General features: G+C 64.7%; 101 protein-coding genes, 6 tRNA genes and 1 pseudogene (1 of these 108 running past the window's edge). 61 read left to right on the plus strand and 47 right to left on the minus strand.

Going from position 1 to position 114,101, the window contains the following annotated elements:
• From C487_RS01710 to C487_RS01720, 3 genes and pseudogenes are all read left to right on the plus strand, one after another.
• Positions 1–463: pseudogene (locus tag C487_RS01710) on the plus strand (hypothetical protein); the annotation flags it as partial.
• A gap of 105 nt (positions 464–568) precedes the next feature.
• Complete coding sequence (locus C487_RS01715; RefSeq protein ID WP_006183942.1) at positions 569–2,122, plus strand: long-chain-fatty-acid--CoA ligase; 1,554 nt, start codon at positions 569–571, stop codon at positions 2,120–2,122.
• Positions 2,123–2,255: 133 nt separating this feature from the next.
• Positions 2,256–3,395 (plus strand): acyl-CoA dehydrogenase family protein, encoded by a 1,140-nt coding sequence (locus tag C487_RS01720; RefSeq protein ID WP_006183943.1) that lies wholly within the window; start codon positions 2,256–2,258, stop codon positions 3,393–3,395.
• Positions 3,396–3,600: 205 nt separating this feature from the next.
• Here C487_RS01720 and C487_RS01725 read toward each other — a convergent pair whose 3' ends face one another.
• Together C487_RS01725 and C487_RS01730 are read right to left on the minus strand one after the other, a co-directional pair.
• Positions 3,601–4,743: a thiolase family protein gene (locus C487_RS01725; RefSeq protein ID WP_006183944.1), complete on the minus strand. Its 1,143-nt coding sequence runs from the start codon at positions 4,741–4,743 to the stop codon at positions 3,601–3,603.
• Positions 4,744–4,914: 171 nt separating this feature from the next.
• Positions 4,915–5,265, minus strand: a complete 351-nt coding sequence (locus C487_RS01730) for a hypothetical protein (RefSeq protein ID WP_006183945.1) — start codon at positions 5,263–5,265, stop codon at positions 4,915–4,917.
• A 256-nt stretch (positions 5,266–5,521) separates the two neighbouring features.
• On the opposite strand from C487_RS01730, the gene C487_RS01735 reads away from it, so the two are divergent.
• The 3 genes from C487_RS01735 to C487_RS01745 all read left to right on the plus strand — a co-directional run bounded on the left by C487_RS01735 (position 5,522) and on the right by C487_RS01745 (position 11,760).
• Entirely contained in the window at positions 5,522–6,409 is an 888-nt protein-coding gene (locus C487_RS01735) for a 3-hydroxyacyl-CoA dehydrogenase family protein (RefSeq protein WP_006183946.1), read from the plus strand.
• A 354-nt stretch (positions 6,410–6,763) separates the two neighbouring features.
• Positions 6,764–9,838: an FAD-binding and (Fe-S)-binding domain-containing protein gene (locus C487_RS01740; RefSeq protein WP_006183947.1), complete on the plus strand. Its 3,075-nt coding sequence runs from the start codon at positions 6,764–6,766 to the stop codon at positions 9,836–9,838.
• 668 nt (positions 9,839–10,506) lie between these two features.
• Positions 10,507–11,760 (plus strand): Cdc6/Cdc18 family protein, encoded by a 1,254-nt coding sequence (locus tag C487_RS01745; RefSeq protein WP_006183948.1) that lies wholly within the window; start codon positions 10,507–10,509, stop codon positions 11,758–11,760.
• A gap of 456 nt (positions 11,761–12,216) precedes the next feature.
• Here the strand turns inward: C487_RS01745 and ahbB are convergent, their stop codons facing one another.
• Positions 12,217–13,257, minus strand: a complete 1,041-nt coding sequence (gene ahbB, locus C487_RS01750) for a siroheme decarboxylase subunit beta (RefSeq protein ID WP_006183949.1) — start codon at positions 13,255–13,257, stop codon at positions 12,217–12,219.
• A 129-nt stretch (positions 13,258–13,386) separates the two neighbouring features.
• On the minus strand, positions 13,387–13,713 hold the full coding sequence (locus C487_RS01755; RefSeq protein ID WP_238705307.1) for a hypothetical protein: 327 nt from the start codon (positions 13,711–13,713) through the stop codon (positions 13,387–13,389).
• 403 nt (positions 13,714–14,116) lie between these two features.
• Here C487_RS01755 and C487_RS01760 point away from each other — a divergent pair, with 403 nt between their 5' ends.
• The 6 genes from C487_RS01760 (at position 14,117) to C487_RS01790 (ending at position 20,632) form a co-directional block, all read left to right on the plus strand.
• The gene (locus tag C487_RS01760; RefSeq protein ID WP_006183951.1) at positions 14,117–15,199 is read left to right on the plus strand and encodes an anthranilate phosphoribosyltransferase; all 1,083 of its coding nucleotides are present in this window, start codon (positions 14,117–14,119) and stop codon (positions 15,197–15,199) included.
• Between the two features lie 204 nt (positions 15,200–15,403).
• Positions 15,404–16,201 (plus strand): enoyl-CoA hydratase/isomerase family protein, encoded by a 798-nt coding sequence (locus tag C487_RS01765; protein WP_006183952.1) that lies wholly within the window; start codon positions 15,404–15,406, stop codon positions 16,199–16,201.
• 710 nt (positions 16,202–16,911) lie between these two features.
• The gene (locus C487_RS01775; protein ID WP_006183954.1) at positions 16,912–17,844 is read left to right on the plus strand and encodes a ferritin family protein; all 933 of its coding nucleotides are present in this window, start codon (positions 16,912–16,914) and stop codon (positions 17,842–17,844) included.
• Between the two features lie 82 nt (positions 17,845–17,926).
• Positions 17,927–19,090 (plus strand): CaiB/BaiF CoA transferase family protein, encoded by a 1,164-nt coding sequence (locus C487_RS01780; protein ID WP_006183955.1) that lies wholly within the window; start codon positions 17,927–17,929, stop codon positions 19,088–19,090.
• Positions 19,091–19,163: 73 nt separating this feature from the next.
• Positions 19,164–19,370: an AMP-binding protein gene (locus tag C487_RS01785; protein ID WP_083864468.1), complete on the plus strand. Its 207-nt coding sequence runs from the start codon at positions 19,164–19,166 to the stop codon at positions 19,368–19,370.
• Complete coding sequence (locus tag C487_RS01790; RefSeq protein ID WP_006183957.1) at positions 19,364–20,632, plus strand: acyl-CoA dehydrogenase family protein; 1,269 nt, start codon at positions 19,364–19,366, stop codon at positions 20,630–20,632. Before C487_RS01785 ends, C487_RS01790 begins: the two co-directional genes overlap by 7 nt.
• Positions 20,633–20,845: 213 nt before the next feature.
• On the opposite strand, the gene C487_RS01795 is transcribed toward C487_RS01790, so the two are convergent.
• Entirely contained in the window at positions 20,846–21,631 is a 786-nt protein-coding gene (locus C487_RS01795; RefSeq protein WP_006183958.1) for an SDR family NAD(P)-dependent oxidoreductase, read from the minus strand.
• A gap of 161 nt (positions 21,632–21,792) precedes the next feature.
• Here C487_RS01795 and C487_RS01800 point away from each other — a divergent pair, with 161 nt between their 5' ends.
• From C487_RS01800 to C487_RS01820, 5 genes are all read left to right on the plus strand, one after another.
• On the plus strand, positions 21,793–22,941 hold the full coding sequence (locus C487_RS01800; protein WP_006183959.1) for a thiolase family protein: 1,149 nt from the start codon (positions 21,793–21,795) through the stop codon (positions 22,939–22,941).
• 159 nt (positions 22,942–23,100) lie between these two features.
• Positions 23,101–24,351: an acyl-CoA dehydrogenase family protein gene (locus tag C487_RS01805; protein WP_049907785.1), complete on the plus strand. Its 1,251-nt coding sequence runs from the start codon at positions 23,101–23,103 to the stop codon at positions 24,349–24,351.
• Positions 24,352–24,564: 213 nt separating this feature from the next.
• Positions 24,565–25,575, plus strand: a complete 1,011-nt coding sequence (locus C487_RS01810; RefSeq protein WP_049907787.1) for an FAS1-like dehydratase domain-containing protein — start codon at positions 24,565–24,567, stop codon at positions 25,573–25,575.
• 130 nt (positions 25,576–25,705) lie between these two features.
• Positions 25,706–26,452, plus strand: coding sequence for an IclR family transcriptional regulator (locus C487_RS01815; protein ID WP_006183962.1), 747 nt, complete (start codon positions 25,706–25,708; stop codon positions 26,450–26,452).
• A 655-nt stretch (positions 26,453–27,107) separates the two neighbouring features.
• On the plus strand, positions 27,108–27,866 hold the full coding sequence (locus tag C487_RS01820) for an SDR family NAD(P)-dependent oxidoreductase (RefSeq protein WP_006183963.1): 759 nt from the start codon (positions 27,108–27,110) through the stop codon (positions 27,864–27,866).
• 25 nt (positions 27,867–27,891) lie between these two features.
• Here the strand turns inward: C487_RS01820 and C487_RS01825 are convergent, their stop codons facing one another.
• On the minus strand, positions 27,892–28,863 hold the full coding sequence (locus tag C487_RS01825) for a succinylglutamate desuccinylase/aspartoacylase family protein (RefSeq protein WP_006183964.1): 972 nt from the start codon (positions 28,861–28,863) through the stop codon (positions 27,892–27,894).
• A gap of 221 nt (positions 28,864–29,084) precedes the next feature.
• On the opposite strand from C487_RS01825, the gene C487_RS01830 reads away from it, so the two are divergent.
• On the plus strand, positions 29,085–29,603 hold the full coding sequence (locus C487_RS01830; protein ID WP_006183965.1) for a peptidylprolyl isomerase: 519 nt from the start codon (positions 29,085–29,087) through the stop codon (positions 29,601–29,603).
• Between the two features lie 124 nt (positions 29,604–29,727).
• Here the strand turns inward: C487_RS01830 and C487_RS01835 are convergent, their stop codons facing one another.
• The gene (locus C487_RS01835; protein WP_241431050.1) at positions 29,728–30,549 is read right to left on the minus strand and encodes a DUF6498-containing protein; all 822 of its coding nucleotides are present in this window, start codon (positions 30,547–30,549) and stop codon (positions 29,728–29,730) included.
• 120 nt (positions 30,550–30,669) lie between these two features.
• On the opposite strand from C487_RS01835, the gene C487_RS20030 reads away from it, so the two are divergent.
• The 5 genes from C487_RS20030 to C487_RS01860 all read left to right on the plus strand — a co-directional run bounded on the left by C487_RS20030 (position 30,670) and on the right by C487_RS01860 (position 33,895).
• Complete coding sequence (locus C487_RS20030; RefSeq protein ID WP_152422454.1) at positions 30,670–31,488, plus strand: hypothetical protein; 819 nt, start codon at positions 30,670–30,672, stop codon at positions 31,486–31,488.
• A gap of 247 nt (positions 31,489–31,735) precedes the next feature.
• Positions 31,736–32,332: a peptidylprolyl isomerase gene (locus tag C487_RS01845; RefSeq protein ID WP_006183968.1), complete on the plus strand. Its 597-nt coding sequence runs from the start codon at positions 31,736–31,738 to the stop codon at positions 32,330–32,332.
• A gap of 42 nt (positions 32,333–32,374) precedes the next feature.
• The gene (locus C487_RS01850) at positions 32,375–33,325 is read left to right on the plus strand and encodes an oxidoreductase (protein ID WP_006183969.1); all 951 of its coding nucleotides are present in this window, start codon (positions 32,375–32,377) and stop codon (positions 33,323–33,325) included.
• Positions 33,326–33,394: 69 nt separating this feature from the next.
• A complete protein-coding gene (locus C487_RS01855) occupies positions 33,395–33,733 on the plus strand; it encodes a hypothetical protein (RefSeq protein ID WP_006183970.1) in 339 nt (112 codons plus the stop codon).
• A 78-nt stretch (positions 33,734–33,811) separates the two neighbouring features.
• A tRNA-Leu gene (locus tag C487_RS01860) sits at positions 33,812–33,895 on the plus strand.
• A 205-nt stretch (positions 33,896–34,100) separates the two neighbouring features.
• Here the strand turns inward: C487_RS01860 and C487_RS01865 are convergent.
• The 3 genes from C487_RS01865 to C487_RS01875 form a co-directional block, all read right to left on the minus strand.
• The gene (locus C487_RS01865) at positions 34,101–34,529 is read right to left on the minus strand and encodes a hypothetical protein (protein ID WP_006183971.1); all 429 of its coding nucleotides are present in this window, start codon (positions 34,527–34,529) and stop codon (positions 34,101–34,103) included.
• Positions 34,530–34,712: 183 nt separating this feature from the next.
• A complete protein-coding gene (locus C487_RS01870) occupies positions 34,713–35,369 on the minus strand; it encodes a DUF5806 family protein (RefSeq protein WP_006183972.1) in 657 nt (218 codons plus the stop codon).
• Positions 35,370–35,469: 100 nt separating this feature from the next.
• Entirely contained in the window at positions 35,470–37,461 is a 1,992-nt protein-coding gene (locus C487_RS01875) for a beta-propeller domain-containing protein (protein ID WP_006183973.1), read from the minus strand.
• 191 nt (positions 37,462–37,652) lie between these two features.
• Between C487_RS01875 and C487_RS01880 the strand changes: the two genes are divergently transcribed.
• The 4 genes from C487_RS01880 (at position 37,653) to C487_RS01895 (ending at position 40,411) form a co-directional block, all read left to right on the plus strand.
• Complete coding sequence (locus C487_RS01880; protein ID WP_006183974.1) at positions 37,653–38,789, plus strand: thiolase family protein; 1,137 nt, start codon at positions 37,653–37,655, stop codon at positions 38,787–38,789.
• A 189-nt stretch (positions 38,790–38,978) separates the two neighbouring features.
• Positions 38,979–39,200, plus strand: a complete 222-nt coding sequence (locus C487_RS01885; protein ID WP_006183975.1) for a hypothetical protein — start codon at positions 38,979–38,981, stop codon at positions 39,198–39,200.
• A gap of 87 nt (positions 39,201–39,287) precedes the next feature.
• A complete protein-coding gene (locus C487_RS01890) occupies positions 39,288–39,605 on the plus strand; it encodes a hypothetical protein (RefSeq protein ID WP_006183976.1) in 318 nt (105 codons plus the stop codon).
• 47 nt (positions 39,606–39,652) lie between these two features.
• Positions 39,653–40,411, plus strand: a complete 759-nt coding sequence (locus C487_RS01895; protein WP_006183977.1) for a TraB domain-containing protein — start codon at positions 39,653–39,655, stop codon at positions 40,409–40,411.
• Between the two features lie 44 nt (positions 40,412–40,455).
• Here C487_RS01895 and C487_RS01900 read toward each other — a convergent pair whose 3' ends face one another.
• Positions 40,456–42,141 carry an aldehyde ferredoxin oxidoreductase C-terminal domain-containing protein gene (locus C487_RS01900; protein ID WP_006183978.1) on the minus strand — a complete coding sequence of 562 codons (1,686 nt, stop codon included), beginning with the start codon at positions 42,139–42,141 and terminating at the stop codon, positions 40,456–40,458.
• A 154-nt stretch (positions 42,142–42,295) separates the two neighbouring features.
• Here C487_RS01900 and C487_RS01905 point away from each other — a divergent pair, with 154 nt between their 5' ends.
• Positions 42,296–42,961: a DUF2391 family protein gene (locus C487_RS01905; protein ID WP_006183979.1), complete on the plus strand. Its 666-nt coding sequence runs from the start codon at positions 42,296–42,298 to the stop codon at positions 42,959–42,961.
• A gap of 16 nt (positions 42,962–42,977) precedes the next feature.
• Complete coding sequence (locus C487_RS01910) at positions 42,978–43,391, plus strand: EamA family transporter (RefSeq protein ID WP_006183980.1); 414 nt, start codon at positions 42,978–42,980, stop codon at positions 43,389–43,391.
• 159 nt (positions 43,392–43,550) lie between these two features.
• Here C487_RS01910 and C487_RS20605 read toward each other — a convergent pair whose 3' ends face one another.
• Positions 43,551–43,745: a hypothetical protein gene (locus tag C487_RS20605; RefSeq protein ID WP_161605704.1), complete on the minus strand. Its 195-nt coding sequence runs from the start codon at positions 43,743–43,745 to the stop codon at positions 43,551–43,553.
• Positions 43,746–43,830: 85 nt separating this feature from the next.
• Between C487_RS20605 and C487_RS21280 the strand changes: the two genes are divergently transcribed.
• Positions 43,831–43,989, plus strand: coding sequence for an SHOCT domain-containing protein (locus C487_RS21280; RefSeq protein ID WP_206538377.1), 159 nt, complete (start codon positions 43,831–43,833; stop codon positions 43,987–43,989).
• A gap of 24 nt (positions 43,990–44,013) precedes the next feature.
• Here the strand turns inward: C487_RS21280 and C487_RS01920 are convergent, their stop codons facing one another.
• The 3 genes from C487_RS01920 to C487_RS01930 form a co-directional block, all read right to left on the minus strand.
• Entirely contained in the window at positions 44,014–45,918 is a 1,905-nt protein-coding gene (locus tag C487_RS01920; RefSeq protein ID WP_049907803.1) for a cation:proton antiporter domain-containing protein, read from the minus strand.
• Between the two features lie 188 nt (positions 45,919–46,106).
• Positions 46,107–48,131 (minus strand): AMP-dependent synthetase/ligase, encoded by a 2,025-nt coding sequence (locus tag C487_RS01925; protein ID WP_006183983.1) that lies wholly within the window; start codon positions 48,129–48,131, stop codon positions 46,107–46,109.
• 197 nt (positions 48,132–48,328) lie between these two features.
• Positions 48,329–49,252, minus strand: coding sequence for an MBL fold metallo-hydrolase (locus C487_RS01930; protein WP_006183984.1), 924 nt, complete (start codon positions 49,250–49,252; stop codon positions 48,329–48,331).
• Positions 49,253–49,399: 147 nt separating this feature from the next.
• On the opposite strand from C487_RS01930, the gene C487_RS01935 reads away from it, so the two are divergent.
• On the plus strand, positions 49,400–50,563 hold the full coding sequence (locus tag C487_RS01935; protein ID WP_006183985.1) for an ATP-binding protein: 1,164 nt from the start codon (positions 49,400–49,402) through the stop codon (positions 50,561–50,563).
• A 51-nt stretch (positions 50,564–50,614) separates the two neighbouring features.
• Here C487_RS01935 and C487_RS01940 read toward each other — a convergent pair whose 3' ends face one another.
• Positions 50,615–51,550: a cation diffusion facilitator family transporter gene (locus tag C487_RS01940; RefSeq protein ID WP_006183986.1), complete on the minus strand. Its 936-nt coding sequence runs from the start codon at positions 51,548–51,550 to the stop codon at positions 50,615–50,617.
• 229 nt (positions 51,551–51,779) lie between these two features.
• On the opposite strand from C487_RS01940, the gene C487_RS01945 reads away from it, so the two are divergent.
• The 4 genes from C487_RS01945 (at position 51,780) to C487_RS01960 (ending at position 53,906) form a co-directional block, all read left to right on the plus strand.
• On the plus strand, positions 51,780–52,187 hold the full coding sequence (locus tag C487_RS01945; RefSeq protein WP_006183987.1) for a fluoride efflux transporter FluC: 408 nt from the start codon (positions 51,780–51,782) through the stop codon (positions 52,185–52,187).
• Positions 52,184–52,612: a fluoride efflux transporter CrcB gene (gene crcB / locus C487_RS01950; protein WP_006183988.1), complete on the plus strand. Its 429-nt coding sequence runs from the start codon at positions 52,184–52,186 to the stop codon at positions 52,610–52,612. The genes C487_RS01945 and crcB overlap by 4 nt, the downstream gene beginning before the upstream one ends.
• A gap of 137 nt (positions 52,613–52,749) precedes the next feature.
• The gene (locus C487_RS01955) at positions 52,750–53,325 is read left to right on the plus strand and encodes a magnesium transporter (protein ID WP_006183989.1); all 576 of its coding nucleotides are present in this window, start codon (positions 52,750–52,752) and stop codon (positions 53,323–53,325) included.
• A complete protein-coding gene (locus C487_RS01960; protein ID WP_006183990.1) occupies positions 53,325–53,906 on the plus strand; it encodes a magnesium transporter in 582 nt (193 codons plus the stop codon). Before C487_RS01955 ends, C487_RS01960 begins: the two co-directional genes overlap by 1 nt.
• 115 nt (positions 53,907–54,021) lie before the next feature.
• On the opposite strand, the gene C487_RS01965 is transcribed toward C487_RS01960, so the two are convergent.
• A complete protein-coding gene (locus C487_RS01965) occupies positions 54,022–55,230 on the minus strand; it encodes a potassium channel family protein (protein ID WP_006183991.1) in 1,209 nt (402 codons plus the stop codon).
• Positions 55,231–55,353: 123 nt separating this feature from the next.
• Between C487_RS01965 and serS the strand changes: the two genes are divergently transcribed.
• Complete coding sequence (gene serS, locus C487_RS01970; RefSeq protein ID WP_006183992.1) at positions 55,354–56,733, plus strand: serine--tRNA ligase; 1,380 nt, start codon at positions 55,354–55,356, stop codon at positions 56,731–56,733.
• Positions 56,734–56,851: 118 nt separating this feature from the next.
• The gene (locus C487_RS20900) at positions 56,852–56,998 is read left to right on the plus strand and encodes a hypothetical protein (RefSeq protein WP_006183993.1); all 147 of its coding nucleotides are present in this window, start codon (positions 56,852–56,854) and stop codon (positions 56,996–56,998) included.
• A 253-nt stretch (positions 56,999–57,251) separates the two neighbouring features.
• On the opposite strand, the gene C487_RS01975 is transcribed toward C487_RS20900, so the two are convergent.
• Both C487_RS01975 and C487_RS01980 read right to left on the minus strand, forming a co-directional pair.
• Positions 57,252–58,787, minus strand: a complete 1,536-nt coding sequence (locus C487_RS01975) for a hypothetical protein (RefSeq protein WP_006183994.1) — start codon at positions 58,785–58,787, stop codon at positions 57,252–57,254.
• Positions 58,788–59,371: 584 nt separating this feature from the next.
• Positions 59,372–61,558 (minus strand): elongation factor EF-2, encoded by a 2,187-nt coding sequence (locus C487_RS01980; RefSeq protein WP_006183995.1) that lies wholly within the window; start codon positions 61,556–61,558, stop codon positions 59,372–59,374.
• Positions 61,559–61,819: 261 nt separating this feature from the next.
• On the opposite strand from C487_RS01980, the gene C487_RS01985 reads away from it, so the two are divergent.
• Complete coding sequence (locus C487_RS01985; RefSeq protein WP_006183996.1) at positions 61,820–62,575, plus strand: DUF5781 family protein; 756 nt, start codon at positions 61,820–61,822, stop codon at positions 62,573–62,575.
• A gap of 159 nt (positions 62,576–62,734) precedes the next feature.
• Here the strand turns inward: C487_RS01985 and C487_RS01990 are convergent, their stop codons facing one another.
• Both C487_RS01990 and C487_RS01995 read right to left on the minus strand, forming a co-directional pair.
• Positions 62,735–63,343, minus strand: coding sequence for a 30S ribosomal protein S7 (locus tag C487_RS01990; protein ID WP_006183997.1), 609 nt, complete (start codon positions 63,341–63,343; stop codon positions 62,735–62,737).
• Between the two features lie 2 nt (positions 63,344–63,345).
• The gene (locus C487_RS01995; RefSeq protein WP_004267302.1) at positions 63,346–63,774 is read right to left on the minus strand and encodes a 30S ribosomal protein S12; all 429 of its coding nucleotides are present in this window, start codon (positions 63,772–63,774) and stop codon (positions 63,346–63,348) included.
• A 394-nt stretch (positions 63,775–64,168) separates the two neighbouring features.
• Between C487_RS01995 and C487_RS02000 the strand changes: the two genes are divergently transcribed.
• The gene (locus C487_RS02000) at positions 64,169–64,822 is read left to right on the plus strand and encodes a 4-vinyl reductase (RefSeq protein WP_006183998.1); all 654 of its coding nucleotides are present in this window, start codon (positions 64,169–64,171) and stop codon (positions 64,820–64,822) included.
• A 54-nt stretch (positions 64,823–64,876) separates the two neighbouring features.
• Here C487_RS02000 and C487_RS02005 read toward each other — a convergent pair whose 3' ends face one another.
• Positions 64,877–66,388: an aldehyde dehydrogenase family protein gene (locus C487_RS02005; RefSeq protein ID WP_006183999.1), complete on the minus strand. Its 1,512-nt coding sequence runs from the start codon at positions 66,386–66,388 to the stop codon at positions 64,877–64,879.
• A 148-nt stretch (positions 66,389–66,536) separates the two neighbouring features.
• Between C487_RS02005 and C487_RS02010 the strand changes: the two genes are divergently transcribed.
• Positions 66,537–66,731 (plus strand): hypothetical protein, encoded by a 195-nt coding sequence (locus C487_RS02010; protein WP_006184000.1) that lies wholly within the window; start codon positions 66,537–66,539, stop codon positions 66,729–66,731.
• On the opposite strand, the gene C487_RS02015 is transcribed toward C487_RS02010, so the two are convergent.
• The 6 genes from C487_RS02015 to C487_RS02040 are packed head-to-tail and all read right to left on the minus strand — an operon-like array spanning position 66,724 to position 74,914.
• Complete coding sequence (locus C487_RS02015; protein WP_006184001.1) at positions 66,724–67,149, minus strand: NusA-like transcription termination signal-binding factor; 426 nt, start codon at positions 67,147–67,149, stop codon at positions 66,724–66,726. The two genes, C487_RS02010 and C487_RS02015, sit on opposite strands and share 8 nt — an antisense overlap.
• Before the next feature lie 3 nt (positions 67,150–67,152).
• Positions 67,153–68,349, minus strand: coding sequence for a DNA-directed RNA polymerase subunit A'' (gene rpoA2, locus C487_RS02020; protein ID WP_006184002.1), 1,197 nt, complete (start codon positions 68,347–68,349; stop codon positions 67,153–67,155).
• Positions 68,342–71,269 carry a DNA-directed RNA polymerase subunit A' gene (locus C487_RS02025; RefSeq protein ID WP_006184003.1) on the minus strand — a complete coding sequence of 976 codons (2,928 nt, stop codon included), beginning with the start codon at positions 71,267–71,269 and terminating at the stop codon, positions 68,342–68,344. Before C487_RS02025 ends, rpoA2 begins: the two co-directional genes overlap by 8 nt.
• 3 nt (positions 71,270–71,272) lie before the next feature.
• Positions 71,273–73,102 (minus strand): DNA-directed RNA polymerase subunit B, encoded by a 1,830-nt coding sequence (gene rpoB / locus C487_RS02030; protein ID WP_006184004.1) that lies wholly within the window; start codon positions 73,100–73,102, stop codon positions 71,273–71,275.
• Positions 73,103–73,105: 3 nt separating this feature from the next.
• Positions 73,106–74,686, minus strand: a complete 1,581-nt coding sequence (locus C487_RS02035) for a DNA-directed RNA polymerase subunit B'' (protein WP_006184005.1) — start codon at positions 74,684–74,686, stop codon at positions 73,106–73,108.
• Positions 74,687–74,914: a DNA-directed RNA polymerase subunit H gene (locus tag C487_RS02040; RefSeq protein WP_006184006.1), complete on the minus strand. Its 228-nt coding sequence runs from the start codon at positions 74,912–74,914 to the stop codon at positions 74,687–74,689.
• Positions 74,915–75,239: 325 nt separating this feature from the next.
• Here C487_RS02040 and C487_RS02045 point away from each other — a divergent pair.
• The 5 genes from C487_RS02045 (at position 75,240) to C487_RS02065 (ending at position 78,441) form a co-directional block, all read left to right on the plus strand.
• Positions 75,240–75,312, plus strand: a tRNA-Asp gene (locus C487_RS02045).
• A gap of 17 nt (positions 75,313–75,329) precedes the next feature.
• Positions 75,330–75,402: transfer RNA gene (locus C487_RS02050), tRNA-Asp, on the plus strand.
• A 366-nt stretch (positions 75,403–75,768) separates the two neighbouring features.
• A tRNA-Asp gene (locus tag C487_RS02055) sits at positions 75,769–75,841 on the plus strand.
• Between the two features lie 15 nt (positions 75,842–75,856).
• A tRNA-Asp gene (locus C487_RS02060) sits at positions 75,857–75,929 on the plus strand.
• A 385-nt stretch (positions 75,930–76,314) separates the two neighbouring features.
• On the plus strand, positions 76,315–78,441 hold the full coding sequence (locus tag C487_RS02065; RefSeq protein ID WP_006184007.1) for a bacterio-opsin activator domain-containing protein: 2,127 nt from the start codon (positions 76,315–76,317) through the stop codon (positions 78,439–78,441).
• Positions 78,442–78,810: 369 nt separating this feature from the next.
• On the opposite strand, the gene C487_RS02070 is transcribed toward C487_RS02065, so the two are convergent.
• From C487_RS02070 to C487_RS02090, 5 genes are all read right to left on the minus strand, one after another.
• Positions 78,811–79,581 carry a protein-L-isoaspartate O-methyltransferase family protein gene (locus C487_RS02070; RefSeq protein ID WP_006184008.1) on the minus strand — a complete coding sequence of 257 codons (771 nt, stop codon included), beginning with the start codon at positions 79,579–79,581 and terminating at the stop codon, positions 78,811–78,813.
• Positions 79,582–79,635: 54 nt separating this feature from the next.
• Positions 79,636–80,265, minus strand: a complete 630-nt coding sequence (locus C487_RS02075) for a protein-L-isoaspartate(D-aspartate) O-methyltransferase (RefSeq protein ID WP_006184009.1) — start codon at positions 80,263–80,265, stop codon at positions 79,636–79,638.
• Positions 80,266–80,357: 92 nt separating this feature from the next.
• Positions 80,358–81,011: an HVO_0476 family zinc finger protein gene (locus tag C487_RS02080; protein WP_006184010.1), complete on the minus strand. Its 654-nt coding sequence runs from the start codon at positions 81,009–81,011 to the stop codon at positions 80,358–80,360.
• A 60-nt stretch (positions 81,012–81,071) separates the two neighbouring features.
• Positions 81,072–81,653: an LURP-one-related/scramblase family protein gene (locus C487_RS02085; RefSeq protein ID WP_006184011.1), complete on the minus strand. Its 582-nt coding sequence runs from the start codon at positions 81,651–81,653 to the stop codon at positions 81,072–81,074.
• Positions 81,654–81,772: 119 nt separating this feature from the next.
• Complete coding sequence (locus C487_RS02090; protein WP_006184012.1) at positions 81,773–82,729, minus strand: aminopeptidase; 957 nt, start codon at positions 82,727–82,729, stop codon at positions 81,773–81,775.
• 235 nt (positions 82,730–82,964) lie between these two features.
• Here C487_RS02090 and C487_RS02095 point away from each other — a divergent pair, with 235 nt between their 5' ends.
• Together C487_RS02095 and C487_RS02100 are read left to right on the plus strand one after the other, a co-directional pair.
• Positions 82,965–83,978 (plus strand): type II glyceraldehyde-3-phosphate dehydrogenase, encoded by a 1,014-nt coding sequence (locus tag C487_RS02095; RefSeq protein ID WP_006184013.1) that lies wholly within the window; start codon positions 82,965–82,967, stop codon positions 83,976–83,978.
• 147 nt (positions 83,979–84,125) lie between these two features.
• Positions 84,126–84,527, plus strand: a complete 402-nt coding sequence (locus tag C487_RS02100) for an Hsp20/alpha crystallin family protein (RefSeq protein ID WP_006184014.1) — start codon at positions 84,126–84,128, stop codon at positions 84,525–84,527.
• A 29-nt stretch (positions 84,528–84,556) separates the two neighbouring features.
• Here C487_RS02100 and C487_RS02105 read toward each other — a convergent pair whose 3' ends face one another.
• The 4 genes from C487_RS02105 to C487_RS02120 all read right to left on the minus strand — a co-directional run bounded on the left by C487_RS02105 (position 84,557) and on the right by C487_RS02120 (position 87,371).
• Complete coding sequence (locus tag C487_RS02105; RefSeq protein WP_006184015.1) at positions 84,557–85,426, minus strand: ATP-grasp domain-containing protein; 870 nt, start codon at positions 85,424–85,426, stop codon at positions 84,557–84,559.
• An 89-nt stretch (positions 85,427–85,515) separates the two neighbouring features.
• On the minus strand, positions 85,516–86,130 hold the full coding sequence (locus C487_RS02110) for a hypothetical protein (RefSeq protein WP_006184016.1): 615 nt from the start codon (positions 86,128–86,130) through the stop codon (positions 85,516–85,518).
• 373 nt (positions 86,131–86,503) lie between these two features.
• A complete protein-coding gene (locus tag C487_RS02115) occupies positions 86,504–87,034 on the minus strand; it encodes a 50S ribosomal protein L16 (protein ID WP_006182876.1) in 531 nt (176 codons plus the stop codon).
• A 103-nt stretch (positions 87,035–87,137) separates the two neighbouring features.
• Positions 87,138–87,371 carry a hypothetical protein gene (locus C487_RS02120; RefSeq protein ID WP_006184017.1) on the minus strand — a complete coding sequence of 78 codons (234 nt, stop codon included), beginning with the start codon at positions 87,369–87,371 and terminating at the stop codon, positions 87,138–87,140.
• Between the two features lie 253 nt (positions 87,372–87,624).
• On the opposite strand from C487_RS02120, the gene C487_RS02125 reads away from it, so the two are divergent.
• From C487_RS02125 to C487_RS02135, 3 genes are all read left to right on the plus strand, one after another.
• On the plus strand, positions 87,625–88,800 hold the full coding sequence (locus tag C487_RS02125) for a CBS domain-containing protein (protein WP_049907795.1): 1,176 nt from the start codon (positions 87,625–87,627) through the stop codon (positions 88,798–88,800).
• 81 nt (positions 88,801–88,881) lie between these two features.
• Positions 88,882–89,895, plus strand: coding sequence for an ABC transporter ATP-binding protein (locus C487_RS02130; RefSeq protein ID WP_006184019.1), 1,014 nt, complete (start codon positions 88,882–88,884; stop codon positions 89,893–89,895).
• A complete protein-coding gene (locus C487_RS02135; protein ID WP_006184020.1) occupies positions 89,895–90,698 on the plus strand; it encodes an ABC transporter permease in 804 nt (267 codons plus the stop codon). Before C487_RS02130 ends, C487_RS02135 begins: the two co-directional genes overlap by 1 nt.
• Before the next feature lie 71 nt (positions 90,699–90,769).
• On the opposite strand, the gene C487_RS02140 is transcribed toward C487_RS02135, so the two are convergent.
• Both C487_RS02140 and C487_RS02145 read right to left on the minus strand, forming a co-directional pair.
• Positions 90,770–91,576: an alpha/beta hydrolase gene (locus tag C487_RS02140; protein WP_006184021.1), complete on the minus strand. Its 807-nt coding sequence runs from the start codon at positions 91,574–91,576 to the stop codon at positions 90,770–90,772.
• Positions 91,577–91,698: 122 nt separating this feature from the next.
• A complete protein-coding gene (locus C487_RS02145) occupies positions 91,699–92,715 on the minus strand; it encodes an NADP-dependent oxidoreductase (RefSeq protein ID WP_049907807.1) in 1,017 nt (338 codons plus the stop codon).
• A gap of 133 nt (positions 92,716–92,848) precedes the next feature.
• Between C487_RS02145 and C487_RS02150 the strand changes: the two genes are divergently transcribed.
• Positions 92,849–93,568, plus strand: coding sequence for a carbonic anhydrase (locus C487_RS02150; RefSeq protein ID WP_006184023.1), 720 nt, complete (start codon positions 92,849–92,851; stop codon positions 93,566–93,568).
• Positions 93,569–93,589: 21 nt separating this feature from the next.
• Here C487_RS02150 and C487_RS02155 read toward each other — a convergent pair whose 3' ends face one another.
• The 3 genes from C487_RS02155 to C487_RS02165 form a co-directional block, all read right to left on the minus strand.
• The gene (locus C487_RS02155; RefSeq protein WP_006184024.1) at positions 93,590–96,040 is read right to left on the minus strand and encodes a DUF2309 domain-containing protein; all 2,451 of its coding nucleotides are present in this window, start codon (positions 96,038–96,040) and stop codon (positions 93,590–93,592) included.
• On the minus strand, positions 96,030–97,526 hold the full coding sequence (locus tag C487_RS02160; RefSeq protein ID WP_006184025.1) for a proton-conducting transporter transmembrane domain-containing protein: 1,497 nt from the start codon (positions 97,524–97,526) through the stop codon (positions 96,030–96,032). The genes C487_RS02155 and C487_RS02160 overlap by 11 nt, the downstream gene beginning before the upstream one ends.
• Positions 97,527–97,820: 294 nt before the next feature.
• Positions 97,821–98,282 (minus strand): Lrp/AsnC family transcriptional regulator, encoded by a 462-nt coding sequence (locus C487_RS02165; RefSeq protein ID WP_006184026.1) that lies wholly within the window; start codon positions 98,280–98,282, stop codon positions 97,821–97,823.
• An 83-nt stretch (positions 98,283–98,365) separates the two neighbouring features.
• On the opposite strand from C487_RS02165, the gene C487_RS02170 reads away from it, so the two are divergent.
• From C487_RS02170 to C487_RS02195, 6 genes are all read left to right on the plus strand, one after another.
• Positions 98,366–98,584: a hypothetical protein gene (locus C487_RS02170; RefSeq protein ID WP_006184027.1), complete on the plus strand. Its 219-nt coding sequence runs from the start codon at positions 98,366–98,368 to the stop codon at positions 98,582–98,584.
• A gap of 85 nt (positions 98,585–98,669) precedes the next feature.
• Positions 98,670–98,864 carry a cold-shock protein gene (locus C487_RS02175; protein ID WP_006184028.1) on the plus strand — a complete coding sequence of 65 codons (195 nt, stop codon included), beginning with the start codon at positions 98,670–98,672 and terminating at the stop codon, positions 98,862–98,864.
• 181 nt (positions 98,865–99,045) lie between these two features.
• Entirely contained in the window at positions 99,046–99,411 is a 366-nt protein-coding gene (locus C487_RS02180; protein ID WP_006184029.1) for a cupin domain-containing protein, read from the plus strand.
• Positions 99,412–99,532: 121 nt separating this feature from the next.
• The gene (locus tag C487_RS02185) at positions 99,533–100,642 is read left to right on the plus strand and encodes a FecCD family ABC transporter permease (RefSeq protein WP_006184030.1); all 1,110 of its coding nucleotides are present in this window, start codon (positions 99,533–99,535) and stop codon (positions 100,640–100,642) included.
• On the plus strand, positions 100,642–101,499 hold the full coding sequence (locus C487_RS02190; RefSeq protein WP_006184031.1) for an ABC transporter ATP-binding protein: 858 nt from the start codon (positions 100,642–100,644) through the stop codon (positions 101,497–101,499). Before C487_RS02185 ends, C487_RS02190 begins: the two co-directional genes overlap by 1 nt.
• 54 nt (positions 101,500–101,553) lie before the next feature.
• A complete protein-coding gene (locus C487_RS02195) occupies positions 101,554–102,663 on the plus strand; it encodes an ABC transporter substrate-binding protein (protein WP_049907796.1) in 1,110 nt (369 codons plus the stop codon).
• 15 nt (positions 102,664–102,678) lie between these two features.
• Here the strand turns inward: C487_RS02195 and C487_RS02200 are convergent, their stop codons facing one another.
• Positions 102,679–105,015 (minus strand): methyl-accepting chemotaxis protein, encoded by a 2,337-nt coding sequence (locus C487_RS02200; RefSeq protein ID WP_006184033.1) that lies wholly within the window; start codon positions 105,013–105,015, stop codon positions 102,679–102,681.
• Between the two features lie 177 nt (positions 105,016–105,192).
• On the opposite strand from C487_RS02200, the gene C487_RS02205 reads away from it, so the two are divergent.
• Positions 105,193–107,259, plus strand: coding sequence for a DEAD/DEAH box helicase (locus tag C487_RS02205; protein ID WP_006184034.1), 2,067 nt, complete (start codon positions 105,193–105,195; stop codon positions 107,257–107,259).
• Between the two features lie 368 nt (positions 107,260–107,627).
• Here the strand turns inward: C487_RS02205 and C487_RS02210 are convergent, their stop codons facing one another.
• Positions 107,628–107,882: a pro-sigmaK processing inhibitor BofA family protein gene (locus C487_RS02210; RefSeq protein WP_006184035.1), complete on the minus strand. Its 255-nt coding sequence runs from the start codon at positions 107,880–107,882 to the stop codon at positions 107,628–107,630.
• 158 nt (positions 107,883–108,040) lie between these two features.
• Between C487_RS02210 and C487_RS02215 the strand changes: the two genes are divergently transcribed.
• From C487_RS02215 to C487_RS02230, 3 genes are all read left to right on the plus strand, one after another.
• A tRNA-Pro gene (locus tag C487_RS02215) sits at positions 108,041–108,113 on the plus strand.
• Positions 108,114–108,630: 517 nt separating this feature from the next.
• Positions 108,631–108,876 (plus strand): hypothetical protein, encoded by a 246-nt coding sequence (locus C487_RS02220; protein ID WP_152422455.1) that lies wholly within the window; start codon positions 108,631–108,633, stop codon positions 108,874–108,876.
• 739 nt (positions 108,877–109,615) lie between these two features.
• On the plus strand, positions 109,616–111,718 hold the full coding sequence (locus C487_RS02230; protein ID WP_006184038.1) for a minichromosome maintenance protein MCM: 2,103 nt from the start codon (positions 109,616–109,618) through the stop codon (positions 111,716–111,718).
• A gap of 160 nt (positions 111,719–111,878) precedes the next feature.
• Here the strand turns inward: C487_RS02230 and C487_RS02235 are convergent, their stop codons facing one another.
• The 3 genes from C487_RS02235 to thrC all read right to left on the minus strand — a co-directional run.
• Positions 111,879–112,778, minus strand: coding sequence for a transcription initiation factor IIB (locus C487_RS02235; protein ID WP_049907801.1), 900 nt, complete (start codon positions 112,776–112,778; stop codon positions 111,879–111,881).
• Positions 112,779–112,882: 104 nt separating this feature from the next.
• The gene (locus tag C487_RS02240; RefSeq protein ID WP_006184040.1) at positions 112,883–113,221 is read right to left on the minus strand and encodes a hypothetical protein; all 339 of its coding nucleotides are present in this window, start codon (positions 113,219–113,221) and stop codon (positions 112,883–112,885) included.
• 90 nt (positions 113,222–113,311) lie between these two features.
• Positions 113,312–114,101, minus strand: partial view of a threonine synthase gene (thrC, locus tag C487_RS02245; protein WP_006184041.1) — the 3' portion only. Its footprint extends 470 nt past the window's final position; 790 of the gene's 1,260 nt are visible here — the last part of the coding sequence; its start codon lies off the right edge, out of view — the gene reads right to left on this strand; its stop codon occupies positions 113,312–113,314.

The following is a 114,101-nucleotide window of genomic DNA, read 5'->3' on the forward strand; positions in this document are numbered from 1 at the left end:
GACGGCGGTCGAATTTTACGGATTTCTAATTGAATTCCCCGATTTTGAACCTACTGTCCTCCTGCGATTTCTGGGGGTAAACACATACGATTCGTGTAAACAAGCGCTCCGACTCGGCGCGCCCGGGTTTGTCATTCCCTACGCGTTCATCGCGAACGAGAGTCTGATCTACTGGTCGTGGGAGACGCTCGTCGCGTTCCCTGTGGTACTCGCCGGCACCGTCGGCTTGATCGTCGCGACGATCGGCTTCGACGGGGCTCGAGAGCTCTCGGCACCGGCTCGTGGTCTCTACATCGCTGCCACGTTCTGTGCGATGTTCGGCTCGATCGTCCACGTCGCGGTACAGATCGCCGCAGCGGTCGTGATCGTCGGCGTGTTGGCGCACGCTCGATACGTCGTCGGCTACGACCTACCGACCGACCCCGAGGCCGAGTCACGTCCCGACGCGTCGACCCTCGACTAACCGCTCCGCAACCGGGGCGGCGCTCCCGGTTTCGGGAACAACCGAAGTAAATGTAATTACCGAGTAACAACCCTTTTGTGGGCCTCAGACAACCATACACAAGGTATGACAAATCTCGTGAGGGAAGTCGGCGAGACCGTGCAAGCGAACCCCGACTCGGCCGCGGTCGCGTATCAGGGGACCGAATGGACCTACGAGGAGTTCTGGGAGCGAGCCGGGCAGTTCGCACAGGCACTCGAGGACCGCGGCATCGGCGAGGGCGACCGCGTCGGAATCTATCTCCCGAACTTGCCCCAGTTCGTCACCGCCTTCTACGGCACGCTCCGCGCCGGCGGGATCATCGTTCCGATGAATCCCCAGTACAAGGCCCGCGAGATCAGCCACATGCTGGGCGACAGCGGGGCGAAAGCGGTCGTCTCGCTGGCGGATCTCGTTCCCAACGTTCTCGAGGTGCAAGACGACACCGCGGTCGAGCAGGTAATCAGCGTGGGAGCGGACGTCGAGGGAGCCACCGCGTTCGACGACTTCCTCGCGGACGACACCAACGGGATCGTCGAGCGTGCTGACGACGATGTCGCGGTCCAGCCGTACACCTCGGGGACGACCGGCACGCCGAAGGGCGTCCTGTTGACCCATCACAATCTAGCCTTTACGACGCGGGCGAACGCGAGCGTCCCGCCGGGCGGGTTCCAGGCCACCGACCGACTCATCGGGACGCTCCCGCTGTTTCACATCTACGGTATGTCCGTCGTGATGAACGGCGCGATGTACAGCGGCGGTACCTACTACCCCGTTCCCGAGTGGGACGCGCCGACGGTCATGGACCAACTCGAGGACGACGGGATCACGATCATGTTCGCCGTTCCCGCGATGTTCAACGACATGATCAACCAGCCCGACGCCGCCGAGTACGAGTTCGAGGCGCTGCGCTTTGCCAACTCCGGGGGCGCGAGTCTCCCGCTCGAGGTCCTCGACCGGTTCGAGGAGTTGTGGGACGTTCAACTCAACGAAGGCTACGGGCTGACCGAGACGAGCCCGGTTACCCACGCCAACACGAACGACGCGCGTCGGAAAGGTAGCATCGGGCAACCGCTCGAGGGCGTCGAGGCGAAGATCGTAGACGAGCACTTCGACGAAGTGCCCCGCGTCGCGGAGGGGCCGATCGACGAGGAGGCGGCCGACCTCCACGAGATCACGGGCGAACTCGTCATCCACGGCCCCAACGTGATGAAGGAGTACTACGGCCTCCCCGAGGCCAACGAGAAGGCGTTCACCGAGGCGGACGGCAAGCGGTGGTTCCACACCGGTGACATCGGTTACTGGGACGAGGACGACTTCTTCTACGTCGTCGATCGCGAGAAGCACATGATCGTCACCGGCGGCTACAACGTCTATCCGCGCGAGGTCGAGGAGTTGCTTTTCGAACACGAGGACGTCGCCGACGCCGCAGTGGTCGGGGTTCCGGACGACCGCCGCGGGGAGACCGTCAAGGCGTTTATCGTCCCCACACCCGACGCCGACGCGACCCCCGAGGAGATCAAACAGTACTGCCTGACGAACCTCGCGGAGTACAAACACCCCCGCGAAGTCGAATTCGTCAAGGAACTTCCCCGAACGACCACCGGCAAGGTCCAGAAGTTCGAACTCCGCGACGAGTAGGCATCTGGGTCGTCCGGGACCGCATCGAACGCCGCCCCGTTTCCGCTGCGCGGTCGACATCGCGGCAGGGTTAACAGAATCAAATGGCGGGTGCATCCGAAGCTACTTTGTAAGACGACACCAAGCAAACGATATGGCATTCCAGCTGTCCGCTGAGCACGAGGCGATCCGTGACGCCGTCCGCGAATTCGGCGAAAACGAGCTGAAACCGGTCGCCGAGGAACACGACCGCGAGCACAAGTATCCCGAAGAGTTGCGCAGGAAGGCCGCCGAATACGACTTCGTCGCGCCGAACATCCCGATCGAATACGACGGTGCCGGGATGGACAAGATTTCCTCGACGATCGTCACCGAAGAGCTCTGGCGTGCCGACCCCGGTATCGGCTCGGCCGTCGGCTCCGCCGGCTTCGGAACGGACATGATTATCGAGTTCGGCGACGACTGGATGAAAGAGAAGTGGCTGCCCAAGATCGCCAACGGGGAGACCGCCTCCTGTTCGATGATCTCCGAGCCCGCCCACGGCTCGAACGTCGCCGGCATCGAGACGGTCGCCGAGAAGGACGGCGACGAGTACGTCCTCAACGGCAACAAGATGTGGATCACCAACGGGACCGTCGCCGACGTCGGCGTCCTGATGGCCAAGACCAGCCCCGACGAGGGCCACAAGGGCATCACCGCCTTCCTCGTCGAGATGGACCGCGACGGTATCGAGACCGACAAGATCACCAACAAGCTGGGCATCCGCGCCTCCGACCTCGCGGAGGTCGTCGTCGACGACGTTCGCGTCCCCGAGGAGAACGTCATCGGCGAGGTTGACGAGGGCTTCTACCAGCTGATGGAGTTCTTCGCCTCCGGCCGCACCAGCGTCGCCGCCCAGGCCGTCGGTGCCGCTCAGGGCGCACTCGACGCCGCCATCGAGTACGCCAACCAGCGCGAGCAGTTCGACCAAAAGATCTCGGATTTCCAGGCTATCCAGCACAAGATCGCCGAGATGGCCACCAAGGTCGAGGCCGCTCGCTCGCTGACCTACCGCGCCGCGACCCAGGTCGAGCAGGAAAACCAGGACGTCGCCGCACAGTACTCGAGCATGGCGAAGTACTTCGCGAGCGAGATTTCGGTCGAAGTCGCCGACGAGGGGATTCAGGTCCACGGCGGCTCGGGCTACGTCACGGACTACCCCGCCGAGCGCTACTACCGCGACGCCCGCATCACGAAGATCTACGAGGGTACCAGCGAGATCCAGAAGAACATCATCGCCGACCAGATCCTGTAATCGGGCTCCGCTCGCGGACGGCTCCGGGATGCGAACCATCGATCTGTGTGCAGTCCATACCGGGATCGCTGTCACGCTTTCGCAGGGTCAGTACGGCCTCCATCGACGATCTGATTCGTACTCTCGGATTCGGATTTCGCAGCGATCACTGGCGCGAGAAAAGGGGGCTCGAGCCCGTTCGGTCGACCGGCGACTCGAGTCGCCCTTACTGCGCCGGTACGCGGAACTCGATCGCCGCACCCTGCCCGTAGCCGACGCACATCGTCGAGAGGCCGAGGCCGCCGTCCCGACGCTGCAGTTCGTGAATCAGCGTGACGGGCAGGCGGGCACCCGACGCGCCGAGCGGATGGCCGATGGCGATCGCCCCGCCGTTGACGTTGAACCGCTCGTCGTCGAAGCCGAGTTCGTCCCGGCAGTAGATCGTCTGGCTCGCGAAGGCCTCGTTGAGTTCCACGAGGTCGTAGTCGTCGGCCGAGCGGCCGTTGCGCTCCCAGATTCCCCGCACCGCTGGAACCGGGCCGACACCCATGATTGTCGGATCGACGCCCGCGACGTTGTGGTCCTCGATCTCGGCCATGATCTCGAGGTCCTCCCGCTCGGCGAACTCGCGGCTGGTGATGAGGACGCCGGCAGCGCCGTCGGAGACCTGCGAGGCGTTGGCGGCGGTGACGGTACCCGCCTCGCGGAACGCTGGCGGAAGGCCGGCGATCTTCTCTTTGGTCGTGCCGGGACGGAGCCCCTCGTCCTCCTCGACGAGGCCCGCCTCGGTCTCGATCGGGACGATCTCCGCGTCGAACTTGCCGTCCTCGGTCGCTTTACAGGCCCGCTGCTGGCTGCGCGCGCCGTATTCGTCCTGCTGGCCCCGGCTGATGTCGTACTTGTCGGCGACTGTCTCGGCGGTCTGGCCCATCGCGAGCCCGGCCGCGTCGTACTGCTCGGCGATGCCCGCGTAGGAGTCGATCCCCTTCCGGCGCTCGTTGCGGGACATGTTCTCGACGCCACCGGCGACGATGACATCGCGCTGGCCCGCTCGGATCGCGTCGCTGGCGCTCATGATCGCCTCCGCCGAGGAGGCACAGAGCCGGTCGATCGTGGTGCCGGGGACGCCCTCACCCAGGTCCGACAGGAGGGCGATCACCCGCGCGATATTGTTGCTTTGCTCGTTGACCTGCTTGGCACACCCCCACCGGATGTCGTCGACGTCCTCGCCCGAGAGTTCCGTCCGCTCGAGCATCTCGTCGACGAGCGGAACCGACAGGTCCTCGCTGCCGGTCTCGGCGAAGACGCCACCGTGTTTCCCTTGCGGCGTTCTGACTGCCTGGACGACGACTGGCTGCCGATCGCTCATTGGTAGTGAGTACCTCACGCTCCGACACTAAAGTAGCTCCGTTCGAGCGGTTTCGCCCGTCGATCGGGACACCGTGCGTTCGCCGCTGACGAGTGCCCGGACGGAACGATCTACAGTAGCGAGCGGCGCTCTCGGTTCCGCGCGGCGCGGCGGTCCCGCCTTTGGTCCTCTCTATCGCGTCGCGAGCAGATAGCCGCCGACCAGTACGGTTGTCATTGCGACCGTCCCTGTCGTCCCGACGGGATCGATCGGAGCGTCGCCGCGACCGATCACGAACACCTGTCCGAGACCGAGACTCACGGAGGTCAGCAGAAGTACGCCGTACAGACCCATGATCGCAGACCCGAGTTCGTCGAGTTGGTTTGTCGTAACTGCATGGACCAGCAGCAGCGAACCAGAGCCGATCGGGATCGCGATCAGCGCGTCGGTCGGCTCCGCCACGAACACGAATCCGGCGAGGAGGAGACAGATGGCATAGACGCTGACTGTGCCGAGCGTTCGGAGTCGGTACGGGACAGTCATCCGTGCCCAAATAGATTCTTGAAAAATATATTTCTTTTGATGAAACCATCTCTTGATGGGCGTGTCTCCGGACACGTGATTGCGAAGGGGTGTGTGCGGTCATACCGCCCTGCGTCCGCTGCTCGTCGCTCGAGGCCCGCGTCGGACGTGAGCACGGCCGACAGCACGCGCCGTGTGTTCGCGGATGGAAGGGACGAGACGGGGCGCAGTTGTTCGAACGGGAACGCTTTTGGGCGTTTCCGCTGTGCCCTCTCACATGCGAATCGCAGTTCTTGGAGCCGGCAGCATGGGACACGGAATCGCACAGGTCTCCGCGATGGCGGGCCACGATGTGGTCCTGCGGGACATCGAAGCGGACCTCGTCGAGGACGGACTCGAGGGAATCCGTGAGAACCTCCAGGGGGGTGTCGACCGGGACAAACTCACCGAAGACGAGATGGACGCGGCCCTCGAGCGCATCGAGGGGACGACCGACCTCGCGGGCGCGGTCGCGGACGCCGACCTCGTCGTCGAAGCGGTACCGGAGGATATGGACCTCAAACAGGAGGTCTTCGCGGACGTCGAGGACGCAGCGAGCGAGGAGACGGTCATCGCGTCGAACACGTCCTCGCTGTCGGTGACCGAGATGGCAAGCGTCCTCGAGCATCCCGAGCGGGCGGTAGGGCTGCACTTCTTCAACCCGCCGCATATCATGGACCTCGTCGAGATCGTCATCGCCGAGCAGACCGACGAGCGCACCGAGGCGTTCGCCGTCGACTACGTCCGGGACATCGACAAGGCAGACGTAGTCGTTCGGGACACCGCCGGCTTCGCCACGTCGCGGCTGGGACTGGCGCTTGGACTCGAGGCGATCCGGATGGTCGAGCAGGGCGTCGCCAGCCCGGCAGACATCGACGAGGGAATGGAGATCGGCTACGGGCATCCGATGGGACCCCTCGAGCTGACTGACCACGTCGGACTGGACGTCCGCCTGCACATCGCGGAACACCTTCGCGAAGAGCTCGGCGAGCGGTTCAAGCCGCCCCAGTCACTGCGCCGAAAGGTCCGTGCGGGCAAGCTCGGCAAGAAGTCCGGCGAGGGCTACTACGTCTGGGAAGACGGCGAGCGCGTCGGCATGAGCGGCGAGTGGGGCGGCGACGCGTAACGCTGCCGTCGTCGGTCGCCACGCTGCGGGACGGCCCCGAACAGAGAGACCCTAACTAGTTAGGCAAATCGTTTGTTTCGACGCCGCGGCTACTAGAAGTACCGCCCGCCGATCGGGCGGCGGCCCCGGGGGCGCACGTGGAAAAACGACGGGGCCACTTTTCGATTCGGTCACCGTAGCGGGCATCGAAACAACCGCGTATCGGCCGGGTGGTCCGAGAGCCACCATCCGGCATCACCGTTTCCCGCCGACCGATGTGTCGGGCCGGGTAGACGACTCCGATATAGCGGGGGAGAGCCGCGACGGACCGTCGGAACGCGGGTACTTTTAGCCGCGCCTGCGTAAGGGTGACGTATGTCCCTGGAGCCGAGCGCCGACCCGGCCGCCGACCGGCGAGCGAACTACGACTATCAAAGCGATGATGTCGATCGCCCGGCCCTGGTCGCTGACCTCGAGACGATCGGCGACTGCGAGGTCCGGGCCGACTCCTACTCGCGCGAGCTGTACGCGACCGATGCGAGCGCCTACGAGCGGACGCCGATCGCCGTCGCCTTCCCCGAGTCGACCGCCGATGTCGCGGGCATCCTCGAGTACTGTGCGGAACGGCGGATTCCGGTCCTCCCACGGGGCGGCGGGACGAGCCTCGCCGGGCAGACGGTCAACCGGGCCGTCGTGCTCGACTTCACGCGGTATATGAACGACATCCTCGAGATCGATCCGGACGCCCGGACCGCGACGGTCCAGACCGGAACGATCCTCGGGACGCTCAACGAGACTCTCACGCCCCACGGTCTCAAGTTCGCACCCGATCCCGCGTGGGGCGACAAGAGCGCCATCGGCGGCGCGATCGGCAACAACTCGACCGGGTCGCACTCGCTGCAGTACGGCAAAACCGACGCCTATATCGAAGAGGTCGAAGTCGTTCTCGCCGACGGTACCGTGACCCGGTTCGGCGAAGTCACCGTCGCGGAGATCGGCGAGCGGGCCGACCCCGACGGCGACCTCGAGAGCCGAATCTACGCCGCGGTCGAGCGCATTCTCGCGGACGACGCGGATCGCATCGCGGACACGTATCCCGATCTCAAGCGCAACGTGTCCGGCTACAACCTCGACCGACTCGTCGCCGAGGCTCGCGGCGAGGACCTGCCCGGCGGCGAGGACACCGGCGAGCCGGGGACCGTCAACCTCGCGCGCCTGCTCGCCGGCAGCGAGGGGACCCTGGCGATCGTCACCGAAGCGACCGTCTCGCTCGAGCCGGTCCCGGAGACGAAGGCCGTCGCCCTGCTGTGCTACCGCGACCTCCACGAGGCGATGGAAGACGTCGAGCCGATCCTCGCACACGATCCCGCGGCGGTTGAAGTGTTAGACGACGTGTTGCTCGATCTGGCACGCGATACCGCGGAGTTCGGGCCCGTCACCGCAATGCTGCCCGACGGGACCAACGCCGTCCTGCTCGTGGAGTTCTACGCCGAGGAGACGGCCCACGGTGAGGAACGAGTCGCGGCCCTGCTGGCCGACCGCGTGCCGTCGGCGACGCCGGCGGGGGAGTCGGCCGACGACGCCCCCGCCAGCGACGCCGACCCCCTCGCGCTCGAGGCGCTGGAGGCCTACGACGAGGCCGAGCGCGCGAAGCTCTGGAAGCTCCGCAAGTCCGGCCTCCCGATCCTGCTCTCGCGGACGACCGATGCGAAGCACATCAGCTTCATCGAGGACACCGCGATCCCGCCGGCGAAGCTCCCCGAGTTCGTCGCGGAGTTCGAGGCGATCCTCGAGCGACACGACACCTATGCCAGTTTCTACGCCCACGCCGGCCCCGGCGTGCTCCACGTCCGGCCGCTGGTGAACACGAAGACCGAGGTCGGCCTCGAGCAGCTCCACGGCATCGCGGACGACGTGACTGACCTCGTGGTCGAGTTGGGGGGCTCAGTCTCGGGCGAACACGGCGATGGTCGCGCCCGGACCCAGTGGAACCGGAAGCGCTACGGCGACGACCTCTGGGCGACCTTTCGAGACCTCAAGACCGCCTTCGACCCCGACTGGCTCCTCAACCCGGGCCAGGTCGTCTTCCGCGAGGACGAGCCCACTGACCTGCGGGAGAACCTGCGGTTCGATCCCGACTACGAGTTCGACGCGGGTTTCGATCCCGTACTCGAGTGGGACAACGACAACGGTATGCAGGGGATGGTCGAACTCTGTCACGGCTGTGGTGGCTGTCGCGGCGAACAGGAGACCACGGGCGGCGTGATGTGTCCGACCTATCGGGCGAGCCAGGAGGAGATCACGGCGACTCGTGGGCGGGCGAACGCGCTCCGGCAGGCGATGAGCGGCGATCTCGAGCCCGACGAGGCCGCCTCCGACGAGTTCGTCGAGGAGGTGATGGGGCTGTGTATCGGCTGCAAGGGCTGTGCCATCGACTGTCCGAGCGAGGTCGACATGGCGAAGCTCAAGGCCGAGGTCACCCACGAGTACCACCAGCGAAACGGCGCGACGCTCCGGGACCGGCTCTTCGCCAACGTCGGAACCCTCTCGCGATGGGGGAGCAAACTCGCCCCGCTCTCGAACGCCCTGCCGAAGCTCCCGGGCGCACGCAAGGCGCTCGAGGTGACCCTCGGAATCGATGCCGACCGACCGCTGCCGACGTTTCACGGGACGACGTTCCGGGACTGGTTCGACGAGCGCGGCGGCGCTCGCGTGAGCGAAGCCGACGCCGCCCGCAAGGCCGTCCTCTATCCCGACACCTACACCAACTACAGCCATCCCGAGGCCGGAACGGCCGCCGTCCGCGTGCTCGAGGCCGCCGGTGTCCACGTCACCGTCCCCGACGACCTCGGCGATACGGGCCGTCCCGCGTTCTCGAAGGGCTTCCTCGAGAAGGCGACGGACGCCGCCCGCGAGAACGTCAACACGCTCGCACCACGGGTGGCCAACGGCTGGGACGTGGTCGTCATCGAGCCCTCCGACGCGGTCATGTTCCAGTCCGATTACCGCGACTTGCTTCCCTCGGCGGCCGCCGAGACGCTCGCGGACGCGACCTACGGCGTCTGCGAGTACGTCGATACGTTCCGTCTGGACGAGGACATCGCGTTCGACGACCGTGCGGCGACCGACGACGTGATCTATCACGGCCACTGTCATCAGAAGTCCGTGGCCAAGGACCACCACGCCGTCGGCGTCCTCCGGCGGGCCGGTTACGCGGTCGAGCCGCTCGATTCGGGCTGCTGTGGCATGGCCGGCAGTTTCGGCTACGAGTCCGAACACGCCTCGATGAGCGACGCCATCGCCGGCATTCTGTACGACCAGATCGCGGACAGCGCGGGCGACCGTGTCGTCGCTCCCGGTGCCTCCTGTCGGACCCAACTCGAGAACAGGCCCGACGCCTCGGCGGAGCCGCCGACGCCGATCGAAGTCGTCGCCGACGCGCTCGAGTAACCGGATGGCATAGCCGGAGCCGATATCGACGGTCGTGTGACCCGAGACGACGGCGATGTGGCGTGACCCGGGACGACGGCGATGTGGCGTGACCCGGGACGACGATCACGGATTGTACGTGTTGGCTTCGGTCGACCATTATATATCTAGAGTTATAGATGACACGCACACCCCGGGTGTCGAGTGTAGATAGGAAAATAGCCGCGGGAGAGCCCGAGTACGACTGATATAGGCAGCAATCAGGTATCGGATGAACGGCTCACGTCAGAGTAGGAGAACTAGAGTTGGAAAGGTTTATAATCGATAGATAGAAATGATATCCGTACTCCACCACGACTGTAACTAGAATAAGGCAGAAGCGATCCCTACACCCACCGATCACACGCTCTACAGCAGCTTTTCGGACATCTACACTCGACACCTGGGGTGTGGGAGTCCGTTCCACTGCGATCCCGCAAGGTACGCTTCCGCGAGGTGATCTCAGTCACTGATCACGGACTGGACACCCTGCCGCTGTGCGATCCATTTCATTCGACAGGAGGATAATCGGTCGCTGTATGATATCGATTACACAGGCTCGTTTTGTACCTATCTCCGCGATCTACATCCGACAGCTGGTGTCTCCGGATCACCAGGCTATAAATAAGCTCCATTGATACGTGACGGGTATGGAAGACGGCACCGGTGGCGAAAACGGGTCCCTCGAGGAGTTCTGGGCGACGGAGGACCCGATATTCAGCCGCAAGGAACTCCTCGATATCGACCTCGTTCCGAACGAGGACCGGATCATCGGCAGGGACAGCGAAATCAAGAACGTCGCCTCGAGCATTCATCCCGCGGTGAAAGGCCAGTCCCCCCGAAACACGCTCATTTATGGCAAAACGGGAACCGGGAAATCGCTCGTCGCGAAACACGTGACCAGAAGTGCCCAGCAGTATTCGGTCGAAAACGGGACCGAACTGGGGCGGGCGTACGTCGACTGTACGCAGACGAAGACCGAAACGCGCGTCGTGATCAATCTGGCACAGACGCTGAACGATCCGGAAGAAACGGGCATCAGCATCCCCGTTACCGGATTATCGACCGATGTCTACTACGAGCGCTTTTGGTCGATCCTCGACCACTGCTACGATGTCGCGATCATCATTCTCGACGAGATCGACAAACTCCAAGACAGCGAGATTCTCATGCAACTGTCCCGCGCGGGGGAAGCCGGTAAGCTGGACTCCTGTAACGTGGGGATCATCGCGATCAGCAACAAAATCTCGTTCAAGGAATCGCTCGACGAACGAATCCTCAGTAGTCTGCAGGATCGTGAGTTCGTGTTTCCGCCGTACGATGCGAACCAACTCCGCGAAATCATGTCCAACCGCGAGGATGCCTTCAGGGACGGCGTTCTCTCGGACGACGTCATCCCGTTGAGCGCCGCGTTCGCTGCCCAGGAGCACGGCGATGCGCGGAAAGCCCTGGATATCCTCCGAAACGCCGGCGAACTGGCAAAGGACGGGGACGCCGAGGAAGTTACCGAAGAGCACGTACGCAATGCTCGAGAGAGGGCCGATATCGACCGGTTTTCCCAGCTGCTCGAGGGGCAGCCGACACAAATCAAGGCGTCCGTATACGCGCTGTCGCTGCTCGCGGAGCAACACAGCGATCGGGAAGAGTTCGCGACCCGCGAGATTTACGAGATGTATCAGACTATCACGTCGGACAGCGCTCTCGGAATCGAAACGCTCTCGCAGCGCCGAATGAGCGATAAACTCGACGAGCAGGTCTTCCTCGATATTCTCGGACGGACCGAACGGGTCGGACGCGGGTACAGCAGCGGCGTGACGAATTACTACTACCTCCTGGAGGACCCGTCCGTCGTACAGGCCGTTATTCACGACGACAACCGCTTTTCCGAACTCGATCGAACGTAGCGACGGGAATTCACTCGACAGCCGGGGTGGTCCGCTAGGGCGGGTCCGGATTCGATACTCGGGAGTCGCTCGTTCGGTTCGAACCGTCTTTCGGATGATTTCACTCGACACCTGGGGTGGATGACAGATCACTCGCCGCTCGAAGGGGGCATGTCTCGCCATCACATTTCATTCGACAGTTGGGGTGCCCTGATTCGTGAAGGCCGGTACAAGAACATCTATCGGCCGATTTTGAGTGCTTACACTCGACGCCCGGGGTATTCGGGACGGTGCGATCGACGCTCGATTCGACTCGCTGGTTAGGGACCAATTTCATTCGACGGCCGGGGTCTCGAGTTCCGAAGCGGGGGGCGGGAAACGCTCTCCGACCTGTAAGCCACCGGAATCACCCGACACGTGGCTACGGCACGCCTTGCGGACCAGGACCAGACTGAGTCTGGTCCGCGCCGGATCGACTCAGCGGCCGACCAGTTCGTCGTAGCGCGCGCCGGTCTGTTTCAGCGTCTCGGTCGAGTACAGGCGCTCGTGGTCGACGGGGAGGTAGTCGGCGGCGAGTTCGTCGATCTTCGCGTCGACGGCCTCGGGATCGCGGCCGTGGATCATCGTAAACAGGTTGTACGACCACTGCTGGTCGGGTCGGCGGGGCCGGTGGTAACAGAGGGTAACGTACGGCAGTCCGCCCGCTCGCTCGCCCCACTCGTCGAGGGACTCGTCGGGCACGTCCCAGACGACCATGCAGTTGGCGTCGAACCCCGTCACGACGTGGTTGATCACGCAGCCGATGCGCTTGATACAGCCGCGCTCGAGCAGTCGCTCGACGGCCGCGAGCACGTCCGCAACATCATCGCCGATCTCGTCGGCGATGTCGCGGTACGGCGTCGCCGACAGCGGGAACCCGTCCTGAACCGCGAGCAGCAGGTCGGCCTCGAGCGCGGAGAGATCGCCCGTCGCTTCCTCGCTGATTCGGGTCGCTGCGGAGTCCAGTCGCTCCGCGAGCGATTCGCGTGCGAAGCGGTCGCCGTTGACGACGGGAAACTCGAGGTCGATGTAATAGTCCGTCAACATCGGCAGGTTCAGAACGTCACAGCCGGTCCGGCGCTCGATATCGGTGAGGATCTCGTCGCGAGCGTCCTGCGAGCCGGCGGTGACGACGAACCACATGTTCCACTCGTGGTCGCGAGCGTAGTTGTGGTTGACCTGCCGGTAGTCGTTGATGATCGCCGCGACTTCGTCGAAGCGATCCGCGGGGGCCTGGACCGCAGCAAGCGTCGACGAACCGATCACGGGCGGATTGAGGACCGCACCGAACCGACGGACAATGCCGGTCTCCCGCAGGGAGTGGACGCGGTCGACTGCCGCCGTTTCGTCGATCCCGAGGTCGGCAGCGACGCGGCGAAACGGACGTTCTTCGATCGGGAAGCCGCTCTGATAGCCGTCGATCAGCGCCGCGTCCACGTCGTCGATGGCCTCTCGCCAGTTCCCCGACAGGGTGCTCATTGGTTGCCCTAGGGAGAAGGGGGCCGTATCGTTTTCGGGTCCGCTCGAGCCGGCTCGCAGGACACCACGGGGACGTGTGTGATCCCGTAGTAGGGTGCGACGATCGCCTCCCGGTCGGCAGTGTCGCCATTACGGCGACCGAGGGTGACGAGCGATCACCCCACGGATCTCCTCGGTTACCGCCTCGATCGCCGCGTCGGCGGTCGAGAGGTTTCCGTCGGTCGCCGCCTCGAGATCACCGTCCGCGTCGTACTCGCGCGGATTCCTGTGGCGACGGGTGACGTTGTCGTCGGCGTCGTCGGCAGCCTGGAGGAGTCGGGACTGGGGCATTTCGACGGCCGAGACGGCCGACGCGTGGGACGCGGGCGCGGGGCCTGTAAGGACGCCGGCACCGCCGCTCGCGAGCACGAGGAGGACGGTGGCGAAGACGGCGCTACTCGCACGCGAATCACTCACGCCCTCGCGTTCGCGCCCGGGATACATAGCTATGCGTTCAGTTCGCGCCCACTGCGCGTCCGCGGGAAGTCTCAGGACCGTCTTACTGCGCCCGTTTCGCGGACCGAACCCGGCACACCTCCGGAACACGCGGCGGTTACGAGCGGGATCAAATCCGCTCACAGCCGTTCCGTCGTCGACTCGTCGTGTCCGTAACACTGGCCTACGGATGGCGATCTATAACATTTCGTAACTGTATCGAACCCTGATGCTCGAGGCCGTTCACCGATGACCGAACCGCCGCACTACCCACCGGTCCGCGCGCCGTTTTCGAGAGCCGTCCGCACCGCCGAATCCCGTCATTTGACCGCGCGAAGGGACCGGAAACGGGAGGTTTTTGCGCCGGCCGTCCCAACGAGTGCACATGGCGCAGGCAACACAGGAGTTCGGCGAATGGCCGTTGAAACGCCTGATGACGGAGGTCGTCGGCTCGGGCCCTAAATCGGCCGACGACATGAACCGCGCGCAGGCTCGCGAGGCCTTCCAGCGGATTCTGTCGGGCGAGCCGGACGCGACCACGCTCGGCGCGTTCTGGCTGGCCAACCGCTGGAAGCGCAACAACCCCGAGGAGCTGGCGGCCTACACCGACGTCATGCGCGAGGAGTCGGTCGTTACCGCCGAGCCCGACGCCGATCCGGTCGACTGCGGTGCGAACTACGACGGCAAGGATACCTCCGCGATCCTCGGCGTCGGTGCCGGCGTCGTCGCCGCCGCCGCGGGCACGCCGGTCGTCGTCCACTCCGGCGACTACGTTCCCTCCCAGAAAGCGCCGGCATACAAACACGTCCTCGAGGAGCTCGACGTCCGTACCGAGCTCGAGCCGACCGAAAGCGCCGACATGGTCGACGAGACCGGCTTTGGCTTCTACTACCAGCCCGCGTTCAACCCCGGCATCGACGACCTTTACGATCGACGCGACCAAATGGGCGTTCGGACGTTCGTCAACACCATCGAGACCGTCGCCAACCCCGCGAACGCCGACGTCCATCTGGGTTCGTTCTACCACCTCGCGTTCGCGAAGAAGCTAACCGATCTCATCACGGAAAGCGACCAGCTCGGATACTCCCGTGCGATCTTCTTCCAGGGGATGGAAGGGTATGACGACATCCGCCCCGGCTACACGAAGGTCGCCGAATGGGATCAGGTCGGCGACGACGGCGAGGAATCCTTCGCGGACTACGAGATCGAGACCGCCGCGTACGGCATGGAAATGGAGCGATCGGACCTCGCGGTCGACGACATTGCGACCGACTCCGCGTCGATCACCGAGGCGGTTCTCGCCGGCGACCGCGACGATCACTTCGCCGACGCGATCGCCCTCAACGGCGCGTTTCGGATGTACGCCCGCCAGGACGTCGACAGCGTCGAAGACGGCCTCGAGCAGGCCCGCGAGGTCATCGCCGACGGCAGCGCGCAGGCCGTCCTCGAGGAGCTGCAGGCGTTCTGAGCGAGCGACTGTCCGCTCCACTCCGCATCGATCGTCGTATCGCTTCTCCTATGGGTTTCGTATCGTGACGGCTTTCGTATCGTTTCGGGACGGGAGTCTCGGTCGGCGACTGGCAGTCGCCGGCCCCGACGGGCGGTCGGAGTCGCCGTTCGAGGCGGGAGTCGAACCGGACACCTTTTTGATCGGTAGCAGTGACCATCACCCATGGACGAATCACTCGAGACAGTGCTGGTGGCGTTCGACGAGAATCGCGGCGTCGGGACGCTCACGATGCACCGCCCGGACGCGCTGAACGCCCTGAACGCACAGTTGCGAGCCGATATCGTCACGGGGCTCGAACTGCTCGAGGAGCGGAACGAGGAAACCGACGGCGTCGCCCTGCGCGCCGTGGTGCTCGAGGGGGCCGGCGAGAAGGCCTTCTGTGCCGGCGCGGACGTCGGCGGCTTCTCCGAGGCGTCGGCCGGCGGCACCTCGGCACGGTCGCACTACGACGTCATCCGGGAGTTCCCTGCGCCCGTCATCGCGAAGATCGACGGCTACTGTCTGGGCGGCGGCCTCGAGACCGCGCTGGCCTGTGATTTCCGGCTGGCCAGCGAGACCTCCACCTTTGGCTTCCCCGAGGTCACCCTCGGCATCCTGCCGGGTGCCGGCGGCGTTCAATACGTCAGCAAACTGGCCAGCCCCGCCGTCGCGAAGGAACTCGCGATGACCGGCGACCACATCTCCGCGACGCGAGCGGACGAGGAGGGCATCATCAACCACGTCTACGCCGACGACGAGTTCGACGACGCGGTCGACGAGTTCGTCACCGACCTCGCCGGTCAGGCACCGCTGGCGGTGCAGGCCATCAAGCGATCCGCCGACATGGCCGTTCACAGCGGGCTCGAGGAGGGGATTGAATACGACTCTCACCTCTTCAAGCGGCTCCTCGAGACCGAGGACCACGCGGAGGGGGCAGCGGCGTTCGCCGAGGACCGCGAGCCCGAATTCGAAGGGAAATAGTGGGGAAGACGACGGACGGCGTCCCACGCCGGATCGATTCCGGAACCTGCGGTGGCGCGCGCTGTCGGCTGCCCGAGTGACAGCGAGGGCAGTCGACGACGTTGCGCGAGGGATGAGCGAACGAACGCGAGTGAGTGAGCGAATCGGGTGGGGAGGGCGTGGTAATACCGTGGTGCCACGGGAGTCGGATACCCGTTCCCCCTTTTTCCGTCGGGAACCATGTCTCTGGAACGACGACTTCGAGAGCAGGACCGACGACGGAGAGCGCCTTGTCGACTTGCGCCTCCGTCGCGATTCCCTCGTCGACGATCTGCCGGGCCTCCTCGCGTATCGCCGCGTGACAGCGGTTGGCGATGACGGTGATCTCGCGGACGGCCACCTCGTAGCCGCGACGTGCGAGTCCCTGTGCCATACGGAACCCATGCTGCCGCCGCCGACGGTAGCGCTCTTTCGTGCCATGTCCCTACCCGACATGGATGTCGACATCGGTCTTGGCAACGCTCGAGACAACCGGCGACGGCCGCCGAAACTGCCGGGCCGAGAGCGGCCGGAATCGCAACGACACGACGGGATGGTGGCTACGAGCACATCGACGGGAACGCCCGCGAAAGCGGCTATCGAGCGCCCTGTCGGCTCTCACGCCGGCCGGTTCGATCGACTCGTAACGACAGCTGGTACACATTTAATAGTCGCGGCGTAAAGCATGAGGTATGGCAACTGAGTACACGCCAACCGAGATGATGGATCGGGAGTCACGATCGAACCGCTACTATCGCAACGCGGTCGAACGCCACTGGGACCCCGGCGAGATCGACCTCGAGCGCGACGTCGAGAACCTGCTCGCGTTCATCGACGAGACGGAGACCGACGACAGGGAGCCGTGGTACGGGATGCTTAACGGGATCGCGAAGTTCGGGGCGGGCGAGGACGCGGTCACGGAGGACCTCGCGCCGCTGGGGACGGTCCTCGACGACATCGACGACCAGCTGTTCCTGACGACACAGCTGTACGAGGAGGCCAAACACGCCGACTTCTTCGATCGGTACTGGCGCGAGGTCGTCTGGACGGTCGAGGACGAGTTGGGGTGGGAGCGATCGAACCCGCGTCACGACCGGTGGTTCAACGATCCCTACATCGAACTGTTCGACCGCAACCGGCAAGCGCAGCGCCGGCTGCTCGAGGAGGACACCCCGGAAACCCGTGCGAAAGCCTACTGTCATTACCATCTCACGGTAGAAGGCATCCTCGCCCAGACGGGATACTACGGGATGCAGACCTCCTACGGCGGCGAGTTCGACGACCTGCCACATCTGCCGGGGCTCGTCCAGGGGTTTACCAAGATCCGCAGCGACGAAGGACGCCACGTCGGCTTCGGAATGAATCAACTCAAGAAGCTCATTGCCGAGGGGGTCGACCCGCACCTCATCGAGACGACCGTCGAAGACCTGCTCCCGCTCGTCCAGGGAATCACGGAGGACGACCGGTATCAGGCCGACGACCCCGAGGAGCGCGTCGGGCTCGACGACGGACAGTTGGCCGAGTACGCGGTCACGAAGCACACCGACCGGATGCGACAGATCACGGACGCCGCGGCGGACATTCCGGACGTCGACGAACTGGTATCGCTCGAGGGCGACGACTGATGCCGTGAGACGAACCCGACGGTTCCGATCCCGGCACGACCGGCGACAGTAGGCTTTTGGGGGCGGATCGACACGTGGGACCATGCAGCTCGATTCGGTGCGGATACTCGATCTGTCGCGCCTGTTACCCGGGCCGTACGCGACGCAACTGCTCGCCGATGCGGGCGCGGACGTGATCAAAGTCGAGGATACGGACAGGGGTGACTACGCCCGCGATATCCCGCCGACGACCGGCCGCGGCGTCGGCGCGCTGTTCGAGAGCGTCAATCGCGGCAAGCGCAGTATCGCGCTCGACCTGAAGTCGGAGGCCGGCCGCGAGGCGTTCTACGAACTCGTCGCGGACGCGGACGTCGTCTTCGAACAGTTCCGGCCGGGCGTCGCCGACCAGCTCGAAATCGATTACGAGACGCTGCTCGAGTACAACGACGACCTCGTCTACTGCTCGCTGTCGGGCTACGGGGGGACCGGTCCGGACACCGAGCGCGCGGGACACGATCTCAACTACGTCGGTGTGGCCGGATTACTCGATATGACCCGAGAGGACGAATCGATGGCCCCGCAGATCCCGGGCTACCAGATCGGAGACCTCGGCGGCGGGCTGTTTGCAGCCTTTTCGATCGTCGGCGGGCTGCTGTCGCGGGCGCTGGGTAACGGCGGCGAGTACGTCGACGTGGCGATGACCGACGTGGTCGCCTCCTTTTCGCAGGCCGTCGCCCACGAAGCGCTCACGGGCGGCGATCCCCGGCCCGGCGAGACCCCGCTCACCGGGACGTTTCCCTGGTACGACGTGTACGAGACCGCCGACGGGCGATACGTGACCCTCGCGGCGCTCGAGCCGAAGTTCTGGACGACCTTCTGTGAGGAAGTCGACCGCGAGGGGTTGATCGCCGCTCACGGCACCGACGACCCGGCCGAACTGGCGGCCGTCCGCGAGGAACTCGAGGCGCTGTTCGCGAGCCGATCGCGGGACGCGTGGCTCGCGGACCTGAGCGAGGAGACGATGGTCGGGCCGGTGTGTACGCCGGCCGAAGCCCTCGAGCACCCCCAACTCGAGGCTCGCGGCCTGATCGAACGGCCCGCGGACGCGCCGCCGCGGATCGGCTTTCCCGCGAGAGGGTCGAACGTGCCCCAAACTCACGACGAATCGGTCCCGGAGCATGGGGAACACACCGACGAACTGCTCGCGTCGGTCGGCTACGATGACGCCGAGCGAGCCGCCCTTCGCGACGCGGGCATCATCCGCTGACGGCCAGTTGTCCCGTCACGAGGACGTACTCGCCCCAACTAATAAGCTGCTGGATAGAATACGTATGACGACCATGCCGAATGTCGAGTTAACGCGTGCCATGCTCCGCGAGCGGGCGGTCGACCTGTACTCCGACCGGGAACTGGTGACGAAACTGCCCGGCGGGCGCACGCACCGGTACACGTACGCCGACGCCGGCGAGCGGATCAACCGGCTCGCGGGCGCGCTCGATGGCCTCGGTCTCGAGGCGGGCGATCACCGACGGATAGCACTATGGTAGCAAACACCACTGGCGGCGTGAGTTTCGACACCGACGGCGAGACCGAACTGATCCTCGACAGTCTCGACGAGTTCATCGAGCGCGACGTCGAGCCGATCGTCGAGGAGTTGGGAGACGTCTATACCAATCCCAGGAAGGGACACCACGAGAACGGGCGCTGGACCGACGAGGTGCTCGAGGCCCGCGAAGAAATACGGCGTCGATCCGCGGAGGGCGGCTTCTACGCGATGAACCTGCCCGAAGCCGCGGGCGGCGAGGGCGTCTCGCCGGTCACCTGGTACCGGGCGAAGAAACACCTCGCAGCTCACGGCGGCGGCCTCGAGCGCTACGTCCTCGCCGGGCCGGAAGGGCCGAAACCGCTCCTGTTGCAGGCGAAGGGCGAGCAGGTCGAGCGCTACCTCGCGCCGACCGTTCGGGCGGAGAAGTCGACGGCGTTCGCTCAGACCGAGCCGGGTTACGGATCGGATTCGCCGAACATGGAGACCACCGCGGAGAAGAGCGAGGCGCGGAGCGCCTCGGAACGTAGCGGCACAGCCGCGGAGAAAGACGGCGACGAATGGGTGCTGAACGGCCGCAAGCAGTGGATCACCAACGCGCCCTACGCCGACTTCGTCCAATTGTTCGCTCGGACGACCCCACAGGAGGAGGCCGGCCGCTACGGTGGCATCACGTGTTTCATCGTCGAGCGCGAGGAGTACGAACTCGGCTCGTACAACAACGCCGTCGGTGCCGAGGGGATGCAGGCCGAGATCGTGCTCGACGACGTTCGAATCCCCGAGGATCGCGTGCTCGGTGAGGTCGACGAGGCCTTCTACGCTGCGATGGAGTTCCTCTCACTTGGCCGGCTCGAGCTGGGAGCCGAAGCCGTGGGATACGCGGAGTACCTGCTCGAGGACGCCGGCGAGTACGTCACCGATCGCGAGGCCTTCGGGCGGGCGATCGGGAACTTCCAGCAGGTCTCCACGAAACTCGCGCGGGGGCGAGCAAAGACCTACGCGGCCGACGCGGCGGGGCTCAAACTCGCCTGGAAGATGGCCCAAGACGAGCGGACGGTGATGGATGCGTCCGTGCTGAAGTGGTTCGCGACGACCGTCCTCTGGGAGGTCGTCGACGCGGCCGTGCAGGTACACGGAGCCAACGGGCTGGCAGAGGACCACCCCTACATGGACCTGGTCCATCAGGCGCGGATCCTGCGGATCGTCGAGGGGACCGACGAGATTCAACTCAACACGATCGCGAAGACGATGGGGATCGTGGACTGAGTCGGCGCTATCGAACGCTCGACGCACCCGGACCCCGCGCCCGTCAACTACTACAGCCCGGGTTTCGAGGACATTGCCTCACGGAGCACGCAACTATGAGCGGGACAGTGAACTCGAGCCACTGACACCGCCTCAGACGGACTGTCGTACCGATTGCCCGGCGCACCCGCGAACCATCGTGCGGATGCCGTCACCGACGGACAGTCGCTCCTCTCAGAAGCTAAACAGGTCAATCCCACCCGTGACACCGATAATTTGCCCGGTGACGTAGGACGCCTGCTCCGAGCAGAGGTAGGTGACCATGTTGGCCACGTCTTCCTCCGTGCCGAGGTGACGCATCGGGGTGGCCTCGGCGATGCGAGCGAAGTACTCGTCGACGTTCTCCCGGAGTTCGTCGGGGTTCATGTCCGCCCAGTCCCCAACGACGATGTTCGGCGCGATGACGTTCGACGTGACACCCGATTGGGCACCCTCGAGGGCCATCGTCCGGCCGACGCCGATCATGGCGGCTTTCGTCGCCGAATAGGAGAGTTGACCGAACCCGCCATACCAGCCGGCCATCGAGGACATGTTGACGATCCGCCCCCAGCCGCGGTCGCACATCCGCGGGAACAGTTCCGTGCTGATGTTGTAGGTACCGGTCAGATTGATCTCGATGTCCCGGTCCCAGATCCCGTCGTCGTAGTCGCCGATGCGCGAGCGGGCGTCGACCATCGCCGCGTTGTTGACGAGGATGTCCACGCCGTCGAAGGCGTCTCGAACCTCGGCCATCGAGTCGGCGACGTCCTCGCGGTCCGTGAGGTCACACTCGAGGGCCATCGCCGCACCGCTGTCCGCGGTTTCGTCGATCTCCGCGGCGACCTCCGCCGCGCCGTCGGCATCGATATCGAGGACGACGACGTTTGCGCCCTCCTCGGCCAGCAGTCGACAGTCCGCGCTTCCGATCCGTCCCGCACCGCCAGTGACGACCGCGGTCCGGTCCCGAATGCCAAGGTCCATTGCTCGATTGACTACTTCGTTATTTGACTTAATTATTGTGGGGCGATAGCAGACTCCGCGGCCGAGAAAGACTCCGATAGCGGCGGAACGAGTCCAGTACGGGCGACCACGGATATATGCACAACAGCTATGACGAACGGAGAACTATTCAAACATACGTCATGAACTCCGCAGTCATCGTCGATGCCGTCCGGACGCCGTTCGGGAAACGCGACGGCTCGTTCAGGGACACGCACCCACAGGATCTGGCCGCCGAACCGCTCGAGGCCCTGCGCGAGCGCAACGGGTTCGAGCCCGGGACGATCGAAGACGTCATCTACGGCTGTGTGTCCCCAGTGAGCGAGCAGGGGCTCAATATCGGGCGACTCGCGCCCATGGTCGCCGGCTGGGGCGATGTGGTCCCCGGCGTACAGCTCAATCGGATGTGCGGATCGGGCCAGCAGGCGGCCAACTTCGCGGCGGCGAACGTCATGGCCGGCCAGCACGACGTCCTCATCGCCGGCGGGGTCGAACACATGACCCGCGTCCCGATGGGCTCGGACGGCGACGGCCTGACCGACACCTACTTCGACCACTTCGACGAGCTGACCACGCAGGGCGAAGGGGCCGAGCGAATCGCGGAGCACTACGATTTCACGCGATCGGACCTCGACGGGATCGCCGTCGACTCCCAGCGGCGCTGGAAGGCGGCCTGGGACGAGGGACGGTACGACGATCAGGTCGTGCCAGTCGAGACCGAACTCGAGGGCGAAGAGATCGTCGTCGAACGGGACGAACACCCGCGGCCGGGCACGGACGAGGAAACGCTCGCCGACCTCCCGCTGTCGTTCCGCGAGGAGGGGGAGGGCGTTCACCACCCCGGCAACTCCTCGGGGATCGTCGACGGCTCCTGTGCGCTGTTGATCACGAGCGAAGCGGCCGCCGAAGAACACGGCTGGGAGCCGATGGCCCGCATCGTCCAGACCGAGGTCGTCGGTGTCGACCCCGTCACGATGCTTCGCGGCCCCATCCCGGCGACGGAGAACGTCCTCGAGAAAGCCGACATGTCGGTCTGCGATATCGACCGCTTCGAAGTCAACGAAGCGTTCGCGTCGGTCGTCGCCGCCTGGCTCGAGGAGACCGGCGCGCCCTGGGAGGACGTCAACGTTAACGGCGGCGCGATCGCCCACGGCCACCCGCTGGGCGCGACCGGCGCGATGTTGCTGACCAAGCTGGCCCACGAACTCGAGCGGACCGACCAGGACACCGCGCTCTCGACGATGTGCATCGGCTTCGGCCAGGGTATCGCGACGATCATAGAGCGAGTCTGAGCCGGGCGCGGTCGGCCGACGGGAGCCGAACCCAGCTGGCGACACCGCCGACCAGGGGCGTCTCGAGAGCGAAGCACCGACCGGTGCCCGACAACCGGTTGCCAATTTATGCGATCTCTTACCTATAGCTTTACAATGCTGTATCCTGTCATGAGTGATATGGAGTACCACGACTCCGAGACGGCAAAGGAGGTTGCGGGCCGCGTAGCGGACTTCATGGACGAGGTCGTCATCCCGCGCGAGCGAGAGGCGCTCGCCACGGGCGAGGAGATCACGACGGGCGAGATCGAGGACCTGTGGGAACTGGCCAAGGAACGCGACCTGTTCGCGCCGCAGGTGTCCGAGGAGTACGGCGGACAGGGGCTGGACTTCAGCGACATGCTGCCGTCGTTCGAACAGGTCGGTCGCTCGCTGATCGGCGCGCTCGCGATCCGCGCGAACGCGCCCCAGGAGGGGAACATGCACACCTTGGAGATGGTCGGGACCGAGGAACAGAAAGCGGAGTATCTCCGACCGCTCGTACAGGGCGAACTCTCCTCGGCGTTCGCGATGACCGAGCCCAAGGTCGGTGCCGGCTCGGACCCCAAGATGCTCCAGAGTACCGCGGTCAAGGACGGCGACGAGTGGGTCGTCAACGCCCACAAGTGGTGGACCTCCGACGGACTGGACGCCGATTTCTATCTGGTGATGGCCCGGACCGACCTCGACGCCCACCCCTACGAGGGAACCTCGATCATCCTCGTTCCGCGTGACGCCGACGGCGTCGACGTCCAGCGGAACGTTCCCCACCTCGGCGGCCACGGCATCACCGAGCGCGAGGGCGGCCACGCCGAAGTGAAGTTCGACAACGTCCGCGTCCCCGTCGAAAACACGATCGGCGAGGAGGGGGCCGGGTTCCGGATCGCGCAGATGCGACTCGGCGGCGGCCGACTGACCCACTGCATGCGCTACTCCGGCATGGCCGAGCGCTCGCTCGACATCGCCAAGGCCTACCTGCAGGAACGCGAGGCCTTCGGCACGAAACTCGAGGACAAACAGGCGCTGCGCCATCGGATCGCCGACGCCGAGACGCGTTTGCACGCCGCTCGCTGTATGGTTCGCCACGCCGCGCGCGAACTCGACCGCAGCGACGCCCGCATCGAGGTCGCGATGTCGAAGATGTTCACCGCCAACGTCACCAACGAGACCATCGACCTCGCACTCCAGTGTTGTGGGGGCAACGGGATCGGCAAGGACCTGCCGATCGCCCACTTCTACGAGAACGTCCGTGCGTTCCGCATCGTCGACGGGGCCGACGAGGTCCACCGCCGTTCGATCGCTCGCTGGGCGTTCGAGGACATCGACGAGGCCGAAATCGAGAACACCCTGGAGTTCGACGAGGACCTGCGGATCGACGGCCTCGACGAGTAACGGTCCGGACTCGAGCGAGCCGTTTCGAACCCCGACGGAAAAGCGGGGCTCGCGTCGCCGTCCGAGGATTACGCAGTCCCGTCCGAGAAGGGTACTGTTATGTCAGTCGTCCACAAACCATGGCGGCAATGAAACGCGGACACCGCGCCGAGGTGCGATGCGACGCGCCGACCGACCGGTCGACGACTCTCGCGCGAGCCACGGAGGGCGTCCATGCCGAATAGGCCGCTCGCAGAACTCGAGGCAATGGTCGGCGACGCCCGCGTCACCGTCGAAGCGTTTCGTATCGAACCCGGCAAAGTCGAGGAGTTCGCGCGGGCGATCACGGCCGCAGACCCCGTCTTCCGCGACGGGTCGGTCGCCGCGGACCGGGACTACGATCGCGTCCCCGCGCCGTTGACCTACACGCAGGTCGGCCGATTCCCCCGCTACACGCCCGCCGACGTCGACGGGAAGGGGTTCGATCTGGGCTTCAAGCCGGAGTACGTCCTCCACGGCGAGCAGGCCTACGAGTACGAACGTCCCATCTACGTCGGCGACGTGCTCGAGGGGACGACCACCCTCGTGGACGTCTTTCAGCGCGAGGGCGGTCGTGCGGGGACGATGACCTTCGCCGTCCTCGAGACCGAGTACCGGACGCCGGACGGCGACCTCGTCCTGACCGACCGCTCGACGGCGATCGAAACGGAGGGAGCGGTCGACAACGGCGACGAGAGCGGCGACGGGTCCTCGAGCAACGCGTCGACCGAGCCCGACGGCGGCACCGCGAATCCGGAGCCGGCAGCACCCACGGCAACGGTCGACGAGTTCGATCGCGTCCGCACCGTCGACGGCCTCGAGCCCGGTGCCGCCGGCCCAACCGTCGTCGTCCCGAACCTCGAGCGCCAGCAGTTCGTCAAGTACGCCGGGGCCAGCGGCGACTTCAACCCGATCCACTACGACGAGCCCTACGCGACGGCGGCGGGCAACGAGAGCGTTTTCGGCCAGGGGATGTTCACCGCCGGCGTCACCTCGCGGGTCGTCGCCAACTGGTTCGAGCTGCGGGACGTAACGAGCTTCGGCGTGCGGTTCCAGTCCCGGGTCTTTCCCGACGAGACAATCGTCGCGAGCGGCGAAGTCGCCGAGATCGACCCCGACGCGGGAACGGTCGAGACGGCACTCGAGGCCCGGACGACCGACGGCGAGACGCTGCTGACGGGGACGGCGACCGCCGCTCTCGAGTGAACAAGGCCACACTCGGTTGTGGCTCCGGCGCGAACCCGGACTCGCGGCCCTGTCGGAGCCCCGCCCGAAATGGTCGCCACTGAAACGCGTTCCGGACTGACCGTAACGCCGTCATGCGGTCAGGTGTGTAGTGACGTGGAGTGACTCCTGTAGTGCGCCCGTCGTGCTCGAGGCACTGTGGCAGGCGGATGGGGCCGGCGTCACGGTACTCGCCGAGCGGACGGGGCTCGCGAAGAGCACGGTTCACGCCCATCTGACGACGCTGCGGTCAAAGGGGTACGTGGTCCAGGAGGACGACGAATATCGGCTGAGCCTCCGATTCCTCTCCTTCGGCGAGCACGTCAAACACGCCGAGTCGCTGTACGCGGCGTCGGAGACCCCGATCGCCGAGCTATCGGAGCGGGTTGGGGAACGAGTGCTCTGTTCGACACACCAGAACGGACTGGGAACGGTCGTCAACGTCAGCGAGGGCACCCGGTCGTTCACCAGCGACATCGATGTCGGGACGCACACCTATCTGCACAGTTCGGCCGGCGGAAAGGCCATGCTCGCCCACTTCCCCGAGGAGCGAATCGACGGGATCATCGACGAGTGGGGACTCCCGGTTTTTACCGAGGACACGATCGGCGATCGCGACGCCCTCGTCGATGAACTCGCCGCGGTTCGCGAGGCGGGCGTCGCGTACAGTCGCGAGGAGTACCTCCAGGGGATCAGTGCGATCGCCGCTCCGATACGCGACACCGACGGCACCGTCTACGGCGCGGTTACCGTCACCGGACCGGACCGCCGACTCGCGAACGAGTGGGAAGAACGCGACCTCCGCACTCAGTTGCTGTCGACGGCGAATACGATCGAGGTGAATCTGCTGTTCTCGTAGCCGTTCGATGACAGTGAACACATCGCGTGTCACTCGAGACATCGCGGGGGCCCGTCGGTCCCGCTCGACCGGGAACTCAGTGCGTCATCGACCACTGAATTACAGAGATATGGCTGTAATATCGGTCTCGGTCGTGACGCCGGACAAATTCCCCTCGAATACTCGAACCCGTTCGACTGAGACGGACCATTGTTTATCAAGTATGAAATAGTACCACTATTCCAGCTATCTATGAATAATGAAACGACCGTAGAGATCGCGAACTCGGCGAGCGATCGGTAACTCCGCTCCGGCTCTCGGAGAGACCATTTCGGAGTCTCCGTATCACGCGTACGGTACTCCGAACTGGAACCACTCGAGACCGGCGTCGAAGCGGCGTCTCGGCCACTGAAGCAACGGACTGTCGCCATTGATCACCCGGGCTCCGTGTTTCACGGTCGGCCCATTCATGACAGATCAATTATTACATTCGGGAATGGAAAATATTGGAGAATGGGAGGCGGGGTCATCGTTCCGGCGACGCACCGCTCGGTCGCAGGCCCCGTGCGATGGTAGACTTCCACTGTTCGGCTACAGTGAATATTTCGAAAACAACGTCGGGGATAGATCGAAAATGATGAACGAATTTATGTGCCGCCCGCTCGATACGGGATCTATGCGACTTGAAAACAAGACAGTAGTTATCACGGGTGCGGCGTCGGGTATCGGACAGGCGACGGCCGAGCGCTGCGCCGAGGAGGGCGCACGCGTCATCGTCACTGATGTCGATATCGAGGGCGGAGACGCGGTCGTACGGGCGATCGAGGACGCCGGTGGGGAGGCCGCGTTCCACGAACTCGACGTCACCGACAGCGACCAGTTCCACGCGGTCATCGACGCGGTCGCCGACGACGACGGCCTCGACGTGCTGATCAACAACGCCGGGACCGGCCATCCGGCCGGGAGCCTCGAGGACGTCGACGACGATATGCGCGACTTCGTTATGAACGTCAACGTCAACGGCGTCTGGAACGGTTGTCACGCCGCGCTCCCCCATCTGAAATCGCAGGGCCACGGTGCCATCGTCAACGTCGGGTCGCTGGCGAGCATCCTCGGGCTCCCCAAGCAGGCTGCCTACTCGATGAGCAAGGGTGCGGTCCTGAACATGACGAAGGCGGTCGCCGCGGAGGCCGGTCCGTACGGCGTCCGCGCGAACACGGTCTGTCCCGGCTTCACCGAGACCTCCCTGCTCGACCGGTACCTCGATGAGCAGGAGAACCCCGACCGGGCTCGCGAGCAACTGATCGAGCAGTACCCGCTCAAGCGCCTCGCCGAACCCGAAGAGATCGCGGACGCGATCCTGTTCCTGGCCAGCGACGAGTCCTCGTTCGTCAACGGCCACGGACTGGTCGTCGACGGCGGTTTCTCGGCCTGAACTGCGCCGCCACACCGCCGTCGTCTCACTCCCCGTGGACCAGCGCCACGCTCGCGAGTTGGTCGCCGGCGGTCACGGTCGCCTCGCGAGTGAGCGCGTAGAGTATGCCCTCCCGGTCGGCACGCGCCTCGTGGAGCGGGTCGTAGCGCGTCGGATGATAGACCGTCCCCAGAAGCGTTCCGTCGGCGATCGACTCACCTACCTCGAGCGACGGGTTCGGGCGGAAGAGCCCGGAGTCGTCCGCGGTGACCTGGCCGCAGTGGTTTCGGGCGACGACCTGCTCGCGCTCGGGAACGGTGCCGGGCAGCAGACCGAGATACCGACAGACATCGCAGAGGCCGTCGACGCCCGCCTCGATGACGTCCTCGAGGAGTTGTTTGTTGTGGGCGAGTTCGGGCGTGATCGACGGGAGGTTTTCCTCGGCGGCGACGACGCGAAGTTTGCCCGCGAACCCGCGGCGGTGCCACTCGTCGGAGGCGTCCTCGGCTGCCCGTTCGGACAACAGGAGGTCGGCTCCGAACGCTTCGGCGAGTCGGCGGGAGCGCTCGTCACCCTCGCGGTAGACGACGTGGGGAAGCATATCGGGGCTCCCGGTGTGGAGGTCGACGAGCGCGTCGGCCGCCGTGACGTACTCCCAGAGGCGGGCGGCCATGCGCTGGGTGATGCTCCCGTCGCTGTTGCCCGGCCAGATTCGGTTCATGTTGGGATTGACGCTGTCGAATTGCTCCGGCGTCGTGTACGAGACGCGATCGAACGTCAGCGGGTTCGCGACGGGAACGGCGATCACGGTTCCGGACAGCGACTCGAGGGGCAGCCGCTCGTGGAACCGCCGCAACACCTCCGTTCCGTTGATCTCGCGGCCGTGCTGGGCGGCCTGCACGTACAGCGTCGGCCCCGGCTCGTCGCCGCGGTAGGTGTGGACCGTCGTCGTCAGTTCAACGCCCGACGGCAGCCGGGCGAGCGGTATCTGCTTGGCCGTGTGCGTGCCTCCGGTCATATCCCGTCGTTCCACGCCCGGCGATATGTACCTGCGGCCGCCCGTTGCCGAGTCGGGAAGGTCGATGGATCGGTACGGGAAGGCGGCCACCAGCTGTCCCCGCACAGCCGTCTCACAGCGCCACTCGGGGAACGACAGGGCTACTGCGTATCGGTCGTCAGTACTCGAATCGGCCAGCCGAGACCACTAGCGTTTTCACTTGTCCCGCCGTTCCGGCTCCTATGGGAGACGTTACTGCTACGCTGCACACCAACAAAGGCGACATCGATGTGGAACTCTACGACGAGCGCGCACCGCGGACCGTCGACAACTTCGTCGGACTCGCGACCGGCGGGAAGAGCTGGACCGACCCCGAAACGGGCGAGGAAGTCGAGGATGAGCCGCTGTACGATGACGTGGCCTTCCACCGCGTCATCGAGGACTTCATGATCCAGGGCGGCGACCCGACCGAGACCGGTCGCGGCGGCCCCGGCTACGAGTTCGATGATGAGTTCCACGACGACCTGCGCCACGACGACGAGGGCATCCTGAGTATGGCCAACTCCGGCCCCGACACCAACGGCTCGCAGTTCTTCATCACGCTCGACGCCCAGCCACACCTCGACGGCCGCCACTCGGTCTTCGGCAAAGTCACCGACGGGATGGACGTCGTCCACGAGATCGGCTCCGTCAACACCGACGCCAACGACCAGCCGAAAGAAGAAGTCGTCCTCGAGTCGGTCTCCGTCGACTACGAGTAAGGAAGACAGATCGCAGCCGAGTCCGAAGCCGGTTTTTTGCGAGTCCCCCCGTACTCAAGAGAGCCGTCGACGGCAGCGTTCGAGAGCCGTTGGTACCGTAGTCCTGCTCTGAGATACTCGGCAGCTACTCGCTCGAGTGTGGATTCTCGGGGGTGAACCACCGGGCGATACCACTTGACTCCCCGGACCACTGCGACTGGCGGGTCGCCCACTCGATTGTGAGTTTGCCGGCGATCACGAGCGACGAGATCCCGAGTTCGGTCACGGTCGCCGTCTCGAATACGAGCGCGATCGGCCAGAGCAACAGCGGGAAGACGAGCTGTGCAAATATCGTCAACAGAAACCAAAAGACGATCACGCGGATCGGGAGTTCCGCGATCGTCGCTGCGGACAGTCGTTCGTGCCGTCGGTGACCGAAGAACTCGCGTCGAATCGTCACCAACTGCGAGACGAACAGCAAACACGCATTCAACAGAATCACCGGGGAGAACGCGTTCCCGATGATCGAAACGACATCGCCGATCGGGACACCCTCGCCACTTGCCGAGAGTTCGAGGGTTGCGCGAGCGGGCATGAGTACCATTAACACTGCGAGGCACCACCAAAACACGAGTCCCCAGACGAGCAGGCCGATTGCGTACCGAACGTTTCGAGGATACACCGGTGGGATTCGATCGAAGGGCTGTATCGGGGCTTCTCGAGCGTTCACGAACGGGAGAGAGAACGAAAGCGGGTCGATATTTCGATCGGCTGGTCGCGATTCCCGTTTTGCGAACAACAGCAGTCCGCTGTAGAGCACGACGAAACTGCCGATCTCGAGCCAGTATACGAATAACACCTCCTCGGGGTGCCAATCGAGGAACGCGATTCCGGCCAGTGGAAACAGATTGGCAATGAGAACAGGGAGAAACAGTACCCCACTGTTTGCCTGTGCTCTCCTGACCATCATGCTACTCTAGCCGCAATGGTCTAATAATTCTTTCTTCTTATGTCAGAAACACAATTAAGCGTATAAGTCATAGAATAACGATAGTTATAAATATAATTATATTCAATATATTATTGTATGTCTGAAAAAGACATAGAAGATATACCAAGACGAAAAGCACTCTTGACTGCCGGTGGATTCGGAACTATACTGGTTGGATACCCTGGCATTGCAGCGGCCGACGATGATTCCAATAACAATTCCAAACGGGAACAGGCATATAGGGAATCTGAATACATCCTAGAGAGGGATTACTGGACCAACGAAAACGGGGATGTTACGCTTGAGAATGCAGAGATAGATCAGTGGAGTGTCACTACCTACAAACAAGAGGACCAAAATAACGGCCTCAATACCCAATCCTCCAAACAGGTAACCGATATTCAAATATATGTGGGAAAACACAAAAATGCAGACCCACCCAGCGGACAACCAATCATTGAACATGAAACCGAGTCCGAATCCGAAGTTTCGCAAGTGCCAGTTGAAACGACGGCATCTCCAGATCTGTACAGAACGCTCGCATCGGGTGAAATCCCCAACTCTGCGCCCGAACTGGGAGGGACCGATTGGGCGATTAATATGGGAATTCAAGTTAATGCAACAGCATTATCGGCCGAAGCGGACCTCTCGGTGAAGATTGGTGCATCAGAGATCACACTTTGGAGCGTCGGTATTAGTTATGGCCAAAGTAAAGGATTTTGTACAGATATCTCACCGAGTCAATTCCCTGTTGGGATCGAACCATGTATCGATCTCAAGTGGGACGGTCAGAACGAGATTACGGTAGGTGGGTCTGTAGATCTCTGTGTCCCGCCTGAGGATATATGCGGGAACTTGGTTGACTGTCAATACTGTCTAGGTGGAGTAGGAATCAGTGAAACTTTCAGTTGGTAATCGAATCGTCCAGGTGTTTTTATTTTAATCAACAAATATCCTGGAACTGGAACGCAAAACACGATACAGTCGAACCCTACATAATAAGCGACGGTAGAATTCAATGTCCGAACAACGCAGGTTCGAGCGCGACCGGCCGCCGCTTGCGACCCGAATCCGATACCGTTAGGTCAACCCCGCGCCCACGGACAGTATCACTCGCTATCGCCGACCGCTACTGGCCGCCGTTGGCTCGAGTCTCGGACTCGTGCTCGCGGGCTGTACGAGCGACGGCGGAGATGAGACGACCCCCGACGCGGACGAATCCGTGACGAGCGCAGCGGTAGAGGGAGACCGTACGGCGACGCTGCACACGAGCGAGGGCGACATCGAGGTCGAATTCTACGGCGACCGCGCGCCTCGAACCGTCGAGAACTTCGTCAGGCTCGCAACGGGCGAGCGCGCGTGGATCGACCCCGAAACGGACGAAACAGTCGAGGGCGAACCGCTGTACGACGACGTGCCCTTCCACCGCGTCATCGAGGACTTCATGATCCAGACCGGCGATCCGACCGGGACCGGCCGCGGCGGCCCCGGCTACGAGTTCGACGACGAGTTTCACCCCGACCTCCGTCACGATGAGGCGGGCGTACTGAGTATGGCCAACGCCGGCCCCGACACCAACGGCTCGCAGTTCTTCATTACACTCGCTCCGCAACCGCACCTCGACGGCCGCCACTCGGTCTTCGGCACCGTCACCGACGGGATGGACGTCGTCCGCGAGATCGGCAGCGTCGACACCGACGGCAACGATCGGCCGACGGACCCCGTCGTCCTCGAGTCCGTCGCCGTCGACACCGAGTGACTCGACTGGTATCCATTTAGGGACGGCAACACTAGGTGTGGTATGAGTTGGACAGCCGACGACGTTCCCGACCAGCGCGGCCGCACGGTCGTCGTCACGGGCGCGAACAGCGGTCTCGGCCTCGAGACGACCCGTGAGATCGCGCGCAACGGGGCGACGGTACTCATGGCCACTCGAAGCACCGAGCGCGGCGAGGACGCGGCTCGGGACGTTCGCGAGGACGTTCCCGATGCCGACCTCCGCGTCGAGGAGTGTGACCTCGCGAACCTCGAGTCGGTCCGGTCGTTCGCGGACCGACTCGCGGACGAGCCGATCGATGTCCTGATCAACAACGCAGGAGTCATGGCGATTCCGCGATCGGAGACGGACGACGGGTTCGAGGCCCAGTTCGGCATCAACCACCTCGGACACGTCGCGCTCACTGGACTCCTCCTCGAGACCCTGGCGACCGACGAGGGCGACCCGGCGCGGGTCGTCACCGTCTCGAGCGGCATCCACGAGCGCGGCGAGATCGATTTCGACGACCTCCAGGGCGAGGAGGCCTACGACAAGTGGGACGCCTACGCCCAGTCGAAACTGGCGAACGTCCTGTTCGCGTACGAACTCGAGCGGCGGTTCCTCACCGCAGGAATGAACGCCGAGAGCATGGCCGTACATCCGGGCTACGCGAACACGCAGTTGCAGTTCCGCGGTCCAGAGCAGAGCGGGAGTCGACTCCGAATGGCGGCGATGAAATTGATGAACACGGTGGTCGCACAATCGGCCGAGATGGGCGCGCTCCCGACGCTGTACGCCGCGACCGCGCCAGGGGCCGAGGGGGGCGCGTACTACGGCCCCGGCGGCCTGCTGTACATGCGCGGCGCGCCCGAACGGCAGGCTTCCTCGGATCGTTCCTACGACGAGGAGACGGCCCGCCGACTGTGGGCGGTCTCGGAAGCACTGACCGGCGTCAGCTACGACCTGCCGGAACCGAAGGGAGAAGTCTCGGCGTAAGACCGCTCTCGGTCTCTCCGCGTCGCCCCAACCGTAACGTGAAAGACGACGCGGCCGAAGGAATATACAATGAGCAACGACGGCATTCAGCGCGCCAGTGACATCGGCTCGGCCGATGCGCCGCCGGTCGACGAAAAACCCTACAAGATCGTCTTCGAGGCCAACAAGTGCTTCGGCGCGGGCAAGTGCGCCGAGGTCAGCGCCAACTGGGAGATGTCCATCGCCTCGGGCATGGCCCAGCCGAACGAGTACTTCTTCGACGAGGACGACCTCGAGCACAACATCCGCGCCGCGGAAATCTGTCCGGCGAAGAAAGACGACGGCTGCATCCACGTCGTCGACCGCCGGACCGACGAGGAGATCGCGCCCGATCCACACGGTGACGGCACGCTGAGCGTCGACTGGTAGGGACTCGTGGCCGGAAGCGGCGAGCGCACACCGAAACGCACATCCCCGCCCCGCGACAATCTTCGCGTGCACTTCTGTGCGAGGGTAGCCAAGCAGGCCAACGGCGGTGGGCTTAAGACCCGCTCCCGTAGGGGTCCTTGGGTTCAAATCCCAACCCTCGCACTCGTCACGAACACTTCGTGAGTGACGAGTGCGTAACGCGGGGTTTGAACGAGAGAAGTCGCAGCGCCCGAGCGAAGGAGGGCGACCGTCTTCGCGTGGTTCAAATCCCAACCCTCGCATGTCGCCACGAACAACCCGTGAGCGGCCACTACGTTCGTGGCGTCGAACGAGCGAGGCCGTAACGCCGACCGACTCGAGTACGGCCTCAGGAGAGCCGTTGCGGCAGTACCACTGCGAGCGGAAGGTAGATTACCGTCGCGATGATGGCCGTCGCGAGCACGCCGAGGACGAGGTTCTCGGAGACGAACCGCCACGCGAGCAGCAGGATGCCAGCCGGCGGGAGCGCGAGGCCGGCGGCCGTCCGGTGGAACTGCCGCAGCCGATCGTCGACGGCCGCCGGCGCGGCCGTCGGGTCGCTTCGTTCGTCGTCCGCCAGGAACGCGGGAAACGAGAGGAACAGCCCGAGTCCGATAACGAGACCGACGAACGCGCCGAACGCCACGTCGCCGAACAACTGCTGTCCGAGATACGCGAACACCGGGACGTCGAATGCACCGGCGGCAAGCCCGATCAGATCGGGCGACAGCCGTCCGTCCTCGGTCGCCTCCGATCGTGCGCTGCGTGACCCGCTCATGTGTCGACCGACTCACCGCAGCCACATGAGAGTACTGTCGGCCGGCGCGGTCTCGCGTACGCTACTCGAGGATCGCGGCTCGAGCGACCCCGCTCGCTCGGCGGCGGGCGTGGTGCTCTAGAAGCTATAGCACGTCGTCCACGCCCGATCGGCCGACGCTTGCGTAACAGCGTACGAATCGATTCAGTCGCGACTCTCGTCCGCGCTCTCGGCGATGTCCTCCGCGCGTAACTCCTCGCTGGCCTCGCGAACCTCACGCATGACACTCGAGATGCGTTCCTCGGCCTCGAGTTCGTCCTCGACGGCGAGGTCGACGCCCTCGACCTCGAGCAGGAACTTGGCGACTTCGGTGGCCTCGTACATCACGTCGTCGAGTTCCTCGGCGGTGAAGAAGTCACACATCGCGCCGTAGAGGAACGTCGCGCCGGCGGTGCGGACCTTGTCCTCGAACGACGAGCGGGCCTGGTTGACCGCCTGCGGCGAGTAGGTGTCGGTCATAAACGGGACCAGATCGGGCAGGTTCTCGCCGATCTTGGTCATCTCGACGCCAGTCTCGGTCCGGAAGTCCGAACAGAGGCGGGCGATGGCCCACTCGCGAGCGGTGATGTAGGTCCGATCCCGAAGGAACTCGTTGACGCGGTCGTACTGCGCGCCGTCTATCTTCTTGAAGCGGGCGTACTTCCGGACGTCGTCGGGAACGTCGCTCTCCTGCGGATCGGGGTCCGGAACGCCCGGCATCGACGCGTCGCCGTCGCTCGAGTCGTCGGTCGTGCCGGTCGGCTCGTCGGACCGCTCCGGAGCGTCGGTATCGGGCCGGTCGACCGTCTCGTTGCCGTCCATGGCGTGGCATTACGAAACGGCGGGCAAAAGCATTCCCCTCCCCTACGAGAGAGGGCAGGGGCGGCTACCGGGCGAGTCCGCGCGAAAGCGGCCTGCAGCGTTACAGATCGATGCGAGTCTCTTCCGTCCAGGTCGTCTCGTCGAGGACGACCGCGTGGTCCTCCCCGAAGACGTAGAGACGATCACCGACGTACATCGCGCGGGTTCCGGGCCCACCCACGTCGACGCGGGCGACCTCCTCGAGATCGCCGCCCTCGTAGTCGAACACGTAACTGCCCTGGCTGGCCGGCATGAAGAAGACGCCGTGGGCCTCGTCCTGTAGGAAGGCGGTGTGCGTTCGACTGACATCGCTGCCGTACTCGCTGGAGAGGATTTCCGAGTCGAGTTCGACGGGATCGGTCGGATCGCTTACGTCGAATAGCGTCGCCTTGGGACGACGGTCCTCCTGACCGATGCCGAGCACGAGGTCGTCCTCGAGCGGGTGGAGGTACTCCGAGAAGCCCGGGAGTTTGAGTTTGCCGTCGACGGCGGGATCGGTCGGGTCGGAGAGATCGAGCGTGTAGAACGGATCGATCTCGCGGTAGGTGACGACGTAGCCCTCGTCGCCCTCGAAGCGGACCGAGTAGATGCGCTCGTCGACGCCGAGCCCGGTCACGGAGCCGACCGTCTCGAGGTCCGAGTCGAGGACGTAGACATCGTTCACCGAGTCGACGCCGTGGGTTCGGGGAATCGTCGTCGCGATCCGGAGGTGGTCGTCGTGTTCGTCCATCGAGAACTGATTAAGCGGCGTCCCGGGAACCGCACCGCTGGCGTCGACGGACAGGTCGCCGTCGATATCGACCCTGACGATCCCCGTTGTCGTCAGTTCGCGCTGGTGTGCCGCGGCGTAGTCGCGAAGTCCCGTCTCGAACGCGCGATCGGAACTCCGGCGCGCGTCCTCGTCCATTCGGTCGCGCCAGTCGTCGAGGATCTCCTGTAGTTCGACGGCCTTGGCGCGTTTGGACACGTCGATGTCGTCCAGCGCCGCGACGCGCTCGCGGGCCTCGGCGTCGAGCAGCGCGGAGCCGTTCTCGCTGCCGAGGTACGACCGCCGCAGGTCGTACTCGTCGGTCGAACGGGTATAGGAGAGGTAGATTCCGTTCTCCGAGACGTAGGTCGCCGACAGCGAACGCGAGCCGACGACGCTTGTCTCGCTTTCCAGGCGGCCCGTCTCGGGATCGACGCGGGCAGCCGTGTAGACCGCATCGGCGTCAGCATCCGCGGTCGGTCGAACGACATCGGTACACGCGATCGTCCGATCGCCGTACGGTTCGATCGGACACGGATCGTCCCCCGGCCGGTCGACGAGGACGAGGTAAAGGTCACCGTCATACAGGCGGGCCGTCTCGAGTCGCGCCTCGAGGTCCGTGCGCCACTGCTCGTCGGGGGCCTCGGGATCGCTCACGTCGTAGCCGGCGGCTTCCTCGTCGCCGAGGACGATGAGGGTCTCTCCCGCGAGCAGCAGGTCGCCGGAGAGGGGAATCGAGCCGATCGTTTCGGGGGCTTCGGGGTCGCTCACGTCGACGATCGACGTCTCACCCCATCGGGACGTGTAGCGATGGTCGGCGTAGTAGACCGATTCGCCGTCGGTTTTCAGTACGTCGGGTTCGTCGAGGGCCGCTTCCTGAACGTTCGTCTCGGAGTAGCGGGGCTCGCCGTTCGAGGCGGATGTCGTTTCGCCCGCGCCACCGTCGGACATTCCGCCGCCGTCGGCCATCCCGCCGGCGTCGGTACTCCTGCCGCTCTCGGCCACGTCGTCGGCGTCCGCTTCCGCGTCGACCGCCGCGTCGTCACCGGCCGCCCGAACCGTTGCGGACGGTCGAGTCAGAGCAGCGGTCTCCGATCGATCGGCAAAGTACTCGGCGAACGCATCCTCGGACGCGAAGGTTGTTAGTTCGGGTTCGCTCCGACCGGCGAGTGACCCGTCCGCTCGCTCGGTGTCGGTCCCGTCAGTCCGCCGCTCGTCGAACAGGCCCGTGAGGCCGGCACCGATGACCGACCCCACCACCAGCGCTGCGAGGGCGACCGCGATCAGAGTCGTTCTGCGATCCATATTCCTTCAATCCAACCCTCGTAATAAGGGTGCACCGCTAGGTAAAACGCCACTTTCACCCACCGAACCCGAGGAGCGCCATCACCACTCGTCCAGAGAGCGCCGCTCGGCGGCGTTCGCGTCGCGTAAACCCTTTTCCCGCCCTCGAGAGTTCGACCGGATTTAAGTTCGTGAGGGGCATTCGGTAGTATATGTCACAGACGCCAGTCGTAGTCAAGGCAGTCCGGACGCCACAGGGGAAAGAAGACGGCGTGTACGCCGACGTTCGTAGCGAGGATCTCTCGGTCCCGCTGATCGACGAGATTCTGGCCGAAACCGGTCTCTCCGGGGAGGAGGTCGACGATCTGATGTGGGGCTGCGCCCAGCAGCGCGAGGAGCAGGACAACAACCTCGCCCGCGTCATCGCTCTCCTCTCGGAACTCGGGGAGTCGGTGCCGGCGACGACGATCAACCGCTGGTGTGCCTCCTCGATGCAGTCGGTCATCTCCGCCTCCGACGCCATCGCGGCCGGCAACCGAGACGCCATCATCGCCGGCGGCGTCGAGAGCATGAGCCGCGTCGCGATGGGCGAGAGCTACGGCCACATTCACCCGAAGATCTCCGAACTGTACGACCTCGGGGACCTCCAGATGGGGATGACCGCCGAGAAAGTCGCCGCGGAGTACGGCGTCAGCCGCGAGGAACAGGACGAGTACGCCGCCCGTAGCCAGCAGCGAGCCACCGAGGCGACCGAAGAAGGCCGCTTCGACGACGAGATCGTCCCGATCGAAACCGAGGACGGCACCGTCGAGGAAGACGAGGGCATCCGACCGGGCACCACCCCGGAGAAACTCGCCGAGCTTCCGACCGTCTTCAAGGAGGACGGCACCGTCACGCCCGGCAACGCGTCCCAGATCTCCGACGGAGCCGCTGCCCTGCTGATCACCAGCGAGGCCTTCGCCGAGGAACACGACCTCGAGATCATGGCCGAGATCGGGCAGAACAACGTCGCCGGCGTCGATCCCACCGTCATGGGAATCGGCCCGGTCCCGGCGACGAAGGGGCTGCTCGAGCGCAACGGCCGCGACATCGACGACTACGATCTCGTTGAACTCAACGAGGCCTTCGCGAGCCAGTCGATCTACTCGCGCGACGAACTCGGCATCGACCCCGAGATCTTCAACGTCAACGGCGGTGCGATCGCGCTCGGTCACCCGCTGGGCGCGTCGGGCGCTCGCCTGCCGGTGACCCTGATCAACGAACTCCAGAAGCGCGGCGGCGGCCTCGGACTGGCGACGCTCTGTGTCGGCTTCGGACAGGGTGCGGCGATCGAGTTCGAGGTTAACTGAAGCGCGGTTCGGAGACCAACGGCCGAAAACCGCGGATCGAGAGCGATCTCGAGGGGACGTGTTACGGACGGCGCAGGACTGAGGATCGGCCGCGAGACGAATTCAGCGCGTGATCTGACCCGATCTGCCCGTTTCGATGGGTGCGAACGTTTCGACAGGATATTTACGTTCGAGTCGTTTCGGGAACATATGGGCGGCGTGAAACGTCTCTATGACCGCACCGATGCGTGGTTGCGGGGGCTCTCCCGCGGACGGTACGCGGCCGTTTTGGGGTTGGCGACGGGTATCGGGGTCCTCGCAGTCGGCTTCCTGTTGAGTCGGGACCTCCTCCTCGTTCAAGCGGTCACGATGGCGCTCGTCATGTTCGGCCTCGAGTGTGCGTTCGGGCGATGGGGGGAGTACGCGAGCTAACAGCATGTCCGTCGGCTCTCCGCCGCCCATCCTCGAGCCACCGTCGGTTGGGGGGTCGTTTAGTATCCTCGAGTCCGTAGGTTTCGTATGCGCATCGGGTTGCTCGCGATCATCGTCGGAATCCCGCTGGCCTGGCATCTCGGGCTCACCGCACTCGCCTACTGGGACGCCGGTCGGGTGGGCCTCGAGCCCCAGTGGAAGTGGGCGGCGATCACCTTCTGTATCCCGCTGGTCGGGTTTTTCAGCTACATCTTCGAGCGCAGCGAACTCTCCTACGATCCCGAGACCGACCCCTATCGGGGGCACAACGTCAACATCCACCCCTCGCGGGCCGACGACACGTCGCTGCCGTCGCGCGGTGACGACCGCCTCGAGCCGGCGCTCGAGGAAACCGACGACGAGTAGCAGGCGGGGTCGTGGCTTCAAGCCGCTGGCCGGTGAATACACAGGGGATGTCCGACCACGGCACAGTCACCGTCGTCCCCAGCGTCCACTTCTCGCCGACACATTGCCGACGGGTCCGGGAACGAATCCGCGCGGTCGAGCCGAACCTCGTCGCCGTCGAACTCGACGAGTCGCGCTTCGAGCGCCTCGAGGCCGCGACCGAGCCGGACCTCGCCGAGCTGAGCCGCGAGTTGTCGCCGCCGGCCGCGGCCGCCTACAGTGCAGTCCGTGCGTTCCAGCGGACGGTCGTCCGGCTCGCCGGGCTCGATCCCGAGTACACCGACATGGAGGCGGCCATCGAGACGGCCGCCGAGCGAGACCTCGACGTCGCGCTGATCGACGATCCGGTCGCGGAGACCCTGCGGGAACTCGCCCGTCGCATCGGCCCGTTGACGATCCCGCGAAGCATGCTCCGTGCGCAGTCGATGGGACCGGACGCGTACGCCGACCTGCTGGCGCTGCTCGAGCAGCCCGTCGCGGAGATTTCACACGGTGACGACGTCCGGCCGGCGATCGACCACCTCCGGCGGCTGTTCCCCGAGGTGGCGGCGGGACTGATCGACCGCCGGGATCGGTCGATGGCACGGCGGCTCCACGCGCTCCGGCGTGAGGGCCACGACGTCGTCGCGGTCGTCGGCGCGGGCCACCACAACGGAGTCGAGCGGCGACTCGCGACGCTCGAGGGCGAACGCAACGCCGCCGAGCGGACCGAATCGGTCCCGATCAGAACGCCCGCACGGACGGTAACGCGAATTCCGATCGAGTGAGCGGGCTCGAACCGCTCGCGCCGACCGGGGAGACCGAGTTGCGATCAGTCGTCGGCCGGTGCCCCACTGTCCCCGCCGACTTTCGTGTCGGGGACGGTGCCGTCGTCGTTCCAGCCGCGCTCGGCGTAGTACTCCTCGAGCCCCTGCTCGAAGTCGGGCAGTTCGTAGGGCAGCCGGTCGTCGCCGCGGTCGAAGCCGCGCTGGTTATTGAAGTGTCGTTCCAGCGCGACGACCTCGCCGCCGAGGGCGAGCAGATCGTCGTAGTCGGCATCGAGCAGCGTCTCGATGCGCTCTTCGGTCAGGAAGTCCCGGGAGAACTTACAGAAGATCGCGCTGTCCTTGACGGCGTTCAGGTTCTCGAGTTCGACGAGCTTTGGCGGCTTGTCCTCGAGTCCCTCCTTCTGGAACGCGTCTTCCTCGCCGACCAGCGGGTACTCGTAGGGGTAGAACTCGGCGTACATGTGGTCGGCACCGCGGTTCGAGGTCGCGAAGGCGAGTCCCTGGCCGTTCAACGTACGGCCGTCGTGGGCGGCGAACTCCATGCCCTTGACCGACCAGTTCTCGACGCCGAGCTCGTCGTGAACCCGGTCGATACCCTCGGCGAGCGTGTCGCCGACGCCCTCGCGGTAGGCGATCCGCTCGACGAGATCGTGAATGAGGTCGACGTTGCCGAACTCGTCCTCGCTGGCGAGGTAGGCCGCGACGGTGTCGCCCGCCGAGATGGTGTCGAGTCCGTACTCGTCGCACAGCTTGTTCGATTTCATCACGTCGACGATATCGTCGACGCCGGAGTTCGAACCGAACGCCATCAACGTCTCGTATTCGGGACCCTCGGTCTCGAGGTCGGACGCCTCGTCCCGCGTCGGCAGCTTGCAGGCGAACGCACACGACGAGCAGGTGCCTTTCTTGTACTTCTTCTCCTCGACGCGGTCGCCGCTGATCCCGTCGATGCCGTCGAACGACAGGTCCTCGAAGTAGTAACTCGGCAGGGCCTCGACCATGTTGGCGTACTCCGCGACCGACGTGGTCCCCTGGGCCTTCATGGGGTGGTCGGCCTGGGCGGCCTCACCGTGGATCTCCATCTGGACCGGCGGAATATCGACCTCGGCGGTCGAGTCGCCGTCGAAGGTGATCGCCTTGACGTTCTTCGAGCCGAGGACGGCACCGAGTCCGCCCCGACCGAAGGCACGCTCCTCGGAGGTCATCATCGAGGCGAATCGAACCCGGTTCTCACCGGCCGGGCCGATGATCACAGTGTGTTCCGCGCCGAGGTCGCGTTCGCCCTCGATGTACGCACAGGTTTCCGGGACGGTCGCCTCGGCGAGGTCCGGGACTGCCTCGAACTCGACGCCCTCGTCGGTAACGTGAACGATAACGAGGTCGTCGCTCGCGCCGGTGATCTCGACGGCGCTGTAGCCGGTTCCGGTGAAGTTCCGCGAAAGGAACCCGCCGGCGTTCGAGGAGAGCAGGCCATCGGTCAGCGGCGAGACGCCGGTCGCCGACATCCGGCCGGTGAAACTCATCGTCGAGTGCTGCATCGGCCCCGTTGCGAAGTACAGCCGGTTGTCGGCTCCCAGCGGATCGGCGTCGAACGGGACCCGTTCGTGGGCGAGTTTCGTTCCGAGCGCCCGTCCGCCGACGTACGACTCGAGGACGTCGTCGATGTCCTCGGTCTCGACGGTTCGGTCCCCGACATCGATCGAGCACAGCGGTCCTCGTACGTGTCTCATGGTCACACAGTGGTAGGCACGGCCGCAAAACGGTACCGGTTTTTCAGGCAGGTTCGCCCGGTGGAACGGTGCGTTGCCAGTCGGCGAACGGCGGAGTGTCGACGGGACCGCGTCGAGACTCGGCTTTATGTAGCCGCGGTCGCTGGGTTCGTGCATGTCCCGGTCGAAGCGGCCTCGCGAGGAGACGACCCTTGACGACGTTTACGACCAACTCGAGGCGCTCGAGGAGACGGTCGATACGTCGGACGAACGGTCGGAGGTACACCGGACGATGCATCTCGTCAGTCGGCTGTCACACAACGCGGCGGTCGGGAAGGTGATTACCGGATTCACCCGCAAGGACAAGGCGGAGGCGTTCGTTGGCAGCGTCGTGATCGGCCTTCCGATGGTGGTCGAAGACGGCGTATTCAGTATCGGTTCGTTCCTGGCGACGCATCCCGGCTTGCTGCTGCTGCACTTCGTATTCACGGTCGGGCTGGTCGTCGGCATCCTCTACGTCGCCGATTTCCGGGAGGTCCAGATTCACAATCCCTACTTCGGCGTCGTTCCGCGTCGCCCCGTCTGGGTGTTGCTGATCGCGTTCGCGACTGCCGCGGGGGTGATGACGCTGTGGGGCCGAATCACGTGGGCCGAGCCGTGGGTCAACTGCTGTCAGGTTTCGGTCGTCTTCACCGCGATGGCGCTGGGCGGTTCGCTGGGCGACATTCTGCCCGGGGAGAGCGAGCAGCGGGCCCTCGACGACCCGGGCTCCCCCGACGGCGGTCGGCGGGTCGTCTCGCGGGCGGAACGGTCCGCGCGAACGGAACGTTTATCCGAGTGACGGCAAAGCCGGCCCCATGGTCAGTACGGCGATTCTGTTCGCACTCGGCGCATTGCTGCTCTACGGCGGCTGGGCGGTCACCGGCGGCGTCGCGACGCGCTCGCTCTCGCCCGTGAACGCGGTCTTTCTCTCCTACGTCGCCAGTCTCGTGATCGTCGGCGGCTACGTGCTCTCCCTGCGCCGCCCCATCGTCGGCACCCGCGTCGACATCACCTTCGCGCTCGTCTCCGGGGCGTTCCTCGCAGCCGCGTCGATCTGTTTTTACGCCGGTCTCGCGCGCGGGAACATGGCGATCGTATCGGCGATCGCCGCCCTGTACTTCGTCGTCCCGGCGGTCGTCGGCGTCTTCTATTTCGATGCCCAACTCTCCGCAACGAACGTCGCCGGACTCGCGCTCGCGGTGGTCGCCGTCGGCCTCGTCGCGACCTGACTGCGGCGTTCGGCGGCCGCCCGTGACGTCACGGGTGTTCGTCCTCGTCGCCACCAGCGGGCTCGTGCGCCGGTCCTCACCGGCAGTCGGGACCGATCGGACAGACCTTGCCTCGAGCGCCGAGCGTAACGGTTCGCCGAGCCGCCGAAGTGTTTTGTGCTAACCGTTGAACGGTCGGTTATGGATTGGACCGATCGAACGGCGACGCTCGGACTGCTCCTCGCGCTCTCGCTTGGCATCTGTACGCACTTTCTCGTCGCCAGCGACTTCGTCCTCGGTGCCCTCTTCGAATTCCTCGGCCTCGTGACGGTCGTCATCGGGTGGTTCATCCTCGCACCGGCGTACTACTTCCACACGCGGACCGAGGCTCGCGAAACGGAGTCGGCCGACGGGCGCGATTCGACGGACCGAGCGTCGGAACCGGAGTCGGCGGCTGCCGATGACCACCCTCCGGCGACGGTACGCCGCGGGCGAACCCTCCGAAGCGGAGTTCGAGCAGAAAGTCGAACGGTTGCTCGAGACCGACGCCGGCGAGACCGGGGGCTCGAGCGATGGACGCATCGACGACGAACTGGACCGCGAACTCGAGTACGAGTGAGCGCTGCGAGCCCCCGACGACCGCCTAGACCGGCCTGCCACACTGCTCGATGGCCTCGCGAACCGCCTCGGAGCGGCCGATGAGCGTGATGTGATCGCCGCGCTCGAGTTCGACATCGGGGGTTGGTACTTCGCTCGTCCCGTTGCGACTCACGAGCGCGATGAGGACGCCGTTCGGGAGTTCGCTGCCGAGATCGACGATCTGCTTCCCGACGAGGGCTTCCTCGGTGATCTCGATCTCCTGAACGTCGCCGGAGCGACCGAGTTCGGACATCCAGTTCGAGAGCGCGGGTCGTTCGATCTGGTTGTCGATCGCCCACGCGGTCGACTCGGCCGCCGAGATGGTCTGGACGCCGAGGTCCTCGAACGCCGACGCGTTCGAGGGCTGGTTCGCCCGGGCGATCACGTTCTCGACGTCGAAGTTCGACTTCGCGAGCTGTGCCACGAGCAAGTTCGCGTCGTCGTCACCGGTGGCCGCGACGACGGTCTTGGCGTTCTCCGCGCCCGACTCACGCAACACCTCGACGTCGGTGCCGTCGCCCTGACGGGCGGTAAAGCCGTCGTTGCGCAACTCCTTGAGGACCGTCAGGTCCTCCTCGATCAGTACTACGTTTTCACCGCGCGCTTCGAGCCGTTCTGCCAGCGAGCGACCGACGCGGCCGCCGCCGATGATGAGTACACGCATGGGTATCACGTCGAGTTTCTCCGCGATCTGCCGGGCCAGGCCGCCCTCGAGGACGACCGAGACGAGGATGACGAGGAACACCGTTCCGACGAGCAGATCCGCGCCGGCCGGATTCGTCGGCGGGGCGCCACCCTCCGCGACCCCGGTCTGCAGCCGGATCGCGAACAGGGTCGCGACCGACGCGGGGATGATGCCCCGCGGGCCGACGAAGCTCATGAACAGCGTCTCTCGGAACGTAAACCGGTCTCCCCGGGTCGTCAGAAAGACCAAAAGCGGTCGCAAGACGAACATCACGGTCACGACGACGGCCACGCCACCGAGTCCGAGCATGAACAGTTGATCGAACTCGAGCAGTGCCGCGAGCGTGATGAAGACGAAAGACAGGACGATCAACGTAATATCGCCTTTGAACGCCTCGATATCCTCCTCGTAGGGGAGCCCGGCGTTCCCGAGGATCAATCCGGCCGTGGCTGCGGCCGCCACGCCCGCCTCCGAAAAGACGTAATCGGCCGTCCCGAAGGCGACGATCGCCCCCGCGAGCGTGAGCAACCGAGCGTTTTGCGGCGCGTTATCCGGCGAGAGATCGACGTACTGGAGCACCGACCAGACGACCGCAGCGACGACGACCCCGACGAGGAGCCCCGTCCCGAGCCGTTCCGCGAACAACTGGAGATAGAGTTCGGTGGTCAGCGTCTCCTCGCCGACGGCCATCGCCTTGAACAGCACGACCGCGAGGATCGCCGCCGTCACGTCGTTGACGATACCCTCCGTCTCGAGGGTCGCAGCGACCCGGTCGCGGACGGGGACGACCTTCAGGATCGGTGTGATGACCGTCGGCCCCGTCGCGATCAGGAGCGCGCCGATCAACAGCGCGATGTCCCAGTGGGCTCCGAGGAAGAAGTGGACCGCGGCGGCGGTCCCGAAAAACGCGATCGCCGCGCCGATCGTGGTCAGCCGTAACACGGCCGACGGTGCCTCTTTGATCTTGTCGATCTTGAGGTGGAACGCGCCCTCGAAGACGATGATGGCGACGGAGAGGCCCACGATCGTCGAGAGGCCGCTCTCTCCGAAGGAGTCGATTGTCAACACGCCGAGCCCTTCCGGTCCGATCGCGACCCCGGAGACGATGAGAAAGAGGACGCTCGGCACGCGGAACCGGGCCGAGAGGAGCTGTGAGAAGACGCCCAGGCCAACGATCGAGGCGACCAACAGAAGCAAATCGGCACCGCCTTCTGCCCCGGTCATAGTCGTCGCTGCGGTCCCATGATCGGTCGACATACCGACGCTGCTGATCCGTCCATTCGTCCCGACGGACTCAGTCCAACCGGTTAACTCCTGTGAGAAACGGCCGCCGCGATAGTCGAGGGGCGCACTTCCCGTCTCGAGCCCCTCAAGCGCGTAAGCGGGCAACAGCGACCGTTATCGATCGCCGCTCAATCGTTCTCGAAGATTCGATCGACACGGTCCTCGAACCGCTCGAGGATGACCCGCCGCTTCTTCTTCATCGTCGGCGTGAGCATGTCGTTTTCCTCGGTGAACTCCAGCGGGACGAGTTCGAACTGCTTGATCGTCTCGTGTTTCTCGAAGTTCTCGTTGACCCGGTCGACCTCCTGCTGGATGTGGTCGCGGACGCGGTCGTCGTCACACATCGCCTGGGGGTCGTCGGGGAGATCGATCCCCGCCGATTCGGCCCACTCGCGGACGTGGTCCGTGTTGGGGACGAGCAGGGCTCCGATGAACTTCTCGCCATCGCCGACGACCATCGCCTGCTCGACGATTTCGCTCGCGGCGAAGGCGTCCTCGATCGGTCCGGGCGCGACGTTTTTCCCCGTCGAGAGGACGATGATCTGCTTGACGCGGTCCCGAAACTCGAGGTAGCCGTCGGGCCTGATGTGGATGATATCGCCGGTGCGGAACCACTGCCCCGACGAGGCCGCCGATGCTCCGCTCGCGTCCGCGGCTCCCGACCCGCTCGAACGGGCCGCGGTCTCCCCGGGGGCGGCGTCGATAAACGCACCCTCTGTCGCGCCGGGTTTGTTCCAGTAGCCCTGGGTGACGTTTGGCCCCCTGACGAGGAGTTCGCCGACCTTGCCGGGATCGTCGGCGAACGCCTCCTGATCGGCGACGGTCTCGTCGACCGTCACCTCGACGTTGAACAGCGGCGGCCCGATCGTTCCGATCTTCGCGGCCTCCGGGGGATTCGTCGCGACGATCGGCGCGGTCTCGGTCAGCCCGTACCCCTCGAAGATGGGGAGCCCCATCGCGTGATAGAGCCGGCAGAGTTCCGGCGAGAGGCTCCCGCCGCCGCTGATCAGTATTTCGATGTTGCCGCCCAGGGCCTCCCGAACCGTCGAGAAGACGAGCGTATCCGCGAGCGCCTGTTTGGCCGAGAGGATCGGCCCCGGCGACTCGGCTTGCTGGTACGCGACGCCGACATCCGTCGCCCACTCGAAGATCCGTTGTTTGGCCGGGGACTGGCTCGCTTCCTCGCGGATGCCGTCGTATATCTTCTCGTAGACCCGGGGAACGCTCGTGGCCGTCGTCGGCTCGACGAGGCCGAAGTCCTCCTGGAGCGTGTCCGGACTCTCCGCGTAAGCGACACAGGCACCGCTTGCGAACAGCACGAAGTGCCCGGCGGTCCGTTCGAAGACGTGGGCCAGGGGAAGGTATGACAGCGCTACCGACTCCTCGTTTAGCACCGGCACGTCGTCGCCCTTGTCCGGCCGCGGGCCGAAGCGTTTCCGGGACGCGTTGACGTTCGACCGGAAGTTCCCGTGGGTCAACTGGACGCCCTTTGGCTGCCCGGTCGTCCCGCTCGTGTAGATCAGGCTCGCCAGATCGTCCAGTTCCGTCTCCTCGATCCGGGCCTCGTAGGCCTCGAGGTCGAAGGTTGCATCGCCGCGGGCATAGACCTCGCCCAGCGTGAGGATGTCGTCGCGGTCGTCGTATCCCTCGATGGCGTCCATCGAGACGATGAACTCGAGATCGAGGGCGTCCTCGACCGAGAGGACGGTCTCGAGCAGGGCCTCGTTCTCGACGACGACGCCGTCGGCATCGGGGTCATCGAGCAGGTACTCGACCTGCTCCGGTGAGGAACTCGTGTAGACGGTCGTGACGACCGCGCCGGCTCCGAGGAGGGCGAAGTCGGTCTGGGCCCACTCCATCCTGGTGTTGGCGAAGAGGCCGATCCGGTCGCCCGTTTCGACCCCCAGATCGCGGAAGCCGGCCGAAAGCCGCCGAACGATATCGCGCACCTCGGCGTAGGAGAGCGTCCGGAACTCACCGGACGTTGCGGCGGGAATCACCGAGTCGGTCAGCGATCGCTCGTAGACACCTCCCTTGTACTGCTGTGCCGGTCGATTCGAATTGCGTGCGGCCGACTCCTCGAACAGTCGTGCGAGGGTCGTCTCGCCGATCACCTCGTCTTCGTACTCGCGTTCGGCATCCCGCCAGTTCATATCCCTATGGGAGTTGCTCCCGTGCGATAAAACGTGATGAAACGGACATAATCAGTGAGTGTGTTTATCACTCGGCCGAGGACGGTCGAGACGCCCGCTGCGGGCCGAACACTCCATCTGACGGGGTACCTAACGGTAATCGTCGGCCGCGATTGCGTCGGCCGGCTCGCGGCTCGTCCCCGCAGCATGTGTCTCGGTCACCCATCTCGATGATCGAGATACCCAAGCACACCCCGCGTGTTCAGTTTCGCCTCCTCGCTGGCTTTCTCGTCGCCCCAGACGTCGGTCAGGTCGGACGCGTTCGCGAAGTACTCGATCACCGCGTCGTCGTCCCCGAGTTCGCGGCGTTTCGCCGCGACCGCGTCGACCCATTCCTCGAGAACCGTCGCGTACTCCTCGAGAGCGACATCGGCGTCGTCGCCGACGTAGCGGGGGCCGAAGTGGGGATAACAGAACACGTCCGGGTCGAGTTCGGCCAGCATCTCGATGTCGGCGAGACACTGCTCGAGGTCGAAGTTCGACGGCGGCGAGGTTTCCCTGATCGCCTCGATCTCGGGCACCCAGATGCCGGCGGCGTCGGCGGTGAAAACCGCGTCGTTCGCGGGGTCCTCGAAGACGACCTGGTGGGGCGCGTGACCGGGTGCCCCGTGGACACGCAGTTCGTGGGTGCCGAGGTCGATCACGTCGCCGTCGTCGATGTCGACGATTCGCGATTCCGGGATCGGCTCCGGTTCCACGTAATGCGTCCACTGTTCGCCGACGGCGTTTTTCGTCCCCGCGACCAATCGCGAGGGATCGGCCATGTGGTCGGCACCTAACGCGGGGACGTAGACATCGGCGTTCGGATAATCCGCGGCGAGAAACCCGGCCCCGCCAGCGTGATCCAGATGCACGTGCGTCAGGGCGATGACCTCGAGATCGGCCGTCCCGATACCGACCTCGGCGAGTCCCTCGCGGAGCAGGTCGTAGTTCGTCCCGATACCGGTGTCGACGACGGCGGGCCGCTCGTCGTCGAGGATGTAGACGGCACCGTACCCGTTCGTATCGTACATTCCCGTGTCGAGGTAGTAGAGGTCCGAGCAGTCGCCGGTAGCCACGTTACGGATGTCTCCGACTTCCATAGCGAAAGCGCGTCAGCGAACGGGATAAAAGCTCGCGTCGCGGCGACCCACCCGGGTAGTAGGCCGTTACAGACTTCACACCCCGGACTCTTGAACACCATAGATGCGTCGAATCGACGCCGAACCACGACTGAGTCTCGAGGCGACATGAGCCACGATACGCCCGCCCGGTCCCGTACCGAGACCCCCCGCTCGTGGCTCACCCAGAAGTACGTGCCACGGCTCATCGGCTGGTTCGGCGGACTCTCGGTACTCTCCCTCGTCGGCTGGACGGTCGCGTTTGCCGGCATGATCGACGTTCCGGGCCTCCTGCTCAGTGCCGCGTTCACCGGCGGGCCGGCCCTCGGGCTGATCTGGGGCGGCTATCGACTCGACCGAAGCGACATCGAGACGGGCCGGTACGCTCGAATTCTCCAGTGGTGTGTCGGCGGGTCGGTCGGCTTCCTGGCGATCAACCTCCTGACGATGGTCTTCTTTCCCTGGTACAGTCTGGCAGGCAACATCTCCTGGGCGCACTTCTCTGTCAATGCGGGTGCGGTCGGCGGCTTCGCCGTCGGGTACGTCGAAGCGCGAGCGATCCAGCGCGAGGTCGAGGCGACGGTCGCCACCGTCCGTGCCGACCAACTCGCGGACGAGCGCGAACTGCTCCTGTATCTGAACGACCTCCTCCGACACGAGGTGTTGAACTCCGCACAGATAATCAGCGGCCACGCGTCGCTGCTGCAGGCGGAGTGTAACGACGAGCGGGTTCGTACGCGCCTCGAGATGATCGAAGGCGAGAGCGACGACCTCGTCGATGTCATCGACGATATCCGGGCGATGCTGGAGGCGAACCGAGACCCGGAGACGCACTCGACCGTCGACCTCACCACGTTACTGAGGGCACAGGTGGCCGAATGTCGTGCGCGCTTCGACGAGGCCGTCATCGATATCGAGTGCCCCGCGTCGGCTCACGTTCAGGGCAATGAGGGGCTCAAATGGGTCTTCTCGAACCTCCTCGAGAACGCGATCGAACACGCCGACGCCGCGACGCCACACGTCCGCGTGACCGTCGATGAGCAACCCGAGACCGTCATCGTCACCGTCGCCGACGACGGCCCCGGGATTCCCGAAAAAGAGCGGGAGAGGCTGTTCGAACGCAAGTCGACCAACCACGGACTCGGCTTGTACCTCTCGCGTATCCTCGCGAACAGGTACGGCGGCTCTGTCGACCTCGCCGACACCGGCCCCGACGGGAGCGTCTTCGTCGTGGCGTTACCCCGCGCTTCGGCCGCCGACGATGCCGAGACGTCCGACTACCGTCGCCGCTGACCGTCATATTCACTCGAGCACACGACGGCTGTGCAATCCGCACGAGTCGGTTCAGTTGGGACTGTCACGGCCCTCGAACTCGTCGGCCGATTCCTTCCACTCGCCGATGCCCGAGGGATCGAGGTGGACGTGGGCGTCGCCGACGTCTTCGAGACCCCGCAGTCGTGCGACCAGTTCCGACTCGATATCGTGGGCCTCCCGAAACGGCATGTCGCCATCGACCTCGACGTGGACTTCGACCTCGAGCACCGTGCCGTCGTAGAAGACGGTCAGGTCGTGGACGCCCGCGACGGCCGGATGCCGCCGGAGGGCGGCCGTGATCTCCCGTCGCTTCTCGGGACCGGGCGCGGCACCGATGAGGTAATCGACGTTTTCCCTGCCGATCTCGATGCCCTGATAGACGACCAGCAGACTGACGAGGCCGCCGGCGACGGGATCGAGTATCGGATAGCCGACGAGGACGCCGAGAACGCCCACGATGGCGGCGACCGAGGTGTAGATATCGTTCAAACAGTCCTTCGCGAGCGCCGCGAGCGCGGTCGACTGCAGGTGCTCGTTGATCGCCACAGTGTAGCGATAGACCAGATACATGTCGACGATCGAGAAGCCGAGCGCCACGAGGAGCAACGCACTGAACTCGATGTCGGTTCCGTACAGCAGTCCCTGACCGGACCGGTAGAGCAGGTTCAATCCTAACAGTGCGATGACGGCCCCGACGAACAGCGCCGTCAGGGGCTCGATCCGGTCGTGACCGTGGGGATGCGTGTCGTCGGGTTCGTCGAACGCGCTCCGTCCCCAGACGAGGACGACGACGCTGGCAACGAGATCGGCCAGCGAGTGAGCCGCGTCGGCCAGCAGGGCAACGCTGCCGAACGCGAACCCCGCACCGCCCTCGGCGACGATCTTGGCGATGTTCCCGAGGACGTTCGCCCACGACGCCCACGCGAACCCGCGTCGCCCGCCGTCCGCCGCGTCCGCTTCGGACATGGCTCGGTTTAGAGGCAGTCTAACCTTGGCTCTTTTCCTTCCCCGCTCGAGGCGCGCGCCGTCGATCGGGCACCGATCACAACCCTCATTGGGGGACCACGAGAGGGACGAAACGACCGGGCGATGGGGCCCGCCCGACCCAACCGCCGGAGCGACATCGACCGCGTCCGGAGCGAGCACGGACTCGCCGAGCGTCGTCCGGCTGACGGTCCCTGCGTGAGTCCCAGTCATGGCAGACACACATCCACTCGTTCGCCTCGAGACGGTCGCACTGATCGCTGTCGGCGGGTTCGCCGGCTCGAACCTCCGGTTTTTCGCGATGGGGCTGCTGCCCGACGTGCCGTCGATCGTTCTGGTCAACGCCGTCGGAAGCGCGGTCCTCGCCTTCCTGGTCTACGAAGCCGACTACGCGAACCGCCTGACCGCACGGACTCGACTCGTCTTCACGACGGGGGTGCTCTCCTCGCTGACGACCTACAGCACGTTCGCGCTCCAGACCGCGCTCGCGGCGCGCCCGCTCGCGCTGGGCGGCATCGTCGCCGCGAACTACGGGCTCGGCCTCGCCGGCGTCCTCGTCGGCCGGTTGCTCGCGCGTCGGTTCGGCGTACCGCGGCCGACCGGTGGTGAGACCGCATGAGCGTGCTCCTTCTCGAGGGGATCGACATGCTCGGTCGAACGGCCGCCACCATCGATCTCGAGCCGGCCCACGTCGTCGGCACCGGCGGGGCGATCGGAGCCAGCCTTCGATACGTGACCACGCAACGGGTGACCGAACGGCTCTCGAGCGAGCGGGTCCCGCTGGCGACGTTCGTGGTCAACGTCGTCGGCAGTTTCGTCCTCGGTCTCGTGGTCTTCGCCGGCGTGGGCGGGTCGACGCTCCGACTCGTCGGGACCGGTATCTGTGGCTCGTTCACGACGTTTTCCTCGTTTTCGGTCGAAACGGTCCGGCTGTACGAGCGCGGCGATCGGACCCTCGCGGTCGCCAACGCCGCGGTGACTCTCGTCTGCTCGCTCGCGGCGATCGGACTGGCGTGGCTACTCGTCGCCGTCACCGCCCTCTGAGCGTCGCACTCCCCGCCGAACGCGGGCCACGGTAGGTTAGCGACCCGTCACGAACGGGGCCAACCACCACGACCTCGCGCGGTCGGGTCGCCTTCGACCCGCGGTAGGTTTATGTCCGGCTTCCGTGAGACGACAGTATGGAGGCTCGCCAAGACGCGTGGCGGATCTACCGCGAGTCACTGCCGATCCTCGTGGTCAGCCTCGCCGGCGGGATCTTCGCCGGATCGGTCCTCGGATCGGAAGGAATGACCGAGGGGTTCGAGCGGTTCCCCGGGCTCTTACTGTTGCTTCCCGCCTTCCTCGCGACGCGAGGGAACGTCTACGGCGCGATGGGGGCGCGCATCTCGAGTGGACTTCACCAGGGGATGATCGACCCCGAGTTCTCGTGGGACCGGCGGCTGGTCAACGCCGTCGCCGCCTCGTTTATCAACGGCATCGGGATCTCGGTCGTCATCGCGGTCCTCTCGTGGGGCATTCTGCATCTCCTCGGTCGTGAATCGGCCAGGCTCGTCGAACTCGTCGGCATCATGCTCGTCTCCGGCGTCCTCACGTCCGTGACCCTGATCTTCGGACTGCTGGGGCTGGTGTTCGCGAGCTACAAATATGGGCTCGATCCGGACAACCTGATTGGCCCGATCGTCACCACGCTCGGCGACATCTTCGGCGTCGTCTTCCTCTTCGTCGCGATCACCGTCGTGGGGGGGATCTTCTAATGGCGGCCGCGGGCCCGGAGGAGCCGCTCGATACCTGGGCGATCCGCAGCATCGTTACTACGATGTTTCCCATCCTGCTCGTCCTCTCGCTGCTCGAGATGGGATCGGGCTACGTGCTCGAGGCACTCGAGAAAACCTATCTCTCCAATCCGACGCTGCTGGTGCTCGTCCCCGTCATGATCGGGATGGGCGGCAACCTCGGTGCGATCCTCTCCTCGCGACTCTCGACGCGGCTCCACCTTGGCCTGCTCGAGTTCGATCCGCGCGACGAGGTCCTGTGGACGAACGTACTGGCGATCATGGGACTGGCGGCGACGATCTTCTCGGCGCTGGGCGTCGCGGCCTGGATCGTCGGACGGGTCATCGCCGAACCGATGGCGCTGGCCGATCTCATGCTCATCTCGACCGTCAGCGGTCTGCTTCTGGCCGTGATCGCGATCGTACTCAGCATCGGCGCGACCTATATCTCCTACACGCAGGGTCTGGACCCGGACGATACGACGATCCCGGTAGTCACGAACGTCTGTGACATCCTCGGCGTGATCGTCCTCTCGGGGGTCGCGATCGTCGTCCTGAACTAACGGATCGGTCCGAAACGGGGGAGTCGGACGCCCTCCCGTCATTGCTCCACGTTGTGACCGAAGGTACGGAAAGAACGGACGGAACAGACGGTCGTGACGACGGACCGGGTCGGAGCTACGCGGACGCGAGGTCGCGAAACGCCGCCGCGGCCGTCCGGGTCCCCTTGGAGATGAGTACGTCGCCGCCGCGCAGTTCCGCGTCGGCGTCCGCGACCAACAACCAGCCCTCGTCGGGCCGCCGAATGGCGATCACGGACATCGTCGAATCGGCATCGGGAACGCCGGCGGTCACCGCGGTCCCGTCGAGATCGCTCCCCTCATCGACCTCGACGCGGGTGATGATCTCGTCGCTCTCCTGGACGGCCATCTGCACTACCGGATGGACATCGATCTCCCTGAGAACGCCTTCGCTGATCTCGATCGCGGCGTCGCTGATCCGCTCCGTGCAGTTCCCCAACTGGATCAACCCGCGGAGAACGACCGGGTCCGTTGCGTCCGCGGCGGCCCGGAGCGTCCACGCCTCGAAGCGCGATTGCATCGCGTCGACCTCAACCTCGAGATTCCGGACCTCCTCGGCCAGTTCCTCGCTGTCGAACAGCACGCTGCTGTAGGCCAGATCGACCGCCAACTCGGAGAAATCCTTCATGTGGATGATCGTATCCACGGCGCGCTCCAGGTCGTCGATATCCGGCGTTTCAGCGGTCGGGGCCTCGTAGGCCTCGCCGGTCAGTTCCGCGCAGACGTCACCGATCGCCGACTCGGGGCCCCGGAGGAGCGCGACGTCGTCGGCCTCGATGCGGGTCGTCGGTCCCGGATTGAGCAGCCAGTCGCTGCCCCGCCGGAGCGCGATCACGCGCACGCCCGTCACCGACTCGAGGTCGATGTCCTGGAGCGTCCGGCCGGCGTAGGCCGAGTCCACCGCGACGACCCCGCGAAGGAGCGCCTCCGCAGCGTCGGGCAGCGCCGCGCGCATCGCCTCGGGGAGACCCATATCTTCGAGGACGATCTTCGCGATATCGCCGGCGGCGTCGCTGATCCCGTCCGCGGCCCCGACGATCCCGAGGACGGGAGCGAGCTGTTCCGCGTCCGCCGGCTTCCGGGCGGCCATCAGGAGGCTCATCCGCGCCCGCATCTCGAGGACGTCCATCCGCTCTTCCAGGCGCAGGACTTCCGTCGCGAGCTGCTCGCTTTGGTGGAGCACGGCCGAGTACGAGAGGTCGATCAACAGCTCGGCGGTATCTTTCATCTCCACCAGCACGTCCTTGACGCTGACGGGCTCGTACTCGATCGGGGCCGACGATGTCTCGCCCTCGAGCGGGTCCATACTTCGGGAGAAGGTGGCCCGCGGAAAAAGCGTTTCCCGCTTGGGAGTCTGGATCGGGCGATCGAACGACGCGGCCTTCCGACACGGTTTTGCCCGGGCACAAAGAACGGACGATCAATACCAATGCTCGACCGGACCCATCTGCGCGAGAATCCCGACGAGGTACGCGACGCCCTCGACGACCGCGGGGCCGACGTCGATCTCGACGAACTCCTCGACCTCGACGACCGCTGGCGGGAGCTCAAAGCCCGCGGCGACGACCTGCGCCACGATCGCAACCAGATCACCAAGCGGATCGGCAAACTCGTCGCCGAAGGCAAAGACGAGGAGCGGGAGGAGGCCATCAAACGCTCGCGGGAACTCAAAGCCGAGATCGAGGACGTCGAGGAAGAAGCCGCCGAACTCCAGTCGGAGCTCCGGGAGCGGATGCTCGAGATCCCGCAGCTCCCCCACGAGAGCGTCCCGCTCGGGGTCGACGAACGCCACAACGTCGAGGACCGGCGCTGGGGATTCGACGACGCACACGAGTTGCCCGAGGAAATCACGCCCCACTACGAACTCGGCGAGGAGTTGGACATCATCGACGAGGAACGCGCCGCCAAGACGACCGGGGCGGGCTTTTACTTCCTCAAGGGCGCGGGCGCACAGCTCGAGCACGCCCTGATCCAGTTCATGATGGACATCCACCGCGAGCAGGGGTACGTCGACCTCTTCCCGCCCGTTCCGGTCACGAGTGAGTCGATGCGCGGGACGGGACAGCTCCCGAAGTTCGCCGACGACGCCTACCGAGTGGGCGGCAGCAACGAGGAGGCGTACGAGGACGACGACCTCTGGCTCTGTCCCACGGCGGAGGTCCCGGTTACCAACATGTACCGCAACGAAATCCTCCTCCAGGACGACCTCCCGCTCAAACACCAGGCCTACACGCCGAACTTCCGCCGCGAGGCCGGCGAGCACGGTACCGAAACCCGCGGCATCGTCCGCGTCCACCAGTTCAACAAGGTCGAACTCGTCAACTTCGTCGAACCGTCGGAGAGCTACGACCGACTCGAGAACCTCCTCGCGGAGGCCGAGGACGTCCTCAAACGCCTCGGGCTTCCCTACCGCATCCTCGAACTCTGCACCGGCGATCTGACCTTCGCCAGCGCCAAGACCTACGACATCGAGGTCTGGGCCCCCGGCGACGACATGGACGACGGTCCCGACGAGGGCGGCCGCTGGCTCGAGGTCTCCTCGGCCTCGAACTTCGAGGCCTTCCAGGCCCGACGCGCCGGCCTTCGCTACCGGCCCGAGCGCCACGAATCGGCCGACTACCTCCACACGCTCAACGCCTCCGGGCTCGCGATTCCCCGAGTCATGGTCGCCATCCTCGAGTACTACCAGAACGAGGATGGTACGGTGACGATCCCCGAACCGCTGCGGCCGTACATGGGCGGCAAAGCGGTCATCGAGGGCCACGAAAAGGTCGGGGAGTCGGCGCTCGGTGCGGGCGACCGCGAGTAGCGACACCCGGTACCGTCGTGTCAGGGCGTCCGCCGGCCGGGGGCATCGAGTCCGGTGCTCGAGTGGATCGGGACTCTGTCAACGAAACAACTATAGTTCGGAAGCAGAGTCGACAGGTATGTACATCGATCTCCGGCAGAAAGTGATCGCATCGATCATCGGAGTGCTGTTCCTCGTCGGCGCGCTGGTCCTGTTCCCGTGGTGGGTCGCGCTGTTCGTCTTCGCCGTCATGCTTCCGTTCTACAGGAGAGTGCTGACGGCGTGACGGCCGGTGGCAACGATCGCTCGAGCAGCAAACAGCACCGAGAGACTGAGACGGTGACCGTTCCGGTCACCGAACCAGCCGGCCGCAGTGGGTGCGGTCTCGACGTGCCGACTCGATGGGGGCTGATGCCGACGGCGGAGCAGTCGCCGGGGCGCGTCCCGGCAGCCGATTCGGAAGTGCTACCACGCCGGGATCGCCGTCGGTGTTCGGCGGCCGCTCGGCGGACCGGTCGTCCGCGTTGATGCCATCGGCGTTACGTGTCGGCCAGGTTTCGGATCTCCTCGACGGCGTCGGCCGCGTTGTTCAGCGCGTCCGCGATCGGCGGAAGCGGGGCGTTCTCGGCCGCCTCCCGCGCCTCCGCGACCGTACTCACGTCGTACTCCATTCCCGATTGGGCTTCGATCTCCGCCGTGACCTGCGTGAAGATTTCCGCGGCGAGATCGTCGATCGTCCCGCTGTCGGTGTTCTCGATCGTGCCGACTGGATCGACGTTCTCGAGTTGCGCGTTGATGTCCTCGACGATGGCGTTGATCTCCGCGACCGCGTCGCTATCGTCGCTTTCACCGTCGCCATCGCTGCCGTCGTCGATGGTGTAATCGGCAAGGGATGCGATTTCTTCGACGGCATCGGCCGCGTTGTTCAGCGCGTCCGCGATCGGCGGGAGCGAGGCGTCCTCGGCCGCCTCTCGTGCCTCCGCGGGCGTGCTAACATCGTACTCGACGCCGGCCTGGGCTTCGATCTCCGCCGTGACTTGCGTGAAGATCTCATCGATAAGCGCACCGATCGTCTCGTCGCTGGTATCCTCGATCGTGCTGACCGGATCGACGGTCTCGAGTTGCGCGTTGATATCCTCGACGATGGCGTTGATTTCCGCGACCGTTTCGTTACCGCTGTCGCCGTCGCTGCCGTCGTCGATGGTGTAGTCGGCGAGGGATGCGATTTCCTCGACGGCATCGGCCGCGTTGTTCAGCGCGTCCGCGATCGGCGGAAGCGAGGCATCCTCGGCGGCTTCCCGTGCCTCCGCGGGCGTGCTGACATCGTACTCGACGCCGGCCTGGGCTTCGATCTCAGCCGTGACCTGCGTGAAAATCTCGTCGATGAGCGCACCGATCGTCTCGTCGCTGGTGTCCTCGATCGTGCTGACCGGATCGACGGTCTCGAGTTGCGCGTTGATGTCCTCGACGATGGCGTTGATCTCCTCGACGGGACCGTCGTCGGGGTCGTCATCGGGATCGTCTTCCTCCTCCGTGACGACCTCGCCGTCGGCCTCGCCGCCGACGCGGGCGTCGGCTTCCGTGTTTCGCATGACGACGTTCAGGTCCGTCTCGCTCGAGCCGCTAACGTCGTTAACGGTGACCACGAGACGGAGGGCGACGTTCTTCTCCGTCGTACTGCTGTCCTCTTCCGCTTTGAAGTCCGATGCCGAGAGACCGTCGTGGTCGAGGACGCTCCCCGCGAGTTCCTCGCCGAGGGCAACATTCGACTGACTGGTGCCGTTCACCTCGGTGGTCGCCTCGTCGATCGTCTCCGCTTCCCCACCGTGTACCACCTGAAGTTCGACCGTCGCTTCCCCAGGCTCTTCGTCCAGCCCTTCATACCTGAAGCCGACGTTGACCGCCTCCGCACGGATGTCCGTTACGGACCCGTCGTCACTTTCCCCGCTGATGCTGGTTCCTCTGAACGTGTGATCCCGAATCTCCGCCGCCGCCGATCCGGACAGTATTACTGTAGTGCCGATAGCTGCCGTGCCGATACCGCCTGTACTAGCGATGAACTTTCGTCGATTCATATCTGATCGATGACGCCGTACGACGCCCGGCGCTGGCGGACTCACAGCATTGCCACTCGTCGGTGACCTGCGCTGACCGACCGTTTCGCAACGCGTCTTAATTGCGTGTGAGTGGCGGAACAGACCATGTTTTCATGTATAAAAATTTCTGATTATAAATTATAAATACTGTACAACTGGTTTTTGGTTTATTTAATATAATAGCTGTTTGATAACAATAACGAACAGTGAGCCGCGTGCAAGCCCGCGGCCGTGACACGACCGGGACGGCACTGCCCGACTCTATAGTAGCCACTGCAAGTCACTGCCCACCTGATCGCACGACAGTTGTGCCATCAGTGTGTGATTGTTACTATAGCTCCTGCCTCCCGTCCCTCTGTTCCTGTGTGGAGGAAGCTCCCGAGCCTGTCTCCCCACAGAGGATCTTCGACTGCGAGCCACCGGGCTGGGTCTCCGGATAGCCGACGAGGGAGACGGCCGTCGCTACTCGAGGTCGAGCGAAGAGAGCGACCGATCGGGCAAGAATCGAACACCCGATCGGCGTCGATACAAACGGAACTGTGGGTTCGAACGCGGACGCGGCGTTATATGTAGTCGATACTCGGCGGCAGCTCGAGCTTCATGCCCTTGCGTTCGCGGATCTCCATGGTCTTGTCACGCTGGAGCGAGTTGGACATGACCTCGAAGCCGGCGTTCTCCGTGTTCCAGGAGGCACGACCCTCGGTCGCGGAGCGGATATCCGAGGCGAAACCGATCATCTCGCCGACGGGCGCGATGCCCTCGACGACCATCAGGTCGCCTTCCTGGTACATGTCGTCGACGCGGCCACGGCGACCCTGAATCTCGCCCGAGGCTGCGCCCATGTGGTCGTTGGGCACGTCGATGCGCACGTCCTGCATCGGCTCGAGCATCTTGATCTTCCCATCGATCAGCGCCTTGTGGACGGCTTCGCGGGTCGCGGGGATGACCTGTGCCGGGCCACGGTGGATGGTGTCCTCGTGGAGCCGTGCGTCGTGCAGGCGGATGAGCGTCCCCTGAACCGGCTCGTTTGCGAGCGGACCGTTGTCGAGGGCTTCCTCGAGCCCCTCGATGACGAGTTCCATCGTCTCGTTCAGGTGCTGGATCCCCTTCGTGTCGTCGATGAGGATGTTCGTCCCGTGCATGTGCTCGACGTTCTGGGACGTGTCCTTGTCCATGCCGGCGTCCTGCAGGGCTTCACGACGGTCCTGCTCGGGCATGTCCATCGAGGCCTCGCCGAGCTGGATCGTCTCGACGATCTCCTGGTCCATCGGTTCGATGGAGATGTAGAAGCGGTTGTGGCGGTTCGGCGAGATGCCCTCCACCTGGTCGCTGGCCTGCTGGGGCGCTTCGCGGTAGACGACGATCGGTTCGCCGGTGTTAACCGGAATGCCCTGGTTCTTCTCGATACGCTGAGTAATGACTTCGAGGTGGAGTTCACCCTGGCCGGAGATCAGGTGTTCGCCGGTGTCCTCGTTGATCTCGATCTGGATCGTCGGGTCCTCCTTGGAGACCTGTCGCAGCGTCTCGATCAGCTTCGGCAGGTCGTCCATGTTCTTCGCCTCGACGGCCTTCGTAATGACCGGCTCGGAGATGTGCTCGATCGACTCGAACGGCGTCATCTCGACGCTCGAGACGGTCGAGCCGGCGATCGCGTCCTTGAGTCCGGTGACGGCGGCGATGTTCCCGGCGGGAACCTCGTCGACCTCCTCGCGTTCCCCGCCCATGTAGACGCCGACGGACTGAATTCGGTTCTTGCCCGCGGTCCCGGAGACGTACAGCTCCTGTCCCTTCTCGAGGGTCCCCGAGAAGACGCGGCCACTGGCGACTTCGCCCGCGTGGGGGTCCATCGCGATGTCGGTGACCATCAGGACGACTTCGCCGTCCTCGTCGACCAGACGCATCTGTTCGGCGATGTCGGACTCGTCGTCGCCACGCCAGACACGCGGGATACGACGGGGCTGGGCGTTGATCGGGTTCGGGAAGTGCTCACAGACCATGTCGAGCACGACGTCCGACAGCGGCGTCCGCTCGTGGAGCTCCTGGCGCTTGTCGGCGCGCTCGAGTTCCATGATCTCGGCGAAGTCCATCCCGGTACGCTGCATCGACGGCATGGAAACACCCCACTTGTACAGTGCGGAACCGAAGCCGACGGTGCCTTCCTCGACCGAAACGGTCCAGTCATCGATGTCGTCCATGTCCTCGGTCATCCCGCGGATGAGTTCGTTGACGTCGCGGATGACCGAGAGGAGTCGCTCCTGCATCTCCTCGGGTCCTTCCTGGAGTTCGGAGATGAGACGGTCGACCTTGTTGATGAACAGGGTCGGCTTGACACCCTCTCGCAGTGCCTGCCGGAGCACCGTCTCGGTCTGGGGCATCGCCCCTTCGACGGCGTCGACGACGACGAGCGCACCGTCGACGGCGCGCATCGCTCGCGTCACGTCGCCACCGAAGTCGACGTGGCCCGGCGTGTCGATGAGGTTGATGAGGTGGTTCTGATCCTCGTACTCGTGGGTCATCGAAACGTTCGCCGCGTCGATGGTGATCCCGCGTTCCTGCTCGTCTTCTTCGGTGTCCATCGCGAGCTGCTCGCCGGCAGTCTCGTCGGAAATCATGCCGGCACCGGCCAGCAGATTGTCCGTAAGGGTCGTTTTTCCGTGGTCAACGTGAGCGGCGATGGCGATGTTCCGGATGTTCTCCGGGTCGTCCATCAGCCGTTCACACTCCTGGACGATCTTCTTGCGTCGGCCCATATACCCCCCAATACCGCCAGCGGGGTCAAAAGGGTAGTGTTTCGTCGCCGCCGGAATTCGTCGGCTTTCCCCATCCGAACGCTGTAATATCCAATTTGAGTGAGTGAACGACTCTCATAATTGTACGGATCGATGGTACGAGGCCCCGCACCCGGACCCGGACCGCAGTCGGGCGACTTCCCGACGGTCCAACCGCGCGATTCGACCCCGTGCAACTGTACACAAGAGTCAAATCCCGTCGGCCTCTTGCTAGGGCCACACATGGATATCCGCGTACAGGGACCGGGTCCGACCTCTCCATTCCTCAGCGCCCGCGACCTCTTCGAGACCGAACAGGACCTCTCGCTGCCGGTTCACGTCCGCCTCCGGGACGACCCCGACGAACGGACCTGGGCCGCCCACTACGACGACCACCACGTCCTGAACATCTCGAGACAGGCCGCGTCATCGGCCATGGCCCGCGAACTCGCGCTCCACGAGTTCGCCCACATGGCCCGCCACGAACAACAACACCCCTCACACACCCAGTCGACCGAAGAAGTCCTCTACCTCGCACTAGCCGGGAAGAGCGTCGAACGGCGCAAGCTCTCCCACTGCTATCAGATCGCCAATCACATGAAGGACATCTACGCTGACGACATCACCCTCTCGGTCGGCCCCGGCGAGAAACTGCTGTCCTTCCTCGAGTCCAGCCTCGCGGCGGCCGTCGCCGATCGGCCCGGGACGCCGTCCCGCCCGGGGTTCAAGCGACTGTCCGCGAGCGCCGACCCCGAGATCACGGCGGTGAATGCGGCCTTCGCACTCGCGCTTGCGGAACGACACGATCTCGTCGACGAGGAGCACCGGCTGTACGATCTGGCGTACGCGGCCGCGATGGACGCCCCGGAGATCGACTTCGAGGGGTTCAAACGCCGCTTCCGCGAGCTAGTCCGGGAACCGGATACGAGCACCTATCGCCAGGTGCTCGTCGACGCGACGCGCTCGTACGTCGGCGGAACGAGCCGCGCCGCGGACTGAGGGACCGTCGTCGAGAACCGGTCGGTTCGGTTGGAGTCGCCACTACCCATCACCGTCCACCGGATCGCACGACGGTTGTGCGGTCAGTGTGTCACTCGGTTCGGTTGGGACTACGAGAGGACGGAGAAAAACGACCGCAAATCGAATCGGTGAGCCGCGTTAGCGGGCGGCTGCCGCGACGCGCTCTTTCTCTTCTTTCTGGCTGACCGCGTAGGTCTGGACGTCGTAGTTGGCCGCGCCGATAAGCTGGTTGGCGATGGCCTCCTCGATGTCCGTGGTGGTCTTGAACGAATCGTTGTAGACGCCTTCCGCGAGGAACTTCAGCGACTGGTCGACGCGGCGCTGCGGGGCAACGTCGACGGCCTTCGGAACCGAAATACCGCCGTATTTCAGGCGAACGGTCTCCTCTCGAGGAGCCGCGTTCTCGACGGCCGTGACGAGCACCTGGATCGGGTTGTCCTCGGTCCGTTCGTGGATGATGTCGAAGGCATCACGGACGTAGTTGAGCGTCTTCTGTTTCTTGCCCGTGTTCTCCTCGGTCTGCATCAGCCGGTTGATGAACCGCTCGACGATGGAGATCTGGGACTTCTTGAACTGCTTGCCGGCGTGGCGACCCGCGGTGTGAGCGACGGGGGTCACCGTGATGTAACGCTCGGTCGAGGGGTCGGCGTACTCGAGGTCGCCGAGTTCCCACGTGCCAAAGAGCTGTGCCGAAACGTCCGTGCCACCGGCCGGGGCGTCCGGGTCCGGTTGATCTTCTGCCGCCATGATTATCGCACCGGTTTTTCCGCGTTGCCGCGAACGAGTTCCTTCAGGGCGACGCCGTTGACCTTGTCGACCTTGTAGTTGACACCGGAGAGGTCACCCATCGCACGACCCTTGGCCCCACCGATCCCGGCGATGGTGACTTCGTCGTGTTCGTCGATGAACGAAATCGCGCCGTCACCGGGACAGAACGCGGTGACCTGCTTGCCGTTCTTGATCAGCTGGACTCGGACGCACTTTCGGATCGCCGAGTTGGGCTGTTTGGCTTCGATGCCGACCTTTTCGAGTACGATACCGCGGGCCTGGGGCGCACCCTCGAGCGGGTCGGACTTCTCGCGAAGTCCGCGGGCGCGGCGCGCGTAGTCCGAGTCGGACCACCGCTGGTTCTGGCGGTCCTTCTTGAGCTTGCGCGCGGCGTATTTGCCGTTTGCCATGGGCGTCGCTATCCGACGAAGGCACTTAAGCGACCCGTTTCGAGTCGGCGTTACGGCGTGAGAGCGGTCGATCGGGGTCGACGAAGGAATCTGAGCGGGTTTCACTACCGCGTAACAGCTCTCGGGCTGTCCGAGCGGATGGACCGCCCGATATCAGATCGTATAATTAACTAGGAGGTATGTGTTTACCCCCAGAAATCGCAGGAGGACAGTAGGTTCAAAATCGGGGAATTCAATTAGAAATCCGTAAAATTCGACCGCCGNCACTGAGAGATATATAAATCAAATAGAGGGTGCTGTTTTCAGCCGTCTCAGTGGCTCAGCCAGGAACTCTATGGGGGTAAACACATGCACTAGGAGTTATAAGGTAGGTGGGTCGTATTTTCTATCCGTTATGGCTACAATCGAGACGGTGTTCGTGACGACATCCTGGGTCAAGCGACTCCTCGGTGGGTCCGACGACGAGTCTCAGTCTCCTGATGAGTTACCGACGGTCTCCGATCGCATCGGGTTCGATGGCTCGCTCGAGGACGCGGAAGTGATCGGTCGCAGTCCCCTGTCGTATGTCGCGGCGGGGGAGTCGATTTCGTCGTTCGTGGGGAAACAGATCACCAATAAACTCGCCGAGCACGGACTCGAGAATATCGAACCCGACGAGTGGTACTCGCTCAAGATCCCACTCGCCATGTTGTACGATATGCGCGACGAGTACGGATCATTGCGAATGCAGAACATGGGGCAGAACGTCCCCCAGCACGTCGAGTTTCCGCCGGAGCTTTCGGAAGTCGAGAACGCGCTCGCGTCGATCGACGAGGCGTATCACCAGAACCACCGCGGCAGCGAAATCGGGTCCTACGAGTTCGAGACGGAAGGATCGAACGAGGGAGTGATGATCTGTGAGAACCCGTACCCGTGTGAGTTCGACAAGGGCCTCATCAAGGGCGTTGCGAAGAAGTTCGTGAACAACCCCGTCGATGTCCAAGAAGTCGGCGACCAGTGTCGCTCGGACGGCGACCAGCACTGTACGTACCACGTCGAGTGGCGCTGATCGCACGCGCCGAACTCACCGACAGCCGTTTTCCCTCCTCGCGTGTCACCCGAGTCAGTACGGATACTCTCGAGGCTCGCGCTGGATCGAGATCCACTTCAGCGTCGTCAGGGTGTCCATGATCCACTCGTCGTTGTACCGCCCGAGTCCCGACGCGCCGACGCCGCCGAACGCGACGTGCGGTTCGTCGTTCAACGGCTGGTCGTTGATGTGGACCATACCCGTCTCCATCGCGTCGGCTACGTCACGCGCACGAGCCACGTCCGTCGAGTGCACCGAGCCCGACAGGCCGTACTCGGTGTCGTTGACGATCTCGATCGCCTCCTCGTCGGTCTCGAAGGGGATGACGGGCGCGACCGGTCCGAAATGCTCGTTGCAGGCGACTGGCATGTCGCTGGTGACGCCCGATAGCACCGTGGGTTCGATGAACAACCCGTCGTGGCCACCGCCAGCCTCGACCGTCGCCCCGTTCGCGACCGATTTCTCGAGGAAGCCGACGATCTTGTCCCGTTGGCTCTCGTTGATGACCGGGCCGACCAGGGTCCCCTCCTCGCGCGGATCGCCGATGGGGAGTTGCTCGGCGCGATCGGCCAGGCCCGCGACGTACTCGTCGTACAGCGACTCGTGAACCACGTGGCGGTTGATCGAGATACACTCCTGTCCCTGATGGGTGAACGACCCGAACGCGCCGGCGTCGATCGCACGCTCCAGGTCGGCATCCGGGAGGACGACGTGAGCGTTGTTCCCGCCCAACTCGAGGGCCGGCTCCGTGTACGCGCCGACGGCACGCTGGCCGACGCCCCGCCCGACCTCCGAGGAGCCGGTAAACGACATCACCGACGGCACCGAGTGGCCCGAGAAGTGGTCGCCGATCTCGTGGCCGTAGCCGGGGACGACGTTCAGGACGCCGTCCGGGAGTCCGGCCTCCTCGAAGACCCGTGCGAGCACGAGCCCGCCCATCAACGGGGTGTGTTCGTCCGGCTTGAGGACCACGCTGTTCCCCAGCGCGATGGCTGGTGCGACGACTCGGCTGGTGAGATACAGCGGGAAGTTCCACGGCGTGATGACGCCGACGACGCCGGCCGGTTCGCGCACGAGCAGGTTCTCCTTGCCGGGCGTCACCGAGTCCTTACGGCGGCCACCGTCGCGCATCGCCAGTCCGGCACCGACCTCCATCGTGCCTTGTGCGAGCTGGGTCTCGAAATCGGCTTTCAGCTGGACCCCGCCGCACTCGACGGCGAACAGCCACTCGAGGTCGTCGGCGTACTCGCCCAGCAACGCACACGCATCGGAGACGATCGCGGCGCGCTCCTGTGGCGGTCGCTGGCCCCACGCCGATTGTGCCTCCTCCGCGACCGCATACGCCTCGTCGACGTCGTCCTCGGTCGCCGACGGAACCGTCGTCAGCGTCGTCCGCGTCGCGGGGTTTTCGACATCGATCAGGTCCCGGTCACCGGCGGGCACCCACTCGCCGTCGAGGAATAGGGCGTTCCACCCGGTCTCCGGCGCAATATCGAGTTCGTCAACGTCTCGTCCGTCGGCGGATCGCGTACTCGTATCCGTCATACGACTCCCTCTATCGGTGGAATTTGTTTATTGGTTTGGGTATGTCATTCACGATCGATAACTACTGATAGCTATCCGTAGGGGGCATGAACGGGGCGAACGTGCGATCAGTTGCGTACCGAGATCCGCACACACATAAGTACGTTGAATGGAAGAGCGCGTCGAGTTCGCACGGGCCGACGCGAACCGGAAACGAGGGCCACGGCTGGGCGGCCACTGGGAGTTCCTCCAAGGTTCAGTCGAGAAGACTGCGCGTTCGGTTCGGTCACCGGACGCGATCCGGTCGACCGGCGGCGACTGTGCCGCAGCGGGCGGCACGAGACGCCGGCTCGAGATCAGATGAGCTGTACGTCGTCGATTCCGAAATGCCGATCCGCAAGCTGCCGTGCGGCGTCGATCGTCCGCCCGTCCGTCCCGATCGCGATGCCGTGATCGGCCTCCGCAACCTCGACGTAGGCGACGGTGTCGTTGTTCTCGCTGACCGTGACGTTGTAGACTGCCGCGGGCGCGAGGACGTTCGCGACGAACGCCTCGGGCGTGTCCGCGTCCTCGACGAGGCGGACCTGCGCATCGACCCGTTCTTCGAACCGCGTTACGGTCCGGCCGCCGGGGCCGATCGCTTCGCCCATCCCGCCGCTGGCAACGACGATCAGGAGCCGATCACCGCCCTCGGTGACGAGACAATCTCGGCCGTCAACGCCCGTCACATCCTCGAACGCGGCGAGATACTGCCGGGCGTCGTCATCGAGGGTTACACCCATCGATCAGTCTGCCTGACCGCTGCCGGAGGTGGTCGATCCCATCCGAAGATCGACATCGCCGGTGCCGAGCTTGATCGGCTTGCCGACGATGACGTTCTCCGTAACGCCGTCAAGCTCGTCGACTTCGCCGTGGATCGCGGCATTGAGCAGGTGGTTGACCGTCACCTCGAACGCCGCGCGAGCCAGTACGGATTCTTTCGAACCCGAAATTCCGTGCCGACCGATCGACTCGATCTCGCCGCGGTTCGTCATCATGTCCGCGACGAGCATCAGGTGCCGGACGTTCACGTCGTCCAGCCCCTGCTCGGCGAGCGTGTTGTTCGTCTCCTCGATGATCGCCTCGCGGGCGGCTTCGATACCGAGATTGCGGTGAATCTCGTGGATGTTGTTACACGTCGTCCGCGAGGCGTCGACGCCCTCGATCTCGAGGACGTCGCCGAAGGCCGACCCCTCGGTGTAGAGGACGAACTCCTCGGTGCCGGTGTCGAGTTCCTCACGACGGATGACGACCCGCGAGACCTCTTCGATCCCCTTGAACGTGATGTCCCGCAGTTCCTCGACGAGTTGGAGGAGATCACGGTAGGACGGTTCCTCGGGCCCGAATTCGATCTGGGTACCCTGCTGGACCGTCTTCACGCCGAGCGAATCCTCGATGATGCCGGCGACTTCTTCGGCCGTGATCAGTCGTTCCTGCAGCGTGTCCTTGTTGAGCGAAATCTGCACGCGCATGTCCGCGACGTTCGTCGACACGTCGCCCAGCGCGAGGATCTGCGTCGCCTCGATGTTCCAGACGACCTCGTGGGCTTTCTCCCGCTCCGTCGCGTACTCGTCCTCGAGGTAGACGGTCATCATCGGCGTGTCCGGGGTTTTCCGAGCGTCGACAAGCTCGATCAGCCGGGGAAGCCCCTGGGTCACGTCGATTTCGGCGACCCCCGCGTAGTGGAACGTGTTCATCGTCAGCTGGGTACCGGGTTCGCCGATCGACTGCGCCGAGACCGTCCCGACGGGGTCGAGGGGCTCGACGCGGGTGTCGAGATAGCGGGTCTCGACGGCCTTCGCGAGTTCGTCGGCCTCCTCGACCGTCGCGCCCTCGCGGGCCTCGATCGTCTCGTAGACCTCGTCTTTGAGCCGCCGCGGGAGGTCGGTATCCTCGACGACCGCGATCGTGTCGTCGTCGACATCGTATGCGACGTTAGTCATCGGAGGTCACCTCCGTGCCCTCGGCGAGTCGATCGTCTGCGTGTTCCGAGAGGTTAGTCGGCCGCGGTTTGGAGCCGAGGAATTCCTGACGTTCCTCCGCGGACTCGAATTCGGAGTCGAGCACGCGATCGGCGATGTGCTCGACGTCGATATCGTTGTCCTCGTCGGAGGAAACCTTGACCGGCGAGGTCCCGTCCTCGCCGAACTCGAACTGGACGATCGTGTCCGAGGTGTCCCGGACCGTCCCGTCGTACTGGGTCTCGAGTTCCGAGAGGGCGTTGATCAGCCGCCGCTGCAGGTAGCCGGACTTCGAGGTCCGGACTGCAGTGTCGACCAGGCCCTCGCGGCCGCCCATCGCGTGGAAGAAGAACTCCCGCGGGGTCAGGCCGCTAGTATAGGAGTTCTCGACGAAGCCGTGTGCCTCCGCCGAGAGATCGTTCGGTTCGTAGTGGGAGAGCGTTCGGTCCTCGTAGCCACGGTTGATCCGCTCGCCCCGAACCGCCTGCTGGCCGACCGCGCCGGCCATCTGGGTCAGGTTGAGCATCGACCCACGCGCACCGGAGTTGGCCATGACGACCGCGGGGTTGTCGTCCTGGAAGTGTTCGTCCGCGATGTTCCCCGCGTTGTCACGCGCACGCGAGAGCGTCTGCATGATCTTCATCTCGAGGGTCTCGTCGATCGTTCGGCCCGGGAGACTCTCGAGTTCGTTGTTCTCGTAGGCCTCGATCAGCTCTTCGACGCGGTCGTTGGCGTCCGCGATCGTCTCGTCGATGCGCGACTGGGCCTCCCCCGGGATGGTCTCGTCGTCGATCCCGATCGAGAACCCGAAGTGCATGATCGCCCGCATGGCAAGCGTCGAGACCTCGTTGACGAAGATCCGGGCGCGGGTGTTGCCGTAGACCTTCGTGATGGTGTCGACGATCTCGCCGCCGAACTCGCCGACCTCGTCCTCGGCGATGGTTCCCTGGAGCAACTGGCCGTCCTCGATGACGACCTCGTCGCCGATTGTCCCCGTGAACTCGAGATCGAGATCGTCGGGCAGCAGTTCGGAGAAGACGTCGTACCCGGTCCAGAACGGCGTTCCCTCGTCGTCGATGCCGCTGGGTTCGGGGAGTTCGTCGATCCGGGTGGCACGGAGCAGGTCGAGCGCCTGCGTCTCGTTGAATCGGGGGTTGTCGTGTGTCAGGAGGTACATCCCGGAGATGTGGTCCTGAATGGCCCCGATGATGTTCTCGCCGAACCGCGGGGAGAGCATCTGCTCTTGAACACGCATGAGGACGCGCGCTTCGGCGCGGGCCTCCTCGTTTTGCAGCGCGTGCATGTTCATCTCGTCGCCGTCGAAGTCGGCGTTGTAGGGCGGACAGACGACGGTGTTCAGCCGGAACGTCTTGTACGGCATGACCACGACCTCGTGGGCCATGATCGACATCCGGTGGAGCGACGGTTGGCGGTTGAAGATGACGATGTCGCCGTCGATGAGGTGGCGGTTGACCTCCCACCCGGCCTCGACCTTCTCGGCGAGCTGTTCGCAGTTCTTCTCGGTCACCTTCAGCCGGCGGCCGTCCGGCCGTCGGACGTAGTTCGCACCGGGATGGCCCTCCGGGCCGTTCGAGACGAACCGCCGGGCGTCCTCGACGTTGCGTTCGGTGACGTTCATCGTCTGGGTCATCTCCTTTGCCACGCGATCCGGAACGCCGACCTCGTTCAGCGAGAGCGTCGGGTCCGGCGAGATCACGGTCCGAGCCGAGAAGTTCACGCGCTTCCCGGACAGCGAGCCCCGGAAGCGGCCTTCCTTGCCCTTGAGGCGCTGAGATAGGGTTTTCAGGGGCCGACCGGAGCGGTGGCGCGCCGGCGGCGTGCCCGAAATCTCGTTGTCCATGAACGTCGTGACGTGGTACTGCAGGAGTTCCCAGAGGTCCTCGATGATCAGCTGGGGCGCACCGGCCTCGCGGTTCTCCATGAACCGCTGGTTGATCCGGATGATGTCGACCAGCTTGTGCGTGAGGTCGTCCTCCGAGCGCTGCCCGTTATCGAGCGTAATCGACGGGCGGGCGGTGACCGGCGGCACGGGGAGGACGGTGAGGATCATCCACTCGGGACGCGACCGGTCAGGATTGATCCCGAGTACTTCGATATCCTCGTCCGGGATGTTCTCGAACCAGTCCCGGATGTCGCTTGGCATCAGCTTGTTCGTGTCTTCCTCGGTGAGATCGATATCGAGAGCCTTCTCGATCGCCTTCCGCTGACTCTCCCGCGGACGGAACGAGCCGGACAGGATCTCGTTGACTCGAGTCAGCTCGATCTCGGTCTGCTCGGCGAGTTCGTCCGGCGTCGTCCGCTCGACGCCTTCCTCCTCGTCGCCCTGCATCGCGCCGGCGATGCTCTGGGAGTACTCGCTGGTCAGGACCTGCTGGACCTCGTAGTAGGTCGTCGGTTTCTCGTGGTCGATATCGTACTGGATTTCGCCACAGAACGGACACCGGTCCTTCTTGCGGGCCTGTCGGATCGCGGCCTTGGTCACGTCGTTGAGATCACGGCTCAGCTTTCGGGATTCGTCGAGTTGGTCCCGGAACTCGTCGCGTTCGTCCTCGGTGAGGAGGAGTTTCGAACACTCCCGGCAGGTCCCACGAAGGAGCCGCCGGATGAGTTTCGTAAAGCCGACGTGGATTACGGGCGCGGCCAGTTCGATGTGGCCGAAGTGGCCGTTACAGGAACCCGAGTGCTTGCCGCAGGTCTTGCACTCGAGGCCGGGGTCGATCACGCCCAGACGGGGGTCCATCAGTCCCATGTCGATGGGGAACCCGTCGTCGTCGTAGGTGTCGGCAGTGATGATCTTCGTCGCGCTCATCTCCCGGTATTCCTCGGGCTCCATGAGCCCGAAGGAAAGCGAACCGATGTCTTTGGGTGTCGTGTCTTGCATGGGTTAGACGGCGTCCTCCAGTTCGAGTCGCGGTGCGATACCCAGCGCCTTCATTTCGTCCAAGAGGAGCTTGAACGCGTAGCTCATCTCGATCTCGTGGATATCGGTCTCCTCGTCGCAGTTCGGACAGTAGACACGCCGTTGTTCGACGTTTTCGACCGCGCTCATCCCACAGTTCGCACAGACGTGGATGAACTCGCGGTCGGACTCGTCGAGGAGTCGTTCCTTCAGCGTCATGGCCGCCCCGTGGCCGATGAACACGTCGCGCTCCATCTCCCCGATTCGGAGGCCACCCTCGCGGGCACGTCCCTCCGTTGGCTGTCGGGTCAGCACCTGCACCGGCCCGCGCGAGCGGGCGTGCAGTTTGTTCGAGACCATGTGGTAGAGTTTCTGGTAGAAGATCACGCCGACGAAGATCTCGGCCTCGATCTTCTCGCCGGAAATCCCGGAGTACATGGTCTCCTTGCCCGCCGAGTCGAAGCCGGCGTCCTCGAGCCCCTGTCGGAGTTCGTCCTCGTCCTCGCCGAGGAACGGCGTCCCGTCGACGCGGCGACCTTCCATCGACCCGAGTTTGCCCCCGATCATCTCGAGAATGTGACCGACGGTCATCCGCGAGGGCAGCGCGTGCGGGTTCAGGACGAGGTCGGGGACGACGCCCTCCTCGGTGAAGGGCATGTCCTCCTGTGGCGCGAGGTGGCCGACGACACCCTTCTGGCCGTGGCGGCTGGCGAACTTGTCCCCGAGTTCGGGGATCCGCTCGTCGCGCACCGAGACCTTCGAGAGCTTCGAACCGTCCTCGCCTTCCATGAGCGTAACGGTGTCGACGATCCCGGATTCGCCCGATCGCATGGTGACCGAGGTCTCCCGTCGCTTCTGGGGCGACAGGCCACCCATGTCGTCGGGTTCCTCGAGGAACCGCGGCGGCGACGTCTTCCCGAGCAGGACGGAGTTCTCGTCGACCGTCGTTTCGGGGTTGACGAGGCCGTCCTCGTCCAGGTGGTTGTACGCTTCCTCACCGCGGGCGCCGCGGACGTCCTGCGACGGAATCTCGAAGCGGTCCTCCTGGCCGCCCGGATACCGGCGTTCCTCGCCCTCGTAGGTCCGGAAGAAGTGTGAACGCGCGAGCGCGCGTTCGACGCTGGCCTTGTTCATGACCAGCGCGTCCTCGATGTTGAACCCCTCATAACTCATCACGGCGACGACGAAGTTCTGGGCCGCCGGCCGCTCGTCGTAGCCGATCTGTTCGGTCGTCTGGGTTTTGACCATCGAGAGCTGCGGGTAGTGCAGCAGGTGCTGGCGCGTATCCGGCCGAATGCGGTAGTTCGCGCTCGGCAGCCCCAGCGACTGCTTGATCATCCCCGCCCCCATCGTAATGCGGGGGCTGGCGTTGTGCTCGGGGTAGGGGATCATCCCCGCACCGATCGAGAAGATCAGCGACGGGTCGATCTCGAGGTGGGTGTGCTTTTCGGTCAGGTCGTCCTCTTCGACGGCGACGAGGATGTCCTCTTCCTCCTCGGCGTCGATGAACTCGATGTAACCGTGATCGACGAGATCCTCGAACTCGAGGTCACCCTCCTGAAGCGCCTCGACTTCCTGCTGGGAGATGCGCGGTTCGCCGTCCTCGACGACCAGCAGGGGCCGTCGGGCACGGCCCGCATCGGCGTTGACGATTACTTCGCGGGTGCGCTCTTTGACCGAGACGTTGACCATCTCGCTGACGTCGCCGATGCGTCGCGCTTCGCGGATCTGTTCTGCGAGTTCGTGCGGATCGGGATGGGTCCCCACCAGCGATCCGTTGACGTAGACTTTCGCCTCTCGTTGTTGGCTGCTCATGATTTAGTCGTCCCCTGACGCTGCCGTTCGTTCGATCCCTTCGAGGCCGGGAATGCCCTCGACCCCCATGGATGCCAGTTCGCGTTTGAGTTCCTGTTCGTCCTCGACGTTCTGGGAGAGCTCCATCGACTGGGCGAAGTTCTTCACCAGCCCACAGTTCGGCCCCTCCGGCGTCTCGGAGGGCCCGATGCGACCCCACTGGGTCGCGTGCAGGTCCCGCGCTTCGAAGTGCGGCTGCGAGCGCGAAAGCGGACTGCGGAGCCGGCGCAGGTGTGAGAGGACGCCCATGAAGTCAGTGCGGTCGACCAGCTGACTCACGCCGGAGCGGCCACCGACCCAGTTACCCGTCGCGATCGGGTGCTCGAGTCGCTCGGTCAGGACGTCGGATCGGACGACCGTGTTCACCGAGAGCTGTCGGTTGCGCATGTTCGCGCGCTCGAGTTGGTACTTGACGTCCCGGGCCAGCTTGTTCAGCGCGGTCCGGAACAGGTCTTTCATCAGGTCGCCGCTGACCTTCAGTCGCTTGTTCGCGTAGTGGTCCTTGTCGTCGGACTCGCGCCGGCCGAGCGCGAGTTCGAAACAGGCCTCGGCCATCCGACAGAGGTAGTGGGCCTTGTTGATGCGAACGTCTTCCTCCTCGACGCCGTCCTCGTGGAGGTGCGGCAGGAGGTAGCGGTCGATGACGTAATTTGCCCGCTTGAGTTGGTAGTTCTTCCCCTGTCCGGAGGCGACGCGTTTGCCCAGTTCCTCGATGGCTTCCTCCTCGGTCTGGACCTCCGCTTCCTCTAAGTTCTCCAGCATGTACTTGACGACCTCGGGGTCGTTCGAGACCTTGTGGACGATCTCCTCGTCCGACTCGAGGCCCAGCGCACGCACGAGCGTCACGAAGTTGATCGAGCCCGATACCGAGGGGAACGATACCTCGAGCAGTCCTTCGCGGTTCCGTTCGCACAACACGAGGGCGCGGTAGCCACGGCGCTGCGAGAACGTCTTGGCGACCTGAATCTCGTCGCCGTACTTGCTGTCGTATTCGGCGAGAATCTTGTTCGGTGCGAGGTCCTCGCTGGTCATCAGCACCCGCTCGGAGCCGTTGACGATGAAGTAGCCGCCCGGGTCCGCGGGGTCCTCGCCGATCTCGATCAGTTCCTCGTCGGAGAAGCCGGCGATGTTACACTTGTCGGAACCGACCATGATCGGCATCCGGCCGATCTTCGTCTCGGTCGAGTCGACGACACGTTCGTCGCCTTCCTCGCCCTTGACGATCGACATCTCCATGAAAACCGGCGCCGAGTACGTGATGTTCCGAAGGCGTGCCTCCTGTGGGTAGAGGAGTTCTTCGGAACCGTCCGCCTCGCGGACGCGCGGCGTGACGACACGGACGTCGCCCAGTTTGACGTGGACCGGTTCCTCGCCTTCCTTGTCGCCGATGTCCGTATCGATCGTCGCCTTCTCGTCGACGACCTCCTGCATCCCCCGGTTGAGGAAGGCGTTGAACGAGCGGTAGTGGTGTTCGGCGATCCGTTCCTTCGAGAAATATTCGCGCGAAATCTCTCGTCGTTTGTCGCGGTTGAGTTCCATTGCCATTTATTCTACCACGAGTCGGTATACGATCGACTGATCGGTCGTCCGCGAGTCGCGAACGATCTTGATAACGTCACCGATCTCCGCCTCGTCCGGCAGGGCGGGATCGTTGCGCTTGATCTTCGGTAAATCTGTACGGTCGATGTTGTATTCCTCGAGCACGTCCTCGAGGGCCTCTTCCTCGAGAACGGTGTGCTCCGGAACGAGTTCGTGTTGGCTTACGTCTACCATGTATTGGGTTGGGTGTGCGTGTCGGCTATTGGGAGAGAAGCGGCTGTCACGAGATACTACAGGCAAGTAGCGGCGGGAGGCATTTAACCGTTACTAACTCGACGCACAAGCAGGGCTACCCGGCCGGTCGACCGAACCGGAGCCGTCGATCACACTCGAGAGTACCCGGTTATCAGTTATATTCCTTGTGGGTCATGCGGTGTGATATCACGATCCAGGGCACACTCCGGACTCGAGAGCGGAATCGTGGCGCGACTGACCGTACCACACGGCGTTTGATTGAAAAGCCTTAATGCCGTGACCGGGAAAGGAGGAGTTGCAGGTGGCCCGGGTGGTGTAGTGGCCCATCATACAACCCTGTCACGGTTGTGACGCGGGTTCAAATCCCGCCTCGGGCGCTTCTTNGTTGCAGGTGGCCCGGGTGGTGTAGTGGCCCATCATACAACCCTGTCACGGTTGTGACGCGGGTTCAAATCCCGCCTCGGGCGCTTCTTTCGCGACCAACTTCGACAAGTACCGCGTAGCGCGTTCTCCGTGAGCGGACACACTGAGGGATTCGAACCGGGGAGTGAAGCGAACGTAGTGAGCGACACGACCGTGGTTCAAATCCCGCCTCGGGCGCTTCTTCCGCGACCAATTACGGCGAGTACCGCATCATATGTCCTCGACCGATCGACTCATCGTTCACCTCGAGTGCGTTTTGGTCACGTTCTAGATAGAAGCGACGTATCGAGAGAGTGCCCGCCGTTAGCACGGCGGTCGTTTTACGAACAGTGGTTCTGTCATCGGAGTGTACAAACGACTGGAGAGCAAAACCCTTAATACCATCAGCGGGAAAGGAAGAGTTGCAGGTGGCCCGGGTGGTGTAGTGGCCCATCATACAACCCTGTCACGGTTGTGACGCGGGTTCAAATCCCGCCTCGGGCGCTTCNGTTGCAGGTGGCCCGGGTGGTGTAGTGGCCCATCATACAACCCTGTCACGGTTGTGACGCGGGTTCAAATCCCGCCTCGGGCGCTTCTTCCGCGATCAACTTCGACAAGTGCCGCGTAGCGCGTTCTCCGTGAGCGGACCCGACACACTGAGGGATTCGAACCAGGGAGTGAAGCGAACGTAGTGAGCGACACGACCGTGGTTCAAATCCCGACTCGGGCGCTTCTTTCACGACTAACTTCGACGAGCACTGCGTCACGTGTCCCCGTCACCAGTGTAGCACCCCCGTACCGGGGTCGAGTCTCGTGGCTCGTCACCGCACACACGATCGTCCGACGGTCGTGCGATCAGTCTGTAACTCGTATTTGGCTATTATGGTCGGTCGTTCGACATGGAGCAGTGTGAATGCTAATCGTTTAGTATCTCGTTACGCATCCTCCGGAGAACGGGATTTTCTGGGGCGGAACAAATGACTGGTCAAATTACTGTACTCATCGTCGATACCGACCCTCGAGTTGCCGACCTCGCCGGGGAAATGCTCGAGCGCGAGCACGACTCGATCGTCACTGAAGCGGCGACGAACGGCGCGGACGCGCTCGAGTCACTCGAGCGCTACAGCGTCGACTGTATCGTCAGCGACTACGAGCTGCCGGCGATGACCGGACTCGAGTTATTAGAGCGCGTCCGCGAGGACGATCCCACCCTCCCGTTTATTCTCTTTACCGGGCGGGGACCGGAAGAGATCGCCAGTGAGGCGATCGCTGCGGGCGTAACACAGTATCTCCAGAAGGAGTCGGGCAAGAAGCAGTACGCGCTGTTGGCGAATCAGATCACGAACGCCGTCGACCAGTACCGCACGCGAACGGAGCTTCGGGAGAGCGAACGACGCTACGAGCGGACGCTGACGACGTTACACGAGACGACGCGGGACCTGATGCGGGCCGAAACGAAAGACGACATCTACCGGTCGGCCGTCGAAACGGCACGCGAAATTCTCGACATCGCGGTCGCCGTGGCCTACTCGTTCGAGCCGACGGCCGGCGTTCTCGAGCACGTGGCGTCGGCGCGGAAGTCGCCCGAGTTGGGCGAGCCCGCGCCGACGATCGAGCAGGGCGACGGGCTGGTCTGGGACGTCTTTTCGGAGGGTGAAAGTACCTACTACGAGGACGTGACACGCGAGGGGAGCGTCGAACCGGGGGAGGCGGTGAGCCGAAGCGAACTGATCGTTCCGCTCGGCACCCACGGTGTCCTGGTCGCGGGCTGTGAGGACATCGACGGGTTCGACGAGACGATGATGGAACTGCTTCACATTCTGGCGGCCAACACCGAGGCCGCGCTGGATCGGGCCGAGCGCGAGCAGTTGCTGCGGGACCACGATCGAACGCTGACTCGGCAAAACGAAGAGCTGACACGGCTCAACCACACGAACGAGATCGTCCGCGAGATCAACCACGGCATTGCGCAGGCGTCGACGCGTGCCGCGATCGAGGAACGGGTGTGCGATCGCCTCGCCGAAACGGACCGCTACCGGTTCGCCTGGATCGCCGCGAGCGACGACGAGCCGCCCACGCCGACAACGTGGGCCGGAATCGATGCGACCTACATCGACCGGATTCGCGACGACGGCGAGCGAGCACCCGAACTCGCGCTCGTCCGCGACACCCTCGAGGCCGGGCAGGAACGACTGGTACACGACGTGCTCGATGACGAGACGTGGCAATCGCGACGCAAGGAGGCGCTGACGTACGGCTATCAGACGGTCCTCGGCGTGCCACTGATCGCCGACGAGCGCCGGTACGGCGTGCTCGTGGTCCACGTCTCGGGGGCCGATTCGGTCGGCCAGCGCGAGCGGGCGGTACTGGCCGAACTCGGGGAAACGATCGGACACGCGATCCAATCGGTCGAGCGGACGCGGGCGATGGTGACCGACAGCCGACTCGAACTCGAACTCGACGTGGCTGATTCGCGGTTGCTGCTCAATCGGCTGTCGTCACACGTCGACGCGGCAACCCCGATAACGCTCGAGGGCGTCGTCGACCGCGGCGAGGACGGGGTCGTCCTGTTCGTCAGCGCGCCGGCGACGGCGTCGCTCACCGGGCTCGAGGACGACTGGGCGTCGATCGAGACGTTTTCGGTCGTGTCCGAAGGCGAGGAAACGACGCTGTACGAACTGACGGTCGCGTCGACGCCGTTTCTCGACGTCCTGCGGACGTACGACGTACAGGTACGGACGGCGACGGCCGAGCGTCGAGGCTCGACGCTCGTACTCGAGGTACCACGGAGCGTCGAAACGCGGTCGGTGGTCGAGGCGATCGGCGACGAGTATCCCGAAACGGAGCTGCGGGCCAAACGGGAGACGACGCACACGCGGTCGGCGCGACGGCTCGATACCGATCTCGCGGAGCGGCTCACGGACAAGCAGTTCGAAGCGTTGCAGGCGGCTCACTACAGTGGCTTCTTCGAGTGGCCCCGCGGGAGTACGGGAGAGGACCTCGCGGACGCCCTCGGCGTATCGTCGCCGACGTACCACTATCACTTGCGAGCGGCCGAACGGAAACTCGTCGCGTTGGCGTTCGACGGCGCGTCCACGTCGTGAGACCGACCATGGACCCCCACGGTCACGTGGACCGAGGCCCACCCGTTTCTCGACATCACGGAGACGTTCGGTCGTCCGTCGATTCCCGAGGTACACGGTCCGCTCAGCCTGCAAAAACGGACGGAACCACGACCGCTGGATTCGCCGACTCGCCGGCCCGTACTAAGTAATTAGTAGTCGTCCGTTCGTACCCACTTACTACCTAGAAGCCATATTTAACCCCCTCCAGCGTGTACCCGTAACTGGCGATCTGAGACAGACTGTCGCCACCCCCCCACCCTTTACCCACCCTTTCGACGTCCCACTTCCCGCGAGGCACGGCCTCGTGTCTCGAGCGGGACGACTCACACCCACCGGACAGTCGAGAAGCTACTGCGAACGCGGCCGTCGAGACGGCTGCTCGACCGTCTCCTCCCATTCGATCCAGTCGTGTTCCCAGCCGCGACGGGATTCGGCGCGTCGCTGTGCCCGTTCGCGATCCTCACGGGCCGTTCGGTCGCGCTCGACGGCCCCCGACTGTTCGCCCTCGACTAGCAACGGAGCGAACGAAACGGGTCCGAGTCGATCGATGTCGCCGTCGGCCGAGACGGCTTCGAGTCGCTGTTGGCGGGTCCCGCGCGGGAAGACCAGTCGGCCCGCATCGGTTCGCTGATCGAGTAGCGCACGCGGCGGATCGACGGCCGCGGCCTCGAGCAGGATGCGGTCGAAGGGCGCGTACTCGGGGAGACCGTTCGCCCCATCCCGGCAGTCGACGAGGACGCCGTCGTAGCCCGCGTCGGCGAGGTTGGCCCGCGCTTCGGCGACCAGCGGCCGGGAGATGTCGACGGCGTGGACGTTCGTCTCGCCGACGAGTTCGGCCGCGACGGCCGCCGTGTACCCGACGCCGGCACCGACGATCAACACGGTCTCGTCGCCCTCGAGCGCCAGTGCCTGGAGCAAGCGAGCGACGGTACTCGGCGCGAGAACGCGAGTTCCGAGGACCTCGTGTTCGCGATCGGCATAGGCCGTTCGCTCGTCGTCGACGAACGCGTGCCGCGGGACTTCGCGCATCGCGACGGCAACGTCCTCGTCGGCGAGAACGTCCCTGGGCGGGGACTCGAGGCCGTCGACCATATCCGCTCGCAGTACCGCGGGTTCCATACGCCAGCTATCGGGGCGGGCGTAATCAATGGCCCGCTTGCGCGGTCCGCCGGTCTACCCGCGCATCCGAACGAACTGAACGCTGCCGCGGTCGGTCCGGTCGAGCGAGCCGTCCGGTCGTTTGGTCGCGTCGACGAGCGTCTGGCGGCCGACACCGATCGGCCCGAGCAACTGCCCGCCGGCACGGACCTGCTCGACGATCGGTTCGGGAACCGAAGCTACCGCGCAGGTGAAGTACGCCGCGTCGGAGGGTGCGTGCTCGGGCCATCCCTTCCGGCCATCACCGACGCGCACCGAGACATCGTCGTAGCCGAGCGCCGCGAGTCGGTCGCGCGCCTGCTCGGCCAGTTCGTCGCTGTATTCGACGGTGTAGACGTGCGCATCGCCGACCAGTTCGGCTGTGACGGCGGCGTGATAGCCACACCCGGTGCCGATCTCGAGGACGTCGTCGCCGGGGGCGACCGCGAGCAGATCGGCCATGATCGCAACCATGTGCGGCGCGCTGATCGTCTGGCCGTCGCCGATCGGCAGCGGCCGGTCGGCGTAGGCCCTGTCCCGACGATCGGGCGGGACGAACTCGTGGCGCGGGACCGATGCCAGGGCCTCGAGAACCCGATCATCGTCGACGCGCGGCGCGACCGTCTCGACCATCCGCCGGCGCAGCGCCTCGTAGCTGTCGGACATGGCTCGGGGGCGACTACGCGCTCGAGAACGGTAGGGTTCCGGGTGGCGCGTCCCGGGTCTCGGGGACGGTGCGGGTCGAATGCAGGAACGGATTACCAGGCCGACCAGGCGCTGCTCTGCTCGTCGTAGGCGTAGACGCGCTTGATGTCTTTCGCCAGGGCGGTGTCGCCCTCCATCTCGAACCGGTCGCGCCGGTAGCCATCGGCGTCGCTGCGGACGACGAAGGCGTCGATCTCGAACTCGTCGTCGCCGAAGGACTCGACCGCGCCGACCTCGAACTCGTAGTCGCCGGGGACGTGGACCGTGATGCTCCGGCTGTCGTCCCGCGAGCCGTCCTGCGGGTGGACGGTGACGTTGACGCCGACGTTGTCGACCTCGCGGGTCCAGACGGTCTCGACCTGCTCCGCGGTGGCCTCCTCGACACGCTTCTGGCCGTCGAGTTCGACGCTGGTCACGCGGACCGTCGAGAGCACTTCCTCAGTCTCGAGGATGAACTCGTCGCCGACTTCGATGGTCTCGTCTTCGGCCGTGGTGACGTTCGCCGTGAAGGATTCGCCGCCCTGGGAGACGACCACGTCGAGGGTGACTTCGGGCGTGCGCTCGGGTCGCACCTTGTGGACGTGACTACACTCGCTACACCGAACGGTGAGGGTTCCGCCGCCGTCCGTCAGTACTTCGTGGACCGTCTCGAGGTCCGGCGAGCACGACGGACAGGCCGTCGGAACGCGCTCCGGGAGATCGCTCATAATCCACTGTAACGGCTACGTACCTAAAAGCCGATTGAACCGGTCGTCGTCCCCCGCCGGCTAGTTCCCCTGGATCGCGTCGATGACCATCGCCGCGGCGATGATGGGTTCTTTCGGGACGGTACTGGCGTCGTCGATGACGATCTCGTAGCGGTCGCGCAGCGAGAACTGTCCCTCGATGGAGCCGACGTGACTGCCCGTCTGGTCCGTAATCTCGTACTTATGGGGGATCCAGCCGCCGAACGGAACGACGTTCCGGGCCACCGTCACCATCGCGCCACGGGAGTTGATCTCGGCCAACTTCGCTTCGGTGGTCGCGTCGCGGATTTTCCACGTGTCCTGAAGCAGCGAGTAGTCGTTGTCCAGGATCACGATGTCCTCGCCGGTCTGTGCATCCGAGAGCACGTAGTCGTTCGCGATGTCGATGATCCCGCCGGCCTTCACGGTGAATACCTCGTTGCCGTCGGCGTCGACGAAGGGGAACTTCTCTTTCACCTTCAACAGCTTCTGTTTTCCCCGTAAAACGACGTTCCCGTCGACATCGAGTGCCTTGTACTTGTTCCGAACGAACCCCTGTTCGACCGTATAGCGGTCGTCAGTGAGCTCGATCCCCTGAATGTCGTATCCCCGAGTACCGCTCATCGGTCCGAACTCACGGTAGTAACACTTCAAACCACTAGGTTATCACACAACAACGACCGATGCCGTTCCGCCAGCAACCCACGCAACGGCTCGAGAGCCCGGACCGACCGGGGCCGACATCAGGCGTCGTCCGCCGTCGGCAGTTCGATAGGGGTCCCGTCGGCGACGACCGTCGGCTCGCGAAGGATGCCGTCGAGGTGGATCGGCGCTTCCGTCTCGCCCCCGATGCCCGCGTTGTCGCCGATGGCGATGTGGACGGTCCCCCCTGCCTTCTCGTCGAGGAGAACCGAGCCGACGAGATCGGTGACGGCGACGTTCGTGCCGATGCCGAGTTCCGCGAGGTTGTACGCGGCGTCGCCCACGTCTTCGGCCGCGTCCTCGACCGTCGCTCGAATCTCGTCGTCAGAAATGGTCGTGACGAGGCCGTCCTCGACCTCGAAGGTGAGCTGCTGGTCGGACTCGAGCAGCCCGTGCGGGCGCATCGTCCCGTCGACGACGAAGGTACCGTCGGCGGTCTCGGGACTGATGAAGACCTCCCCCGCAGGAAGGTTCGACATCTCGCCGGGGTCGTGAACGATGCCGGTGTCCGAGAGCCATTCCCGCTCGCCGATACCGAACGTGATGTCGGTTCCGGCATCGGTCGTCACGCGGATCTCGTCGGCTCCGTCGACCTGATCGCGGACCGCCGCGCAGTGGGCCGCGATCGACTCGTAATCCGCTGCCAGCCCGGTCGTGAAGACGTCCTCGGTGATCCCCGGGAGCGTCGCGACCCGCGCGCCGGCCTCGTTGGCCTCGGTGCGGGCGCGCGTGTGACTCAGGCTTTTGGTCGTCGGCGCGAGCACCACGTCGGCCCCGGCCATCGCCGCCGCCACCGGTGCCGGCGGTTCGCTGCCGTGAGTCTCGCCCGGCGGATATCGAACGATCACGGCATCGTCGGTGATCTCGCTCGCTACGTCGTAGATCGCCGTCCCGATCGGTTCGCGTTTGTCGTCGGTGACGACTGCACACGACTCTCCCGACTCGAGGCCCAGACACTGGCGGACCGCCGTCTCCGCCGCGGCTCGAAGTGGTGCCATACCGTAACGTCGGGCAAGCGGGCCGATATGTCTTCCCTTCGACCGCGCCCGCAAGCGTTCCGAACTGGAACGCGGGGCCACCATCGCGGTTCCGCACCACGGGACCGTCGGCGAGGTAGGTTCGAGGGTGTCCCCCGAAACCGCCCTCGAGAGCGATCGAAAACTCCGATCCGAGTAAACATCGGCTGACAGGGCTCGAAACGATTATCCCGCTCGGTGGTCCACTCCCGAGCATATGCAACAGGTCGCCATCAACGGCTACGGCACGATCGGCAAGCGCGTCGCGGACGCGGTCCGGCAACAGCCCGACATGGAAGTACTGGGCGTCGCCAAGACGCGTCCGAACTTCGAGGCCGAGACGGCTATCGACAAGGGGTTCCCGCTCTACGCCGCCGTCGAAGAGCGCGAGGAATTGTTCGCCGAGGCCGGCCTCGAGATTGCAGGCCCGGTCGAGGACCTCGTGGCCGAGGCCGACGTCGTCGTCGACGCCACGCCGTCGGGGATCGGCGCGCAGAACAAGGCCCTCTACGAGGAGTACGACACGCCCGCGCTCTATCAGGGCGGCGAGGACGCCGACCTCGTCGACGTGAGTTTCAACGCGCGCTCGAACTTCGAAGACGCCGTCGACGCCGACCACGTGCGCGTCGTCTCCTGTAACACGACCGGACTCTCGCGGGTCATCGCCCCCCTGCGCGAGGAGTACGGCGTCGAGAAAGTCCGTGCGACGCTCGTCCGTCGTGGCGGCGACCCCGGGCAGTCCGATCGCGGCCCGATCAATGACATCCTCCCGAACCCGGTGACGATCCCGTCTCACCACGGCCCGGACGTCGAGACCATCTTCCCCGACCTGGACATCGACACGCTCGGGATGAAGGTGCCCGCGACGCTGATGCACATGCACAGTCTGAACGTCACCCTGGAGGAAGACGTCGACGCTGCGGAGGTCCGTGACCTGTTCGCCGACGAGTCGCGCCTGTTCTTGATCCCCGAGCGCATGAACATCGACGGCAGCGGGACACTCAAAGAGTACGCGCTGGACGCCGGCCGCCCCCGTGGCGACCTCTGGGAGAACTGTCTCTGGGCGGAGTCCATCTCGACCGAGGGCCGGGACTTCTACTGCTTCCAGGGCATCCACCAGGAGAGCGACGTCGTGCCGGAGAACGTCGACGCCATCCGCGCCGTGACCGGCGCTGCCGACGCCGAGGAGAGCATCGCAACGACCGACGAGGCGCTCGGTATCGGACTCTGACAGCGGTCCGCCGATCGGGACCGATCCGTTTCACGCCGTTCGAGGCACCGCTCCGCCGTCGTTCGGTTTCGACGCGAACCGGCGACGCGATCCGGATCGTATAGCGACGACAGAAAGTTTTTGCCACGGGATACCCTAGGGACCTCCATGCGCCGAGACGACCGCGACGAACCCTTCGACGACCTGTTCCGCGAGATCGAGCGAATGATGAACGAGATGATGAACGGTGCGGACGGGAACGTAAACTTCGACTCTTCGAACAACGTCGATAACGGATTCGGCATGGACACGCACGTCGATATCCACGAAACCGACGAGGAGGTCCGCGTCGTCGCCGACATCCCCGGCGTCGAGAAGAACAACATCGAACTCGAGTGCGACGGGAAGACCCTGACGATCTCCGCGGAAAGCGATCACCGCCAGTACGACGAGCGCGTCTCCCTGCCGACCCGCGTCAACGAACACACCGCCGCCGCGACCTACAACAACGGCGTCCTCGAAGTCGTCTTCGACCGCGCCGAACAGTCCTCGGACATCAGCCTCGAGTAAGCGGACCGTCGCGGTCGTGGTTTTTCCGGTTACTCCTGTGCAGCGGTGCGTATCGCGGCCGCGAGTCGATCGTAGAAGTTCGGGTCGTACTTCGTTTCCTCATCGATCGTCGGCCGGGCGTTCGTCTCGTTGACCACCAGTCGGTCGTCGGTCTCGAGCAGGTCCACGCCGAGGAAGGGTATCTCGAGTTCGGTCGCAACCGACTCCGCGAGGGCACGCCACGCATCGGGGAGGTCAACGCCGGTCGCGTCCGCGCCGCGGTGGACGTTGTGTTTCCACTGCCCCTCGCTGACCGCCTCGTCGGGCAGCCGTCGCTCGACCGCGCCGACGTACTCCCCCTCGAGCACCATCACCCGATAGTCGGTCGCGTTCGGGAGATACTCCTGGACGAGAAATGACTGGTCGCCGGTCGCTCGGTAGTCGTGGACCAACGAGAGGTAGTCGCAGATGCCGAGGAACGAATCGAGGTCGTGGGCCTTCGCGACGCCGACGCCGCGCGTCGTCGAGTTCGGCTTGACCACGACCGGCGGCTCGAACTGCTCGAAGACGGCGGCCAGTTCAGCCTCCGAGACATCGTTCGAAACGTAGACCGAGTTCGGAACCGGTAATTCGGCCCGCCCGAGTCGCGCCAGTACCTCGGCCTTGTTTCGCGAGGTTAACACCGTTTCGTGATCGTTGAGCCACGGGAGCTCGAGCAGGGCGTCGGCGACCCCGCCCTCCATGAGCCGCCCCGGATAGACGAACCCCACATCGTAGTCGTCGGGCCCCCACGGCGGGTCCGCGAGCGCGACCGTACGCTCGCGCACGGGCACGTGATGAACGCGTATCCCCCGTTCGGCCAGTGGCTCCCGCATCCGCTCGAACGTCTCCTGCTCGTTCGCGACCGCGAGGTCGATCATACCCGGTACTCGGGAGGAGATGAGCAAAAAGGTGTCTCGTGGTTCGATCGGGACGGCCGGAACGAAACGAGAGGTGTTCGGTCACCGCGCTACTCGTCGGCAGCCTCCGCCTGCACGTCGTACGCTTCCCGGACGAACGGCCCCTCGAACGAGACGGTCTCGGTCGCGTCCGCGTCCAGTTCGAGCGTCCGTCGGTCGGCCGTCGTTTCGCCGTCCGGGGAGGTGAGCGCGATCTCGACGGGACCGTCCTCGCCCTCGTTTCGGACATCCGCCTCGACGCTTCCGATCTGCGCCTCGAGGAAGTAGGCGTCGTACCCCTCGGACGAAACGCCGTCGATGGTGACGGCACGCCGTTCGCCCGCCGCGAAGTGGACGAAGGTCACGCGAGCGGGAACGCTAGCCGTGAGGACATCCCCGTCGGTATCGTCCGCCTCGAGGAGGTACAGCGAAATCGCGGCATCGCCGGCGTCGCCGGCGTTTTCGAACGTCCCGGTGAATCCGCGGTCCGAGTCCGAGCCCGCATCGATCGACTCGACTGGCGGAACGCCGTCGGCGTCAACGTGTTCGACTACCGGGACCCGAACCTCTTCGACGACCGGGTTCGGTGGGTCTTTCTCATCGGATTCGGGTTCGAACGCGGCACATCCTGCAGCTGAAATCGCGGGCAGACTTCCCGCAGCGGCGAGGATTCCCCGGCGGTTCATACACCGTACGCTACAGCGACTCCACGTTATTCTTTCGCCTGATCGACTGTCGAACCAACGGATGGGAGACCCGCGTGATCGCGGCGTGCAGGACGGAGACGAGCGAACCGCTCGAGCACCCGAATTCGCCGCGGCCGGGAGTGCGTCTCGAGCAGACGCGAGAGACGCACGACCCGGGGGAGGGTAGGCGGGTCACCGAATCGACCGCGAGTGAGTGCCGAAGGCACGAACGAGCGGGCCGACGACTGATGTGAGTGAGGACTGGAGGGACGAACGAACGGAAGGAGGAGTGCTTTTGATCGAAATTTTACCGAGGGACATCGCAGTCGCGGCGGTTTGCGACCGCGATAGACCGCAGAGTAAAATTTCGTTCTTAGGCGATCAGCTGTTCCTCGCCACGCTCGACGACGACGCGACACGGCGGCGAAATCTTGTTGTAGGAGCGCCGCAGGGCGTCCTTGGCGAACTCGGCGTCGTCGACGTCACACCAGATGGTGAAGATGCGCTCGCCGGCGTCGATGCGCGCGGCGGTACCGACGATCTTCCCGAAAGCCTGGCGCATCCCGTCCGAGACACGGTCTGCCCCTGCACCCGTCGCCTGCTTGTTCTCCCGAATGACGTGGTGGGGGAACTTGCGCAGGACCATCTTGTAGTTGTTCTCGCCCGCGTTTTTCAGCATGTGGCGGTTCGCCGAGAGGCGCGAGGCCTCGAGGCTCCCGTGGCGGATCTGAACCTCTTCTTCCGTGATGAGGCTGATCTGGACGGGGTAGTCCTCGGCGTTTGCCTGGGCGTCGCCCATCTTGTGCTGTGCGATCTTCGAACCCGGGATGCCGGTAATGTATTCGCGGCGCGTGTAGGCCGGCTTACTGATCTCCCGGTACATGGAGGCAGGTTTGTCGGACATGGTGGTTACTTACGAAAACGGAAGCCCACCGAGCGGATAAAGGCTTCGAAGCGCCGCGTCGAGTCGATGGCGGGGCCGACGGCCCGGTTCCCGGGGCGAGCGTTCAGTTCGCCGGGACGTACGCGGACCCGGTCCGCTCGATCAGCCCCGCGCTCGAGAGCGAGGAGAGGATGCTCAGGATAGCGAGTTTCCGCATGTTCAGACCGTCGCTCAGGTCCGTGACCGTGGCACCGCCGGTCGCCTCGAGGGTGAGGTAGACGAGCTTGCTCTGTGCGGAGTCGAGTTCGGTCGGGAGGTGGTCGATTCGGTCGGTCGTCTGTGCGGTTTCCGTCAGCATATCTCCACGGTCCACGAACTATCGTATAACTATATGGTGGAGAGGGAATATAGACGCTAGTATATAGTATTGTGTTAAAATTCCATAGTGGGCGACTCGGGACCGTCATCACAGCCTGGCACGGATCGCGATCGAATCGAACGCCGCCGGAGACGACATCGGAGCTGCCGACACGCGGTTCCGGCCGCCGAACGGCCGGCCGCTCGGCGGACCCGGCGGCGTATTTAAGGTTCCGCCGCCGAAACCAATGTCCATGAGGAGCTTTCGGATCGGATCCCTGTTCGGGATTCCGATCAAACTCGATCTGACGTTCCTACTGGTGCTCCCGTTGTTCGCGTACCTCATCGGGACACAGATCGAGGACGTCGCGGGGATACTGAACGACGGGCTAGCGGCGGGGATCGATATCGGGTCGATTAGCAGCGGGATGACGCCGCTGTTACTCGGGTTGGCTGCGGCGGTCGGCCTGTTCGTCGGCGTCGTCCTCCACGAATTGGGTCACTCACTGACCGCCCAACGATACGGCTTCCCGATCGACTCGATCACGCTCTGGCTGTTCGGCGGCATCGCCGCCTTCTCCGAGATGCCCGAGGACTGGCGACAGGAACTCAACATCGCCGTCGCCGGCCCGATCGTCAGCATTCTGGTCGGCGTCGGGGTCTACGCGCTCTTCATCGTCACCCCCGAGAGCCTCAGTGGCATACGGTTCGTCCTCGGCTACCTTGCTGTCCTGAACATCGCGCTCGCGTTCTTCAATATGCTTCCCGCGTTCCCGATGGACGGCGGCCGAGTGCTGCGGGCATTGCTTGCTCGCAATCAACCCTACGCGAAGGCGACTCAGCAGGCCGCCAGCATCGGGAAGTTGTTCGCGGTCCTGATGGGACTGTTCGGACTGTTCTCGCTCAACATCATCCTCATCGGCGTCGCCTTCTTCGTCTACATTGCCGCCTCGAGCGAGGCCCAGCAGGTGACGATGAAGGCGGCCTTTCAGGACGTCACCGTCGGCGACATCATGACGCCCGCGAGCGATCTCCATATCGTCGATCCGGAGACGACGGTCGCGGAGTTGATCCGGCGGATGTTCACCGAACGCCACACCGGATATCCGGTCGTCGACGCCGATGCGTTCGAGGGCGAACGACTCATCGGCCTCGTGACGCTGACCGACGCCCGCGAGGTCGAGCCGGTCGAACGTGAGGCCTACACCGTCGAAGACGTGATGACGACCGACCTGCAGACGATCTCGCCCGACTCCGATGCGATGACCGCCATCGAGCGGATGCGGGACCACGATATCGGCCGCCTGCTCGTGGTCGACGACGATGACCTCGTGGGACTGATCTCGCGGACCGACGTGATGACCGCCTTCGACATTGTCCAGCAAAGCGGTGCGGTTGCCCCCACCAGCCAACCGCGAGCCGCGGACTGAGAGCTCACTCGCGAGCACGTCTTGGGGCGGAAAGTTCTGCGAACAAACGGTTTAACCGTAGTCGGGGCCGATACTGCATCGATGCCACCGGCCATCGAGACCGTCGATCTCGTGAAGGAGTACGGCGATCTGCGCGCCCTGCAGGAACTTTCGCTGACCGTCGAGAAAGGCGAGTTCTTCGGCCTGCTCGGGCCCAACGGCGCGGGAAAGACGACCTTTATCAACACGCTGGTCGGGCTGGTCCGCAAGTCCGGCGGCGAGGCGCGGGTCTTCGGCCACGACGTCGAGGACGACTACCAACAGGCCCGCGACGCGATCGGGCTCGCACCCCAGGAGTTCAACGTGGACCGCTTTTTCCCGATCAAGGAGGTGCTGACACACAAGGCCGGCTACCACGGAATCCCGGCGTCCGAAGCCGCCGAACGGGCCGACGACGTCCTCAAGCGAGTCGGCATCTACGACAAACGCGACGAGCGCTTCGACTGGCTCTCCGGCGGGATGAAACGCCGCCTGCTGCTCGCTCGAGCCCTCGTCACCGAACCCGATCTGCTCATTTTAGACGAGCCGACCGCCGGCGTCGACGTCCAGTTGCGCCACGACCTCTGGGACCTCGTCACCGAACTCAACGAGGAAGGGACGACGATCCTGCTGACGACGCACTACATCGAGGAGGCCGAACGCCTCTGTGACCGGGTCGCGATCATGAACGAGGGGCGGAAGGTGACCGTCGCGACCCCCGACGAACTGAAAGAGCGGGGCAGCGACACCATCGCCGTGCGCCTCGCGTCCGCGCCGACCGCCACACCGGACCTCGGGCCCTACGCACACGAAACGACGGTCTCCGGCGACCGCCTCGAGGTACGGGTCGACGACGGTGGGGCGACCGCGCCGCGGCTCCTCAACGATCTCGAGGCGATGGGTCACGAGATCGCCGACCTCGAGATCACGCGGACGTCGCTCGAGGAGATCTTCGTGGATCTCACTCGGAGCGAGGATCGGACGGTGACGCGGTCCTCGGCGGAGAGCGCGGGCGATGACGAGCCGCCGGCGAACGGCAAACGGGAGGGCGAACGAGAGCAGGAGGGGGTCGCCTGATGCTCTCGGTCGGCTTCCGCGCGCTCTTTCGCCGCGAGATACTGCGGTTCGTCCGCCGGCCGAAGAACACGTTCATGCCGCCGGCGATTACGAACGTGCTCTACTTCGCCGTCTTCGGCGTCATTCTCGGCGGCCGGATCGACGAAATCGCCGGCTATCCCTACATCCTGTTTATCGTGCCGGGGCTCGTCGTTCTGGGCGCGATCTCGAACGCGTTCGAGAACGCCTCGTTCTCGATCTTCCACGGCAGATGGAACGAATACATTCACGAGACGTTGACCTCGCCGCTGTCGTACGTCGAGATGGTCGTCGCATACGTCGGTGCCAGCGCGGTTCGGGGCCTCGTCGTCGGCGTCATCATCGCCGCCGTCGGCCGGGCGTTCGTCCCGATCGGGATCGAACACGGCCTGTTTCTCGTCGCAACGATGATCGTCATCACGGCGCTGTTCGCCGGCCTCGGTATCATCGGCGGACTCGTCGCACGGGACTTCGACGATCTGACCGTGATGAACCAGTTTATCCTCCGTCCCCTGGTCTTCTTCGGCGCGGTCTTCTACTCCCTCGAGACGTTCGAGCAGACCTGGCAGATCAATCTCTCCTTGCTGAACCCGATGGTCTACATGGTCGACAGCGTCCGGTTCGGACTGCTGGGCCACTCGGATTTGATCGGGGTCGGCATCCTCCCCGGTCCCTACGCCGACTTCGCGCCGCTGGTCTCGCTGGGCGTGCTCACGACAGGGACGCTCCTCGTCATGGCGGTCGACGTCTACCTGTTCAAGATCGGCTACGGATTGACCGACTGAGGAGGCCGACCATCACGCTCAGTGGCGACGAGACCCTCGTACCCATCGGCGGCCGCGGTCCCTCGGTTCGATTACTCGGCCAGCCCGACGACCTCGTCGCGGACCGAACACAGGGTCCCCAGGTGATCGTCGTCGATCTCGCGAAGGGTGACGGACGGTCGGTCCTCGTAGACAGTTCGAACCGGGTCGATCGGGGCGTTTTCGTCGTCGACCCCGTGCCATACCGTCACGTCGCCGTCGGGGAACGACGGCGACCACTCCGTCGCAAGCGCGCGACTCTCGCGGACTGCGCCGGACGGACCGGCCGACAGTCCGACGCGGAAATCGCGTCCGACGATGCGGGCGGTCTCGTCGTCGACGGACCGTTCGGTCAATTGGTCGACGACGGCTCGATCGCCCCGGAGTCGGGCGACGACCGCGCCGAACCGGAACGCGAGGCCAAGCAGACGGGGGAACCGAACGAGCGGGCCGAACGGCCCGCCTCCGTGTGCCGGAACCGGTGCACCGACCACGCCGACATCGGCGATCCGGTCGGCGTGGCGTGTGGCCACGGCCAGCGCGTAGGGACCACCGCCGGAAAATCCGGCGACCGCGACCGACTCGAGTCCCAGGGCGTCGATGAGCGCTCGACAGTCCCCGGCCCACGTTTCGAACGTCCCGTCCGGGTTCGGATCGGACCGCCCGTATCCGGGCCGACTCGGCGCGATCACGCGAACACCGCGAGCGCGGGCGGGGTCCGAAAGCAACGCTCCGAGGTGTGACGAGCCGGGCGTTCCGTGATGGAAAACCAGCGGCCTGCCGTCCGGATCGCCGTACGTCGCGAACGCCAGCGTCCGACCGTCGGGGAGCGAGATCGACTCCGGCTCGGAAACGACCATACGAGCCGGTCACTCGGCACAACGGATTGCCGTTACGATCGCGATACCAGCGTCCGAGACGTCGCTCGGCCGGCCGCGACGGGAGCCACCCGCGGCTCTCGGCGGCCTCGAGTCACGTTGCGCTACTCGTCGTGGTCGGCGACCTTGACCAGTTGCTTCCCGATGTTGTCGCCCTCGAACAGTCCGAGGAACGCGTCGGGGGCGTTCTCGAACCCGTCGACGACGTTCTCGCGGTACTGTACGTCGCCGTTCCGAACGAACGTCGAGAGTCGCTCGAGCGCCTCACCCCACCGGGGCTGGTAGTCGCTGACGAGCAGACCCTCGACCGTCGCGCGGGACTCGATGAGTTTGGCGAGCTTTCGCGGCCCGGTCGGCACGTCGGTCTCGTTGTAGAGTGCGATCTGGCCGCAGACGGCGACGCGAGCGTCGACGTTCAGCCGGGGCCAGACGGCGTCGGTGATGGGGCCGCCGACGTTGTCGAAGTAGACATCGACGCCGTCCGGACAGGCCTCGTCGACCGCGGCGGCGAGGTCGTCGGTGTCCTTGTAGTTGATCGCGGCGTCGAAGCCGAGGTCGTCGGTGAGCCAGTCGATCTTCGCCTCGCTCCCGGCGGTACCGACCACTCGCGCACCCGACAGGCGGGCGAGTTGGCCGACGACGGAGCCGACCGCGCCCGCGGCCGCGGAGACGAAGACGGTGTCGCCGGGTTTCGGGTCACCGACATCGTTCAGGCCCCAGTAGGCCGTCACGCCGGGCATCCCGAGGACGCCCAGCGCCGTCGAGATCGGTCCGTGATCGGGGTTGACCCGCTGGAGTTCGTTCGCGTCCGCGACGGCGTGTTCCGCCCAGAGGAGTTCGCCGGTGACGATGTCCCCCGCGGAAAACTGGCCGGCGTTCGACTCGAGGACTTCGCCGACGACGCTGGCTTTCATCGGGTCGCCGACGTCCCAGGGCTCGGCGTACGATTCCGCATCCCGCATGCGCCCGCGCATGTACGGATCGACCGACTGATACAGCGTCTTGACGAGGACCTCCCCGTTGTCCGGTTCGGGGCGCTCGACGGTGACGAGTTCGAAGTTCTCTGCGGTCGGTTCACCGACTGGACGGCTGGCGAGTCGCCACTGTCTGGTTTCTGCCATATGATGACATTGTCGCGCCCACACGAGTATATTTGGCTCGCGGAACTTCGCGTCGTCGAGGAGGTTGAACGTCATCAGCCGGGCGGCCTCGGCGGGCTCGAACCTTTTTGATCACCGTTCGTGTAGATCCCGTATGGGAACCGACCGCGGGATCCTCGAGCGGCTGCTCGCCGGGAACCGCCGCCACGTCGAGTCGCTGCCGGACGGCTACTTCGCCGACGTCCAGACGGGCCAGCACCCGAGCGTCGTCGCGGTCTGCTGTTCGGACTCGCGGGTCGCACACGAGGGGATGTGGGGTGTCGATCGGCCGGGGACGGTCTTTACGCCCAGCAACATCGGCAATCAGGTCTGGGACGACGACGGCGGGAATCGGATCATCGACGGCGGCGTCCTCTATCCGATCCACCACACCGGCACCGACGCCGTCGCCGTCGTCGGGCACACCGGCTGCGGTGCCGTTACTGCCGCCTACCAGGTCGCGACCGGCGCGGACCCGCCCGGGCCGCGGGGCGTCGATAAGTGGGTCGATATGCTCATCCCCGTCGTCGAGGCAGCCCTCGAGAGCGACCGGATCGATCGCGAGGCAGCCGACGACACCGTGATCAACCAGCTCGTCGAGTACAACGTCGGCTATCAGGTCCGATCGCTCGGCGACGCCGACGCCGTTCCGGACCGCGTCGACACCTACGGATTCGTCTACGACTTTCAGGGCGTCTACGGCGACCGACCCGGGCGAACCTACCTCGTCACCGTCGACGGCGAGACTGCGCCCGACGCGCTCGCCGAACTGGTGCCGAACGGCTACGAGTCGGCGGTCGAGAGCCTGTTGTACGGCGACGGGGCGGACGACTGACCGCGACGGCCGGGCTCAGGCTCAGTCGTCGGCGGTCGACACCGCGACCGGCGTCGTCCGCTCCGGACCCGTCGCCCGTGCCCTCTCGCGGGTCCACTCGAGGTCGCCCGCGTAGTGGAACGGCTCGTTGTCTTGCTCGGGATCGACGACGGTCAGATCACCGATCCACCCGTTGTCGAGAAGCACCCGGACGTCCTCGTGGTCGCGGAGGATCTCGGTCACGCGCTCGAGCGGCGCGTGGATCACCGCGGTCAGGCGCAGCGGCTGGTGGAACGGGCGCTCGTCGTCGCGCTTGAGCGACTGCAGCGGAAGGCCGGTCAGCAGATCCCCGCCGTTACCCTGAACGACGCCGACATTACCCACCGGGTTCTGGGTGACCTTCGAGCCGCTCCCGTAGGCGGCGTTGTCGACCGTCGCAAAGTAGTACTGGTTGTTGATCCACTGGGTGACCACGAGCGGGCCCGTCAGGATCGCCTCGAGGGCGTCGCCGTCCGGATCGACGGTCCAGTCGTAGGAGTGGAGGAACGCGCGGCCGTCGAGGTCTTGGTCGGCGGTCAGCTCGCGCGGGCCGATGACGAACGAGGCGTTGCCGGCCAGTCCCCACTCGGGGCGGGTCTCGGCCCAGTCGGCCGCCTTGCGCTCGACTTCGTCGACGGCCGCCTCGCCGTCGGCCGACGCGGTGCGCTCGGCGGCGGCCCCGGCGCGGGCGCTGTCGAGGTCCGCACGGAGCGACGCGAGGTCCTCGCGGTGGCTCTCGGGGACGTCGTCGTCGAACAGCGTGATCTCGTCGGTCGTCGTGTTGTGTTCGCCCGCGAGGAAGACGGTATCCTCGGGGATGTCGATCCCGTGTTCGCGCAGCGCCGCCTTGACGTCCGGGTCGTTACAGATCGCCGCGAGGACGCGGGCGTTTGGTCCGCCGGGGTTGCCGGCGCAGGCCCCGCAGTCGAGGCTCGAGCCGAAGGGGTTGTTCGTCGTCTCGCTGGCGTGACCCGCGAAGACGACCAGCCGGGCGAACTCGGTCCAGCCCATGAGTTCGAAGGCGTTCCGAGCGTACTCGACTTTCGCCTCGTGGCTCAGCCCGTGCGGGAGGTCGCCGTCGGCGTGGTCGTGATCGTCGTAGGCGTCGTAGTCGACGGCGGGTGCGGTGACTTCCGGGACGCTCGGGACGCGGTCCGCGATAGCGGACTCGAGCGTCGCGATCGCCGACGGTGACAGCGTCCGGGCGGTCATCGCCGACCCGTAGGCGCTGCCGGCTCCCTCGACGAAGGTGAAGGCGGCGACGAGGTTGGATTTGAGCGTCGTGAAGTGGTTGCGGGCGGCCGTAGCGAGCCCGGTCCAGCGATCGCGGGCGGCGGCCGGCTCGGCATCGGCGGCCCGATCGACGATCCGATGTTCGGGGTCGACGATCGGCGGGCAGGCGTCGGTGTCGGCCGCGGCCTCGTAGCCGCGATGGCGCATCGGCACGCCGAAAAAGCCCGCGTAGCCGTGGGTCTCGTAGGGCCCCTGTGCCTCGATGTGGCGGCGAATCACTTCCGATCGGGTGTCGATACAGAACACGAGTTGGGCGGCCGGCCGATCGCCGCTGTCGGCGTTCGCGGGATCGGTCACGGCGTCGTCGATCCCGTCGAGGAGCCGCTCGCGGTAGCTCTTTTCCCAGGCAGTTAGCCAGATTTCGGGCAGCGGAACCTCGTCGGCGTCGTCACCGTCGGTCTCGCGGCCGGCGTCGAGTTCGATCGGCGCGTCGAGCAGGTCCGCGAGCGTTAGCCGCACCGCGAGGTACTGGGCCAGTGTGATCGGATACTCCGCCTGCCACGGATCGGCACCGTCGTCGGTCCGCTGTTTGACGAACCCGCTCCAGCCCGGCAGCGCCGCGAGGTGGGCCTCGAGAATCTCGACCCAGCGCCCTTCGGGGTAGTCGTCGAGGACCGACTCGAGCGCGTCGACGGCCGTCTCGGGGAGGTCGTCGGCGTCGGCGGGGCCGGGCACGTCGGCGTCGTGGGGGGCCACCGCGCGCCAGGCCTGATAGAACCCGTCCTCGCGGTTGGGCATCGGCCACTTGGCTCGGCCCTCGTCGAGGAAGGCCGCAAGCCACTTCGAGAGAACCCGATCGACGGTCTCGGTCGCGTCGTCGGGGTCGGCGGCCGTATGCTCCGCTTCGGTCTCGGCCAGTTCCTCGAGCAGCGTCTCGGGGTCGCGATCGATTCCGTGGGCCGCCAGTTCCGCCCGGAGCGTCTCGGCGTCGATCCGGCCCGACTCCCAGGCGCGGCGGAAGACCGACGGGTGTGGGTAGCCCCGGCCGCCGAACAGCTCCTCGGCCTCCGCGACGGCCCGGTGGAACGGTTCGTCCTCGAACCCCGAGAGGGGGTTGGCCGTGACGAACGAGTGCAGCGGCCAGACCGAACCGATGCGGTCGGCGGCGCGGTCGATGTGCTCCTCGATGCGACGGTCGTCGTGTGATTCCTTACGCGTCATTGTACTCCTCCTTGGCGGTGAGGACGGTCGACGGATCGGGTTGGGAGACGTTCAGCAAGGCGACGTAGAGGCGTTCGCTGGAGCGGTACCAGCCCAGTTCCGCGATGAGGTAGGCCCCGGCGAAGAGGGCGACGACGAGGTAGTGGACGGGGGTCATCTCGGTCGAGACGTGGGTCATCGGGACGCCGGACAGCATCGACGAGACGGCGTTGAACAGCACGGCGTAGCCGCCGATGGCGGTCAGGACGACCAGCGGGACGCTGACGAACCGGACCGCCGTCGGCAGGGTCGAGCGCCGGAGGATGTCCCGAGCCGCGGTTAGCGTCGTCAGGACTACGACAAGCGTCAGGATCATCCCGCTGTTCAGCGTCAGGCTCGTCGCCTTCCCGGTGAGGACGCCAAAGAGCGCGCCGCCGCCGACGGCCGTCACGAGGCTGACGGCGATCCCGGAGAAGCCGAGTTCGGTATCCCCCGCGTCTTTGGGAGCCGCACGCTCGACGCCCGCCCCGGACGAGAGGAAGAGATACGCCTTGTAGAAGCCATGCAGGATGAGGTGGGCGATGGCCGCGGCGAAAAAGCCGAGCCCACATTGCAGTATCATAAAGCCCATCTGAGCGATCGTCGAGCACCCGAGTTTGCGCTTGACATCCGTCTGGACCAGGATCATCGCCTGTCCGAGCAGGGCGCTGCCCGCGCCGACGAGGGCGATCGCCGACATCACGACGAGTCGATCGCCGACCAACGGTGCGAATCGGGTCAACAGAATCCCGCCCGCGTTGACGAACCCGGCGTGCATCAGGGCGGACGCGGGCGTGGGGGCCGTCATCGACGACAGCAGCCAGTTGTGGAAGGGAAAGAGCGCCGACTGGATGACGGCCGCGAGGACGATCCCCGCGGCGGCGACGAGTCCGACCGGCCGCGAGACCCCCGACACCCCCTCGAGAACGCCGGTGAGCCTTGTCGCACCGGTCGCCCAGACCAGCACCGCGACGGAGCCGGCCAGCAATGCGCTGCTGGCGAGGAAGTACCGGCGGGCGACGCGGCCGGCGGCCCGGGCCTGGGACCAGTCGCGAACGTGGCCGATCAGCGAGGCCATCAGCAGGCCCATCGCCAGCCACGCGGCCACGAACAGCGCGACGTGGTTCGCCGCGGTCATCGTCATGACGGCGACGGTGAACCCGAGGACGCGGGCGAAGAAGCGATCGATATCGCTGTCGCCGGCCATGTAGCGCCGCGAGTAGCTGTGGACGATCCCGCTGAAGAAGGTCACTACGACCCACATGACCGCGGTCAGTCCGTCGATCCGCAGGAACGGCGAGAGTTCCCAGCCGGCCCCCCCTCGAACCGTCAGCGCGAGAACCACGAAGCTGGCCAGAAAGAGCGTCCAGACCGCCCAAGTCGACGCTCGCGGCACGGCCGAACGCGGCGGCGTCGGTTCGGGGCGCTGTGCGATATCGTCGTCGATCGTTGCTGTGTCCTCAGTCATGTCTCGGAGTCGACCAGCACGGGATCGGTCCCGTCGCGACGTGTCGTTCTCGGCAACACTTGCGCAACCGGTCGCATCTAACCCATATGTGAACAGAGCGATTATTATAGCCTTCGGTTCGAACAAATCGTTCGCCGTTCGGCGAGGCAGAACGTCACGACGTTCGTAGCCGCCCGTTCGAGCGCCGAGCCGGCGGCTTTCGGGTGACACGCATGCGGCGTCCTCCGGCTGTCGATACGAGGACCGCGAGTCCGGACTCGAGTCGTTCGTCGGGGTCGGCTTCCCCAAGTCGCGTTAGGAAGAGAACTCGTCGAACGAGGTCGATCGGTGGCTGCGTACGAGTACTTCGTCGGTGATCGTCAGCCCCATGTCCGCGAGCTGCTGTGCGATCGGCGTGACATCTCTGTCGTTCTCGACGACCACGGTCACGAGGAGGTTCTGCTCGCCCGTGATCAGTTCCTGCACCGAGACGACGCCCGCAACCTCGAGCAGATCGTCGATGTACGCCCCTCGATCGGGGATCGGTGCCGTACAGAACAGCAGCATCCGGATCGGATAGCCGGATTTCGTGTAGTCAATGTTCGCGCTGTAGCCCTTGATGACGCCCTCGGACTCCAGTCGCTGAATGCGCTTGCGGACCGTGCTCGAGGAGGCGTCGGTCCGATCGGCGATCTCGCTCGAGGAGAGGTTCCGCGCTTCCTCCTGTAATGCATAGAGGATCTCCCGGTCGACCGCGTCGAGCTCGTACTCCGCCATACGCGTTCGTTGCCGCGGCCGCTATAAGGTACTTCGGCTCCCGAGGCTTCGAATACTTATACTGGGAGCCGAAAGGGACAGGCATGCGCGAACGACTCGAGTCGGATATCGGCTTCTACTACGCCGTCGGCGGCTTCATCATCGCCGTGTTCGTCGTCGGGCTGGCGGCCTTTGCCGCGCTCAACCCCGACGGCGTGGGAACGGTGGAGTTGGTCGGACTCACCGGCGGCTTCTTCCTGTTCATGCTCGTGTACTTCATCGCTATTTCGGTCCAGCGACTCGAGGACGGCGACAGCATCTGAGGTCGTACGAGCCGAATGCGGACGATCGGCGCGGTCACAACGAGTCGCAGGCTTTATATCTACCGGGGCGTTCTCTTTAGAAGCAATGGCGCAAGGAACCGTTGATTTCTTCAACGACACTGGCGGCTACGGATTCATCGAGACTGAGGACGCGGACGACGACGTGTTCTTCCACATGGAAGACATCGGCGGCCCGGACCTTGAGGAAGGACAGGAGCTCGAGTTCGACATCGAGCAGGCCCCCAAGGGCCCGCGCGCGACGAACGTCGAGCGCCTGTAAGGCTGGTGGCAACTGAAACCACTGTACACCGCTCACACAACCGTGCGAGCGGAGGAAGCGTTTCAGTTGGAGCCATCGATTCGTAACGGTATCGGCACTTGACTGCAGTATTTTAGCTCCCTGAGCGACGGCACTGACGGTGGAACAGCACTTTTAGGAGCCGCGGCGTTCACTCTCAGATATGACCGAGCCGCTGCTCCGGCGTGGCGACGAAATCGAATACGAGACGGTCGCCGCCGCCGATGGCCTCGAGAAGGGCGTCCTGCTCGCCGACGACCACGGCGCACCGAACTTCGCGATGCGCCGGTTCGTTCTCGAACCCGGTGCCGAGGTACCGAAACACACCAACGAGGTCGAACACGAGCAGTACGTCCTCGCGGGCGAGTACACGGTCGGAATCGAGGACGAGGAGTACGAGGTCGAACCGGGCGATTCGCTGTTGCTCCCCGCAGGGACGGTCCACTGGTACCGAAACGAGGGCGACGACCCGGGCGCGTTCATCTGTGCGGTTCCACACGGCGACGACGAAATCGATCTACTCGAGTGAGGGCTCGGCGGGCGAGCGCCGACCGGAATCGGTCCGAGACCGCGGTCGTGTCCCGCGGGCCACTAGCATAGCGTCACTGGACCGCAACTACTATACGGCTTTTAGGTATACCTAAAGAAAGATGGCAGGAGCGGAGTCGGTCGGTGCGAACGCGGTGACTGAACAGCGGGACAGTTGGATAACGGGAACGCTCGTCCTCTTTTGTCTGATGAGTATGGTTGTCACGGTCGTTGCAGGCCTGATACAGGTAAGTTTCGGAGAGTACTCGATGACGGTTCTCGAGGCCTGGAAGGCAGTGTTCAACCCCGCGGTGATTTTTGACCTCAATGCCTGGGTATCGTTCCTGTTCGGCACCGAGCGGCCGGACATGAGCACCAACAGTATCGTCGTCTGGAACCTCCGGCTCCCGCGAGTATTCGTCGGGATCATTACCGGTGCGACGCTCGCGGTCTCGGGTGCAATCTTCCAGGCGGTGACACGAAACGAACTGGCGAGTCCGTTTATTCTGGGAGTCAGTTCCGGTGCCGGGTTCGCCGTACTGGCGACCCTCGTCGTGTTCAGCGGTTTCGCACCCTTCCTCCCGCTGATCGCGACTCTAGGGGGAACTCTCGCGTTCGGACTCGTCTACTCGATCGCGTGGAAAGGCGGAACGAGTCCCGTTCGACTCGTCCTCGCGGGCGTGATCGTCAACATGGTCTTCCAGTCGCTCCAGCAAGGGCTGTTTTTCTTCGCGGACGATCTGGGCGTCGTCCAGACGGCGATCGCTTGGATCACGGGCTCGCTGACGGGTACCGGATGGGAGGAAGTCAGAATCGCGATCCTGCCGGCAATTATCGCGATCGCGATCGCGCTCGCCGGTGCGCGCCAGTTGAACGTTCTGATGCTCGGCGAGAACACCGCCCGATCACTCGGTATGCGCGTCGAACGGGTGCGCTTTTTCCTCTCTGGCGTCGCCATTCTGGCTGCCAGTGTCGCCATTGCCGTCGCCGGCGTCGTCAGTTTCTTCGGCCTCGTCGTTCCCCACATCGTCAGGAACACGGTCGGCGGCGACTACCGACGGCTGATGGTCGGCTGCGTCTTCGCCGGCCCCGCACTGATGGTTACCGCCGACGTTGGTGCCCGGCTCGCGATGGGCGGAACACAGATGCCCGTCGGCGTCGTAACGGGCCTGATCGGCGGCCCGTACTTCCTCTATCTGATGCGGAAACAGCAATCGATGGGTGAACTATAATGGCACGCACACAGCGGAATACGGACCGGGAACGAACGCAAATCACCGACGACAACGGCATCGCAATCGAGAGCGCCCTGGTCGGCGACGGACTGGAACTCAGCTATCCGTCGAGCGACGGAACCGTCGTGGAATGCACTCGTCTCGACATCCCCGAGGAAGCGGTCACTGCACTCGTCGGACCGAACGGCAGCGGAAAGAGTACGCTCCTCAAGGCGCTCTCGAACCACCTCAAGCCGGACACCGGAACGGTACGGATACACGGCGAGGACCTCGACTCGTTCAGTCAGAAGGAGTTGGCCCGCGAACTGGGGGTCCTCTCGCAGGAAAACGATTCGCTGGGTTCGATCTCCGTCGAAGACCTCGTCTATCACGGTCGCTACCCGCACCGGGGGTTCTTCGACGGAGCCGATGAGGCGGATCATCGGGCCGTCGAACGAGCGATCGAGCTAGCCGGAATCGACGAGATCCGCGACACCGAACTCGGCCAGTTGAGTGGCGGGCAGAAACAGTTGGCCTGGATCGCGATGGTTCTGGCACAGGACACCGACGTCCTCCTGCTCGACGAACCGACGACGTTTCTCGATGTCCACCACCAGTTCCGCGTCCTCGAGACGATCCGCCAGTTGAACGAGGAGAAGGGCGTCACCGTCGCAGTCATCCTCCACGACATCGCACAGGCGGCCCGCTTCGCGGACTACCTGGTCGCCATGCACGACGGAAAATTGTACGACTGGGGACCGCCGGAGGAGGTGGTCACCGAACAGTTGCTCGCCGACGTATTCGCCATCGAAGCCACGGTCGAATACGAACCGGAACTGCAGGTCCTCCCCAAGCGAGCGCTCCCCGATCGGTGACCGGGCCGTCGGCAGTCGGAACAGTTTTGTATTTTTAGGCTAGCCTAAACAACAATGAGTGACGAACGCAGCGTAACGAGGCGTCACGTGCTTCGGACGGGAGGAGCGATCGCCGGTGTCGGCACGATGGCCGGCTGTCTCGATTCCCTCGGATCGTCCGGTGACGAGATCGAATACACGGTATCGATGCCGCCGGTCGGCGAAGTCGGGTTCCCGGAGGTCCCGGAAACGTGGGTCGCCAACAACGGGAGTTGGGCCGACATGGGGATCGCACTGGGACAGGATCCGCCCGAAGGTGTCTGGCTGCCGTCCCGATACCACACGCAGTATTACGACGAGATTCCCGACGTCAGCGTCGATAAAGAAGGGATGACGCGGATCTCCGACGACGGCGTCGATCCGGAGACGTTCTACGAAATGGACGGAGACGTCCACGTCATCGATCCCAACTTCCTGACGAACCGGTTCGGCGACGACGTCAGCGAAAGCGACGTCGAAGACATCGAAAACGATATCGGGCCGTTCTTCGGGAACAGCATCTTCTCGACCGGCTACCCGTGGCACGACGAGTATCGCTACCTGTCGCTGTACGATGCGTTCGGGAAACTCGCCGAGGTGTTCCAGGAAACCGAACGCTACGAGGCGTTCGTCGAGGTCTACGACGGGTTCCAGTCGAACGTCGAGGAGATCGTCCCGTCCGAGGGCGACCGACCGGAGGTCGCGATCATGTGGGCCGGCGAGAACGAGATGGAATCGTTTTCCCCATACCTGATCGGTGACGGGACGAGCTTCAAGCAGTGGCGTGACCTCCAGGTCAAGGACGCGTTCGCCAACACGGACGTGCGCGATTTCCACAGCACGCGCGGGAAGGTCGACTACGAAACGCTCCTCGAGATCGATCCCGAAATCATCCTGTTCCGCGGACAGGAGGACAAGACCGCCACGGAGTTCCAGGAGGCGGTCGTCTCACGGATGGAAAACGACGACACCGCACGCGAGTTGACGGCCGTCCAGAACGGTGATGTCTACCGTGGTGGCCCCCTCTATCAGGGCCCGATTACGACCCTCGTCGTCACGGAACGAGCGGCCAAACAGGTCTACGGCGTCGAGAACGAACTGTTCGACCGGCAGCGGGTCGGCGACATCGTCAACGGCGACTTCTGACCGACCGCTGGCTATCTACTGCGGTTCCGGCCGGTCGCCCGCTCGCCCCTCCGACGACTCTGCCGTGCTGTCGACCGCACCCGAATCGACCGCGTACTCGTCGTCCACAGGTGACTCGCGCTCGGTTTCCCCCGCGTCGGTCGGCTCGGTGGTGACCTCGAACGCCGACAGCGCGTCGGACAGTTCTCGTGCCCGATCGGACAGCGACGTGGCGGTGTGAGAGACCGCGACGAGCGAGGAGGTCTGTTCCTCCGCGGCCGCCGCGACCGTCTCCGCCTCCGCGCTGGTCTCCTCGCTGATCGCCGTCACGTCGTCGGTCATCGAGACGAGTTCCTGTGTCGCGCCGGCCTGTTGCTGGGTCGCCGCCGAAATCTCCTGAACGCCGTCGTTCGTCTCCTCGGCATACGCCGAAATCTCCTCGAGCGCCCCGACCGATGACGCGACCGCCGCCCGATGATCGGCGATCCGCTCGTTCGTCTCGCGGACCACGGTCGCCACCTGCGCTGTCTGATCGCTGACCCGCTCGAGGCGCTGCTCGATGTCTTCGGCCGCCGTCTGGGTGTCCGCTGCGAGGGACTTGACCTGATCGGCGACCGCGGTGAACTCCGCGTCCGTCGAACGCGAGCGTGCGGCCTCGATGCTCGCGTTGAGCGCGAGCATGTTCGTCTCGTTGGTGACGTCGCCGATGAACTCGAGCAGGTCGTCGATCGCTTCGATCTCCGCCTCGAGCTGGGTGACTTCCGCGACCGCGTCGTCGGCCTCCCGTTCGATGGCGTTCATCCCCTCGATCGCACGCCGGGCGGACTCGCGGGCGTCCGCGCTCGCGGTTGCGGTCTGCTCCGCAAGGGTCGCGACCTGCGACGAGGTCGCGGCGATCTCCGACGTTGTCATCGAGAGGTCGTCGATCTCGTCGCTGATCGCGGCGAGTTGGTCGCTCTGTTGCTCGGCCCCGTCGGCGATCTGTTGAACGGATGCCGTCACCTGCTCGGATGCGGATCGGACTTCCACGACGCCGTCCGCCGTCGATTCGGCCGCGTCGTCGACCGCATCGGCGAACGACCGCGTCGCGGCCACCGTCTCCTCGATGTCGTCCACCATCGCGTTGAACGCCGCCGCGACCGTTTGCATGGCCTCGCTGTCGGTGTCCGCCTCGAGTCGCCGAGTCAGGTCGCCGTCCGCGCAGGCCCGCATCGTCTCGCCGTACTCGTCGGCCGTCCGCTCGAGTTGCCGCGAGAATCGCTCGGACTCGGCGCGAGCCTGCTCGGCCTCGGCGCGTGCGGTTTCGGCCTCCTCGAGACGCTGGCGCAGGGAGCGCCGCATCCGGTCGATCGACCGGTGGAGATCGCCGAGTTCGTCGTGCCGGCTCGACTCGACCGGCTCGTCGAGTTCGCCGTCCTCGATCGCCGCCGCGCGGTCGGACAGGGCCCGCAACTCCCCGGCGGTGTTCCGGCCGACGGTCAGGCCGAGGACGACCATCCCCCCGAAAGTGACGGCGAGCATCGCGAGAATCCAGTTCGAGATCGTCGACTGGAGGGAGTACGCCTGTGATGCGGGGACCCGGGTCGTCAGCGTCCAGCCCTTGTCCCCGACCGCCGCGTAGCCGACGACGGTCTCGTCGCCTCCCTCCTCGGGCGATATCGTCCCCGTTTCGTTCCCGACGACCGCCGACTCCATCACATCGTCCTCGAGGAGCAGCGACCGATCCTCGGCGAGGACGACCGTTCCGTTCCCGTCAGCGACGATCACCTCGTCGGTTTCGTCGGCGCCGATCATGTACCGGGACAGCGACTCGAGGTCGACAACCCCGACGACGCGAGCCGACTCGCCGGGGACCCGGCTGACGGCGAGCATCGCTGGGCGGCCGTCGGCGGTTTCGAACGCCTCCGAAAAGACGACCTGTGACCCGTCCTCGCTCGCGGTCGAGAGTCGGTCGGCGACCGCGTCGCTCAGCCGGCCGTCATCGGTCAGGACCGTGTTCGTGCCGGCGTTAGCCTGCACCTCGCCCGTCTCGGTATCGACGTAATACGCGCCGTCGAACGCGGAGCGATCGGTCATTCGGTGTAACGCGTCCGTAATCGCGACCCGATCGTCGTTGCGAAAGGCGACCGAACGGGGCAGCGATCCGAGATACCGTTCGGTCGACCGAAACCAGATCTCGAGGCGGTCGGCGTCCCGTTGTGCGTCGGTGACGAGTTGCGATTCGACATCCGACTGAAGTTCCGCGCCGGTCCGTGCGTAGATACTCCCGCCGAACAGCCCCACGATGAGGACGATGACGACGAGCGCGGCGAGAAATCGCAACGCGTAGCTGCGACGAACGACCGGAATACCCTCCCATGGATTCGGATCCATCGAGTGGGACACTCGACGGGACCTGTATGTAAGTCGCTAAGAGTGTTATATACGCCTATAAATCACATGGGCTCGACCAGGGGGCGGTCCGCCGCGACCGACGAGACGGCCGCGAGCGGTCGAGACGAATCGCCCCAGTCCGAACCGCTGAAATACCGCCCCATCATAGAGGTGGTCGTGTCGAAGCAGGTCCAGCAGGTCGAAACGATCTTTTGTCACGAGACGGGCGACGACTATCTCGTCGTCGTCGAACGTGACGGCAAACGGCTGTTCCGCGCGAAACTCGGACTTTCGGAGACCTCCGCCGGCCCCCGGCCCGCGAAGTTCCGGCTCAAGGAGGGCTCGAGCGAAGAGCCCCGCCAACCCGACGAGTTCGTCGAACTCGCCCGCCGAGCCAAGCGGCTGCGCATCTCCGAACAGACCTCCGCCGACGGTCGTCGCGACCTCCGAGAGATGTTCGCGGGCTACCAACTCGAGGACAAACTCAAGACCGTCCGGACCTGTCGGTACTGTGCCGGCGCGGGCCGATACTCCCCGATCACGACCGATACCGCGGTCAAGGACGACAACGACTGGATCTGCCGGGACTGCGCTCGACAGGAACTCGAGCGCCAGCTCTCCTTTTCGGGCGGCGGAGCGGTATCGGGCGCCGCCAAGGACCGCTTAGAGGACCTCATGATGGAGGTCCAGGACCTCGAGCGGATCGTCAATCTGCTCAAGGGCCAGCTCGATCCGGACCTGACGAAGTTCGATACCATCTCGGCGACGACCGACGAGGTCGATCCCGTTCGGACGGACTCGCTGAACCTCCACCCCGGCCTGCAGGACCTGCTCGAGGACCGGTTCGATACCCTGCTGCCGGTCCAGAGCCTCTCGGTCGAGCACGGCCTGTTCGACGGCGACGACCAGCTCGTGGTGTCGGCGACGGCGACCGGGAAGACGCTCGTCGGCGAACTGGCGGGGATCAACCGCGTGTTGAACGACAAGGGGACGATGCTCTTTCTCGTCCCCCTGGTCGCGCTGGCCAACCAGAAGTACGAGGACTTTCAGGACGAGTACGGCCACCTCGTCGACGTCTCGATTCGCGTGGGCGCGAGCCGCGTCGCCGACGAGGGCGAACGGTTCGACCCCAACGCCGATGTCATCGTCGGCACCTACGAAGGGATCGACCACGCCCTGCGGACGGGCAAGAACATGGGCGACATCGGAACCGTCGTCATCGACGAGGTCCACACCCTCAAGGAAGAGGATCGGGGCCACCGGCTCGACGGCCTCATCTCCCGGTTGAAGTACACCTGCGAACAGCGCACCAAGCGACGGGACGACTACGGCGGCGCACAGTGGGTTTACCTCTCGGCAACCGTCGGCAACCCCGAACAGCTCACCGAAGCGCTCGAGGCGACGCTCATCGAGTTCGAAGAACGGCCGGTGCCGATCGAGCGCCACGTCACCTTCGCCGACGGGCAGGAGAAGGTCCGCGTCGAGAACAAACTCGTCAGACGCGAGTTCGACAGCGAATCCTCCAAGGGGTATCGCGGGCAGACGATCGTTTTCACGAACTCCCGCCGGCGCTGTCACGAGATTTCACGGAAACTCGACTACTCGGCCGCGCCGTACCACGCCGGACTCGATTACAAACGCCGGAAGGAAGTCGAACGTAAATTCGGCGACCAGGAACTCTCCGCAGTCGTCACGACCGCCGCGCTCGCGGCCGGGGTCGACTTCCCCGCCTCGCAGGTCATCTTCGACTCGCTGGCCATGGGCATCGAGTGGCTCTCCGTCCAGGAGTTCCACCAGATGCTCGGCCGCGCAGGGCGGCCCGACTACCACGACAAGGGCAAAGTGTACGTCCTCGTCGAACCCGAGACGGTCTATCACAACTCGATGGAGATGACCGAGGACGAAGTCGCGTTCAAACTGCTCAAAGGGGAGATGGAGTCGGTCATGACCCACTACGACGAGGCCGCCGCCGTCGAGGAGACGCTGGCGAACATCACCGTCGGCGGGAAAGCCACAAAGGCGCTCAACGACCGCATGCTCGGCGAGATCCCAACCAAACACGCCGTCGGGAAACTCCTCGAGTACGATTTCATCGACGGCTTCGAACCCACACCGCTGGGACGGGTCGTCACCGAACACTTCCTGGAGCCCGGTCAGGCGTTCATGCTCATCGACGGCATCCGAAAGGACGCCCATCCTTACGAGCTCGTCGCGGACCTCGAGCTACGCGAAACCGAACTGTAGCGGTCCGGGGTCCGATCCGGATCGGCCGCGATCCGTCGGCCGCAGCCTCCGCTGGTTTCACGGCTCCGCCGCCGGCCGGAACGCTCGGAACGGACGGCACCGATCGACGGCCGGCGACGGGGAGCCTACACTGTCATCGTGGCGCGAGTACGCCACCCGTGGGCGAAGCGGCGGCGAACGTCCCGCTCGATCACCCGAAGCGCGAGGAGCCAGACACCCGGACGCGGCGGTCATCACAGTATCCTCGCCGTCGAACCGGCCCGACCGGCGACGATCTGAGTCGGGACCGAACCGGAGCGGGGCACCGACGCTACTGATACGGAGATCGTACACACTTCGGACAGCAGTGGCCCAGCCTCGAGCGCCTCTCAAAGCACGAAGGCAACCTCGAGCAGCGAGCAGCCGATGACGAGTATCGAACCCGGAACACCACCGATCGCGACGATCGCGATGACGACCGGCGTCACTGCGATCGCGAGACCGAAGGCGGCCTGTGCGACGTACAATACCACGAGTCCAACCACCGCATTGACGATGAACGGACTAACCGCACGGACGAATCGCGCTGCAGCCAGGACGGCGACGAGCACGAGACTCAAAAGCAGTATCTCGAGGCCGGTCATACCGGCGCTACCACGGTCGCAGTGAAAACCGTTCGGTCCGTTCCTATCAACTATCAGTCAGCGACGGGATTCGACCGATCCCGATGACGACTCCACGGACAGGTACCGTCGCGGGATAACGAAACCCTTTATCATGTGCGACCGGTATGGAGTGATACGGGATCGTGGGTTAGCTTGGTATACTTCGGGCCTTGGGTGCCCGTGACCCCGGTTCAAATCCGGGCGATCCCATATTTCTGCTGCGAGCAAGTTCGCGAGCAACTGAAATCCGATAGTGTCCGGACTTGCGGGAGACCGTGGTTCCGTGCACACCGCAGGTTCTCGAGCGGCAGTCAAATCGGGACGACTCGATCATGACCCTGCCTATTACGAGAGGTTCTCCCTGTCCACGTTCATAACAGATACGTCACATCATCAAAGACATTTGGAGACGTTTCTTCATGGCGGTAAAGAATCCCCAGCGACGGCACTGCGGTCCGTCCTACTCCCACTTTCTTTTGGGCCGGTGCCGATGACGAGAGTCGCGGACATAGTGTCCTGACCACCGATCCCCACCGTCTTGCTACGCGTCGTGCCGAAAGACGGTCGTTCCCCTGCTATTGGCGGTCGCAATCGGAAAGGTCAAATTGATCGAATATACAATCAGAACCACATGAAAGCTAAGCGACGGACTATTATCAAAAGCATGGGAACACTTCCAATAGCTGCACTTGCCGGGTGTCTCGGTGGCGGACTGGAGGTCGAAAGCGTGACTTCACGGGATACCGTGGCTGGAAACGTGATCGTGACCGCCCGGGTGACGAACGACAGTAGTTCCCCGGAATCGGGAACGCTCCTTGCAGAAGTCGATGTCCAGAACGGAGAAATGTATACCCACCGGAAGGACATTACCGTCGACGGTGATGGGTCGGAGACGTTCGAAATCAAGTTCGATATCCCGATGGGCGACTCCCTGTCGGGCTTTCAGTACGACTACGATGCGAAAATAGAATAACGACCCGAAGCCGGTTCGATCACTCGTCGAACCTGAAGCCGAACTGGCACCCTTTCCCTTCCTTTCTCGACCGGAAACCGATGGTCGGCTGTTTCCGGGTCGGGGGCCACTATCATTCCGTCCGTTCCGTGGCTTCGTTCCCGCACAGCGAGCGGGACGAACAGCCAGCGAGACGTCGGAAGCCCAGCCCTTTATTTCACTCGAGAGACGGTCCCGGCGGTTCCTGGGACCGCCCTCACTACACGACCGGTCAGTGGCCAGCCGCAGCGGATTACTCGATTCGAGTGAAGGTTCCGTCACCGCAGACGCAGTCTACGCTCGTACCGAGCGGCCGAACGGAGCCGTCCCGTTCGATTTCGGCGACGAGGATCGCATCGCAGTTCTCGCATCGGACCGCGGCCCGTGTCCGTTCGGAGTGGGTCGACATGGATCTCAATGACGAGTCTACGTGGCTATCACTGTCATTCCAAAATGTGAATGGCGGTCGGTACGGACTGAGCCGCCGAATCGGTCCGTCCCAGCGCCGTCCCCCCTCATGCAGCGCCGACGCGTCACGGAGGTATTTTGGCCGATCGAAGCGCTCGGCGTCGCCCACGGTCTCGTCGACGGGCGCAACGGTGAGGGTGAGTCACGGACGCGCCAGCGCAGCCGTCTCGAGTTGCTGTGTGAACGGGACACGAGATCAGTTCCGCCCCGGTATACGACCATTTATACCGGATGGCAGCCCTAGGGAGGTGCAATGGCGCAAGCGGGAAATTCCGAACTCGTCGACTCTTTCGAGCAGTTCTTCCGCAACTATTACGACAACGAGATCAAGCAGCTTGCGCAGCAGTATCCCAACGAACAGCGCTCGCTCCACGTCGATTGGCAGGACCTCTATCGGTTCGATCCCGACCTCGCGGACGACTTCATCAATCAGCCCGAACAGCTCCAGCGCTACGCCGAAGAGGCGCTGCGGCTCTACGACCTCCCGATCGACGTCAGCCTCGGCCAGGCACACGTCCGGGTCCGGAACCTCCCCGAGACGGAGTCACCCGAGATCCGGGAGATCCGCGCCCGGGATATGAACTCCCTCGTTCAGGTCCACGGCATCGTCAGGAAAGCGACCGACGTCCGCCCGAAAATAGAGGAAGCCGCCTTCGAGTGCCAGCTCTGTGGCACCCTCACGCGGGTCCCCCAGTCCAGCGGCGACTTTCAGGAACCCCACGAGTGTCAGGGCTGTGAACGGCAGGGCCCCTTCCGCGTCAATTTCGACCAGTCCGAGTTCGTCGACTCACAGAAGCTCCGGGTCCAGGAGAGTCCCGAAGGACTGCGGGGCGGGGAAACCCCACAGGCCCTCGACATCAACATCGAAGACGACATCACCGGCGAGGTCACGCCCGGCGACCACGTCTCCGCGACCGGCGTCCTCCGCCTCGAGCAACAGGGCGACCAACAGGAGAAGTCGCCCGTCTTCGACTTCTACATGGAGGGCATGTCCGTCGAGATCGACGAAGAGCAGTTCGAGGACATGGACATCACCGGCGAGGACAAAGCGGAGATCGTCCGACTCTCGAGTTCCGAGGGAATCTACGAGAAGATGGTCGCCTCCATCGCCCCCTCGATCTACGGCTACGATCAGGAGAAGCTCTCGATGATCCTCCAGTTGTTCTCGGGCGTCACGAAGCAGTTGCCCGACGGCTCGCGGATCCGGGGCGACCTGCACATGCTTCTGATCGGGGACCCCGGTACTGGCAAATCGCAGATGCTGGCATATATCGAGAACATCGCGCCGCGGGCCGTCTACACCTCCGGGAAAGGGTCGTCCTCGGCGGGTCTCACCGCCGCCGCCGTTCGCGACGACTTCGGCGACGGCCAGCAGTGGAGCCTCGAGGCCGGTGCGCTCGTCCTCGCCGATCAGGGGATCGCGGCGATCGACGAACTCGATAAAATGAGAAGCGAGGATCGGAGTGCCATGCACGAGGCCCTCGAGCAACAGAAGATTTCGGTCTCGAAGGCGGGGATCAACGCTACGCTCAAGTCCCGCTGTTCGCTGCTGGGCGCGGCAAACCCGAAGTACGGCCGCTTCGACCAGTACGAACCGATCAGCGAGCAGATCGACCTCGAGCCGGCGTTGATCTCGCGGTTCGACCTGATCTTTACCGTGACGGATACGCCCGACGAGGAGAAAGACCGCAACCTCGCGGAACACATCATCACGACCAACTACGCCGGCGAGTTGACGACCCAACGCGAGGAGATGAACCAACTCGAGGTCAGTCAGGGCGAGATCGACGAGATGACCGAGCAGGTCGATCCGGAGATCGACGCGGAACTCCTGCGCAAGTACATCGCGTACGCGAAACAGAACTGCCACCCGCGGATGACCGAGGAAGCCCGCAACGCGATCCGCGATTTCTACGTCGATCTCCGGTCGAAGGGGACCGACGAGGACGCGGCGGTCCCCGTCACGGCCCGCAAACTCGAGGCGCTGGTGCGGTTGTCGGAGGCCAGCGCCCGCGTTCGACTGTCGGATACGGTTGAGCAAAGCGACGCCGAACGGGTCATCGAAATCGTTCGCTCGTGTCTACAGGACGTGGGGGTCGACCCCGAGACCGGCGAGTTCGACGCGGACATCGTCGAGGCGGGGACCTCGAAGTCCCAGCGCGACCGGATCAAGAACCTCAAACAGCTCATCAGCGACATCGAAGAGGAGTACGACGACGGCGCACCGGTCGATATCGTCATGGAACGGGCCGACGAGATCGGGATGGACCAGTCCAAGGCCGAACACGAGATCGACAAACTCAAACAGAAAGGCGAGGTCTACGAGCCGAGTACGGACACGCTCCGGACGACGTAGCTACCGACCGTCCGCACAGACGCAGTCCAGACTCCGTCGCTTTCCGGCCGTGAGCGATCGGCGGCGGGTATCGGGATCGGAGCGACTAACGGATGTCCGTCGGCCCACGGGTCGAGAGCGACCCGTCCGTCCCGGTCAGAGACGGCTCGAGGCAGCGTAGTCAGAGTTCGTTGATGTTCGTCACGGTCGACCGAATCGTTACCGCTGCGACGTCGGCGACCTCCGCCGCGGCGGTCTGGGTGAGTGATGGCCACTCATCCCGTTCGCCGGCGGCCTTGTAGAGACAACCCGCGGCGACCCCGCTGGGATTGCGGCCGCCGATCAACCCCGCCTCGAGCAGGGCGTCGACGTGTTCGCGGGCGCGGCGCTCGACGGCCGAGCCGAGGTCGAGTTTCGAGGCGTACCGCGGCAGGTACTGCGTGGGATCGATCGGACCCGTCGGCAGCCCGAGTTCGCGGTTCAGCGCATCGTAGGCGACCTCGAGTTCGTCGCCGTCGGCGCGAGCCACGTCGGCGATTTCGTCGATGGTCCGTGGGACCGAACGCGTCCGACAGATCGCGTAGATCGCGGCGGCAGCAAAGCCCTCGAGCGACCGGCCCTGAAAGAGCCCGTCGGACTGAGCGGACTCGAAGAGGACACAGGCCTGTTCTCTCGTGGAGTCGGGCAGGGAGAGCAACGCGGTGATCCGCCTGATTTCGGCGAACCCGTAGACCTGATTTCGCTCCGCTTTCGAAGAGATCCGTGCACGATTGTGCTCGCGGCGGAGCCGGGCGATCTGTCGGCGTTTGCGACCGGTGAGCCGAGAACGGTACCCCGAATCCGAGCCGGACCCGTACCCGATCTCCGTCGAGAGACCCCGGTCGTGTCTCGAGCGAGTGAGCGGCGCGCCGGTTCGACGCCGATCGGTGTCGTCGTCCTCGAACGACCGCCATTCGGGTCCGCGGTCGATCGCGTCTTCCGCGGAGACCAACCCGCACTGTTCACAGACGATTTCAGTACCCTCCCTCCGTAATCTGCCGTCACACTCGGGGCAGATCGCAGCCGAATCGGAATCTGCCATTGGTTATTACCTTCTACATTCGGTTCTCCTGGCTTCATATTTAAAGTATTGGAATAGATAAATGATTCGTGGAGAGCCGGCGAGCGCAGGCCGAACGGGGGCGGTTATCGGTTGATAAGTCGTGAGAGCAGGGTCTGTGAGTTCGACGACGACCGCGACGACTCCGCCCGCTCGGCCAACAGGCGTTCGTACTGATCGATCACGGCCTGTCGGCGGCTTTCGCTCGTTTCCAACGCGTCCTCGAGCGCGGCGATCCGAGCGTGGAGTCGGGTCCGTTCGATCTCGTAGGACAGCGGTCGTTCACGACGGCCCGAATCGAGGGGGGCGTGACGCGACGGGCCATCATCGACGCGGTTCGACTCGAGGGTCGAACGCGAGCGATCGATTCGAATCCGTTGATCGGCGGGGATGGGAAAACCGGAGCCTCGTCGTTCGGCGGACATGGGACGCGTTCGGTTTCGGTCCCGACCCGGAAAAAGCTCAGTCAGTCGGGTGTCAGACGCGTCCGACGCGGGTCGTGCGTCCGACCGACGTTACTCCGCGAGTTGCTCGAGCACGCCGTCGGTATCGGCCGGGACGGGTTCGGGCTCGCGACCGGCGGCGGCCGCGGCGTCGGGGTCCTTGAGCAGGTGGCCGGTCGTGAGACAGGCGACGCGTTCGTCGTCGTCGACGACGCCCTCGGCTCGGAGCTTTCGGAGGCCGGCGACGGAGGCGGCGGAGGCGGGCTCGACGCCGATCCCTTCCCCGGCGATGTCGCGCTGGGCCGCGGTGATCTCCGCGTCGGAGACCGCGACGGCGGTGCCGCCGGTCTCGCGAATCCCGGGCAGTGCCTTCGGCGCGTTGACCGGGTTGCCGATCCGGATCGCGGTCGCACGAGTCTCGACGTCCTCCCAGCGGCGGACCTCGTCGGCCCCGTTCTCGATCGCCTCGACCATCGGGGCCGCACCCTCGGCCTGGACGCCGGTCAGTTTCGGCACGTCGGCCTCGTCGAGTGCGCCGGCCTGGACGAGTTCGCGGAAGGCCTTGTACAGCGCCGACGTGTTGCCCGCATTGCCGACGGGTAACACGATTCGATCCGGAACGGTGTCGTAGTCCGCGAGGAACCCCTCGAGAATTTCGAGGCCGATCGTCTTCTGGCCCTCGAGCCGGAACGGGTTCAGCGAGTTCAGCAGGTAGGCCTCGCCCTGGCCCGCGAGGTCCTGAACGATGTCGAGACAGGTATCGAAGTTGCCGTCGACCTCGAGAATGCGCGCACCGTGGAGACTCGCCTGGGCGATCTTCCCGGCGGCGACCTTGCCGGCGGGGAGGAGCACGAGCGTCTGC

Origin of the sequence: Natrinema pallidum DSM 3751 (assembly GCF_000337615.1) — an archaeon.
Taxonomy (GTDB): Archaea; Halobacteriota; Halobacteria; order Halobacteriales; family Natrialbaceae; genus Natrinema; species Natrinema pallidum.

What these genes read in the sequence shown, in the direction of transcription:
- C487_RS01930 (WP_006183984.1), bottom strand. Translation starts at nt 49,252, where the DNA reads ATGGAAGTCGGAGACATCCGTAACGTGGCTACCGGCGACTGCTCGGAC.
- C487_RS02230 (WP_006184038.1), top strand. Translation starts at nt 109,616, where the DNA reads ATGGCGCAAGCGGGAAATTCCGAACTCGTCGACTCTTTCGAGCAGTTC.
- C487_RS01785 (WP_083864468.1), top strand. Translation starts at nt 19,164, where the DNA reads ATGCCGAATGTCGAGTTAACGCGTGCCATGCTCCGCGAGCGGGCGGTC.
- crcB (WP_006183988.1), top strand. Translation starts at nt 52,184, where the DNA reads ATGAGCGTGCTCCTTCTCGAGGGGATCGACATGCTCGGTCGAACGGCC.
- C487_RS21280 (WP_206538377.1), top strand. Translation starts at nt 43,831, where the DNA reads ATGACCACCCTCCGGCGACGGTACGCCGCGGGCGAACCCTCCGAAGCG.
- C487_RS02150 (WP_006184023.1), top strand. Translation starts at nt 92,849, where the DNA reads ATGGGAACCGACCGCGGGATCCTCGAGCGGCTGCTCGCCGGGAACCGC.
- rpoB (WP_006184004.1), bottom strand. Translation starts at nt 73,102, where the DNA reads ATGAGCAGCCAACAACGAGAGGCGAAAGTCTACGTCAACGGATCGCTG.
- C487_RS01855 (WP_006183970.1), top strand. Translation starts at nt 33,395, where the DNA reads ATGAGCAACGACGGCATTCAGCGCGCCAGTGACATCGGCTCGGCCGAT.
- C487_RS01890 (WP_006183976.1), top strand. Translation starts at nt 39,288, where the DNA reads ATGCGCATCGGGTTGCTCGCGATCATCGTCGGAATCCCGCTGGCCTGG.
- C487_RS01850 (WP_006183969.1), top strand. Translation starts at nt 32,375, where the DNA reads ATGAGTTGGACAGCCGACGACGTTCCCGACCAGCGCGGCCGCACGGTC.
- C487_RS02070 (WP_006184008.1), bottom strand. Translation starts at nt 79,581, where the DNA reads ATGGAACCCGCGGTACTGCGAGCGGATATGGTCGACGGCCTCGAGTCC.
- C487_RS01720 (WP_006183943.1), top strand. Translation starts at nt 2,256, where the DNA reads ATGGCATTCCAGCTGTCCGCTGAGCACGAGGCGATCCGTGACGCCGTC.
- C487_RS02120 (WP_006184017.1), bottom strand. Translation starts at nt 87,371, where the DNA reads ATGCTGACGGAAACCGCACAGACGACCGACCGAATCGACCACCTCCCG.
- C487_RS02105 (WP_006184015.1), bottom strand. Translation starts at nt 85,426, where the DNA reads ATGATCGACCTCGCGGTCGCGAACGAGCAGGAGACGTTCGAGCGGATG.
- C487_RS01990 (WP_006183997.1), bottom strand. Translation starts at nt 63,343, where the DNA reads ATGGCGGCAGAAGATCAACCGGACCCGGACGCCCCGGCCGGTGGCACG.
- C487_RS02110 (WP_006184016.1), bottom strand. Translation starts at nt 86,130, where the DNA reads ATGAACCGCCGGGGAATCCTCGCCGCTGCGGGAAGTCTGCCCGCGATT.
- C487_RS01910 (WP_006183980.1), top strand. Translation starts at nt 42,978, where the DNA reads ATGGTCAGTACGGCGATTCTGTTCGCACTCGGCGCATTGCTGCTCTAC.
- C487_RS01875 (WP_006183973.1), bottom strand. Translation starts at nt 37,461, where the DNA reads ATGGATCGCAGAACGACTCTGATCGCGGTCGCCCTCGCAGCGCTGGTG.
- C487_RS02140 (WP_006184021.1), bottom strand. Translation starts at nt 91,576, where the DNA reads ATGGTCGTTTCCGAGCCGGAGTCGATCTCGCTCCCCGACGGTCGGACG.
- C487_RS02160 (WP_006184025.1), bottom strand. Translation starts at nt 97,526, where the DNA reads ATGACTGAGGACACAGCAACGATCGACGACGATATCGCACAGCGCCCC.
- C487_RS01790 (WP_006183957.1), top strand. Translation starts at nt 19,364, where the DNA reads ATGGTAGCAAACACCACTGGCGGCGTGAGTTTCGACACCGACGGCGAG.
- C487_RS02035 (WP_006184005.1), bottom strand. Translation starts at nt 74,686, where the DNA reads ATGGCAATGGAACTCAACCGCGACAAACGACGAGAGATTTCGCGCGAA.
- C487_RS02185 (WP_006184030.1), top strand. Translation starts at nt 99,533, where the DNA reads ATGGCAGGAGCGGAGTCGGTCGGTGCGAACGCGGTGACTGAACAGCGG.
- ahbB (WP_006183949.1), bottom strand. Translation starts at nt 13,257, where the DNA reads ATGAGCACCCTGTCGGGGAACTGGCGAGAGGCCATCGACGACGTGGAC.
- C487_RS01740 (WP_006183947.1), top strand. Translation starts at nt 6,764, where the DNA reads ATGTCCCTGGAGCCGAGCGCCGACCCGGCCGCCGACCGGCGAGCGAAC.
- C487_RS01745 (WP_006183948.1), top strand. Translation starts at nt 10,507, where the DNA reads ATGGAAGACGGCACCGGTGGCGAAAACGGGTCCCTCGAGGAGTTCTGG.
- C487_RS02100 (WP_006184014.1), top strand. Translation starts at nt 84,126, where the DNA reads ATGCGCCGAGACGACCGCGACGAACCCTTCGACGACCTGTTCCGCGAG.
- C487_RS01945 (WP_006183987.1), top strand. Translation starts at nt 51,780, where the DNA reads ATGGCAGACACACATCCACTCGTTCGCCTCGAGACGGTCGCACTGATC.
- C487_RS01835 (WP_241431050.1), bottom strand. Translation starts at nt 30,549, where the DNA reads ATGGTCAGGAGAGCACAGGCAAACAGTGGGGTACTGTTTCTCCCTGTT.
- C487_RS02005 (WP_006183999.1), bottom strand. Translation starts at nt 66,388, where the DNA reads ATGACGGATACGAGTACGCGATCCGCCGACGGACGAGACGTTGACGAA.
- C487_RS01900 (WP_006183978.1), bottom strand. Translation starts at nt 42,141, where the DNA reads ATGAGACACGTACGAGGACCGCTGTGCTCGATCGATGTCGGGGACCGA.
- C487_RS01965 (WP_006183991.1), bottom strand. Translation starts at nt 55,230, where the DNA reads ATGGACCCGCTCGAGGGCGAGACATCGTCGGCCCCGATCGAGTACGAG.
- C487_RS01905 (WP_006183979.1), top strand. Translation starts at nt 42,296, where the DNA reads ATGTCCCGGTCGAAGCGGCCTCGCGAGGAGACGACCCTTGACGACGTT.
- C487_RS01765 (WP_006183952.1), top strand. Translation starts at nt 15,404, where the DNA reads ATGGACGAATCACTCGAGACAGTGCTGGTGGCGTTCGACGAGAATCGC.
- C487_RS02155 (WP_006184024.1), bottom strand. Translation starts at nt 96,040, where the DNA reads ATGACGCGTAAGGAATCACACGACGACCGTCGCATCGAGGAGCACATC.
- C487_RS02085 (WP_006184011.1), bottom strand. Translation starts at nt 81,653, where the DNA reads ATGAGCGGTACTCGGGGATACGACATTCAGGGGATCGAGCTCACTGAC.
- C487_RS02175 (WP_006184028.1), top strand. Translation starts at nt 98,670, where the DNA reads ATGGCGCAAGGAACCGTTGATTTCTTCAACGACACTGGCGGCTACGGA.
- C487_RS01825 (WP_006183964.1), bottom strand. Translation starts at nt 28,863, where the DNA reads ATGACCGGAGGCACGCACACGGCCAAGCAGATACCGCTCGCCCGGCTG.
- C487_RS01925 (WP_006183983.1), bottom strand. Translation starts at nt 48,131, where the DNA reads ATGAACTGGCGGGATGCCGAACGCGAGTACGAAGACGAGGTGATCGGC.
- C487_RS02080 (WP_006184010.1), bottom strand. Translation starts at nt 81,011, where the DNA reads ATGAGCGATCTCCCGGAGCGCGTTCCGACGGCCTGTCCGTCGTGCTCG.
- C487_RS01730 (WP_006183945.1), bottom strand. Translation starts at nt 5,265, where the DNA reads ATGACTGTCCCGTACCGACTCCGAACGCTCGGCACAGTCAGCGTCTAT.
- C487_RS02235 (WP_049907801.1), bottom strand. Translation starts at nt 112,778, where the DNA reads ATGGCAGATTCCGATTCGGCTGCGATCTGCCCCGAGTGTGACGGCAGA.
- C487_RS01940 (WP_006183986.1), bottom strand. Translation starts at nt 51,550, where the DNA reads ATGTCCGAAGCGGACGCGGCGGACGGCGGGCGACGCGGGTTCGCGTGG.
- C487_RS01870 (WP_006183972.1), bottom strand. Translation starts at nt 35,369, where the DNA reads ATGGACGGCAACGAGACGGTCGACCGGCCCGATACCGACGCTCCGGAG.
- C487_RS02195 (WP_049907796.1), top strand. Translation starts at nt 101,554, where the DNA reads ATGAGTGACGAACGCAGCGTAACGAGGCGTCACGTGCTTCGGACGGGA.
- C487_RS02210 (WP_006184035.1), bottom strand. Translation starts at nt 107,882, where the DNA reads ATGACCGGCCTCGAGATACTGCTTTTGAGTCTCGTGCTCGTCGCCGTC.
- C487_RS02095 (WP_006184013.1), top strand. Translation starts at nt 82,965, where the DNA reads ATGCAACAGGTCGCCATCAACGGCTACGGCACGATCGGCAAGCGCGTC.
- C487_RS01995 (WP_004267302.1), bottom strand. Translation starts at nt 63,774, where the DNA reads ATGGCAAACGGCAAATACGCCGCGCGCAAGCTCAAGAAGGACCGCCAG.
- C487_RS01775 (WP_006183954.1), top strand. Translation starts at nt 16,912, where the DNA reads ATGGCAACTGAGTACACGCCAACCGAGATGATGGATCGGGAGTCACGA.
- C487_RS01885 (WP_006183975.1), top strand. Translation starts at nt 38,979, where the DNA reads ATGGGCGGCGTGAAACGTCTCTATGACCGCACCGATGCGTGGTTGCGG.
- C487_RS01735 (WP_006183946.1), top strand. Translation starts at nt 5,522, where the DNA reads ATGCGAATCGCAGTTCTTGGAGCCGGCAGCATGGGACACGGAATCGCA.
- C487_RS01975 (WP_006183994.1), bottom strand. Translation starts at nt 58,787, where the DNA reads ATGAATCGACGAAAGTTCATCGCTAGTACAGGCGGTATCGGCACGGCA.
- C487_RS01865 (WP_006183971.1), bottom strand. Translation starts at nt 34,529, where the DNA reads ATGAGCGGGTCACGCAGCGCACGATCGGAGGCGACCGAGGACGGACGG.
- C487_RS01935 (WP_006183985.1), top strand. Translation starts at nt 49,400, where the DNA reads ATGAGCCACGATACGCCCGCCCGGTCCCGTACCGAGACCCCCCGCTCG.
- C487_RS01985 (WP_006183996.1), top strand. Translation starts at nt 61,820, where the DNA reads ATGGATATCCGCGTACAGGGACCGGGTCCGACCTCTCCATTCCTCAGC.
- C487_RS02015 (WP_006184001.1), bottom strand. Translation starts at nt 67,149, where the DNA reads ATGGGTGTAACCCTCGATGACGACGCCCGGCAGTATCTCGCCGCGTTC.
- C487_RS02010 (WP_006184000.1), top strand. Translation starts at nt 66,537, where the DNA reads ATGGAAGAGCGCGTCGAGTTCGCACGGGCCGACGCGAACCGGAAACGA.
- C487_RS01715 (WP_006183942.1), top strand. Translation starts at nt 569, where the DNA reads ATGACAAATCTCGTGAGGGAAGTCGGCGAGACCGTGCAAGCGAACCCC.
- C487_RS01760 (WP_006183951.1), top strand. Translation starts at nt 14,117, where the DNA reads ATGGCGCAGGCAACACAGGAGTTCGGCGAATGGCCGTTGAAACGCCTG.
- C487_RS20030 (WP_152422454.1), top strand. Translation starts at nt 30,670, where the DNA reads ATGTCTGAAAAAGACATAGAAGATATACCAAGACGAAAAGCACTCTTG.
- C487_RS02190 (WP_006184031.1), top strand. Translation starts at nt 100,642, where the DNA reads ATGGCACGCACACAGCGGAATACGGACCGGGAACGAACGCAAATCACC.
- C487_RS01880 (WP_006183974.1), top strand. Translation starts at nt 37,653, where the DNA reads ATGTCACAGACGCCAGTCGTAGTCAAGGCAGTCCGGACGCCACAGGGG.
- C487_RS02090 (WP_006184012.1), bottom strand. Translation starts at nt 82,729, where the DNA reads ATGGCACCACTTCGAGCCGCGGCGGAGACGGCGGTCCGCCAGTGTCTG.
- C487_RS01830 (WP_006183965.1), top strand. Translation starts at nt 29,085, where the DNA reads ATGGGAGACGTTACTGCTACGCTGCACACCAACAAAGGCGACATCGAT.
- C487_RS01805 (WP_049907785.1), top strand. Translation starts at nt 23,101, where the DNA reads ATGGAGTACCACGACTCCGAGACGGCAAAGGAGGTTGCGGGCCGCGTA.
- C487_RS02075 (WP_006184009.1), bottom strand. Translation starts at nt 80,265, where the DNA reads ATGTCCGACAGCTACGAGGCGCTGCGCCGGCGGATGGTCGAGACGGTC.
- C487_RS02135 (WP_006184020.1), top strand. Translation starts at nt 89,895, where the DNA reads ATGCTCTCGGTCGGCTTCCGCGCGCTCTTTCGCCGCGAGATACTGCGG.
- C487_RS01800 (WP_006183959.1), top strand. Translation starts at nt 21,793, where the DNA reads ATGAACTCCGCAGTCATCGTCGATGCCGTCCGGACGCCGTTCGGGAAA.
- C487_RS02145 (WP_049907807.1), bottom strand. Translation starts at nt 92,715, where the DNA reads ATGGCAGAAACCAGACAGTGGCGACTCGCCAGCCGTCCAGTCGGTGAA.
- rpoA2 (WP_006184002.1), bottom strand. Translation starts at nt 68,349, where the DNA reads ATGACTAACGTCGCATACGATGTCGACGACGACACGATCGCGGTCGTC.
- C487_RS20900 (WP_006183993.1), top strand. Translation starts at nt 56,852, where the DNA reads ATGTACATCGATCTCCGGCAGAAAGTGATCGCATCGATCATCGGAGTG.
- C487_RS02165 (WP_006184026.1), bottom strand. Translation starts at nt 98,282, where the DNA reads ATGGCGGAGTACGAGCTCGACGCGGTCGACCGGGAGATCCTCTATGCA.
- C487_RS02025 (WP_006184003.1), bottom strand. Translation starts at nt 71,269, where the DNA reads ATGCAAGACACGACACCCAAAGACATCGGTTCGCTTTCCTTCGGGCTC.
- C487_RS01920 (WP_049907803.1), bottom strand. Translation starts at nt 45,918, where the DNA reads ATGACCGGGGCAGAAGGCGGTGCCGATTTGCTTCTGTTGGTCGCCTCG.
- C487_RS02200 (WP_006184033.1), bottom strand. Translation starts at nt 105,015, where the DNA reads ATGGATCCGAATCCATGGGAGGGTATTCCGGTCGTTCGTCGCAGCTAC.
- C487_RS02170 (WP_006184027.1), top strand. Translation starts at nt 98,366, where the DNA reads ATGCGCGAACGACTCGAGTCGGATATCGGCTTCTACTACGCCGTCGGC.
- C487_RS01980 (WP_006183995.1), bottom strand. Translation starts at nt 61,558, where the DNA reads ATGGGCCGACGCAAGAAGATCGTCCAGGAGTGTGAACGGCTGATGGAC.
- C487_RS02115 (WP_006182876.1), bottom strand. Translation starts at nt 87,034, where the DNA reads ATGTCCGACAAACCTGCCTCCATGTACCGGGAGATCAGTAAGCCGGCC.
- C487_RS02180 (WP_006184029.1), top strand. Translation starts at nt 99,046, where the DNA reads ATGACCGAGCCGCTGCTCCGGCGTGGCGACGAAATCGAATACGAGACG.
- C487_RS02040 (WP_006184006.1), bottom strand. Translation starts at nt 74,914, where the DNA reads ATGGTAGACGTAAGCCAACACGAACTCGTTCCGGAGCACACCGTTCTC.
- C487_RS01895 (WP_006183977.1), top strand. Translation starts at nt 39,653, where the DNA reads ATGTCCGACCACGGCACAGTCACCGTCGTCCCCAGCGTCCACTTCTCG.
- C487_RS02000 (WP_006183998.1), top strand. Translation starts at nt 64,169, where the DNA reads ATGGCTACAATCGAGACGGTGTTCGTGACGACATCCTGGGTCAAGCGA.
- C487_RS02125 (WP_049907795.1), top strand. Translation starts at nt 87,625, where the DNA reads ATGAGGAGCTTTCGGATCGGATCCCTGTTCGGGATTCCGATCAAACTC.
- C487_RS01725 (WP_006183944.1), bottom strand. Translation starts at nt 4,743, where the DNA reads ATGAGCGATCGGCAGCCAGTCGTCGTCCAGGCAGTCAGAACGCCGCAA.
- C487_RS01780 (WP_006183955.1), top strand. Translation starts at nt 17,927, where the DNA reads ATGCAGCTCGATTCGGTGCGGATACTCGATCTGTCGCGCCTGTTACCC.
- C487_RS02240 (WP_006184040.1), bottom strand. Translation starts at nt 113,221, where the DNA reads ATGTCCGCCGAACGACGAGGCTCCGGTTTTCCCATCCCCGCCGATCAA.
- serS (WP_006183992.1), top strand. Translation starts at nt 55,354, where the DNA reads ATGCTCGACCGGACCCATCTGCGCGAGAATCCCGACGAGGTACGCGAC.
- C487_RS02130 (WP_006184019.1), top strand. Translation starts at nt 88,882, where the DNA reads ATGCCACCGGCCATCGAGACCGTCGATCTCGTGAAGGAGTACGGCGAT.
- C487_RS01955 (WP_006183989.1), top strand. Translation starts at nt 52,750, where the DNA reads ATGGAGGCTCGCCAAGACGCGTGGCGGATCTACCGCGAGTCACTGCCG.
- C487_RS01795 (WP_006183958.1), bottom strand. Translation starts at nt 21,631, where the DNA reads ATGGACCTTGGCATTCGGGACCGGACCGCGGTCGTCACTGGCGGTGCG.
- C487_RS02065 (WP_006184007.1), top strand. Translation starts at nt 76,315, where the DNA reads ATGACTGGTCAAATTACTGTACTCATCGTCGATACCGACCCTCGAGTT.
- C487_RS01810 (WP_049907787.1), top strand. Translation starts at nt 24,565, where the DNA reads ATGCCGAATAGGCCGCTCGCAGAACTCGAGGCAATGGTCGGCGACGCC.
- C487_RS01960 (WP_006183990.1), top strand. Translation starts at nt 53,325, where the DNA reads ATGGCGGCCGCGGGCCCGGAGGAGCCGCTCGATACCTGGGCGATCCGC.
- C487_RS01820 (WP_006183963.1), top strand. Translation starts at nt 27,108, where the DNA reads ATGCGACTTGAAAACAAGACAGTAGTTATCACGGGTGCGGCGTCGGGT.